The organism is Shewanella sp. 10N.286.54.B9 (assembly GCF_041468565.1).
GTDB lineage: Bacteria > Pseudomonadota > Gammaproteobacteria > Enterobacterales > Shewanellaceae > Shewanella.
This window is the reverse complement of record NZ_JBFRIY010000028.1, coordinates 1-115343: the sequence shown is the minus strand read 5'-3', so window position 1 is coordinate 115343 and position 115343 is coordinate 1. Positions and strand designations below refer to the sequence as shown.

Annotated in this window: 91 protein-coding genes, 5 tRNA genes and 1 pseudogene (1 of these 97 running past the window's edge); 61 read left to right on the top strand and 36 right to left on the bottom strand. The window is 41.4% G+C overall.

The window, feature by feature from the left end; translation table 11 throughout:
* From rfbB to AB4135_RS10430, 40 genes and pseudogenes are all read left to right on the top strand, one after another.
* Positions 1-52, top strand: partial view of a dTDP-glucose 4,6-dehydratase gene (gene rfbB / locus AB4135_RS10625; RefSeq protein WP_371992690.1) — the 3' end only. It extends 1064 nt beyond the left edge of the window; only the last 52 of its 1116 coding nucleotides appear in the window; its start codon lies beyond the left edge, outside the window; it ends in the stop codon at positions 50-52.
* Positions 53-940 carry a glucose-1-phosphate thymidylyltransferase RfbA gene (gene rfbA, locus AB4135_RS10620; RefSeq protein WP_371992688.1) on the top strand — a complete coding sequence of 296 codons (888 nt, stop codon included), beginning with the start codon at positions 53-55 and terminating at the stop codon, positions 938-940.
* Positions 940-1821 carry a dTDP-4-dehydrorhamnose reductase gene (gene rfbD / locus AB4135_RS10615; protein ID WP_371992686.1) on the top strand — a complete coding sequence of 294 codons (882 nt, stop codon included), beginning with the start codon at positions 940-942 and terminating at the stop codon, positions 1819-1821. Before rfbA ends, rfbD (AB4135_RS10615) begins: the two co-directional genes overlap by 1 nt.
* Positions 1822-1825: 4 nt before the next feature.
* Positions 1826-2380: a dTDP-4-dehydrorhamnose 3,5-epimerase gene (gene rfbC / locus AB4135_RS10610; protein WP_371992684.1), complete on the top strand. Its 555-nt coding sequence runs from the start codon at positions 1826-1828 to the stop codon at positions 2378-2380.
* On the top strand, positions 2370-2774 hold the full coding sequence (locus AB4135_RS10605) for an FdtA/QdtA family cupin domain-containing protein (protein WP_371992682.1): 405 nt from the start codon (positions 2370-2372) through the stop codon (positions 2772-2774). Before rfbC (AB4135_RS10610) ends, AB4135_RS10605 begins: the two co-directional genes overlap by 11 nt.
* The gene (locus tag AB4135_RS10600; protein ID WP_371992680.1) at positions 2764-3213 is read left to right on the top strand and encodes an acyltransferase; all 450 of its coding nucleotides are present in this window, start codon (positions 2764-2766) and stop codon (positions 3211-3213) included. The genes AB4135_RS10605 and AB4135_RS10600 overlap by 11 nt, the downstream gene beginning before the upstream one ends.
* A complete protein-coding gene (locus AB4135_RS10595) occupies positions 3210-4307 on the top strand; it encodes a DegT/DnrJ/EryC1/StrS family aminotransferase (protein WP_371992678.1) in 1098 nt (365 codons plus the stop codon). Before AB4135_RS10600 ends, AB4135_RS10595 begins: the two co-directional genes overlap by 4 nt.
* 148 nt (positions 4308-4455) lie before the next feature.
* A complete protein-coding gene (locus tag AB4135_RS10590) occupies positions 4456-5973 on the top strand; it encodes an asparagine synthetase B (RefSeq protein WP_371992677.1) in 1518 nt (505 codons plus the stop codon).
* The gene (locus tag AB4135_RS10585; RefSeq protein WP_371992675.1) at positions 5970-6398 is read left to right on the top strand and encodes an adenylyltransferase/cytidyltransferase family protein; all 429 of its coding nucleotides are present in this window, start codon (positions 5970-5972) and stop codon (positions 6396-6398) included. Before AB4135_RS10590 ends, AB4135_RS10585 begins: the two co-directional genes overlap by 4 nt.
* A complete protein-coding gene (locus tag AB4135_RS10580) occupies positions 6391-7731 on the top strand; it encodes a CDP-glycerol glycerophosphotransferase family protein (protein ID WP_371992673.1) in 1341 nt (446 codons plus the stop codon). The genes AB4135_RS10585 and AB4135_RS10580 overlap by 8 nt, the downstream gene beginning before the upstream one ends.
* On the top strand, positions 7724-9151 hold the full coding sequence (locus AB4135_RS10575) for a lipopolysaccharide biosynthesis protein (RefSeq protein WP_371992671.1): 1428 nt from the start codon (positions 7724-7726) through the stop codon (positions 9149-9151). Before AB4135_RS10580 ends, AB4135_RS10575 begins: the two co-directional genes overlap by 8 nt.
* A gap of 222 nt (positions 9152-9373) precedes the next feature.
* Positions 9374-10786 carry a hypothetical protein gene (locus tag AB4135_RS10570; RefSeq protein WP_371992670.1) on the top strand — a complete coding sequence of 471 codons (1413 nt, stop codon included), beginning with the start codon at positions 9374-9376 and terminating at the stop codon, positions 10784-10786.
* A 117-nt stretch (positions 10787-10903) separates the two neighbouring features.
* Complete coding sequence (locus AB4135_RS10565) at positions 10904-12046, top strand: hypothetical protein (RefSeq protein WP_371992669.1); 1143 nt, start codon at positions 10904-10906, stop codon at positions 12044-12046.
* Between the two features lie 43 nt (positions 12047-12089).
* Positions 12090-12917 carry a glycosyltransferase gene (locus AB4135_RS10560; RefSeq protein ID WP_371992667.1) on the top strand — a complete coding sequence of 276 codons (828 nt, stop codon included), beginning with the start codon at positions 12090-12092 and terminating at the stop codon, positions 12915-12917.
* A gap of 2 nt (positions 12918-12919) precedes the next feature.
* On the top strand, positions 12920-14020 hold the full coding sequence (locus AB4135_RS10555) for a glycosyltransferase family 4 protein (RefSeq protein ID WP_371992665.1): 1101 nt from the start codon (positions 12920-12922) through the stop codon (positions 14018-14020).
* Positions 14021-14091: 71 nt separating this feature from the next.
* A complete protein-coding gene (locus AB4135_RS10550; protein ID WP_371992663.1) occupies positions 14092-15147 on the top strand; it encodes a DUF1972 domain-containing protein in 1056 nt (351 codons plus the stop codon).
* A gap of 102 nt (positions 15148-15249) precedes the next feature.
* Positions 15250-16417, top strand: a pseudogene (locus tag AB4135_RS10545) (nucleotide sugar dehydrogenase).
* 331 nt (positions 16418-16748) lie between these two features.
* On the top strand, positions 16749-17822 hold the full coding sequence (wecA, locus tag AB4135_RS10540) for a UDP-N-acetylglucosamine--undecaprenyl-phosphate N-acetylglucosaminephosphotransferase (protein WP_371992661.1): 1074 nt from the start codon (positions 16749-16751) through the stop codon (positions 17820-17822).
* Positions 17823-17974: 152 nt separating this feature from the next.
* Positions 17975-19018: a UDP-N-acetylglucosamine--undecaprenyl-phosphate N-acetylglucosaminephosphotransferase gene (wecA, locus tag AB4135_RS10535; protein WP_371992660.1), complete on the top strand. Its 1044-nt coding sequence runs from the start codon at positions 17975-17977 to the stop codon at positions 19016-19018.
* A 1321-nt stretch (positions 19019-20339) separates the two neighbouring features.
* Positions 20340-21443 carry a polysaccharide export protein gene (locus AB4135_RS10530; RefSeq protein WP_371992658.1) on the top strand — a complete coding sequence of 368 codons (1104 nt, stop codon included), beginning with the start codon at positions 20340-20342 and terminating at the stop codon, positions 21441-21443.
* 98 nt (positions 21444-21541) lie between these two features.
* A complete protein-coding gene (locus AB4135_RS10525) occupies positions 21542-21997 on the top strand; it encodes a low molecular weight protein-tyrosine-phosphatase (protein WP_371992656.1) in 456 nt (151 codons plus the stop codon).
* A 115-nt stretch (positions 21998-22112) separates the two neighbouring features.
* Positions 22113-24296, top strand: a complete 2184-nt coding sequence (locus tag AB4135_RS10520; protein WP_371992655.1) for a polysaccharide biosynthesis tyrosine autokinase — start codon at positions 22113-22115, stop codon at positions 24294-24296.
* A gap of 263 nt (positions 24297-24559) precedes the next feature.
* Positions 24560-25840 carry a Vi polysaccharide biosynthesis UDP-N-acetylglucosamine C-6 dehydrogenase TviB gene (tviB, locus tag AB4135_RS10515; RefSeq protein ID WP_371992653.1) on the top strand — a complete coding sequence of 427 codons (1281 nt, stop codon included), beginning with the start codon at positions 24560-24562 and terminating at the stop codon, positions 25838-25840.
* Positions 25841-25925: 85 nt separating this feature from the next.
* Complete coding sequence (locus AB4135_RS10510) at positions 25926-26945, top strand: NAD-dependent epimerase/dehydratase family protein (protein ID WP_371992651.1); 1020 nt, start codon at positions 25926-25928, stop codon at positions 26943-26945.
* A gap of 129 nt (positions 26946-27074) precedes the next feature.
* Positions 27075-28352, top strand: coding sequence for a flippase (locus AB4135_RS10505; protein WP_371992650.1), 1278 nt, complete (start codon positions 27075-27077; stop codon positions 28350-28352).
* Positions 28353-28416: 64 nt separating this feature from the next.
* The gene (locus AB4135_RS10500) at positions 28417-29109 is read left to right on the top strand and encodes a hypothetical protein (RefSeq protein WP_371992649.1); all 693 of its coding nucleotides are present in this window, start codon (positions 28417-28419) and stop codon (positions 29107-29109) included.
* Between the two features lie 3 nt (positions 29110-29112).
* The gene (locus AB4135_RS10495; protein ID WP_371992647.1) at positions 29113-29979 is read left to right on the top strand and encodes a glycosyltransferase family 2 protein; all 867 of its coding nucleotides are present in this window, start codon (positions 29113-29115) and stop codon (positions 29977-29979) included.
* 14 nt (positions 29980-29993) lie between these two features.
* A complete protein-coding gene (locus AB4135_RS10490) occupies positions 29994-30638 on the top strand; it encodes a sulfotransferase family 2 domain-containing protein (RefSeq protein WP_371992646.1) in 645 nt (214 codons plus the stop codon).
* A gap of 34 nt (positions 30639-30672) precedes the next feature.
* The gene (locus AB4135_RS10485) at positions 30673-31740 is read left to right on the top strand and encodes a glycosyltransferase family 4 protein (protein WP_371992645.1); all 1068 of its coding nucleotides are present in this window, start codon (positions 30673-30675) and stop codon (positions 31738-31740) included.
* Positions 31741-31772: 32 nt separating this feature from the next.
* Positions 31773-32924 carry a hypothetical protein gene (locus AB4135_RS10480; protein ID WP_371992644.1) on the top strand — a complete coding sequence of 384 codons (1152 nt, stop codon included), beginning with the start codon at positions 31773-31775 and terminating at the stop codon, positions 32922-32924.
* Positions 32917-34041: a glycosyltransferase family 4 protein gene (locus tag AB4135_RS10475; protein ID WP_371992642.1), complete on the top strand. Its 1125-nt coding sequence runs from the start codon at positions 32917-32919 to the stop codon at positions 34039-34041. The genes AB4135_RS10480 and AB4135_RS10475 overlap by 8 nt, the downstream gene beginning before the upstream one ends.
* Positions 34041-34634: a sugar transferase gene (locus AB4135_RS10470; RefSeq protein ID WP_371992640.1), complete on the top strand. Its 594-nt coding sequence runs from the start codon at positions 34041-34043 to the stop codon at positions 34632-34634. Before AB4135_RS10475 ends, AB4135_RS10470 begins: the two co-directional genes overlap by 1 nt.
* Before the next feature lie 2 nt (positions 34635-34636).
* The gene (locus AB4135_RS10465; protein WP_371992639.1) at positions 34637-35257 is read left to right on the top strand and encodes an acetyltransferase; all 621 of its coding nucleotides are present in this window, start codon (positions 34637-34639) and stop codon (positions 35255-35257) included.
* Between the two features lie 27 nt (positions 35258-35284).
* Positions 35285-36463, top strand: a complete 1179-nt coding sequence (locus tag AB4135_RS10460; RefSeq protein WP_371992637.1) for a DegT/DnrJ/EryC1/StrS family aminotransferase — start codon at positions 35285-35287, stop codon at positions 36461-36463.
* A 15-nt stretch (positions 36464-36478) separates the two neighbouring features.
* Positions 36479-37387: a sulfate adenylyltransferase subunit CysD gene (cysD, locus tag AB4135_RS10455; RefSeq protein WP_371992636.1), complete on the top strand. Its 909-nt coding sequence runs from the start codon at positions 36479-36481 to the stop codon at positions 37385-37387.
* 166 nt (positions 37388-37553) lie between these two features.
* Entirely contained in the window at positions 37554-38957 is a 1404-nt protein-coding gene (cysN, locus tag AB4135_RS10450; protein WP_371992634.1) for a sulfate adenylyltransferase subunit CysN, read from the top strand.
* A gap of 96 nt (positions 38958-39053) precedes the next feature.
* On the top strand, positions 39054-40781 hold the full coding sequence (locus AB4135_RS10445; RefSeq protein ID WP_371992632.1) for an SLC13 family permease: 1728 nt from the start codon (positions 39054-39056) through the stop codon (positions 40779-40781).
* Positions 40782-40798: 17 nt separating this feature from the next.
* Complete coding sequence (cysC, locus tag AB4135_RS10440; RefSeq protein WP_371992630.1) at positions 40799-41443, top strand: adenylyl-sulfate kinase; 645 nt, start codon at positions 40799-40801, stop codon at positions 41441-41443.
* A 10-nt stretch (positions 41444-41453) separates the two neighbouring features.
* Positions 41454-42413: a DHH family phosphoesterase gene (locus tag AB4135_RS10435; RefSeq protein WP_371992628.1), complete on the top strand. Its 960-nt coding sequence runs from the start codon at positions 41454-41456 to the stop codon at positions 42411-42413.
* A 274-nt stretch (positions 42414-42687) separates the two neighbouring features.
* Positions 42688-44622 carry a polysaccharide biosynthesis protein gene (locus AB4135_RS10430; protein WP_371992627.1) on the top strand — a complete coding sequence of 645 codons (1935 nt, stop codon included), beginning with the start codon at positions 42688-42690 and terminating at the stop codon, positions 44620-44622.
* A gap of 149 nt (positions 44623-44771) precedes the next feature.
* Here the strand turns inward: AB4135_RS10430 and AB4135_RS10425 are convergent, their stop codons facing one another.
* A complete protein-coding gene (locus tag AB4135_RS10425; protein ID WP_371992625.1) occupies positions 44772-45638 on the bottom strand; it encodes a glycosyltransferase family 2 protein in 867 nt (288 codons plus the stop codon).
* Between the two features lie 217 nt (positions 45639-45855).
* Positions 45856-47268: an MBL fold metallo-hydrolase RNA specificity domain-containing protein gene (locus tag AB4135_RS10420; protein WP_371992705.1), complete on the bottom strand. Its 1413-nt coding sequence runs from the start codon at positions 47266-47268 to the stop codon at positions 45856-45858.
* Positions 47269-47481: 213 nt separating this feature from the next.
* Between AB4135_RS10420 and rfbC (AB4135_RS10415) the strand changes: the two genes are divergently transcribed.
* A complete protein-coding gene (rfbC, locus tag AB4135_RS10415) occupies positions 47482-48030 on the top strand; it encodes a dTDP-4-dehydrorhamnose 3,5-epimerase (protein WP_371992623.1) in 549 nt (182 codons plus the stop codon).
* Between the two features lie 14 nt (positions 48031-48044).
* On the opposite strand, the gene AB4135_RS10410 is transcribed toward rfbC (AB4135_RS10415), so the two are convergent.
* The 12 genes from AB4135_RS10410 to AB4135_RS10355 all read right to left on the bottom strand — a co-directional run bounded on the left by AB4135_RS10410 (position 48045) and on the right by AB4135_RS10355 (position 63032).
* Complete coding sequence (locus tag AB4135_RS10410) at positions 48045-49298, bottom strand: CDP-glycerol glycerophosphotransferase family protein (RefSeq protein WP_371992621.1); 1254 nt, start codon at positions 49296-49298, stop codon at positions 48045-48047.
* A complete protein-coding gene (locus AB4135_RS10405) occupies positions 49298-49792 on the bottom strand; it encodes an adenylyltransferase/cytidyltransferase family protein (protein WP_371992620.1) in 495 nt (164 codons plus the stop codon). The genes AB4135_RS10410 and AB4135_RS10405 overlap by 1 nt, the downstream gene beginning before the upstream one ends.
* A gap of 95 nt (positions 49793-49887) precedes the next feature.
* On the bottom strand, positions 49888-51378 hold the full coding sequence (locus tag AB4135_RS10400; RefSeq protein ID WP_371992618.1) for a sugar phosphate nucleotidyltransferase: 1491 nt from the start codon (positions 51376-51378) through the stop codon (positions 49888-49890).
* A 9-nt stretch (positions 51379-51387) separates the two neighbouring features.
* The gene (locus tag AB4135_RS10395; RefSeq protein ID WP_371992616.1) at positions 51388-53418 is read right to left on the bottom strand and encodes a WecB/TagA/CpsF family glycosyltransferase; all 2031 of its coding nucleotides are present in this window, start codon (positions 53416-53418) and stop codon (positions 51388-51390) included.
* 306 nt (positions 53419-53724) lie between these two features.
* Positions 53725-54807, bottom strand: coding sequence for a glycosyltransferase family 2 protein (locus AB4135_RS10390; protein WP_371992614.1), 1083 nt, complete (start codon positions 54805-54807; stop codon positions 53725-53727).
* Positions 54804-56222 carry an oligosaccharide flippase family protein gene (locus AB4135_RS10385; protein ID WP_371992612.1) on the bottom strand — a complete coding sequence of 473 codons (1419 nt, stop codon included), beginning with the start codon at positions 56220-56222 and terminating at the stop codon, positions 54804-54806. Before AB4135_RS10385 ends, AB4135_RS10390 begins: the two co-directional genes overlap by 4 nt.
* 352 nt (positions 56223-56574) lie before the next feature.
* A complete protein-coding gene (locus AB4135_RS10380) occupies positions 56575-57840 on the bottom strand; it encodes an O-antigen ligase family protein (RefSeq protein ID WP_371992610.1) in 1266 nt (421 codons plus the stop codon).
* Positions 57795-59204 (bottom strand): GumC family protein, encoded by a 1410-nt coding sequence (locus tag AB4135_RS10375; RefSeq protein WP_371992608.1) that lies wholly within the window; start codon positions 59202-59204, stop codon positions 57795-57797. The genes AB4135_RS10380 and AB4135_RS10375 overlap by 46 nt, the downstream gene beginning before the upstream one ends.
* A gap of 25 nt (positions 59205-59229) precedes the next feature.
* The gene (locus AB4135_RS10370) at positions 59230-60561 is read right to left on the bottom strand and encodes a polysaccharide biosynthesis/export family protein (RefSeq protein ID WP_371992606.1); all 1332 of its coding nucleotides are present in this window, start codon (positions 60559-60561) and stop codon (positions 59230-59232) included.
* Positions 60562-60586: 25 nt separating this feature from the next.
* Positions 60587-60937 (bottom strand): STAS domain-containing protein, encoded by a 351-nt coding sequence (locus tag AB4135_RS10365; RefSeq protein ID WP_371992604.1) that lies wholly within the window; start codon positions 60935-60937, stop codon positions 60587-60589.
* 417 nt (positions 60938-61354) lie between these two features.
* Positions 61355-61747, bottom strand: coding sequence for an ATP-binding protein (locus tag AB4135_RS10360; protein WP_371992603.1), 393 nt, complete (start codon positions 61745-61747; stop codon positions 61355-61357).
* Positions 61748-61793: 46 nt separating this feature from the next.
* Complete coding sequence (locus tag AB4135_RS10355; RefSeq protein ID WP_371992601.1) at positions 61794-63032, bottom strand: SpoIIE family protein phosphatase; 1239 nt, start codon at positions 63030-63032, stop codon at positions 61794-61796.
* Positions 63033-63358: 326 nt separating this feature from the next.
* Between AB4135_RS10355 and AB4135_RS10350 the strand changes: the two genes are divergently transcribed.
* The 5 genes from AB4135_RS10350 (at position 63359) to rfbD (AB4135_RS10330) (ending at position 71500) form a co-directional block, all read left to right on the top strand.
* A complete protein-coding gene (locus AB4135_RS10350; RefSeq protein WP_371992599.1) occupies positions 63359-64288 on the top strand; it encodes a phosphate/phosphite/phosphonate ABC transporter substrate-binding protein in 930 nt (309 codons plus the stop codon).
* Positions 64288-67872, top strand: coding sequence for a PAS domain S-box protein (locus tag AB4135_RS10345; RefSeq protein WP_371992597.1), 3585 nt, complete (start codon positions 64288-64290; stop codon positions 67870-67872). The genes AB4135_RS10350 and AB4135_RS10345 overlap by 1 nt, the downstream gene beginning before the upstream one ends.
* Before the next feature lie 178 nt (positions 67873-68050).
* A complete protein-coding gene (locus AB4135_RS10340; protein WP_371992596.1) occupies positions 68051-69544 on the top strand; it encodes a sigma-54-dependent transcriptional regulator in 1494 nt (497 codons plus the stop codon).
* Positions 69545-69636: 92 nt separating this feature from the next.
* On the top strand, positions 69637-70380 hold the full coding sequence (locus AB4135_RS10335) for a phosphatase (protein ID WP_371992594.1): 744 nt from the start codon (positions 69637-69639) through the stop codon (positions 70378-70380).
* Positions 70381-70423: 43 nt separating this feature from the next.
* A complete protein-coding gene (gene rfbD / locus AB4135_RS10330) occupies positions 70424-71500 on the top strand; it encodes a dTDP-4-dehydrorhamnose reductase (protein ID WP_371992592.1) in 1077 nt (358 codons plus the stop codon).
* A gap of 278 nt (positions 71501-71778) precedes the next feature.
* Here the strand turns inward: rfbD (AB4135_RS10330) and AB4135_RS10325 are convergent, their stop codons facing one another.
* The 11 genes from AB4135_RS10325 to AB4135_RS10275 form a co-directional block, all read right to left on the bottom strand.
* Positions 71779-73245: a capsule assembly Wzi family protein gene (locus AB4135_RS10325; protein ID WP_371992590.1), complete on the bottom strand. Its 1467-nt coding sequence runs from the start codon at positions 73243-73245 to the stop codon at positions 71779-71781.
* Between the two features lie 236 nt (positions 73246-73481).
* Entirely contained in the window at positions 73482-76082 is a 2601-nt protein-coding gene (locus AB4135_RS10320; protein WP_371992589.1) for a glycoside hydrolase family 3 C-terminal domain-containing protein, read from the bottom strand.
* Positions 76083-76147: 65 nt separating this feature from the next.
* Positions 76148-76861, bottom strand: coding sequence for a DUF6445 family protein (locus AB4135_RS10315; RefSeq protein ID WP_371992587.1), 714 nt, complete (start codon positions 76859-76861; stop codon positions 76148-76150).
* Positions 76862-76955: 94 nt separating this feature from the next.
* Positions 76956-78449, bottom strand: a complete 1494-nt coding sequence (locus AB4135_RS10310; protein ID WP_371992585.1) for a tryptophan halogenase family protein — start codon at positions 78447-78449, stop codon at positions 76956-76958.
* Between the two features lie 31 nt (positions 78450-78480).
* The gene (locus AB4135_RS10305) at positions 78481-79497 is read right to left on the bottom strand and encodes a cupin-like domain-containing protein (protein ID WP_371992583.1); all 1017 of its coding nucleotides are present in this window, start codon (positions 79495-79497) and stop codon (positions 78481-78483) included.
* A 44-nt stretch (positions 79498-79541) separates the two neighbouring features.
* Entirely contained in the window at positions 79542-80297 is a 756-nt protein-coding gene (locus AB4135_RS10300) for a SapC family protein (RefSeq protein WP_371992581.1), read from the bottom strand.
* Positions 80298-80335: 38 nt separating this feature from the next.
* Entirely contained in the window at positions 80336-81934 is a 1599-nt protein-coding gene (locus AB4135_RS10295) for a tryptophan halogenase family protein (protein ID WP_371992579.1), read from the bottom strand.
* Between the two features lie 280 nt (positions 81935-82214).
* A complete protein-coding gene (locus tag AB4135_RS10290; RefSeq protein WP_371992577.1) occupies positions 82215-85169 on the bottom strand; it encodes a TonB-dependent receptor in 2955 nt (984 codons plus the stop codon).
* A 1475-nt stretch (positions 85170-86644) separates the two neighbouring features.
* A complete protein-coding gene (locus AB4135_RS10285; RefSeq protein WP_371992575.1) occupies positions 86645-87643 on the bottom strand; it encodes a LacI family DNA-binding transcriptional regulator in 999 nt (332 codons plus the stop codon).
* Between the two features lie 40 nt (positions 87644-87683).
* Positions 87684-89012: a glycoside-pentoside-hexuronide (GPH):cation symporter gene (locus AB4135_RS10280; RefSeq protein ID WP_371992573.1), complete on the bottom strand. Its 1329-nt coding sequence runs from the start codon at positions 89010-89012 to the stop codon at positions 87684-87686.
* 119 nt (positions 89013-89131) lie between these two features.
* Positions 89132-90463: a GH1 family beta-glucosidase gene (locus AB4135_RS10275; protein ID WP_371992571.1), complete on the bottom strand. Its 1332-nt coding sequence runs from the start codon at positions 90461-90463 to the stop codon at positions 89132-89134.
* Positions 90464-90900: 437 nt separating this feature from the next.
* On the opposite strand from AB4135_RS10275, the gene AB4135_RS10270 reads away from it, so the two are divergent.
* The 7 genes from AB4135_RS10270 to AB4135_RS10240 all read left to right on the top strand — a co-directional run bounded on the left by AB4135_RS10270 (position 90901) and on the right by AB4135_RS10240 (position 99698).
* Positions 90901-92202, top strand: a complete 1302-nt coding sequence (locus tag AB4135_RS10270) for a sugar MFS transporter (protein WP_371992569.1) — start codon at positions 90901-90903, stop codon at positions 92200-92202.
* Positions 92203-92263: 61 nt separating this feature from the next.
* Complete coding sequence (locus tag AB4135_RS10265; protein ID WP_371992567.1) at positions 92264-94834, top strand: exo 1,3/1,4-beta-D-glucan glucohydrolase; 2571 nt, start codon at positions 92264-92266, stop codon at positions 94832-94834.
* A 75-nt stretch (positions 94835-94909) separates the two neighbouring features.
* A complete protein-coding gene (locus tag AB4135_RS10260; RefSeq protein WP_371992565.1) occupies positions 94910-95980 on the top strand; it encodes a family 16 glycosylhydrolase in 1071 nt (356 codons plus the stop codon).
* Positions 95981-96187: 207 nt separating this feature from the next.
* Positions 96188-97009, top strand: a complete 822-nt coding sequence (gene cysQ / locus AB4135_RS10255) for a 3'(2'),5'-bisphosphate nucleotidase CysQ (protein WP_371992703.1) — start codon at positions 96188-96190, stop codon at positions 97007-97009.
* 86 nt (positions 97010-97095) lie between these two features.
* Positions 97096-98001, top strand: a complete 906-nt coding sequence (gene mak / locus AB4135_RS10250; RefSeq protein WP_371992564.1) for a fructokinase — start codon at positions 97096-97098, stop codon at positions 97999-98001.
* A 165-nt stretch (positions 98002-98166) separates the two neighbouring features.
* A complete protein-coding gene (locus AB4135_RS10245) occupies positions 98167-98904 on the top strand; it encodes a YdcF family protein (RefSeq protein ID WP_371992702.1) in 738 nt (245 codons plus the stop codon).
* A gap of 104 nt (positions 98905-99008) precedes the next feature.
* Entirely contained in the window at positions 99009-99698 is a 690-nt protein-coding gene (locus tag AB4135_RS10240) for a DUF2982 domain-containing protein (protein WP_371992562.1), read from the top strand.
* A gap of 69 nt (positions 99699-99767) precedes the next feature.
* Here AB4135_RS10240 and AB4135_RS10235 read toward each other — a convergent pair whose 3' ends face one another.
* From AB4135_RS10235 to galU, 4 genes are all read right to left on the bottom strand, one after another.
* A complete protein-coding gene (locus AB4135_RS10235) occupies positions 99768-100190 on the bottom strand; it encodes a polymer-forming cytoskeletal protein (RefSeq protein WP_371992560.1) in 423 nt (140 codons plus the stop codon).
* Between the two features lie 186 nt (positions 100191-100376).
* Complete coding sequence (gene napF, locus AB4135_RS10230) at positions 100377-100853, bottom strand: ferredoxin-type protein NapF (RefSeq protein WP_371992559.1); 477 nt, start codon at positions 100851-100853, stop codon at positions 100377-100379.
* A 58-nt stretch (positions 100854-100911) separates the two neighbouring features.
* On the bottom strand, positions 100912-101925 hold the full coding sequence (gene galE, locus AB4135_RS10225) for a UDP-glucose 4-epimerase GalE (RefSeq protein ID WP_371992557.1): 1014 nt from the start codon (positions 101923-101925) through the stop codon (positions 100912-100914).
* Positions 101926-102016: 91 nt separating this feature from the next.
* Complete coding sequence (gene galU, locus AB4135_RS10220; RefSeq protein WP_371992555.1) at positions 102017-102922, bottom strand: UTP--glucose-1-phosphate uridylyltransferase GalU; 906 nt, start codon at positions 102920-102922, stop codon at positions 102017-102019.
* Between the two features lie 456 nt (positions 102923-103378).
* On the opposite strand from galU, the gene phhA reads away from it, so the two are divergent.
* The 5 genes from phhA (at position 103379) to maiA (ending at position 108502) form a co-directional block, all read left to right on the top strand.
* Positions 103379-104167 (top strand): phenylalanine 4-monooxygenase, encoded by a 789-nt coding sequence (gene phhA / locus AB4135_RS10215; protein WP_371992553.1) that lies wholly within the window; start codon positions 103379-103381, stop codon positions 104165-104167.
* Between the two features lie 97 nt (positions 104168-104264).
* Positions 104265-104603, top strand: coding sequence for a 4a-hydroxytetrahydrobiopterin dehydratase (locus tag AB4135_RS10210; RefSeq protein WP_371992551.1), 339 nt, complete (start codon positions 104265-104267; stop codon positions 104601-104603).
* A 366-nt stretch (positions 104604-104969) separates the two neighbouring features.
* A complete protein-coding gene (gene tyrR / locus AB4135_RS10205) occupies positions 104970-106514 on the top strand; it encodes a transcriptional regulator TyrR (RefSeq protein ID WP_371992550.1) in 1545 nt (514 codons plus the stop codon).
* A gap of 254 nt (positions 106515-106768) precedes the next feature.
* Entirely contained in the window at positions 106769-107755 is a 987-nt protein-coding gene (locus tag AB4135_RS10200; protein WP_020911807.1) for a fumarylacetoacetate hydrolase family protein, read from the top strand.
* Positions 107756-107848: 93 nt separating this feature from the next.
* Entirely contained in the window at positions 107849-108502 is a 654-nt protein-coding gene (gene maiA / locus AB4135_RS10195) for a maleylacetoacetate isomerase (protein ID WP_371992548.1), read from the top strand.
* A 37-nt stretch (positions 108503-108539) separates the two neighbouring features.
* Here maiA and AB4135_RS10190 read toward each other — a convergent pair whose 3' ends face one another.
* Entirely contained in the window at positions 108540-109421 is an 882-nt protein-coding gene (locus AB4135_RS10190; protein WP_371992546.1) for a LysR family transcriptional regulator, read from the bottom strand.
* A 182-nt stretch (positions 109422-109603) separates the two neighbouring features.
* Here AB4135_RS10190 and AB4135_RS10185 point away from each other — a divergent pair, with 182 nt between their 5' ends.
* Positions 109604-110830, top strand: coding sequence for an MFS transporter (locus AB4135_RS10185; RefSeq protein WP_371992544.1), 1227 nt, complete (start codon positions 109604-109606; stop codon positions 110828-110830).
* A 2-nt stretch (positions 110831-110832) separates the two neighbouring features.
* On the opposite strand, the gene AB4135_RS10180 is transcribed toward AB4135_RS10185, so the two are convergent.
* From AB4135_RS10180 to AB4135_RS10155, 6 genes are all read right to left on the bottom strand, one after another.
* Positions 110833-112068 carry an MFS transporter gene (locus AB4135_RS10180; RefSeq protein WP_371992542.1) on the bottom strand — a complete coding sequence of 412 codons (1236 nt, stop codon included), beginning with the start codon at positions 112066-112068 and terminating at the stop codon, positions 110833-110835.
* A gap of 110 nt (positions 112069-112178) precedes the next feature.
* Positions 112179-112406 carry a hypothetical protein gene (locus AB4135_RS10175; RefSeq protein WP_371992540.1) on the bottom strand — a complete coding sequence of 76 codons (228 nt, stop codon included), beginning with the start codon at positions 112404-112406 and terminating at the stop codon, positions 112179-112181.
* Positions 112407-112516: 110 nt separating this feature from the next.
* Positions 112517-112592 (bottom strand) — tRNA-Val (locus tag AB4135_RS10170).
* Between the two features lie 37 nt (positions 112593-112629).
* A tRNA-Val gene (locus AB4135_RS10165) sits at positions 112630-112705 on the bottom strand.
* A 37-nt stretch (positions 112706-112742) separates the two neighbouring features.
* Positions 112743-112818: transfer RNA gene (locus tag AB4135_RS10160), tRNA-Val, on the bottom strand.
* A gap of 38 nt (positions 112819-112856) precedes the next feature.
* Positions 112857-112932: transfer RNA gene (locus AB4135_RS10155), tRNA-Val, on the bottom strand.
* 698 nt (positions 112933-113630) lie between these two features.
* Here AB4135_RS10155 and gltX point away from each other — a divergent pair.
* Both gltX and AB4135_RS10145 read left to right on the top strand, forming a co-directional pair.
* On the top strand, positions 113631-115040 hold the full coding sequence (gltX, locus tag AB4135_RS10150) for a glutamate--tRNA ligase (RefSeq protein WP_371992538.1): 1410 nt from the start codon (positions 113631-113633) through the stop codon (positions 115038-115040).
* A gap of 103 nt (positions 115041-115143) precedes the next feature.
* A tRNA-Ala gene (locus tag AB4135_RS10145) sits at positions 115144-115219 on the top strand.
* Positions 115220-115343: the final 124 nt, after the last annotated feature.

The window sequence follows — 115343 nt, the reverse complement described above, 5'->3', positions numbered from 1 at the left end:
TCAGCGAGAGCGTCTAGGTGTAGAGTCACTGGTTACGAAGGGAGAAGCGTAAATGAAAGGTATTGTATTGGCCGGTGGCAGTGGAACTCGTTTATACCCATTGACTAGAGGTGTGTCAAAGCAACTTCTCCCTATTTATGATAAGCCAATGGTTTTTTATCCCATCTCCACTTTAATGCTGGCTGGTATCAAAGATATATTAATCATAACAACCCCTGAAGATAATGCGGGCTTTCAACGTTTATTGGGGGACGGATCTGATTTTGGTATAAACCTTGAGTACGCTATTCAACCAAGTCCAGATGGTTTAGCACAAGCGTTTATCATTGGTGAAGAGTTTATTAGTGATGATAGCGTTTGTTTGGTGCTTGGGGATAATATTTTCTATGGTCAATCTTTTTCAAACACATTAAAAAATGCTGCTTCACGTAAATACGGAGCAACTGTTTTTGGCTACCAAGTGAAAGACCCTGAGCGTTTCGGTGTGGTTGAGTTCGATGAAGACATGAAAGCTTTATCGATTGAAGAGAAACCTGACTTTCCAAAATCTAACTATGCAGTTACAGGTCTTTATTTCTACGATAATCGAGTTGTTGAAATGGCTAAGCGAGTTCAACCTTCGGATCGTGGTGAACTTGAAATTACCACTTTGAATGAAATGTATCTTAATGATGGCTCATTAAACGTCGAGTTATTAGGTCGTGGCTTCGCTTGGTTAGATACAGGAACTCATGAAAGCCTTCATGAAGCCTCTTCTTTTGTTCAAACCATTGAGAATGTTCAAGGCCTGAAGGTTGCCTGTCTTGAAGAAATTGCATGGCGTAATGGTTGGTTGAGTGAAGAGCAGGTGCTAACACTTGCTAAGCCAATGATGAAGAATGAATACGGTCAGTATTTGGATCGTTTAGTAAATGAAAATCAGAGAAAGGCTGTAAGTTAATGCGAGTATTAGTTACAGGGTGTAATGGACAAGTTGGCTGTAGCCTTAAAGAGCAATTAGCTAAGAACCCTAATACTGAAGTATTAGCGCTTGATAGAGATAACCTTGATATTACTAGTCAAGAAGCCGTTAATGCTGCTGTTACCGAGTTTCAGCCTACGATCATTATTAATGCTGCAGCGTATACCGCAGTTGATAAAGCAGAAGAGGAAATAGGGCTTTCTTATGCCATTAACCGCGATGGACCGAAATATTTAGCACAAGCAGCGCAAAACGTGAAGGCTGCAATACTCCATATATCAACAGACTATGTGTTTGAAGGTAATAAAGTTGGTGAGTATGCAGAAACTGATAGGACAAATCCGCAAGGAGTTTATGGCGCAAGTAAGTTGGCGGGTGAAATTGCTGTAGCAGAAGCGTGTGATAAACATATCATTCTTCGAACAGCTTGGGTCTTTGGTGAAAATGGCAGTAACTTTGTAAAAACTATGCTGCGCATCGGTGCGGCTCGTGATGCATTGAATATTGTTGGAGATCAGTTTGGTGGACCAACTTATGCCGGTGATATTGCTAATGTGTTAATCAAAATTGCTAATCGAATTGAAGAAGGCTGTATTTTTGAATATGGATTATATCATTTCTCGGGTTTACCTCATGTAAGCTGGTATGAGTTTGCAGAGACTATTTTTGAAGAGGCACTCGAGAAAGATATAATTAACAAAAAACCAACCCTTACTAGCATTACTACTGGACAGTACCCAACACCAGCAAAGCGCCCTTGTAACTCTCGTTTAAGGACTGAAAAAATTACCAATGTATTTTCAATTGAAGCAAGTGATTGGAAGACGGCACTAAATAATATTCAAGCATATACAGGATAAGAACATGAAAGTTATTACTACTCGTATTCCTGGCGTAAAAGTTATAGAACCAAGTGTGTTTGGAGACGAACGAGGTTTCTTTATGGAGACTTGGAATCAAAAGCAATTTGAGGAACTCGTTACGGGCAAGCCGACGCAATTTGTACAAGATAACCATTCAAGGTCTAAAAAAGGGATTTTGCGCGGCTTACATTACCAAACAGAAAATACTCAAGGAAAGTTAGTTCGCGTAGTTTCTGGAGAGGTATTTGATGTCGCTGTTGATATTCGTAAAAACTCACCTACTTTCGGTCAATGGGTAGGGGAATATCTTTCGGCAGAGAACAAACGTCAACTTTGGGTGCCAGAAGGGTTTATTCATGGCTTTCTTGTCATAAGTGATGAAGCTGAATTTGTATATAAATGTACCAATTACTATGATCCTAACTCAGAAGTTTCAGTTAAATGGAACGATGAAGATATAGGTATTGAATGGCCACTTGAAGAGTCACCGATATTGTCTCAAAAAGATATGGATGCAATATCATTTAAAGAGTTAAAGGATTGTAATGAATATTAAATTTATACAATTTCAAAGTCACGGAGACGATAGAGGCTCACTGGTTAGTCTAGAGCAGAATAAAAACATTCCGTTTGATATAAAACGCGTTTATTATTTATTTTCCACAAAGGAAGACGTAAGACGTGGGTTCCACGCTCATAAACAATTAAAACAATTAGCTATCGTGCTAAAAGGATCTTGCCGTTTCTTGCTGGATGATGGTACAGAGAAAATAGAGTTGCTATTAGATAACCCTGCTCAGGGCCTCTATATCGAATCATTTGTTTGGCGCGAAATGTTTGATTTTAGTAAAGACTGTGTGTTGATGGTGTTAGCTGATTCGGTGTATGACGAAAACGATTATATTCGTAACTATGACGAGTTTATGGGCATGGTAGAGAATGATTCATAAATTAACAGATGTTCAATCAATTAATATTGGTGTAAATACTAATGTTTGGCAATTTTGCGTCATTTTACCTTCGGCGGTAATAGGTTCAAATTGCAATATTTGCTCGCACTGTCTAATTGAGAACGAAGTAGTGATTGGCGATGATGTAACCATCAAAAGTGGCGTACAGGTTTGGGATGGAATAACAATAGAAGATAAAGTATTTATTGGACCCAATGTTACTTTTACAAATGATGAAAAACCGCGCTCAAAAGAATATCCAGATCTCTTCCTAAAGACCTACATTAAAAAGGGCGCATCTATAGGTGCAAATGCCACAATTCTACCAGGTATTACTATTGGTGAAGGTTCAATGGTTGGAGCTGGATCAGTGGTGACGAAAGATGTCAAGTCATTTAGCACTGTAGTAGGCAATCCAGCAAAAGAGATAAATAAATGATCCAATTTCTCGATTTAAAAAGCGTTAATAATCAATATTCAGACGAGCTAAAAGAAGCTTGTTCAAGAGTTATCGACTCCGGTTGGTACATTATGGGAAGTGAACTACAGGCGTTTGAATTAGAGTTTGCTCGTTTTTGTGGGACTAAAAGTAGTATTGGTGTTGCGAATGGTTTAGATGCACTTACTCTAACTTTGCGTGCTTGGTTAGAATTAGGAAAACTAAAAGAGGGTGATGAGGTCATTGTGCAAGCAAATACCTATATTGCTTCTATATTAGCGATTACAGAAAATAAATTGAAACCAGTATTAGTTGAGCCAGACATAGATACTTTTAATCTAACACCGGAGGGCATCAAAGCTGCATTAACATCTAAAACCAAGGTTATTTTACCAGTGCACCTTTACGGTCAAGTCTCACCAATGGTTGAGATTATGCAAATAGCAAAGGAAAACAACTTACTTGTATTAGAGGATTGTGCTCAATCGCATGGTGCAATGATAAATGGTAGAAAGTGCGGTTCATGGGGCGACGCAGGTGCATTTAGTTTTTATCCAGGAAAAAACCTCGGTGCATTAGGTGATGCAGGAGCTGTAACTACTAATGATGATGAGCTTAAAGAAGTGTTAACTGCACTGCGTAACTACGGTTCACATGAGAAATACAAAAATAAGTACAAAGGTACTAATAGCCGTTTAGATGAGATGCAAGCAGCTATGTTGCGCGTGAAGTTACGATATTTGGATATTGAAACAAAAGCTCGACAAAAAATCGCAAAAGCTTACTTAGGTGGCATAACTAACCCTCTAATTGATTTGCCTCTTGCTGGGGATGTGCATTCACATGTATGGCATCTTTTTGTCATTAAAACGGCTCAGCGAGAGAAGTTGGTTCAGTATTTAACTGAAAATGGAGTGCCTATAATGGTCCATTACCCCATTCCACCTCATAAGCAGGATGCCTATAAAGAGTGGAAGGACATGTCATTTCCAATAACTGAAAAGGTTCATAGTCAAGTATTAAGTATTCCAATTAACCCAATAGTAAATATAGAAGATATAAATTTTATAATTAAAACTTTAAATGACTATTAATGCATTATTTAGTAATGCGTTGCTTTAATAAAGCGGTTGTAGGCACCCATAATAAATGTGTAGGATATTGTGCTAGCCGTTTTATAGTTACCCGTTTTCCCTATGGTAAACCCTTCCTTTTCCTTTTGCTAACGTTAATGAGATAATTATGTGTGGTATTTTTATAAGTAATAACCCTTCAATAGATAAAGGTTCGTTAGCAATAATTGAAGATAGCCTAAGGTTTAGAGGTCCTGATTGTTCCTCTGGACTTGTGGTAAAGGATACTTGGAAAGCGTATCACTCACGACTTTCTATTATTGACATTAATTCTGGCGTTAATCAACCTGTTATTGATTGCGATGGAGGTATGCTTGTTTTTAATGGTGAGGTATTAAATTACAAAGAACTCGGTATTAAGTATTTCAATAAAGAATACTTTAGCGATACTCAATTACTTAGTGATTTAATCGTGAATAAGTTTTTTGTGCCGAGTGAGTTAGATGGTTTTTTTGCATTTGTTTATGTCGATTCTCATGGTGAATTGAAGCATGCTTGCAGGGACAGGTTTGGCGTAAAGCCACTTTTTTATTATCAGGATGGTGATACAATTAGCTTCTCTTCAGAGCCTAGTGTTTTTAAACGTTTGTTTAACCTATCGGTAAAAGATGAATCCATTGAAGAGTATTATGCTACGCGTGCCACAATTTTTTCAGGCTCTTTCTTTGAAGGTGTTAATAGCGTGGATCCAGGGTGCTGTTACGTTGATGGTACATATTTTAATTGTATAGAATTTCTACAAGGAAATTACACTTCTTATTCCAACAGTGAATTAGAAATACAATTAAAAAAAGGTATAGAAACCCGGATGGTGTCTGACGCGCCAGTTGGCTTATTGTTAAGTCGAGGCGTTGATAGCAATATAATTAAAGAACTTGGTACCTTTGAAAAGTATTATTCTATTGGTTTTGAAGGTGATGATGATATTGAGTATTTGAAAACTGAATCAATTAATAATTTAACTATAGTTGATTGTAAACCGCATGAATACTTGGAAAGTTTTCAATATTTACTCAATTTACGTGGCGAACCAATGTCTGTACCAAATGAGGTCTTATTGTATAGGATTTCAAAAGTAGCAGCTGATGATGGAATTAAAGTTTTACTATCCGGTGAAGGAGCCGATGAGTTTTTTGGTGGGTACGATAGAATATTTAAATGGGCTGCTATTACTAAAGAGTTTAATTTAGGTGAATTTCTACAACTGTATTGCTATAAGCCACCTAAAATAAATTCCATTCTATATAAACGCTTTGAATTACTTTTCGAAAACAACAGGCTAAAATCAACTTTCGAGATGGTAAGATGGTTTTTCATTCGTTACCATATGCCTATACTTTTTAGAAGATTAGATTTTGCGTTAATGGCTGCAGGCATTGAGGGAAGAGAGCCCATCGCCAATCACCATGTTTTTCAGGTGGCAATAAAGCAATGTGAAGATGATTTGATGGGAGACATTCTAGGAAAGTTAACCTTAAGAAATCTTATAGCAAAGTATAAAGGCCAACAATTCGCTTTTGAGAAAAAAGTTGGTTTTCCAGTTGACCTTACCAAAGTTTTCCCAAATCCAAATAATTTGTCTTCATATGACTTATGGTTTGAAAATAATTTAGAGGTATTAAAATGATTATAGGTTATACAAGTGGCGTTTATGATTTATTCCACGTAGGGCACGTTAATCTTTTAAGAAATGCAAAAGCAATGTGTGATAAGTTAGTTGTTGGTGTGACTATTGACGAATTAGTTTCGTACAAAGGTAAACAATCAGTAATTCCTTACCATGAGAGAATTGAAGTTGTTAGAGCTTGTAAGTATGTCGATGTAGCTATTCCTCAGAACAATATGGACAAAGCCGCTGCTGCACTTAAAAACCATGCAAGTTACCTATTTGTCGGTGACGATTGGTATGATACACCAAAATGGAAAGAGCATGAGAAGGAACTAAGTAACGTTGGTTGTAAAGTTGTATACTTTCCATATACGAAAGGGACTTCTAGTACATTAATCAATCAGACCCTTGTTGGGTTAAGAGAAGCTGAATCCGATGTTTAGATTAAAGCCGTCTTATAAATATTTAAAGGAAAAAATGCCTTTATTATACATGTTTTATAAATGGCTTTTTAGATTATGGAAAACAGTTAAATATTACTCGCTAATTAAGAAGTCAAAAAACCTTGATGAGCTTACGGTGGAAAGAATAAAAAATAATGAAAAACCCTTGAAAGTTTTGTTTTTCGTTATTCATGAATCAGTATGGAAGTTGGAAACAGTATATAAGAAAATGGAGTCTGATTCAGACTTTCATCCGATAATAGTTATTTGCCCTTATATCAATGCAGGTGAAGACACTATGAATCGTGACATGAATAAAGCTTTCACCTATTTTAATGACAATGGTTATAATGTAAAAAAAGCTATTGATGAAAATGGGGGGGTAATTAATCTTAAGCATGATTTGAAACCAGATATTATATTTTTTACAAATCCCCATGATTTAACATTCAAAGAGTTCCAGGCTGAAAATTATTTGGATGTATTGTCAATATATATACCTTATTCTCATCAAGTAAGTAAATATGATGATTATCAACCTCAATATAATCAGCTATTCCATAATTTGATGTGGAAAATATTTACAACTAATTCGCTAGACAAACAAATTTTTAAAAAATATTCAGAACGTAAAGGAGCTAATGTCATAGCTACAGGTTATCCTGGAATCGAGTACCTTTTAGAAAGTAATAGAGTGGTCAATGATGTATGGAAAAGACAAGGGAAAGTAAAGAAGAAAATTATATATGCTCCTCACCATACGATTGACGACAACTGCTCTTTGGGCTATTCAACGTTCCTAAAGTACTCTGCCGCCATGCTAGATTTTGTTGAGGAGTTCAGTGAAAGTGTGCAGTTTGCATTTAAACCGCATCCATTGCTTAGAGACAAATTAGCTAATGACAATGTTTGGGGAAAGGAAGCTACAGATAAGTATTTTGATTTTTGGCAGTCGCAAGAGAACACCCAACTAGAGGATGGTGAATATTTAGATCTATTTCTCCAGTCAGACGCCATTATCCATGATTCTGGATCATTTTTGGCTGAATACTTGTACGTAAATAAGCCCTGTTTATATTTACTCTCAAATGGGAAAGTGGCATTGCCGTATAATCCATTTGGGGTATTATGTTTGAAAGTTTATGATATATGTTATGAGAAATCCGAAATAGAATCATTTATTCTTACAGTTATAAATGGAAGTGACACTAGTGCATTAGCTCGTTCGAAGTTTATAAAGGAGCATTTGTTGACTTTTGAAGATGACTTAGTACCATCAGACTTAATATTAAAGCATCTTAGAAATGAATTGATAGCAAATAAAAATGTCTAATCTAAAAGTAGTAGCAATAAAAGGAGTTATATGGAGTTTATTCGATAAATTAATAAATCAAGTTGGTAACTTTGTATTACTAATTTATTTATCAAATATATTATCTCCTGCCGATTTTGGCATGATTGCAATGCTTGCTATTTTTCTTGCGATAGCGCAGTCTTTAATTGATAGTGGATTTTCACAGGCCTTAGTTCAAAAAAGTCATAAAGTAACAGAAATTGATTTATCTACAGTTTTCTATGTAAATCTTGGGGTATCAGTTCTGTTATATTGTCTTCTTTTTGTTCTGGCGCCAGCGATAGCCAATTTTTTTCATCAACCTGAACTAGTCGATTTATCTCGTGCTTTATTTATTGTAGTTATCATTAATGCTTTAGCACTGGTGCCTAGAGCAAAGCTAATGATAGCCGTTGACTTTAAAAGTCAAGGGCTAATTAATAGCGCTTCAATGATAATTAGTGCAGCAGTAACTATTTATATGATAAATGTTGGTTATGGTTATTGGTCTCTTGTCGCGATGAATTTAGTTAAATCATTGATAAGTGCTCTCCTATTAATGCTGTTTTCAAGGTGGAGGCCAAAATGGCTATTTTCAACTGAATCGTTTAGTAAGCTATTTTCTTTTGGTTCTAACTTACTGATTGCAGGTCTTTTAGCTACAACAGTGCAAAATCTTTACTCTATTCTAATTGGTCGTCATTTTAATGCTCTCCAATTAGGATATTTTCAACAAGGGTTCAATTACACCAATATATTATCGAGTACTTTGTCTTCAGTAGTGCAAGGTGTGACTTATCCGATAATGACGTCTATACAACAGGATGAAGAGCGTTTAGTTAAAGTTTATGTCAGGGTGATGAGCATTGTGACATTGGTTACGTTTCCTGTATTTGTCGGTTTTGCTGCTATATCTGAAGAGTTTGTAAAGATTTTTTTAGGTGATAAATGGATTCCAATTATTCCGATACTTTTCATATTGTCTTTTGCAAGATTAATTACACCTATCAGTTCGCTTAATTTAAATATATTAAATGCGAGAGGGCGATCAGACTTGTTTCTTAAGACTGATCTATGTAAATTACCAATGACTATTGTCGCTTTATTTATAGCAGCTCCTTATGGCATTGTTGCAGTTGCAGTATCACAGCTAATTATAGTTATTATATCGTTTTTTATTAATGCATATTACCCTGGGAAGTTATTTGGCTATGGAGCTATAGCACAATTACGTCAAATTTTGCCTATTGCACTGGCTACGCTAATTATGTATGCAGTAATCAATCAAATAAAATTGGATTCACTGTGGCTTCAACTGGTGCTAAAAATAGTACTGGGCATGTTTATTTATTGTGGTTCATGTTGGATTTTGAAAGTAAAAGCACTAGAAGATATTAAAGATATTATTCAGCGTAAATAAGTAAAAAGTGGTAGCAACTGGTTACTTGTATTTTGTGCTAGTAGAAATTTAATTTATTGTTAATTCTGGTTTTTAAACTTTGCCATGTCTGTATTGGCAACTTATAAAGCGAACTGCTAGCTTTTACGTTGATTCATACTTGTAATAATCGATTGCAATGTACTTGTTATAGTAAACGTATCATTGTTTATAACTCTTATTGTTATCTTTTTAGGTGTAATGATGAATTTAGCAAAAATATTGGACAGAGCTTTAGCTTCTGATAATTTATACGAAAAACTAAGGTTGAGTCGTTTGTACTGCCATTTAGTAACTGGTGGTAAGGAACTCATTTATGACGCTAATTTATTTGAGGCAAAAATTTCAACACACTTTTGTTCGCTGGTTAAAGATATTGCTATCGAAGAAAATGTAATATCAACAAACCATGTTTTGCATGTTATTAGTGAAGCATATTTGAGCGGTGGTCATACTAGGCTCTGCGAGAATATTGCGTCTATGGATGAAGTCACCCCTGATCTTTTAATTTCACGAGACGCAAGTGCATTGGTAATAAAGCGACTTCATAAGCACTTTGTAAATGTTTTCTTCTTAAACAATGATGATGAGTGTGAGAGGCTTGTAAATATATATTTAAAAGTTGTTAAGTATAAAAGTGTGGTTATACATATCCATCCAGATGATATTTTGACTACGATCGCATTGAATTTAGCAAAGATGATAGCACCAAATCTAAATGTGTATTTTATAAATCATGCTGACCATTTGTTTTCTTATGGGAAATCGGCCGCAGACTGTGTCTTTCAGATATCTTACAGAGGCTATGAAATTGACCGTTTGATTTCTGATAAAAATTATGAAAATAGTTTTTTGGGGATACCAGTTTCATTTAACAAAAATGATCTAATTTTGAAAGAAGGAAATAAGATACTTGTGGCGGGTGCGTCATATAAGATGAAGCCGTGGAAAAATATTAGTTTACCAAGAGAACTTATAGATTTTCTAAGGGTACATACATCTCATACTGTCAAGATTGTTGGTGTTGGCTATTTTGATTATTGGTGGTGGCACCTGAAACTGCTATTTCCTAAAAGAGTGAAAATATATAGCGAAATGAGTTATCCATTGTACATAAAAACTGTTAATGATAGTGATATTTGTATTGATACGGCTCCTATTACGGGGGGCACGGCTTTTGTGGAGATGTTTACCAAGTCTCTGTATCCAATAGCCTTAAAAAGTGGGATATATGGTTATACACCACTAGATCAAGTTAGAGTTAAAAATTTGACATCTAGTAAGGTTTATACAAAAGAAGATATAGCTAGAATTTATGGTGATGTTATATTAGTTCATTCGTTTGATAATGTAGCTAGACGCTATCAAGAAGGATTTAATCAAAACTATCAGGACATTCCTTCTGTCTTAACTCAATATGAAAACGATATGTCATTATTTATTAGATCTAACAAAGCAAAGCTGACTTCTTTAGTTTTTAAGGATATCTTGAAAATTAATAGCTACACTTTATCTGAAAAAATATCATTGTTGCTCTTTAAATTTGATTTGCTAGGTGCTTTTAGCAGAAAAATAGTACACTATATTAAGGCTAAGCTCATGTTGGTTAAAGGGTAGGTCGAAGTTATCTATATTGTTTTTTTGTCGTTACCCTCATCAACTATCTAGGCATAAAAATACGTCGGTAATAAGGTACGCCGAAATTGCTTAATATTTTTTATTACTGGTTTAAAAATGTTTATTATATCAAAAAATGAATTTTTCTCTAAATCTAACTCCATATTTTTAGCTCTATGTTTGTTGTTCATTATTATTGACACCGGTGGATGGTCAAACCTTAGGTTTGTAGGGCTTTCTGGAGTTTTAATGTTTTTTATATACTCATTAAAATCTCAAAACTTGAAGAACAAGAAAGCTCATTTCGTAATAGCTATGTTGTTGTTTGTTAGTGTCTTACCTGGTCTTATTTATCCTAGTTCTGAAAATCAAATATTTCAGTTAGGTGTGAGTCAAACATTACCCGTTTTTTTATATCCAGTTTTACTAATGCTTATTAATATCAATAGAGATACATATCAATATGTAGTTTCGACATTGACAAGAATATTTGCCTTGGTAATATTGTTGTTTTTCTTTAGTAGAGTTTTCGATATCGGACCTGCTAATAGTTTTGCGGCAGTTTTAGATGCTAAAAGAGAGGCCGGTTTTTTTGATTTTAAATCTAATTTGTTAGGGCAATATTTGCCAGTGGTTTACTTTAAGGCAACCTTGCTACTTGTTCCGCTCGGTCTCTACTGTTACATAACAAAATTTAAACTTTCTTTTTATCTTGCTTTGGCTGCACTATTTGTTGCTCCTTCAAGAACAGGCTTTTTAGTTTTATTGCTTTTTTATATTTTTATAAACTTCGTCGAGTTCAAAGTTTTTTTAAAGTTTATATTGATATCTATCTCTGTTTACTGCATATACTTAGTTAGCCAGTTTATAGCATTAGAAAGTTTTTTGATGGGCTTTCACGTTAGGTTAGAGCATCTACTTTCGTTATCAAATTTGTCTATCAATTACGAAAATTTACTACTAGGACAGGGTGCAGGAACTTTTTTCTACAGTACAGGGTTTAAGGAAATGACTGACGGAGTCGAGCTTTCTCAGTTGGAATATATTAGACGATATGGACTAATTAGTTTTCTTGTATTGTGCTTTGCGTGGGCTGCAGCCGGGTATACGAATAGAGAATGGAGGTTGCCCATCGTTGCTTTTTGGATTACAGCATTGTCTAACCCTGTTTTGGCTGTGTTTTTTTCTTTTACTTTATTAGCTATTATCAATTCGAAATCAAAATCACAGGTTGTAATAAATGGTTTGTCGAAACACTAAGGTTTGTGTTGGGGTTGTATGTTATGTTCCGGAATTTAACCTCTTGAATGAAATCGTTGGTTTTTTCAAGGGGCAAGATGTTGATGTGTTTTTATATTTTAATTCACAAGTGCCAGAACCGGAACTTATTTCAAATGCGGTGGACGCTGTTTTAGGTTCTGGTCAGAATGATGGTATTGCTAAAGCACATCAGGAACTTATTAGTTATGCAAATAACAATAACTATGAATATATCGTCATTAGTGATCAAGATACTAAATATCCGGATACTTACATATATGAAATGTTAAGCCTTTTTAACGAGTATGACGATATAGTGATTGGTTGTCCTGGCTGGCTTAACAATAATAAAAATGATGGGGAGCCAGAAAAGCAGTATTGTTTAAATGGCTCTAAAATGGTTCTTGAAACTCCTTATCACGGGCAGTTGTTATCACATGGAATTTCATCTGGAATGTTTGTATCTCTAAAAAAAATAGACGTTGCAAGTTTTATTGATGGAGAACTGTTTATAGATTGGGTTGATAATGATTTTTGCTGGAGTTTAATTAGTGAAGGCTATTCAATAAGATATAATAAAAACGTTATATTAAACCATTCTTTAGGTGATGCGGTAAAAAAATCAATCTTCTCTAATTTCACAACTAGATCTCCTTTTAGGGACTACTTTATCGTCAGAAATGCATTGTATATAATGCTTTATAAAAAATATAATTTAAAATGTAAACGTTACTTAATGATTAAGTTGGTAACTCACATAGTTTTTTCTCTAGTTTTTTCAAAGTCTTTTAAAACTTTCTTTAATCGTTTGTTTTTATTAAGCAAAGCACTTTATCACTCAGTTATTAGGAAAATGGGAAGGCTTAGTTAGTTATGTCTAAAAAAGTTTTGTTTATCTCAAACCATGCGGGTTTTTCAAAATTTAATGCGCCTTATATGGAAGCTTTGCATAAAGCTGGTTATATTGTTCATAATGCATCACCAGGAATAGAAACAGGTTATCACGATAAACAATATGATATGCCTATTTCACGTAGTCCAATTTCATTTGGAAATTTGGTTTCCTGGTTTAAATTAATTAAGGTAGCTCGAGAAGAGAAGTATGATCTTATTCACTGCCATACTCCGGTTGGAGGAGTCATCGGTCGGTTGTTAAAACCTTTTACAAGTAAGACTAAAGTTATTTACACTGCCCACGGCTTTCACTTTTTTCGCGGTTCTTCAATTTTTATGTGGGTAGCTTATTTTCCAATAGAGTATATTTTGTCTTACATCACAGATTGTTTAGTGACAATTAATGAAGAAGATTATCAGTTTGCTAACAAACAGCTTAAGTGTGATTCTGTTTTTAAAATAAATGGAGTTGGTGTAAATCTTGACCGCTTTCGTCCAGTTGAATCGGTTCGCAAAAATTACCGTAGTAAGCTGAATTTCAACAACGATGATTTTGTATTGGTATATGCAGCACAGTTTATTAGTAGGAAGAATCATCGATTTCTCCTAGATTGCGTCGCCAATTTTAAAGGAACGGATAAACTAAAGTTACTCCTTGTAGGGGATGGACCGCTACTTAACGATATAAGGTCCTTATGTACAGAGTTAAGGGTAAATGAAAGGGTTCATTTTGCGGGATATGTGACAAACATTGAAGATTATTATTCCTGTGCTGATGCTTTGGTCTCATGTAGTAACCAAGAAGGGTTCGGCTTAAACTTGGTTGAGGGGCTCGCTGCTGGGTTACCTTACTTAGCATCTGATGTTAGGGGACACCGTGATATACATAATCAAACGCCTAGTAACTTATTATTTAAATTAGGTGATGCTGATGACTTTGATTCTAAATTGGAACTACTGATTAATACATCGTCTTCTATCAATAAACCAGTTGAGTCTTGTATGTTGGATGCTCGAAAGTTTAAGGTTAGCTACTCAGTTGACATGATGATGTCAATTTATTCAAGGTTTCTGAGATGAGTTTAAAAGACTGGAGCAGTTTTGGTTTGTTAATTTTATTAAGTTTGTTAAATTTTTTAGGGTGAGATTTGGTGCATAAAATAGCTGTTGTAGGGACTGTCGGAATTCCAGCATGTTATGGCGGGTTTGAATCTTTAGTTGAAAATTTGACTAAGTATTCTACTAATGAAATAGAGTATGAGGTCTTTTGTTCCAGTAAATCCTATTCTCATAAATTGTCTGGATATAACGGTGCTAAATTAAGTTATTTACCATTAAGTGCGAATGGTATTCAAAGTGTACCGTACGATATTCTGGCTCTTGTACACTGTATATTTAAGAAGCCTGATGTTACGCTCATTCTTGGTGTATCGGGTTGTATGTTTCTTCCTTTTTATAGGTTAGTCTCTAGATCTAAAATAGTTACTAATATCGATGGTTTGGAATGGCGTCGGGACAAATGGGGGAAGTGGGCTAAAAGATTTTTGAAGTTTTCTGAGTCAATGGCTGTAAAGTACTCTGATATTATTATAACTGACAATAAGGCTATCGGAGATTATGTAGATGCTGAGTATTCAAAGCATAATGTCGTTATTGCCTATGGCGGTGATCATGCAATCATTGAAGGTGTAGAAGTAGAACCTGAACAGGATTACTTTCTTTCACTCTGTCGTATTGAGCCTGAAAATAATGTAGAGATGATTTTGACTGCATTTTCTAAAGGTGAACATAAACTAAAGTTTATCGGCAACTGGAACTCGAGTGAATTTGGTCGAGAATTGAAAGCGAAATTTGCTGATTTTACCAATATTAATATTATCGATCCCGTATATGATTTGGAACAGCTTTTTAAACTGCGAAGTGAGTGCAAAGGGTATGTACATGGTCACTCAGCTGGAGGGACTAACCCTTCTCTTGTAGAAGCAATGCACTTTGGAAAACCAATTTTTGCATTTGATTGTAATTTTAATCGCTATAGCACAGAAGAAAAGGCTGTTTATTTCGCCTCGTCAACTGAACTCCTTAGTGAACTCTCAGGTCGGAGTCGGGAGCAGTTATCAAATGTATCAAAAAGCATGAAAGAGATTGCTGTTAAACGATATACGTGGGAAGTAATAAGTAAAATGTATGAAATGAGCTATCGGTAAGTATTAATCATTAAATTCTTGTTTTTTGATTGCCGACTATATGTATTTTATAGTGGGTTAGGAAGCTTTAAATTTATATAATTGTGATGTTTAGGGTGGGAAATTAAAATAACTATTGCTGGTACAGGGTATGTAGGTCTTTCTAATGCAGTGCTTTTAGCACAAAAGCATGAAGTGATAACCGTTGATATAGTTCCAGAAAAAAATTGAGATGCTAAATCGTAAATGATCTCCAATTGTTAATGTTGAAATTGAGGATTACTTGGTTAATAAATCCTTAAATTTGACTACTACACTAGATAAAGATTTTTTCTATAGAAATGCAGAATTTGTCATAATTGCGACACCAACAGATTATGATCCAAATACTAATTATTTTAACACTTCTTCGGTTGAAGCGATCATTAAAGATGTTATAGCTATCAACCCTAACGCTGTTATGGTGATAAAGTCTACTGTGCCTGTAGGCTATACGGCAAGAATCAGGGAGGAATTTGATTGTGATAATTTACTATTCTCTCCAGAGTTTTTACGTGAAGGTAGAGCGTTCTATGATAATTTGCATCCGTCACGTATTATCGTCGGCGAGCGCAGTGAAAGGGCTCAAGTATTTGCTAATCTCCTAGTAGAAGGTGCTGTTAAAGATAATATTGAAATCTTGTTTACAGACCCAACTGAAGCAGAGGCTGTAAAGTTGTTTTCCAATACTTATCTTGCGCTGCGTGTTGCATATTTTAATGTGCTAGACACTTACACTGAAAGCCACGGTTTAGACGCACGGCAAATAATTGAAGGGGTTGGTTTAGACCCTCGTATCGGTTCTCATTATAATAATCCTTCATTTGGTTATGGTGGCTATTGTTTACCTAAAGATACCAAGCAGCTCCGTGCAAATTATGCAGATGTTCCCAACAGTATTATTGGTGCAATTGTAGATGCAAATATCACTCGAAAAGATTTTGTTGCCGATTATATTTTAAAGCGTAATCCCAAGTGTGTAGGTATTTATCGCTTGGTGATGAAGTCCGGTTCCAATAACTTTCGAGCTTCCAGTATTCAGGGGAACATGAAACGTATTAAAGCTAAAGGTATTGAGGTTGTCGTTTATGAGCCCGTGCTTGATGAATCAGAATTTTTCCATTCAGAGGTAATAAAAGACTTAGCAGTATTTAAATCCAGCTGCGATGTGATTGTCTCAAATCGTATGGTTGATGAGCTGATTGACGTTGCTGATAAGGTCTATACTCGCGACTTGTTTGGAAGCGACTAATAACCAAGTCTAATGAGGTTCGCTTTATTTTACCGAAAAGGCAGTTTTTAACATCAATGTTAAGGCTGCTTGATGTTTTTTAGTACAGCTTCATTTTTAATATACTGATATATCGATTCTATAAATGTTTATTAGGGTTGATTAAATAGTTGTCGCCTCCAACCTATCCGTAAATGGGTAGAGGAGAGCAACTGAGATGCGTTACAATAATTTAACTATAAATACTTTAAACCGATGGTTTAGTTTATCGGTTTTAAAATCATTTTCTATTAATATTACTTTCAATTTATCGATTCATAATCGAAAGTATCAGCTTTATTTTGAGTCATTTATGTCAACGAGCTTTTCTGTATTATTTGTATTTTGTTGTTCTTTAATCAGTTTGTTTGCATTTAGAAAGATAGCAAAAAGGGCCGGGTTAGTTGATAAACCGAATGAGCGTAAGTTACATATCGGTCAAGTACCGCTTATAGGCGGGGTGTCTGTATACTTTTCACTAATGGTCACTCTATTTTTCACCTTTCCGATAACTGATTCAATTTTGCTCTATATTGGCTGTTCATCCATTTTAATCGTGTTAGGTGCGCTTGATGATCGTTTCGACCTGAGCTTTAAATCACGTTTGATTGTACAAGCAGGAATTTCTTTAGCGATGATATTGGTCGGTTATAAAAGTCTACATTATCTAGGCACTATGTTTACTAGCGATGGATTTACTATCCCTACATATCTTAGCTATATAGTCACTATTCTGGCGGTGGTTGGCTCAATCAATGCTTTTAACATGGTTGATGGTATTGATGGTTTGTTGGGAGGCTTAGCATCCGTAACCTTTGGTGCTTTGGGCTACATGTTTTATTTTGTCGGCCACCTGGAGTTAGCTCACTTTTGTTTAATGTTTGTTATTGCAATAGTGCCTTATATATTACTCAACCTAGGGATCCCATTTGGACGTCGATTCAAGGTCTTTATGGGAGACGCTGGTAGCATGTTCATTGGTTTCACAGTGATATGGTTATTGATTGAAGCGAGCCAGAATCAGCAAGATGCAGTTATTCGCCCAGTAACAGCGTTGTGGTTTATAGCCTTGCCATTAATGGATATGGTGTGCATTATGTCGCGTAGGATTAAAAAGGGGCAATCGCCGTTCAAACCTGACAGAGAGCATTTACATCACATCTGCCAACGGGTGGGGATGTCACCGACTATATCTTTATTCTTTATATGTTCACTGGCTGCATTTATGGCCTTTATTGGTATATGGTCGGAGTTACATAGTGTTAGCGAAAACGTGATGTTTGTCCTGTTTTTGTTGGTATTTGCGATGTATTATTTTGCGGTTAGTCATGTATGGCGTATAACGACGTTTCTACATAAACATTTAAAAATAACTAAGTCTTTGTGATTCATCGTAGTTTTTTGTTTCTCTGAATATTTTTTATTTTTGCTTGCTATGGTCATGGCATAAAGTCGCTATACTATACAACAGGCTAAAGTTGACGGTTACAGGTAGATAGAGCTTTACCGTCAACCCTATCTACCTATGGAAGAGATTTTATGGAATATCTTGTATCGTTTATTACGGTGTTTTTTTTAACCTGCGTTGCGATAAAAGTGTTAAATCCTATAGCACAACGCGTTGGTTTAGTAGACTTACCTAATGATAGGAAAAAGCACGTTGGGGCTATTCCGCTAATTGGCGGTGTTTCGATATATTGCAGTGTATTGCTTGTATCAAGTATCGTGTTTGAACAAAGTCAATTGTTTAATCTCTATCTCATTTCAGCAGCGCTTATACTTTTTTTAGGTGTATTGGATGACAAGTACGACTTGTCAGTCAGAATCAGAATTGCTGCTCAAGTTATCACCGCTTCCATTCTTGTTTTTGGGGCAGGCCTGTATCTTACATCTCTAGGCCACATTACTTACTTCTTCGAACTAAAACTTGGATATGTTGGTATTCTCTTTACTGTGTTTGCTGTGATAGGTGCTATTAATGCGTTCAACATGGTTGATGGTATTGACGGTCTAGCTGGTATGTTGAGTTTAGTGACATTCTCAGCGTTGGCATTGCTGTTTTATTTAGTAGGTAATAGCTGGTTTATTCTACCGTTACTCTTCATTGGGGCAATACTGGGTTACTTGTTATTTAATTTGCGTTGGCCTTTTGAAAGTATAGAAAAGATTTTTATGGGCGATGCTGGCAGTATGTTAATTGGACTGACCGTAGTTTGGTTGTTAGTGATAGGGGTTGAGGCCGATGCTCAAGCTTTAGCGCCGGTCACTGCACTTTACCTTATTGGTATCCCATTAATGGATATGGCAGCTATTATGTATCGTCGCATTAAAAAGGGAATGTCTCCGTTTAAGCCTGATCGTGACCATTTGCACCACATATTTGAACGTGCTGGTTATAGCCGTAAGCAAACCCTGATTCGCATTACACTCATTTCAATCGCTTTAGCGGCAGTTGGTGTTTGCGGTGAATTGTTTCAAGTACCTGAGTCGATAATGTTTATCGGCTTCTTAGTTATCTTTGCAGCCTATAACTGGGCTCTGGCTCATGTTTGGCAAATTCTAACTTGGTTTCGGAAAGTATAATTTTCATGCTAAGATTAAAGTCCTCTTTTTAGGGGACTTTTTTGTGCCTGTTAGTTATCAATTGCTGTCAGCTTATGATTAGAAGTCGCATCACGATTCCCACTAACTATTTAGATGTTCTAGTTCCTACTTTATAATCCACTAAGCCATTTCTTGGCATATTTTAATTTCAAACTAAACAAGTTTCAGTAATTAGTGATATTGATTACCTCTGCCTACGTATAACTAAATATTATCTGGCTCATCCTTACTGCTTCACTTCTTGTGTGTGGCTCTTTTCTTCACGCGTTTTTCTTCAGCGAGTTCTTCCGAACTGACCAAAATTCGGACTGCAGGACAATCTCGCCTATAGAGATAACAACATCCCTCGGTTTCTCTTTAGAAAAATTTGGTTACTTCCTCTAACCAAACCTTACGCTAGCACATTGGCAAAACCTCGTCAGTCAAATGTGCTCGGTAACCAAGTCCGCGAAGATTCAGCTGCTTATCCAATGTTGCTTGCTTTTCTATAATTATATAGCCGAATCGGTCTTATAGCTATCCTATCAAAGCTGAACAACTGACCCTCTAAGAGCGGTTGAGCTCTTCTTTTTAATTGGCCTTTTTTGGTTTCAACTGTTGCTAAGTGAATATCTTTGAGAGAGTTAAATACTGACTCTTAACCATCTAGCCTCATCTTCAATCTCTACTTCATATTTGTCTTTAATTTTAGACTCACTGATATAATCCTATCTAAGCACACGACCACCCTCAAGTTTGAATTTTTTGTATTTAGGTGAACAATTGAGCGCTGTCATAAGTCCATCAGTGTTTTGGTTGCGGCTTATAATCGAACGGCCAAATTTTAGATTGAAAAATATACTATTGAACCTCGCTAGACGATTTCTGGCAAAAAGCCATAAAATTGACACAAAAAACATATTATTATGTGTATAATCATGCAAAATTAACAAGGTTGCAGCAAAATGGATGCTGTGCAGGGAAGATGATAGGGCAATTTGGAGGCCATAATTCAAGGGCGGAAGCGTGTCAAAATGCATCCCCAGCGCAGATAGCCTCTCCTAAATACAGTTCTTAAACGGCGATTTTAACTATGTAATTAGTTCTCTTGGTCGGTTTTGAATTGGAAATGTCATTGATATTGTGGCTTTTGTTTTTGCCTAAATGTCTGGCAGACACCGCTTCAAGTCGTGATAATTGCTGCTGTAGTATTATAGCTTAGTACTTACCTTCTAAAGCTACTGGTATGCTCATTGTTCTACTTTTAGAGCCGAAAAGCTGTCCGTAAATAATTAACATTGATGACCTAAAAAAAATGAATATGAAGATTACTGTTGCTGTTTTGTTTACTTTTATGCTTACTGGCTGTGTTTTACCAGGTCAACATCTCAATGTTGAGTCTGAGGTCATAAATCAAAGTGATCTAGAGGAATCAGCGCTAAATGTAAATGTTTACGCACTTACACCCTCTCTAGTAAGAGAGTTGGCGCCTTTAGATATCAAGGGGCAAGCAAACCTTATTTTAGACTCGGAATTAGCTAATTATGAATACCGAGTCGGCACAGCAGATATTTTAAACGTAACGGTTTGGGACCACCCTGAGTTAACGATTCCCGCGGGTTCTTACAGAAGTGCAAGTGAGTCTGGTAACTGGGTACATGCAGATGGGCGTATTTTCTATCCTTATATCGGCTTTGTAGATGTAGCAGGTAAAACTGTTGTTGAGATTAGAAAAGAGATGGCAGTGCTGCTATCAAAATATATTGAATCTCCTCAAGTGGATGTCAATGTCGCAAACTTCCGCTCACAAAAAGTCTATGTCACTGGCGAAGTTGACGCCGCTGGTGCACAAGCGATAACCAATGTGCCACTAACATTACTTGACGCAATCAACCAGGCTGGAGGGTTAGAGCCGCAAGCAGACTGGCGTAACGTTGTATTAACGCGTAATGGTAAAGAGGAACAAATTTCGCTTTATGCGTTAATGCAAAAAGGGGATCTAACCCAAAATAGATTATTGCAAGATGGTGATATTGTGCATGTACCGCGAAATGATGGACAAAAGGTCTTTGTAATGGGGGAGGTCAATAACCCGCAGATTGTCAAAATTGACCGAGCAGGTATGAGCTTAACCGAGGCATTGACTGGAGCTGGAGGGCTTGATGAACTGTCTGCTGATGCGACTGGGGTATTTGTTATCAGAGGCAATAAAGATCCTTCAATAGCAGCAAATGTATACCAGTTGAATGTTGAAAACCCAACCGCAATGATCATTGGTACAGAGTTCGATATTCAGCCTTACGACATTGTATATGTGACCGCTGCACCAATTACCCGTTGGAATCGAGTGGTAGAGCAAATTGTACCAACAATTGCCGGCTTTAATCAGCTTACTCAGGGGATCCAAAGGGTTAGAAATTGGTAGTAAGTTTTAACTGACCGAGTTTATTTTTAGACCCGAGCTAAATTGAGTACAGTAAGTGACCATTCGCTTATTTCAAAGTGTCCATAAAGGCTTAACTGATGTTTCAAAAAATATTGATAGTGTGTGTAGGCAATATTTGTCGTTCTCCTTTTGGCGAACATGCTTTGCAAAAATTAATTCCGCATAAAACCGTTAATTCAGCGGGAATAGCGGTAGCTAAAAGTGGCCTAGTGGGGAGATCTGCTGACCCTTCCATTGTTGAGTTAGCGGCTAAAGATGATTTCGATCTGTCTAACCACAAGTCAAAGCAATTAACTAAAGAGATGTGTCATGAATATGATCTCATCCTAGTTATGGAAAAAGGGCATATCGAGGCGGTGACGCAAATCTCGCCGGAGTCAAGAGGCAAAACAATGCTCTTGGGTCAATGGTTACCAGCGCAGTTCATTTCAAAAGAGATCCCAGACCCCTATAGGCAAAGCAAAGAAGCATTTGAACACTCATATCGACTAATCGACACCGCTGTCAGTGCTTGGGCTATTAAGCTGGGTTAGAAGTATGTCAACTTTCTTAAGTAGCCGCAGCACGTAAAAGTAATCGACACAGCTATACAAATAGAACAAAAATAAAGTGGTTCGCCACACTACATGAATTGGATTTTATTAACCTATGAGCAGTAATACAAATAATCAAGCCAAAGCAAACACAGCAAATAGCTTTGCAGAGGACATAGATTTTAGAAAGTTGCTAGGCACTTTAATCGATGCCAAGTGGTTGATCCTATCCATCACTTTGGTTTTTACGGCGTTGGGTATTATCAATGCACTTTCAGCAACACCTATCTATAAAGCTGACGCATTAATTCAAATTGAGATGAAAAGTAGTGGCATGTCATCGTTGGTCGGTAACATGGGGGATATGTTTTCCGAACAAACTTCGGCTAGTACTGAAATTGAAATTATTAAATCCCGCACCAATTTAGGTAAAACGGTTGACCAACTGAACCTAACCACTTATGCCGCTCCAAAATATATGCCTTATGTCGGTAAAAGGCTTGCTAGATTACTTAAAAGTACTAATCATATAGCTGTAAGCCGGTTTGAGACTCCAGCCCATGCTGGGTTTTCATATATATTAACCATTGACGATGTCAGCAGCGGTGCATTCACCTTGTTCGACAATAATGAGCGCAAGGTGCTGTCGGGTGTGGTTAACGAGTTGGCAAAATCTAACGGCTATAAAATATTTGTTGAATCGATAAATGGCGCAGCAGGAGATCAGTTTGTTGTCGGTAAAAGAGCAAAATCATCAGTAATACAGTCTCTTCAGGGGAAACTAGTCATACTAGAGCGTGGTAAGCGTACTGGCATACTGCAGCTTACGTTCAGTGGTGAAGATAAAGCACTTAATGAAAAAATCCTAAATAGCGTAACACAAAATTACTTTTTACAAAGTGTGGCGCATAACTCAGCAGAAGCTGAGAAAAGTTTAGATTTTTTAAAAAAGCATTTACCTAATATAAAAAGTGAACTGACTGCCAATGAAAATACCCTTAATAGCTTTCGACAACAGAACGACTCGATTGATTTAGGGTTAGAGGCCCAATCAACGTTAAAGGTAATGGTAGGGTTAGAAGCACAATTAAATGAGCTCACCTTTAAAGAGAGCGAAATTAGTCAACGCTTTACTAAAGGCCATCCTGCTTATAAATCATTACTCGATAAGCGCAGCGTACTATTGAGTGAAAAAGAACGTTTAAACAAACGCATACAAGGCCTGCCAGAAACTCAACGTGAAGTGCTACGTATGACAAGAGACGTTGAAGTTAACCAACAGATTTACATCCAATTGCTAAATAAGGTACAAGAGCTCAGTATTCTCAAGGCTGGCACGGTTGGTAATGTGCGCATTTTAGATGTTGCTCAATCTTATACTGGTGCCGTTAGCCCTAAAAAACTCATGATAGTAACCATTGCAATGCTATTGGGGGGCGTACTATCCATAGCGTTAGTATTGGTTCGTGCCGCTCTGCATAAAGGGGTTGAAAGTCCAGATGAAATTGAAGCGCTCGGCATACCTGTTTATGCCAGTATTCCTTTGTCAGATTGGCAAGCTAAGTTGGATGTAAAGCTTAAGCAAAATAAGCATAAAATAAAGCTCAAGTTGAGTGAATCATTATTAGCCGAATCTAACCCCGCTGATTTATCCATAGAAGCACTACGCGCGTTACGAACCAGCATGCATTTTGCGATGATGGAAGCTAAAAACAATGTGGTGATGATTTCTGGCCCGGCACCGAGTATTGGTAAATCATTTGTATCTGCAAATCTAGCAACAGTGATAGCCAAAGGCGAACAGCGAGTTTTGTTGGTTGACGGTGATATGCGTAAGGGTTACCTACAACGTCATTTTAACTTGCAATGGGATGATGGCTTGTCGGATCTGTTATCGGGTAGACTAAAGGTCCAATCTGTCATTAAAGCATCGGGTATTACAAATCTAGATATTATTTCTCGTGGCCAAGTTCCACCTAACCCTTCAGAACTGCTGCTACACCCACGTTTTACTGAGTTTGTAGAATGGGCATCAAGCGAGTATGACATTGTCATCATCGATACTCCACCAGTACTGGCAGTCACTGACCCCAGTATTGTCGGTGCCGTGGTTGGCACTACATTGATGGTGGGGCGCTTTGGTAAAAATACCGTTAAAGAGATAGACGTTGCTCGTCATCGTTTTGACATGGCGGGTATCGAGGTTAAAGGTTTTATCCTTAATGCGGTTGAAAAGAAAGCCAGTGCCTCTTACGGATATGGATATTACAATTATAGTTATGAAAGCGATAAGACATAAGTCATACCGATAAAAGTGAACCATTTATACTATGTCAATATTCGGTAGTACAGTGCATTACTGAAATACATCATCGTTATACTGATTAATACAACATCGTAGACATCAACAATAAATTAAGTCGTTGAGTCGTTCCTGCATTTTTAAATAATGTCGAAAGCTGTTGGTAGCCAACTGAGAGGTTGGCTGTCAATATTTATTCTATTTATTCTATTTATTCTATTTATTCTATTTATTCTATTTATTAAAGATAAGGCCGTGAGATGGATTTTTCACTAGAGAATGCAAGAGTTGGAGTTATTGGGTTAGGCTATGTAGGTTTACCGTTAGCGGTTGAATTTGGTAAACAGTTTAATGTGCTAGGCTTTGACATAAACCAGCCTCGTATCAATGAGCTAGCAGAGGGAATTGACTCTACATTAGAGTGTTCTAAAGATGAGCTTAACCAGGCGACTTATTTAAAATACAGTGCCGATGTTGCCGATCTTAAAAATTGTAATGTTTACATCGTCACTGTACCAACCCCGATTGATGAGCATAAACAGCCTGACTTAACACCGCTGATAAAAGCCAGTGAGATGCTAGGCACAGTGATTAGCAAAGGCGATATTATTGTATACGAATCCACTGTATACCCGGGTGCCACTGAAGAAGAGTGCATCCCGGTTGTTGAACAAGTCTCTGGTCTTAGCTTTAACTGCGACTTTTATGCTGGTTACTCCCCTGAGCGAATTAACCCAGGCGACAAAGAGCACCGGGTAACTAACATCTTAAAAGTGACCAGTGGGTCAACACCTGAAATTGCTGAGTATGTCGATCAACTTTATAAAAAGATTATTACCGCAGGCACCCATAAAGCATCATCCATCAAAGTCGCTGAAGCCGCAAAAGTTATTGAAAATACCCAACGTGACGTCAATATTGCGTTAATTAACGAGCTATCAATAATCTTTAATAAATTAGATATTGATACCTTGGAAGTACTAGAAGCTGCAGGTACAAAATGGAACTTTTTACCATTTAGACCAGGTTTGGTCGGCGGTCACTGTATTGGTGTTGATCCATATTACCTAACCCATAAAGCACAAACCGTGGGTTACCATCCAGAAATGATCCTAGCGGGTCGCCGCCTGAATGACGGAATGGGAGCGTATGTCGTTTCTCAGTTAGTTAAAACCATGCTTAAAAAGCGCATTCATGTTGATGGCGCGAATGTGCTGGTGATGGGGCTGACGTTTAAAGAAAATTGCCCTGACTTACGTAACACCAAAGTCGTCGATATTGTCAGTGAGCTCAAAGAGTACAACATTAATGTCGATATAACCGACCCATGGTGCAGCAATGCAGAAGCAAAACATGAATACGGGTTAACCACGGTAGAGCATCCAATGGAAAACCATTACGATGCCATTATCTTAGCGGTAGGGCATGACCAGTTTAAGCAACTAGGTGCCGAAAACATTCGTAAGCTAGGTAAAGTTGAGCATGTACTCTACGATTTAAAATATGTATTAGATAAGAATGTAGTTGATATGCGTTTGTAACCAATATCCTAACTTCAGTTATTACCTATTCTAGTGAGCTGATTTCTCAGCTCGCTTCATTATTTCTACACACTTTGGTTTAAATATGTCTCGTTACGATGAAATAAAAATACAATTGCTCAATGCCCCTAAAACCTGGTTAGTCACCGGTGTTGCCGGCTTTATCGGCTCTAACTTGTTAGAAAAACTGTTGAAGTTAAACCAAAAAGTAGTAGGCCTTGATAACTTTGCCACAGGTCATCAACATAATTTAGATGAAGTAAAAAGTTTAGTCACCGCCGAGCAGTGGAATGATTTTACCTTCATAGAAGGGGACATTCGCAATTATCAGGACTGTGAGCAAGCCGTCGCAAGCGTCGATTACGTGCTCCATCAAGCTGCCTTAGGCTCTGTACCACGCTCAATTGCCGATCCGCTAACAACCAACGCGGCTAATATCACTGGCTTTATCAACATGCTCCAAGCAGCGAAAGAAGCCCAAGTAAAAAGCTTTACTTACGCCGCAAGTAGCTCAACCTACGGTGATCATCCTGCGTTACCAAAAGTAGAAGACAACATTGGTAATCCGCTGTCACCTTACGCTGTGACTAAGTATGTCAATGAGCTATACGCTGGTGTATATACTCGCACCTACGGGTTTAAAACGATAGGATTACGCTATTTTAACGTGTTTGGCCAACGCCAAGACCCAAACGGTGCTTACGCTGCAGTTATTCCCCGATGGACTGCTGATTTGATTAATAACCAAGAGGTATTTATCAATGGTGATGGTGAAACCAGCCGTGATTTTTGCTTTATCGAAAACACAGTGCAAATGAACATATTGGCCGCAACAGCAAGTGATGATGCCAAAGATAATGTCTACAACGTGGCAGTAGGCGATAGAACAACACTGAATACTTTATATAACAGTATTCAAGACTCGTTAGCAAGAAATGAGATTATTAATAAAAATTTACCGACTTATCGTGACTTCAGAATCGGCGACGTTCGTCATTCTCAAGCTGATATTGCTAAAGCCAAAAGATTATTGGGCTATGATCCAGAGTTTACTATTCAGCAAGGTATAGATAAAGCAATGCCTTGGTATATAGGTTTTGTTTAGGAAATCTGTAAGATTATCGAAATGAAAGCTACAAATATTGTAGCTGTAGAATATTGTTAAGATAAACATTGTTAATTTGGGAATGAAATTTAACAATGCCAGTTTTAATATCCATAGAGCAGAAATGTAATGAGAGATTCAACACCTATATATAAGAGGTTTTTTGGCACTGCCGGACTAATGCTACTTAGTAAAGCAATGGTTATGGTGATTGGAGTGCTTTTTGCTAATCACCTGGGGCCAGAACAATTTGGTTTATATAGTTTAGCCTTGTCAATTGTCGCACTTTCAACATTACCTGTCGTAGCAGGTTTACCTAACTTGTTAGTAAGGGAAGTCGCTAACTTTCACTCTGTAAATAAGTGGGATCTTCTCGAAGGAGTGACTAGTTGGTCGAGACTATACGTTATCGGTATTTCTACCTTCGTAGTATTTACCTTGTACACTTTGTTATATTTTGATTTTTTTGAACCACAATTAACTTCATTGCTTTGGATTGCAGGTTTACTAATACCTCTTAGGGGGCTACTCACACAGCAATCAGCAATTCTAAATGGTCTAAATTTTCCTGTTCTTGCACAGTTACCTGTTCAGGTTTTGATACCTGCTATAACATTAGGTGTTTTTTGTTTTTATTTTCTCTTGCCGGGAGAACTAGAAAGCTTTGACTTACTATGTGTTTCAATTTTTGCCTGTTTATTTTCTTGCGTAATAAGTATGTGTCTTTTAAATAGGAAATTAAATTCAAATGTTGAAAAGGTGAAGCCGAAAAAGGATGTGAAAGTTTGGTTAACATCATTAATGCCGTTTGCAATTATGGCATTTATAACAACGCTAAATACAGAACTAGCGAGTGTATTGTTAGGGTTGTTAGTTGATAATGAATCCGTGGCATTTTTTAAAGTGGCAACACAAGCAGTAGCGCTAATAACACTAGGATTAACTGCAGTAAATGTTGTAATTATGCCTAATATTGCAAGGCTATATAAAAATAATGACTTAAAGGCTACGCAAGAATTGTTGACTAAAAGTGTTAGATTAAGTGTAGTTATTACGCTTCCTATTATAGTTGTTTTAGTGTTATTTGGTGAGTACTTTATTGACTTGCTATTTGGTAATGATTACGTAAAGTCCTATCCTATCCTCGTTATTCTATGTATTGGTCAGCTTGTCAATGTACTAATGGGCTCTGTAGGTTTATTATTGAATATGACTGGAAATGAAAACAGAACTTTAAGGACGCTTCTTATTACCTTTGTTGTCAATATTGTGCTGTTTTCGACGTTAATCCCTATTTTTGGCGGCATTGGTGCTGCGATATCTATTTCTTTAAGTCTTATTACTTGGAATGTTTTAATGACTGTGGACGCATGGCGGATTACAAAACTGAAACCTTGGATTCGTTAGTTTTTCCGTTATGTATACTCCTAATTCAGTGAGAATGTTTAATTAATCATGAGTGGTTCCTTTTATGCGTAGTTTTTTTTCCTATAAATGTAAGATAATTAATTCACTAATTTATTATTCGCCAACGTGGTTAATAACATTTAGACATGAGCTCAATCATAAAGAAAACCCTAGCGTTTGGGCTCATGATGAAAGTTTTTTTATACATATCCCTAAATCTGGTGGTACTAGCGTTAGTAACGCACTTTCTCGTAAAGAGTCAGGACATTTTAAGTTTTCCAAATTGAAAATAAAATTTCCTGAAGTGGATAATAAAGAGGTATATTATTTCATCGCAAGGAATCCCATAGAACGGATTGTATCAACCTACACATATATTAAAGATCTGCATAGGAAATTTGGGACTAGTAATATTCCATCAATTAATGTCAGTGAAAGTTTAAACGATTTTATTATAAATCATTTGAAATATATTAATGTAAATGAACATTATTTTTTAAGACCATTCTCTGAAGTTATTAAAGGTATACCGAAACATAAATTATATGCAGTTAACTTCGATGGTCTATCTGAAAATATGAGTCTATTCTATAGTGAAGTTCTAGATAGGGCTATAGATATGCCTCACTCTAACAAAAGCTCTTCGCGAACTGATTTGTATATTTCAAAGGAGTCTAAAGATATATTATTTGATCTCTACAGTGATGATTTTGAGATTTTTAATAAGGTAACAGAACATAAATATGTTAGGTTGTAGATAATGTTGAGTATTAGTGTAGTAATTACAACCTTTAATGACAGTGAATACCTAAATAAATCTATTAAATCGGTGCTAGAGCAAACGATATTGCCTACAGAGTTGATTGTGGTAGATGATGGTTCAGAAAATAATGATGCCAAGTGCATCGTTGCCAAATTTTCTAAACACTGTGATTTCCCTATTCGTTATTATTATAAGAATAATGGCGGGCCGTCGTCTGCAAGAAACTATGGAGTCAGTAACTCGACGGCCGAATATATTGCATTTTTAGATGCTGACGATATTTGGTTGCCGAATAACTTAGCCATTAAATTGTCTTTGATGGAAAAATGCAAGCATATTAACCAATTCTTTGGCGTTTATGGTTCGTTTGTTTTTTCAAATACAGATCTAGTACAGAAATTTATTACTTTAACTGATTCTATTCCCACAACTAATTTGGCAGATCTTGTCGGTAAGCGAAACGGCATACCCGGTGGGTTACCGTCCTACTTGATAAAGAAAAAATATTTTACCGAAGTTGGCGGCTTTGATGAGAAACTGACTATTAATGAGGATTTCGACCTTATCCTCAGACTTATACGTGCTGGGTATACTGCCTGTGGTGATAGTCAGCCCGGTTTTATTAGAACAATGAGAGAAGAGTCTTTAACGAGGAATAGTAATCATATGCTTACATTTGCTCGCGTGAATACGTTTTTGATAAAGGCAAAGGAAAATGACTATTTTTCTGATTCTGAACTTAGATTTAGGCGCAGCAGTGTTGCATTTTCTACAGCTAGAAAAATACTCAGTAATAACTTGTTCGACATTGATGGATATAAGTTGTTTGTATCTGCTCTACTAATCCGTTGTCATTTGATTTAAACCTAGAGATAACAATGCAAACTTTAAAGCTAATGGAACTTAAACATAAATTCAATTTGTATCGCAGGTATTTACATTGGTCTAAGAATAAGTGTATTTTCATTCATGTGCCTAAAGTGGCTGGTACAAGTATCAATCATGCCATCTACGGCAGAACCTTAGGCCATTATTCATCTTTAGAGATTAACAATACGTTTCCACAGCTTTTTCAAAAATCATTTGTTTTCTCGTTAGTTAGAAATCCGTGGGATAGAGTACTTTCGGCATACCGTTTTGCCAAGCAAGGCCGTACTGAAACTATGGGGGTTAATAACCCCGAGCAGTATCAAATTCCAGAGTTTGCGACTTTTGAGTCCTTCGTATTGGAATGGTTGGCAGATAAAAATGTCGATGAGTTAGATTTTGTATTTCAAACGCAAAGTCGCTTTTTAGTGGATGAAAAAGGCGAACTATTACCGGATTACGTTGGCAAGCTGGAAAGTCTTGAAGAATCTGTGCCTATCATTGACTCCAAACTAGGTAGAAAGCTCGCTATACCGCATGCGAACAAAGTAAACAAAAAAGGTAGCTATCACGATTATTACACCTCTCAGAAGATGATCGATGTTGTTAGTGAAAAATATGCCGAAGATATCAAACGTTTCGAATACATTTTTTAACTTTTTAGTTCACCTCATTAATTAAGCACTCAAAATGAAAATAACCCACGTTATCTCATCGCCGGCCTCCGGCGGAGCAGAAGTCTATGTCAAAGATCTATCAATCGCGATGCGCCAGCTTGGGCATGAGGTTCATATCCTCTTTCTTTCGAACGCCAAAGATATTGGTAGGGACACTTTGTTCGAGAAGAGGTTTTTAGCGGATCTAACCGAAGCGAATGTTGAATTTAGTTTTATAGGCAACAAGGCGCGGAAGAACCCGTTTTTTGGAATATCTAAGCTCAAGCAGCATATTAGTGATTTTAGTCCTGATATTTTGCATTGTCATTTGTATTTCGCTCTGGTTTTTTCGTTGTTTACTAAAAGTGTTAAGGTGATTTATACGCACCATAGTATCAAGCTCAAGGTCCCCTCATTCTTTTATCGAATTTTTGACTTTAGAGTATCTAGTTATATAGGGATATGTCACGCTTGTACAAAAATACTTTCTGCAATTTCAGTTAGAGATGTTGTTAATATAAATAATTCAGTTTCAAAATGGCGTATTAAACAGAAAGCTGAGTATTTATATAGAACTGTACCAGTTGTATTGATGGTCGGGCGTTTTTCCACCCCCAAGAATTACAGGTTTATTATAGAAGTTACCAGTTTACTTAGTGACACTGATTTTGTCGTAAAAATTGCTGGCGAAGGTGAAGGTTTTGAATCATTTAGACAAGAGGTAATCGAGAGAAAGCTTGATGGAAAGATTAATTTATTAGGAAATGTTTATAATGTCGAAGACTATATGCATGATGCAGATATTTTTGCTATGACATCTTCGTGGGAAGGGTTGCCTATATCGCTGATTGAGGCTAGTTTAACTGGATTACCAACAATCGTTACCAATGTTGGTGGTTGTGCTGAGGTTTCTCATACTTTATTAAACGGAATAGTCATAGATGAATTGGACCCGCATTTATATGCAAAACATCTTAAAAGGCTAATAAGTTCGTACGAGCTAAGGAAGTATTTGTCTAAAAATGGTTTAACTTATTCAGACAGTTACACATTATCTTACAGTGTAGACAACCATCTAGACTTGTATGCTAAGTATTGTTAGTTTAGAGCGATCTTTTTTTGTGCAGGGGCACTATGTCTGAAATATATTTATTCTCTGATTCTTGGCACGTCATCAGCACTTCTATAGTTTTTTTGTTTGGATTTTTTTTTACAATTAAAATTGCAAAATATTTTTCGTTAGGACAAAAGGGTGCAGCCTATATCTATTTTTATCACACTGTCTTTTGTATTTTTTATCTGCTATATATTTTAAAAAATGGCGGTGACGCAACAACTTACTTTCTGAAGGGGGCTGAACCGCTAGTTGATTTTAAGCCTGGAACAGTGGCGGTTATTTATCTAGTAAACTTGCTCCACCAACTAGAATTATCAATACTTGGAATGTTTTTAGTCTTTAATATATTTGGCGTTATCGGCTTATGTGCATTTTATGGTGCATTAAACAAAGTAACAAGTAATAGTAGCCTGTATTTGCGACGCGTTGTTTTACTTGCGGTTTTTTTACCTTCCGTTAGTTTTTGGTCTTCAGGTTTAGGTAAAGATGCTATTTCTTTTATGGCAATGGGATTAGCCCTTTATGCCGCTCTGAACTTTAGAAAGCAACTACCGCTGCTTTCTTTAGCTATTCTGTTCATGTTGTTAGTTCGCCCACATATTGCTGGAATGATGGTTATTGCATTATCAATTTCTGTGTTTTTGCAAAAGGATATACCACTAATACCTAAAATTATTATTGGGGGGCTCTCTTTGGCTGGCATGGTTGTAATGGTCCCTTTTGCTTTAAATTATGCAGGGCTTGAATCTGATGCTTCAGACTTAGAAAGCTACATTGATAAAAGACAAGGTTATAACCAAAAAGGTGGCGGGGGGGTTGATATATCTTCCATGTCTTTGCCGATGCAAATGACTACATACATAGTCAGGCCTTTACCTTTTGAGGCAAGAAGTATTAGCCAATTACTTGCATCGATAGATAATGTATTTCTACTCGCGCTGTTATTAATGGGGCTCAAAGCCAAGGTCAAATATAGAAAACTAAAGCTAGTAGGTAATCGAGCCTTCATGTGGAGTTATGTTGGGATCTGTTGGGTTTTGTTATCGATGACCACCGCAAACCTTGGTATCGCAATGCGGCAAAAGTGGATGTTTGTACCTATTTTACTCTTTTTATTGATATCAATTCTCGCAGCAGCAGAATCTAGAAAAGTAGAACACAATGACTAAATTTTTATTGGTAGCGAGTTACCCTGATTCGCTCATTACCTTCAGAGGTAAACTCATTGAAGCCATTATAGCAAAAGGCTTTGAAGTTCATTTAGCGGTACCTGATCTAGATGAAAACTCCGAAATATATAAACAGTTAAACAAGCTTGGTGTAAAAGTTCATTCTATTGGTTTACAAAGAACAGGCATGAACCCTGTTCGTGATATTAAAACGATTATTGAGTTATTCAGGTTGATGCGAAGGATTAAGGCTAAGTTTGTTTTAGGCTATACGATTAAACCTGTAATATACGGTTCATTGGCAGCCTGGTTTGCGAACATACCGCATCGTATCTCCCTTATTACCGGTCTAGGTTACGCCTTTACTGGTGAATCTAGCGGTAAAAGGGGGTTAATCCAAAAAGTCGTTAAAGCCTTATATCGCTTCGCTTTAAGTCGTAATGATAAAGTACTTTTTCAAAACCCTGACGATGAGCAGTTATTTCGTCATTTAGATATTTTGCCTGAATCAGTGCCTTCAGCAATTATGAATGGCTCAGGCGTTGACGTTGCTGAATATCAAGTCAGCGCTTTTCCTCAGCAAGTTACCTTCTTACTTATTGCTAGGTTATTGGGCGACAAAGGCGTTCGAGAGTACGCTCAAGCTGCCGCTTTGGTCAAAGCAAAGCACCCTCAAGCTAAGTTTGAATTGGTAGGCTGGATAGACGATAACCCCGATGCCATTTCTCAAACTGAGCTTGACGCTTGGATCAATTCTGGGACTCTGACGTTTTTAGGTAAATTATCTGATGTACGGCCTGCGATTGAAAGTGCGAGTGTGTATGTTTTACCTTCTTATCGGGAGGGAACACCCAGGACCGTACTTGAAGCTATGTCTATGGGCCGTGCCATTATTACCACTGATGCACCAGGTTGTAGAGAAACGGTTGTTGATGGCGCTAATGGGTATTTGATCCCGGTAAAATCGGTAGACGAACTCGCGACAGCCATGATTTCTTTTATCAACGAGCCAGCTAAAGTCATTGCTATGGGGGCTAAGTCTCGAGAGATTGCTGAAAATAAATATGATGTCCATAAGGTTAATCATGCAATGTTAAAAGAAATGGGAATGGACTAATGCTTAAACGTTTATTTGATTTTATTGTGGCTTTAAGCGTTCTAACTCTCTTATCGCCAGTGATAATCGTCGTTGCGTTACTCATTCGCATCCGGCTTGGTTCACCGATTTTATTTACCCAGAACAGACCGGGTAAAAATGGTGAAATATTTAAAATGTTCAAGTTTCGTTCTATGCTCGATAGCGCGGATGCCAGTGGCAACTTACTCTCAGATTGCGAGCGTTTAACCCCATTTGGTGAGAAACTACGCTCTACTAGTCTAGATGAATTACCAGGTCTGTGGAATGTGCTTAAAGGGGATATGAGCTTAGTTGGCCCGCGTCCACTTCTTGTCGAGTATTTACCTTTATATAGTAGCGAACAAGCTAAACGGCACAATGTTCGTCCTGGTATTACTGGCTGGGCTCAAGTTAATGGTAGAAATGCTATCAGTTGGGATAGTAAATTTGCGTTAGATGTTTGGTACGTAAACAACCAAAGCTTCTGGTTAGATATAAAGATATTGCTATTGACGGTTAAAAAAGTCTTTGTACGTGAAGGCATTAGTGCTGATGGCCATGTCACAATCGAAAAATTTACGGGGAGTCGCTAATTGTGGCCAGCATTGCAATATTAGGTGCTAGCGGCCATGGTAAAGTGCTTGCCGAGATTGCTGAGTTAAATGGCTATAGTGAAGTTGTTTTTTTTGACGATAATTGGCCGACAAAATCACAGTTAGCGCATTGGCCAATTGTTGGTAACAGCCAGCATTTAATTGAACGCTTAGCTGATTTTTCCGCCTGTATTGTTGCTATTGGTAATAATAAAATTCGAGTAACTAAACTCGAACTGTTATTAGCCGAGAGCGCCCCGTTAGTTAGTTTAATACACCCTAGCGCTATTATTAGCTCGTATTCCACTATAGGGCAGGGTACAGCAATAATGGCGAATGCCGTTGTCAATATCGCAAGTGAAATAGGTCAGGGATGCATTATTAATACAGCATCCTCGATAGATCATGATTGTGTTATAGCCGATGGCGTTCATGTTAGCCCAGGTGCTCACCTTGCCGGTAATATCGTTGTTGGCGAACAAAGTTGGATTGGTATTGGCAGTAGTATCAAGCAAGGAGTGGTTATTGGTTGCAATGTTATTGTTGGCGCTGGCGCTGCGGTTGTCAGTAATATAAGTAGCGATTCCACTGTTGTTGGTATTCCCGCTAAACCTCAGTTCTAAATAGTTATTCTCAAAAAGAGTTTTCAGATGTTAAATACCCCTTTTTCTCCTTGGCCTTCATTTACTGAAGTTGAAGCCAATAAAGTTTCACAGGTTTTATTATCCAATAAAGTTAATTATTGGACCGGTACCGAAGGGCGCGATTTTGAAAAAGAGTTTGCGTCTTTTACTGATTCAAATTATGCCGTCGCATTAGCAAATGGCACGTTGGCGTTAGATCTGGCATTAAAAGCGTTAGATGTAGGAGAAGGTGATGAGGTTATTACGACCTCTCGTACATTTTTAGCTTCAGCTTCCTCAATTGTGACGAGCGGTGCAGACCCTGTGTTTGCCGATGTGGACTTAAATAGCCAAAATATTACTGCAGAATCAATCGCTGCCGTTTTAACACCAAAAACTAAAGCGGTGATCGTGGTGCATCTTGCGGGTATGCCCGCGGAAATGGATGCAATTATGGCGTTAAGCAAAGAGCACGGTTTTTACGTTATTGAAGATTGTGCTCAGGCTCATGGTGCTAGATACAAAGGCCGCAGCGTGGGGAGTATTGGTCATATCGGTGCGTGGAGTTTTTGTCAGGATAAGATCATGACCACTGGCGGCGAAGGTGGCATGGTAACCACTAATGACAAGGCGCTCTGGTCAAAAATGTGGTCTTACAAAGATCACGGTAAGAGTTTTGAAGCTATTTATGAGCGCGAGCATCCCCCAGGATTCCGGTGGTTGCATGAATCATTTGGCACTAATTGGCGCATGACGGAAATGCAGGCGGCAATCGGCCGAATTCAGCTAACGCGGATGAATGATTGGACTGCACTACGACAAGCTAATGCAGCGGCAATTGATGAGGCCGTTACTGGTATTAACTTAGTTCGTACAGTTAATGTCCCCGATTACATTGAACATGCAGAATATAAGCATTACTTGTTTGTTCAAGCTGAACAATTAAAGGACGGTTGGAGCCGTGATCGAATCGTAGAAGAAATTGTTGCGCTGGGTGTACCTTGTTTTCAAGGAAGTTGCTCGGAGGTTTATTTAGAGAAAGCGTTTGACAATACACCATGGCGCCCTAAAAAACGTTTACGGAATGCGGTGGAATTGGGTGAGACGTCCTTAATGTTTTTAGTTCACCCAACGTTGACTCCTATTGAGATTAAAAAAACTTGTGATGCGATTAAAGTTGTTATCACTAAAGCTGCGAAAATTTAAAGGTAATTTATTCAAATGGAAAATAGTAGGTTCACTCATTTAAAAGCGCTCGAAGCAGAGTCTATTCATATTATGCGAGAGGTAGCTGCAGAATTTGACAATCCTGTGATGCTGTATTCTGTCGGTAAGGACTCTTCAGTATTACTGCACCTTGCGAGAAAAGCTTTTCACCCAGGAAAAATTCCATTTCCTTTAATGCATGTGGATACTAACTGGAAATTTAAAGAGATGATCCAGTTTCGTGACCAAATGGCGGAAAAGCATAACTTTGATTTAATTGTGCACAAAAACCCTCGTGGAATGGAAATGGGGTGTAGCCCATTTGTACACGGCAGTGCAAAGCACACCGATATCATGAAGACAGAGGGGTTGAAACAAGCGTTAGATATGCATGGTTTTGACGCGGCTTTTGGTGGTGCTCGTCGTGATGAAGAGAAATCTCGCGCTAAAGAGCGGGTTTATTCATTCCGTGATAGTAAACACAGATGGGACCCAAAGAACCAGCGCCCCGAACTGTGGAACATCTACAACAGCAAGGTGGATAAAGGCGAGAGTATCCGTGTATTCCCACTGTCTAATTGGACTGAACTTGATATTTGGCAGTATATCTATTCCGAAGGTATTGAGATCCCATCACTGTATACTGCTAAAGAGCGCCCAGTGGTTGAGCGCGATGGCACTTTAATCATGGTTGATGATGAACGTATGGAGCTTAATGAGGGCGAAGTTGTTCAACATAAAATGGTGCGCTTTAGAACCTTAGGTTGTTATCCATTAACCGGGGCTGTTGAGTCTGTAGCTGAAACATTGCCCGAAATAATCCAAGAGATGTTGCTTTGTACAACATCAGAGCGCCAAGGTCGTGTCATTGATAATGATTCTGCTGGTTCGATGGAAAAGAAAAAAATGGAAGGTTATTTTTAATTTTTAAAACCTCATTTTGGAGTGTTTATCTACGTTATAAACACGGCATTCAACCATATTGAACCATTACATTATTAACGTGTCGTTTTTTATTGACAAGCTTCAACGAACAATGTTGAAAGGCGAATGCTCAATGATGAAAATGGCACGATTGTTTAAGGAATAAATGATGTCTAACACATCTCTAATCGCTTCTGATATTGAAGCTTATTTAAAAGTCCATGAAAACAAAGATATGCTTCGAGTGCTTACTTGCGGCAGTGTCGATGACGGTAAATCTACTCTAATTGGTCGCTTGTTATTTGACAGCAAAATGATTTTTGAAGATCAAATGGCAGCGATTGAAAAGGATTCTAAGCGTTTTAATACCACTGACGAAGCCTTTGATCTTGCTTTGTTAGTTGATGGTTTGCAGTCAGAGCGTGAGCAAGGGATCACCATTGACGTGGCATACCGTTATTTTTCCACCGAGCAGCGCAAGTTTATTATCGCTGACACCCCAGGCCATGAGCAGTACACTCGCAACATGGCGACTGGTGCATCGACTTGTGATTTAGCAATTATTTTGATTGATGCTCGCCACGGTGTACAAGTTCAGACTCGACGTCACAGCTTTATCTGTTCCAAGCTTGGTATTAAGCACGTCGTTATCGCTATCAATAAGATGGACGCGGTTGATTACGACCAAAACGTGTATCAAAAAATTAAGCAAGAGTACCGTGAATTCGCCACTGACTTAGCTTTTGAAGACGTTCGCTTTGTGCCTATTTCAGCACTTAAAGGCGATAACGTGGTTAACGAAAGCGAAGCCATGAGCTGGTATCCAGGCTCAACGTTGCTTAAGCTACTTAATACCGTTTCAGTCGAAAAAGATCGCAACAGCGCATTTCGTTTTCAGGTGCAATATGTTAATCGTCCCAACCTAGATTTCCGCGGCTTTTGCGGCACCATTGCATCGGGTGATATCCGGGTTGGTGATACTGTTGTTACTTTACCGTCTGGTAAAGAGAGCAAGGTTAAATCGATTGTGACTTTTGACGGCGAATTGCAAAAAGCCAGTGCAGGTATGGCCATTACGTTTACCTTGGCGGATGAGGTTGATGTTAGCCGTGGTGACATGTTGGTGAGACCTCATGAGCAGCCAAACTCGTCGGCACATTTTTCTGCTGACGTGGTATGGATGACTGAGGAGTCACTTTGTTTAGACAGAGAGTATGTCATCAAAGTAGGCAGTAAGTCTGTTTACGGCTATGTTGACGCGATTAACTATAAAGTGGATGTGAATACCTTACAGCAGCAAGAAGCGTCGCAATTAGCGCTGAATGAGATTGGTAACTGCCACTTTGCCGTGACTGAGCCTGTGCAATTTGATGCGTACAATGACAACCGCAGTACTGGGGCATTTATTGTGATCGACCGCCTAACTAACGTAACTGTTGGTGCTGGCATGATTGGTAACGTTCTCGATGGAGAGAAGGTTAAAGCACATCAATACTCAGAGTTTGAAGTTGAGATGAATGCTTTGGTGCGCAAGCACTTCCCACATTGGGACGCGAAGAAAATCGTTTAGGTTGACGCAACAGCAACAGCAACCTCAACGTTGAGGTTGCTGTTTATCGCAAGCTTTGTTTCTTTTGATATTTTTTTCTTTCTATAGTGAATTGATATGTCGACCGATGCTTATCTAACTCTTGGTTTGTTTATAGCCACTATCGGTTGTTTGATCCGCTATCAAACACGAACAGTGCCAATTTTTGGTGCGGTACTTTTACTGCTGGTGGCATTCAACTTGGTGTCGCAACAGCAACTTTTATCGAGCATCGCTAACCCGGGGTTAGTTACCCTAATTCTATTGGTTTTTTGCTCGTTTGCACTTGAGAAAACACGCTTACTTAAAATTTTGGCGTCAAAAGTGATAGTGCAAAGTTATCACTCGACTTGGCTGAGGTTATTTGGTGTGACCGCTATCTGTTCAGCGTTATTGAACAATACTGCTGTGGTTGCCACATTGCTGTCTCCAGTACGAAATAACCCGCATCATTTTGCATCTAGACTGTTGCTGCCTTTATCTTATGCGGCAATTTTAGGTGGAACGTTAACGCTAATTGGTACCTCTACAAACCTGATTGTTAATAGTTTATATATTGACGCTGCAGGCGAGTCACTTGGCTTTTTTTCGTTCACTGCGATTGGGTTATTGTTGGTAGCTGGCTGTGGAGTTGTTCTATTCGTTTGTAGCAGATGGTTGCCAGATATAGACAATGAACAGCGTAACACTGCTGAGTATTTTATTGATGCAGAAATTATTGAAGGCTCGGAGTTAATAGGCCGCAGTGTGGAGCAAAACGGCTTACGCCATTTAGAGTCTTTGTTTCTTATTGAAGTGGTGAGAAATCGTAGTTTAATTAGCCCTGTATCACCTTCTGAAGTGTTGCAACTTGGTGACAGGCTAATTTTTAGTGGTGATATCACCAAAGTACTGCAGCTTAGTCAATTCTCAGGATTGGCTCTATTCTCGGAGCAAAATGGACTACTCAGTAGTAATTTGTCGGAGGTTGTTGTTAGGCCTGAAAGTGTTTTAGTTGGCAAAACATTAAAGAAAGTCGGCTTTAGAGCGTTATTTGACGCAGCAGTAGTTGCCATAAGGCGTGATGGTGCCAACTTGTCTGGCAAATTAGGTGAGGTAACTATTTGTGCTGGTGACTTCTTAGTGCTAGCAGTGGGTGATGACTTTAAAGATAGACGCAATATTGCCAAGAACTTTATTTTTATCAGTGGTGTTGAACCTGAGTCTCGCATTAGTGGGGCTAAGGCTTGGTTGTCAGTTGGCGGCTTTGTTGCCACGATTGCACTTGCTGCTGTTGGCGTGGTTGGTTTACTTGAGGGTATGCTGCTGTTTCTTGGCGTATTAGTTTTCAGCAAATGTGTCACGGTTAATGAACTGATGCGGCGCTTTCCGACCGGAATATGGTTAATTGTCTCTTCGGCTATTTTATTGTCACATGCTTTGGTCAATAGTGGTGTGGTTGAGCTCTTAAGCAGCTGGCTTAATGCAGGTGTTGATAAAGAGCACGTTTATTTGGCTTTAATCGTTATCTATATCGCCACATGGCTGATGACCGAATTGGTGACTAACAATGCCGCTGCGGCGTTAATGTTCCCTGTGGCCTACAGCGTCGCGATAGGGTTTGGCGTCGACATTTTGCCTTTTGTTATGACAGTTGCATTTGCTGCAAGTGGCAGTTTTATTAGCCCTTACGGTTATCAAACTAATCTAATGGTGTTTAGCGCTGGGCAATATAAATTAGCCCACTTTGTTCAAGTAGGCTTGCCGGTCAGTATCACTTACGCGTTGATAGTGATTGCGGCTGTACCTATTTTTTTCCCGTTTTAAATGAGTTTAGGATTGTTATGTCTACTTATATAGAGATGGATTCTCTAGATAAATCTACCGATGTTGTATGGCATCAAGCAAGCGTATTACGTAATGAGCGTGAATTGTCTAATGGCCACAATGGTGCGGTACTTTGGTTTACCGGGCTCAGTGGCTCAGGCAAATCGACTATTGCTAATGCGGTCGACAGAATGTTGCATGAGCTTGGTTGTACCACCTATGTGTTAGACGGTGACAACGTTCGACACGGTTTAAATGGTGATCTGAGTTTTTCTGATTCAGACCGTATTGAGAATATTCGCCGTATTGGCGAGGTTTCAAAACTGTTTTTGGATGCGGGTTTGATTGTCTCGACTGCGTTTATCTCTCCGTTTCAAGCCGATAGAGAGTTAGTCAGAACACTATTGCCTAAAGGGCAGTTTATTGAGGTGTTTATTGATACGCCACTTGAGGTTTGTGAACAAAGAGATCCTAAAGGGCTTTATAAAAAAGCTAGAGCGGGCGAGATAAAACATTTCACTGGTATTGATTCTGCTTATGAGGCCCCAGCTTCTGCAGAGGTGCATATCACTACTGAAGACCACACGATAGAAGAGTGTGCAAAGCAGGTGGTGAATTTTTTACACTCTAGTGGTTTTTTCGCCATTAAAAAGCCAGTTTAAAGGGGGGAGCATGAATTACGATGTATTTAATGGTGATGCCGACGGTATTATCGCACTATTGCAACTGCGGTTGGCGTCGCCTGCTGACAATGAGCTGGTCACTGGGGTTAAACGTGATATTGCTTTGTTGCAGCAGGTACCTAGCGACAAAGCACAGCAAGTTACCGTACTTGATATTTCTATGGAAAAGAACATTTCCGCTTTAGAGTCGTTACTTGCTAATAATGTGAATGTTTTTTACGCGGATCATCATCGCTCTGGCAATATCCCTGATAGTTCTGCATTAGAAGCGCATATTGACTTAAACCCTGACACTTGCACGGCTTTGATAGTCGATAAGCTTTTAGGTGGTAAATACCATCATTGGGCCATTGCAGCTGCTTATGGAGATAATCTTATCGCTAAAGCTGATGAGTTAAGCTCGTTAGTAGGTTTAACGAGTGAGCAATCTGCTCAGCTAAAGGAGCTCGGTACATTAATCAACTATAATGGCTATGGCACCACAATAAGTGATCTGCATTTTGACCCCGCTGAGCTGTTCTTAGCGCTCAAACCTTATCAGGATCCTTTTGAGGTCATAGCCGATAAATCATCGCCATTTTATCAGCTTAGAATCGCATATGAAGCTGATATGGATAACGCCAAAAGTATTTCTGCTGTTCATGAGAGCGAGCAGCTTGCCGTTTTTGAGCTTCCAAATCAACCTTGGGCAAAGCGGATCAGTGGTGTTTACGGCAATCTATTGGCGAATAAAAATAAAGCGTCAGCCCATGTGGTATTAACAGATAATCTCGATGACACCTACACTGTTTCGCTACGCGCACCACTATCAAATAAACAAGGTGCAGGTGATATCTGTAGTCAGTTTATCACCGGAGGAGGGCGCTCTGCCGCTGCTGGTGTTAATCAGTTACCCAAGGCTTCGTTAGGTCATTTCGTGCAAGCTGTTGAGGATTATTACAGGCTATAGGTGTTACCTTAAAAGAGATGTAATCTTTTGGCCAACTCAATAAGAGTTGGCTTTTTGTTTTTTACGGGTAACCGTTTTGTTACCCCGCCCCGTTTCTTGAGGAGCTTAGCTCGTCAGTTTAAATTCTGGTCATTTAGTTAAATTAACAGTTAGTCAATAATAATATAACTAGTCAAATTCTTGACGTGTGATACTATTTGCTTCTTATGTGGAATTGTTGTTATTCTTTCGTCTAATCAGACGGATCTGTAGTTAGTTTAAATGGATGTTCTTTATGTTCGCATTGCACATGTTGTTTGCGCTTAAAAGGCGTGATAAGCGTATTTTTAGTATTTGCACTGATATGGTTTCATTGGTTCTCGCGTTTTGGCTTGCGATGCTAGTGAGATTAGATTCATTTTCAGTTTTGGCTGTCGCTGAAAACTGGTTATTAATTTTGTCTTCTCTGCCTCTTAGTATATTTGCATTTGTCCGTTTAGGGTTATATCGGGCCGTGTTACGTTATATGGGATTGCAAGCGCTATCTGCCATTGTTATCGGCATCTTTATCTCCGCAATATCTCTCGTTATTTTGTCATACTATGCTAATTGGGTTATCCCTCGAACAGTGCCGATTATTTTTGCTTTTTTTGCTTTTGTAATGATTGGCGGTTCTCGGTTTTTTATTCGTTCAGTTATTGGAAGCGGTAGGCAGAAGCTCGGAGAGGCAGTTATCATTTATGGTGCCGGTGTGAGTGGTCGCCAACTACTCACTTCACTTAACCAAAGCCACGAATATCATGCATTTGCATTCGTTGACGATGACGAGTCGCTGCAAGGGACTATTATTCAAGGTGTTCATGTGCATTCGCCTTCTATTATTCGTAAATTGATTAGGCAAAAATCCGTAACAAAAGTCCTATTGGCGTTGCCTAGTGCTGGTCGCAGTCAGCGGCAAAGCATTCTTAAAAAGCTAGAGCCGTTAGCTGTGCAAATAATGACTATCCCTTCAATGAAAGACCTCGTCTGTGGCAAAAAACTGTACTCAGATATTAAAGAAGTTGAGATAGATGACTTGTTAGGTAGAGAAGCCGTTCCGCCTCGCCATGAGCTTATGTGTAGCAATATCACCGATAAAGTAGTTATGGTTACAGGCGCTGGTGGTTCGATTGGTTCTGAGATTTGTAGACAGGTATTACAATTAGCACCGAAGAAGTTGATATTGTTTGAGTTATCCGAATTTGGACTTTATGCCATTGATAGAGAGCTATCTGCTCTTGCATCATCATTGAATATTGAGATTGAGGTTTTACCTTTATTAGGCTCTGTGCAAAAACTCAATCGTGTGCAAGCCATTATGGAATCTTTTTCGGTGCAGACCGTTTATCATGCAGCTGCCTATAAACATGTGCCACTAGTTGAACACAATGTGGTTGAAGGAGTGCGTAATAACGTATTTGGTACGCTTTATACTGCCAAAGCCGCAATCGCGGCTAACGTCGAAACCTTTGTGCTTATATCTACTGACAAAGCGGTTAGACCTACGAATGTAATGGGCACCACTAAGCGTATGGCTGAATTGGCTTTGCAAGCCTTAGCAAAGGAAGCTCACAATACCCGTTTTTGTATGGTGCGTTTTGGTAATGTTTTAGGCTCTTCTGGATCGGTTGTTCCTTTGTTTAAATCACAAATAGCTAAAAATGGTCCTGTTACTGTGACTCATCCTGATATCACTCGTTTTTTCATGACAATACCAGAAGCCTCACAGCTAGTTATACAAGCTGGTGCAATGGGAACTGGTGGTGACGTGTTTGTACTTGATATGGGGCAACCGATTAAGATTGTCGACTTAGCGATAAAAATGATCCATTTAAGTGGTTTTACCGTGAAGGATGATATTAATCCTGATGGTGATATAACAGTTTCATTTTCAGGGCTTAGACCTGGTGAGAAGCTGTATGAAGAGCTGCTGATTGGCGACAATGTTGTAGGAACAAACCATGAACGGATAATGACCGCCTCTGAGGCCTTTTTGTCTTGGAGCGATTATTCTGTAATTTTGAAAAAATTGGATACTGCCTGCCATTGCTTTGATCATGAAGAAATCAGAAATATTCTATTGTCTGCTCCAACTGGTTTTACTCCTAAAGATGGGATATGCGACCTACTATTTGTGCAAGAGAAAAAGAACGCACTTTGCGAAGGCAATGTGGTCAATATTGCATCTTAATCAAGTTGAAAAATCGTTAGTGAAAAGCGGGACGTTCACGGGAGCTCTGATGGGAAGCAGTTTGAAAACGATAAAGGCTGGCTAAAGCTAGGAGAAGCTGACGATTGGCGTGCATGCATAGCCCTTGTTTTTATTACTGGGGCAAACTCTTAGTTGCTTAAACTTTTATCAATCATCGCAAGCGTACTATTGTATTTTATTATTACGCACTCGTCAGCGTTGCTAGATGAATTACGTGAAAGTAAGCGGTATTGCATACCTAATGGGAATATAATCTCATTAATAAGTAATTTTAAAGCATATTTGGCTATATGTTTAGATTTAAGCCGCTTACATATATCTTTGTTAGCAATCATAAAAATCTTTGATATAAAAGATGTGCGGTATTTAGATTTTGATAAGGTGTTGTCTGAACGGTAATAATAACCGACATCGGATATAAAGCCGACATTAAGATCTTGAGCTAAGTATGCCCTCAGCCATAATTCGGAGTCTTCTATCCGTTTCATTCTAGGATCATAAATATTTCGTTGATACCAACTTTTACGTACCAGCAAGGTAGGGTGGCATATACCATGCTTACCATTTAACATTTTGTCTAGCGTAAATTCAATGTCATTACTCGGGTTAAAAGTATCGTTCACTCCTTTATCATCAATATAACCCAATCCCATACTGACTAAGTCTAATGATGGATTTTCAGAAAGGAATTTAATTTGCCGTGTTATACGATCTGCAGGAATAATATCATCTGCATCCATTCTTGCAATTAGATCATAACGAGCCAATTTAGCTATTTGATTTAACCGTTCAGATAACCCCTTATTCACACCATCATCTATTATTCTAATTCTTGAGTCTGTAATAGAACGCGCAATAGCCATTGAGTTGTCTGTTGAACCATCATTAATTAAGATCAATTCGAAATTTTTATGCTCTTGATTTAACACTGACTGAATGGCATTAGCTACGTATTTTTCAGCATTGTAGATAGGGATTGCAATGGTAATAAACATAACTCTAATAATCCGCTGATTACGTTAAATGTAATAAAAATAACAATAATCAACATTTTATATACATTGGTGTTTCGTGGCAAGATAGCAAAACATTAATGGTGTGATTATAGTTAAATTCGGGGGCGTTTTAGTTGTGTGGTCACGCGTTAGTTTTAGCGGCAAACATTGCTCACTATGTACTTATCCCATCACTTTTAGCTTAAACGCCCGTCATTTATCCTTTTCCTATCTCTATTCTTGCTTCTGGCAGTAGCTTTCTATACTCAGTAGCCAATGCATTTTTTGCTTGGTTGTCCCCATGAACAATGCGAATAAGTGTTGGCTTTATGCGCATGCCTTTAACAAAGTTTATTAAGTTATGTTGGTCTGCGTGGGCCGAGTAACCACTCACTGTATGTATGCCCGCTTTTATGTCGACTCTTTTCCCGCCTATGATGCAGTAACCGCCTTTGGCTCCATAGGTTTGGATCTCTCGGCCTGTTGTTCCTTGAGCTTGGTAACCGACAAATATAATGTCGGTGGTTGGCTTACTCAATAGCTTGGCTAAGTAGTTTTGAATTCGGCCACCAGTGCACATACCACTGGCTGCTATTACGATTGCAGGTTTATTACGTTTACTCAGGTATTGGATGGTGGCTAAATGCTCTTGATGGCTGCTTACTGTGTACAGTTGCTCAAAGTCTAAAGGGTGTCGATGCTGGTTTAATCTCTGCTTGGCTTCTTTGTCCCACAAGGCTTTAAACTCTAAATAGCGCTCGGTAAATTTGGCTGCCATGGGGGAGTCGACTATGACTTCTATTTGTCGCCACATCTCATTGTTACTTCGGTATCGATGAATAATTTGCTCAAGCTCGTAAAGAAGTTCTTGGGTGCGGCCAATACTAAAGGCAGGAATTAATACCACGCCGTTATCTGCTACTGATTTTTCTATTACCTTCCTTAAACTCTCACTGCGCTGTTTTCGTCCTTGATGATTCTTATCGCCATAGGTTGACTCTATCACCAATGTGTCTGCTCTATAGGGGCTTTTAGGGCTGGCGAGAAGGGGAGTATGAGTTGCACCTAAATCACCTGAAAATACTACTCTATGGTTAGCTTTTTGGTCACAGTTTAGTTTACCTTGTTCCACTGAGTTATTAGACAGTTCTATCTCTACATAGGCAGAACCTAGAATATGCCCAGCGGCGCTGAATTTTGCTTTAGCTTGGTTATAGCTCATTGCCGCTGCGACATCAGTGGTGTCAGTTGATATGTCGTTAGTGATAGCTGATTTGAGATCCAAGCTAAACCATTGGTTATATTCAATCGGTATGATCAGTTGCTTTAGCTTTTTGAGGTAGAGTTGTATCATGCGCTGGTTTTGCGTTACGCCCACTTTAAGCGCATCTTCAATTACCATAGGCAGCAGTGCGGCGGTTGCGACAGTCGCATAGATTGGCTTATTAAAACCCGCGGCAAGCAGATAGGGTATTCTGCCGACATGGTCGATATGGCAGTGAGTGACGATAAGCGCCTGTATATGGCTGATATCAAACTCTATCGGCAGTTGTTCAATCGCGGTTTTGCCTGCCGTTTCCGCGCCTTGAAATAATCCACAATCAATGAGAATGCTTGAGTGAGCACTAATATCAAGCTGGTGGCAGGAACCTGTAACGCCATTGACGGCGCCGTGATGGATAATATTCAGCTGAGTGACTCCGCCTATGTAAAGTATGACCTCACTATAGCGTAAATAAAATTAGCTTGATGTCGGTGATTGGATGTATATTCTTGCCATTATCGATTCAATGCGTTGCCTCACGCATTACTCACTTATTGACTCATTATAGGACCTTGATTAATGAAGCTTATCTCCACTGCCATTGCCGATGTATTATTGATTGAACCAAAGGTATTTGGCGATGAGCGCGGCTTTTTTATGGAAACTTATCGGGAATCAGAGTTTAAGACAATGTTTGCTGCAGCAGGGCTCATTGCACCGCATTTTGTGCAGGAGAACATGAGCCGCTCTGCTAAACATGTGCTACGTGGATTGCATTTTCAGAAAACCAAACCTCAAGGCAAACTGGTACGGGTGGTTAGCGGTAAGATTTTTGATGTAGCGGTCGATCTTCGCCAAGGTTCGACTACCTTTGGCCAGTGGGTTGGGCAGATTTTATCAGCCGAGAATCATTTGCAAATATACATCCCTCCAGGATTTGCGCACGGCTTTTTAACCTTAAGTGACTATGCCGACATTATTTATAAATGTACCGATTACTATGCACCAGAAGATGAAGGGCATGTTGCTTGGAATGATGCAGATATAGCGATTGATTGGCCGCTAACAAAAGGAGTGACGCCAATCTTGTCAGATAAGGATGTTAACGCTGCTAAGTTGGCTCGCTAGCGTTGCTGCTTAAATTAATCACGAGTTTTTATCCAACTCTCTAGTGCTTTAAAAGAACTTGCTGGCGACTCCCCCCAATACATTTTTTTTACTGTTAAATAGCTTTGCTGATATTGGCTGGCTAGCGCATTAATTGACTCTGGCTGTAGCTGAATTAATAGCTCTTTAAACGTCAGGCTTTCAGGTCCTATTTCAGCCATTGAGCTTACGTAATCATACATGTTGCGGCAGTTCTGTTGATAATGCTTGTTATCGAAACGGTAAAAGCTAACCGGAATATTCAGTGGTAATACATCGATAAACAGCGATGAATAGTCAGTGATGAGTAAATCGACACTATCGAGTAACCCATAGACATCCTCCATCGCTGAAATATTGATGATGTTAGCAAAATCACTAAACTGCTGAGCTAATGCGGCTTCATTGGGGTGGAGTCGCAGTAGAAACAGTTGATTATGTTGTTGTAAGTGCTCAGATAATGCAGCCCAGTCAAATGCATTGCGGTAAGGGTTATCACCTTGGTAACTGTCTCTCCATGAGGGAGCGTACAAGATGACTTGTTGGTACTGTCTGTTTTGTATTTGTTGACGAAGCGCTGCTAACTCAGTTGAGTGAGCTTGTGTTTGCGGCGGTGACAGTTGTTGATTCGTTTCGGTGCGATAATAGTCAGTTCTCGGATTGCCGCAGCGAAGTAGCTGTGACGCTTGAAGCTTGAATGCACTGCTAAAGAGGCTATCAACTAAAGGACTTGGACTTAGCATTAAGTCGGGCTTTACGTGTTGCTGGTGAGCAAGCAGCGATTGTTTTAACCAGCCGATACGGCCTTGAGGGTTAAACACTTCAGACATGGGGCCATTGTCGATATCAAATTCAATTTTTTTCATTGGCGATCCGTGCCAAAGGTTTATTTTTGTGGCGCCGCCAGCGAGCCATTGATTAATGTCGCCGATATAACTGTTATAGAAGTAGTACTTGGCAGTAAGTGCATGATAAACCCCAAGTAGAGACCAGCGATAATACGTTTCTTGTTTATTTTGATTTAGCTGATTGATGACGTCTCGATTAGCAGAGATCCAGATACAACGGATAAATTGCTGCTGTTGCCAATGCTTATAAAGGTACTTACTGTTATCTGAAAATAACTCTTTGTAGCTACCAAACACCGCTTTATTTGGGTTACGCGGAAGCAGCCTCGACAGTTGATATACTAGCTTTCGAGTACAGGCTTTTAGCCAAAGCAGTGAGTTATCGCGTAAAGAGCGTGGCACTATTTAGTGGCCTTGTTGCCGATATTACTCAATCCATCGTTACCTTGATTACTGTTATTTAAGCTATTGTCATCGGGACCGTTACTTAGTTGGGTTTTAGGAGCGCCACGGTCTGCAAGGCTATTTTTTATCTCAGTCGATGAGATCTCGCCAGTCCTGTCTAAGTAAACAACATCGCACAGTATTGATAATTCATCAAATTCGCCCTTCCAGTCGTCTCCCATACCAAAAATACTGATATCGTATTTGCAGATATCTTTGGCTTTTTGCTGCCAATGGGTTTCCGGTACCACCATATCTACGTATTTGCATGCCTCTACAATTTCGGCGCGTTGCAGGTAGCTAGAAAAGGCGGCTTTGCCCTTGAGTGCATTAAACTCATCGGTTGATACCGCCACAATCAGTTTGTCGCCTAGGGCTTTAAGGCGCTTAAATAAGCGAACGTGGCCATAGTGAAATAGATCGAACGTACCGTAAGTAATGATTGTTTTCATAATGTTCTCTCTTATTTGCAACAGTTTAAATTGATAAAAGTGTTAATTTTCTAACAGTGTTATTTGGCGCTTAGTTGTTAACTTTATTGTTCAAGTTATTGGTTAATCGCACTTTTAGCTGCTTTTTCGTGAGTTGCACTATCCTTGTCTGTATCTGTTTGAATGGCTTTAACTCGTAAAGATTTTGCCGCCAATAACCAGTATTTATGGCGTTGGTTCATACACAGAAACTCAGCTTCGATGAGTTGTCGCTCCTCAGTTGGTGCTTGTACATCGATCACTAATTGCAGAGGACCATAGAGGCCGAGTAGTGAAGGTTTTTCTACATGTTGAAGTAGATTGGGACTTGTTATCTTTTGCTCGAAAGGACTGGCACCAAATAGGGCAAGTTTTCCGCTTATGACCCAGTAGAGCTGAGGCAGGCGGGCGATGAACAAAGCGCTTATATTCCAGCGGTGGCTGGTTTTCTTTGCGCCTTTAATGAAAATGGCCTCTTTAACTACCGGCTGTTTAGGGTTGGTGATAAAAGAGATGAGCAACAGCAGCGGTGCTAGCAGTAAACCAATACTAAACAAGGCTAAAGCTTGTAGTTTGTCGATTGCTGTCACGCGTTTTGCCTTTTGTTTAGCATTAACGACTTGGCGGTTTTCAGAGATAATACTGGCATCAACAAGGGCTAAATGGCCGCAGCTTTCAGGCTTTATCAGTAGATCTTTACTGATAATGGTATCGGCGACATTGAGGCCTTGACCGACATAGCTATTATCCAAGATCAGGCAGTTTTTTAGGCTACAGGATTTTTCAATCAAGCAATTTTTGCCGACAACAATGCTTTGTTGCATATCGACACTTTCGTCTATCCACGTGTTTTTACCGATCACGCCCCAGGCGTTATGCATAGTAAGCGAAGCTGATTTTGTTTTTGCGCCGATATAGAAACCTTGCTCTTTAGACGCACTACTGAAGTATCGCCCTTTGGGATTAACTCCAGAGAGGGTTGCAGATGCTAATGCTTGGTTAGCATCCATATAATTTTGTAAAGAGTCGAGCACATAGCAGTCACCGTGCAGTATCTGGGTAATGCTTTGTTGATCGTCGTTTGAGGCATTATTGCTGGTGATTGGCCAGTTTAACTCTTTGGTAAATAGCTTGGCGCCAGGTAGCATCATTAAGCCCGCGTTCTGATTGGCTAGTTTGGCAATGATATGGCTGTCACTCATCTGCTTGCTAAATTCAACAAATGACTTGATGCAGGGGCTTCTTAGTATGTCAGCACGGGCGAGCAGTATTGCCTCATCAGCATTCAATGAAAGGCGAGGTAAGATGCTCGATACATCCTCTTGCTCACGGCTTAAAAAGTATTCAACCTCTAAGCCCCATTTTTCACCATTGCCGACAAGCTTTTCTATTTGTGTTGATTGCGCAGAGATAACGATTCTAACCTTGTCGATTTGAGCATCGACAAGATCTTCAAGGGTAAACTCCATCACTGGTTTGTTACCCACAGGCAGCAGTGCAGGGCAGTAATGTGAATTTAGAGGCGCCAGTTCATTGCCGTTACGGTTGGCGAATATAATTGCTTGCATAGTCAGCTCCTAATATGCGCCGCGGGCGAACAGCACCGCAGGGATGGTTTTTATCAGTAGCCAAAGATCTGCAGTGACTGATTGTTGATAGATGTAATCGATATCAAGTTCGACTTGCTGCTCAAACGGAATATTTGAGCGACCTGTGACCTGCCAAATGCAAGTGATCCCCGGTTTGACCATGAGTCTGTTTCTGTCATGTTGGCTGTATTGCTTTACCTCACTGACTAACGCGGGACGAGGGCCAACAAGCGACATATCGCCTTTGAGTACATTCCAAAGTTGTGGCAGTTCATCGATTGAGGCTTTACGAATAAATTTACCTACAAGAGTGATCCTTGGGTCGCGTTTCATCTTAAATAGCACGCCGCCCGGCATCTCATTATTGGTTTGCATCGCTGCCAGTCTTTGCTCGGCGTCTTGGTACATTGAGCGAAACTTCCACATCGTAAAGGCTTGGTTATTACGCCCAGCACGAGTCTGACAGAACAGCACTGCACCTTTCGATTCAATGCGAATGAGTAGCGCAATGATGGTAAAAAATGGCAGTAAAACAGTCAGCAACATTGCAGATACCGTCACATCGATAAGGCGTTTACAAGCGCGGTTTAGCCGTCTACGCAGGTTGTGTATTGCACGGCGAGTATTGGCCTGCTTGGCATTAAAGTTAGGTGTATAGTCAATATTTGTTTTCGCTTTCGCCATTTGTGGCTGGGTCGTTTGCACCTTTTTAAGCTGACGATTTTCACGCCACACTCTGAAAATAAATACTGGATTACCAACAATGTAACGCTGCCACATTCGCTTGGGCTCTTGCAGGAGGCGATAGCTCCACTCCATACCTATTTGTCTCAACCACGATGGAGCACGTTTGATCCGATTGGAGTAAAAATCAAACAAGCCACCGACGCCAATACCCACACTGCAATTCAATTGCGGCTTGTTATCTTCAAGCCACCTCTCTTGCCGTGGTGCGCCCATCGCAACAAGCAGGATGTCTGCATTTGATTGATTAATCTGCGCTACTACCTGGTTGTTTTCTTCGCTATTACTGCTCATATCAAAGTAGCCATTGTGGACGCCGGCTATCTTTAGCTTTGAATAATGTTGCTGCATATTTTGCGCTGTAGCCGTAGCAACACCTTCTTCGCCCCCCAATAGGAATAGTGATAGTTGCTGCTCTGCCGCGAGTTCGCACAATCTAGGGAACATATCAGTGCCGTTTAAGTTGTCTCTAAGTGGATGGCCTTTTGAAAGGCAAGCAAGCCTGACACCAATCCCATCGGCAAAGATCCGATTGCTCTGTTTTAAGCTGCAACGGTAAGCTTCATTGTTACAACTGATATTCAGGCAGTCGGCATTAACAAAACTGTATTGCTGTAATTTGTCGTTATTATCAGATTGGCAGACTTGATTGATATCGTTTAATAGATCGCTCATGGTCCAGTTATCTAAGGTGATCCCAAATACCGATATTGGTGCATTGCTATGCTTAATTTTTGGCATGAAACTACGGGTAAGGATGGTGACGAATAGGCCTCTAACTAAGGCCGAAAGGTAGTTAAGCAGGCTGCTATGGGCCTTTAGCAGTGAGCGTTGTGATGCTTCAAAACTCAGCCCTGTGGCGCTGTTTATCTGCTCAATCGAGCTAAGACCTGGTTTAAGTGAGGCGATTGTTAAATCTTGACCAACTTGCTCTTTTTGGCTTTGGCTAAACTGCTGGCTGGTTGTATGTGTTGCCTCAAAGGCAAACTCCACCTTTTTGCCGAGCAGGCTAATATCACCATTGAGCAAGTTAATCAGTACAGGTAAGTGCTTAAACTTTCCTGAATAGGTAAACTGGTAGAGACCGACAGTCTTATTATTAGCGCCATAAATGAACACTAATTCAAAAGCGTTAATATTTGCGACTGCGCTTTTGAGTAAACCATAAGCTAGCAATGGGCTGCAGATGAATATCATTACGCTAGCAGCCAATAGATCAACAATACGAATTGCCAACGCCGCTGTGCTGGTGGGGCGCGTTTGTGGTTTTATCATAGTCGGCCTCATTAGGTATTGGGTGATGTAGTGACGTCGGTCTACTGTTTCTGGAGGTTAGCAACGGTTCCGCATGTGGATAGTGCTAACGTTAGTCATAACACTGCAGGTTATAGGCCAAAGGTGATATTTTGTATTAATACAGTTGGTTAAGTGTATTTTTTTGTGTTGAGTAAGTGCTGGATTTAGTGGGATTTGCATCTTGCATTGCGCGTTGCAAATAGCTTTTAAGAGGTTCATAAAGTGGACGTTAATTAAAAAGCGAGCTAGCCAAAGCAGCTGGTGCGATGGCTAATATGGATTTGTTTACAGGCTTTTCATCAACTCTGATGTCACACCATCTTTAGATATTTTGGCTCGCTGTATGCGACCGAGTGCAGATTGCGCCATTGATTCAATGCCTTTGTAAGCATTTTTAGGGAGTAGCTTTAATAAGTATGCGGCTGCAAGTGTGGCGATGGTGCGCCCTGTCTCTTGTCTCATTATTGATGGCGAGGTTTTCAGTGCTTGCTTTATCCGCTCAACCGCTTCTTTGCCATCGTTATTACGTATGGCTTGTCTTGAGAGGTATCTTAACTGGTAGGCTCTAGCGCGATTCTCGTATTTAGCCAACAATTTTGGAGCATAGCGGCTGGCCTTGTTGATCATGGTTTCCCATGAGGCATATTGCTTATTAAAGTCAGCGGATAGACCTTGGTTATTAAGGCGGTAATAGGTGAGCGGCGCAGGCAAACCTTCCATTTTCCAATGGGTAGTGGCGACAATTCTAAGCCAGCACTCGATATCTTCAGATTGACGGAAGTTCTCATCAAAGTAGCAGCTATGAGGATGACTTTTATTCAGCCCTTGATAGCGTATATCACACAGGGTTTCGCGGCGAAGCACAGGCGCTGAACCATTGCCAACAGGGTTGCGGCAGAGTAGGTCGCTAGCACTGATATCTGTTAACTGTGGCATTTGAAAAACGTTTATTGGATTACCTTGATAATCGATAAACAGTGAGCGAGAAAAGCTAATGCCCACCTCTGGCGCATTATCTAAATGCTCAACGTGTTGCGCGAGCTTTTCAGGGTGCCACATATCATCAGAATCGATAAAGGCAACATAGCGACCAATAGCGTGACGGATCCCAGTGTTACGCGCTGCAGAAAGTCCTTGGTTGACGTCATGACTGATGATGCGAATACGTGCGTCTTTAAATTGTTGGCAAAGTGCCAGGCTATTATCAGGCGAGCAATCATTCACTAGAATCAATTCAAAATTACTAAAGCTTTGAGCCAGAACGGATTTTATCGCATCCTCTACAAAGGCTTCTACATTGTAAATTGGCATAACAACAGATACTTTTGCCGCTGTCGCTGTTTTAATGTATTGGTCATTAACAGTCATAATGAGTCTCCCGTGAGCTTTTTGTTCATTGGCTGTATTGATTTGTCGCGGTAGTCTGCGTCATAGGTGTTAGACGGTAACTGAATGAGCTTTAAGTAAAGGGTAAAGCTCGGCATTGCGAATAGGTGTACCAACAAGATCCCTAATGCCACAGTGGTTAAGCCTGAGAAACTACATAGGGCAATGGTCACAGCCAACATTAAGCTAAATATACTATTGCAGATAAGGTTAAATTTACTTTGACCAGTACTGATTAAGTACTGGCTAGCGGCCTCGCCGAGTGGCCTCACTAAGCCGCTTAGACAAAGCAAAATAAAGACAGGTAGTGCGCCAGCATCAAGCCATTTTTGACCATAGATTAGTGGTAAGTAAAAAGGGGCTAAAGTTGCTTGCAGGGTAATAATCGGTACGGTAAGTAGCATGATAAATTTAAGCGAATGCCAGTACTTATGTTGTTGATTTTCCGTGGTAGCACTGCTTGTGGGCTCTTTTTGGCATAAGTGAGAATAAAGCGCGGTACCATAGCTTTGAATTAAGCCGAGGCTAATACCTAGACTGGCATTAAAGGCGAAAAAGTAGATCCCTAATGCTTCAACTCCTAGGAAGTAACCCACCAGTATATAATCAATGTTTTGACGCATGGCGATAGCTAAGTCGCTTAAGCCTACCAGCATACCAAACTTCAACATTGCAATCGTTTGAGGCGCAAGGCCAATTCGAGGTGGCTTAATTAGGCTATTAGGGTTCTTAGTATTTACAAACTGATTAAGCTCTGCAGAGCTTGAACAGGTCTCGGGCAAGGGATTGTGATAGCGATGAACCCCAATCCAAACAAATATCACAATAATCTTAGGCAAAATAATTGCCCAGATCCCCAGTCCGAGTAAAGCGAGTGTTGCGGTTAACAGTCCGTCAAACACGGTTTGCCATAGTACGGAGCGACCAACCACCCGCATGCGGTTAAGTCGAAGGTTTTGCGCAGCGTAAAGCATACCTAGGGGGAGTAACAAATAGCTTGTTGCCATGAGTATCATAGGGAGTACGAGCTGCATGTCATCATAGTAGATGGCAAGCGGCCAGCTGAGTAAGCTCATGGCAACGAAGGCGGTGATTGCTGCTAGCCAGTTCACTTGATTGGCACTGGCTAGTGCGTGTCTAAATTTATCATCATCCATTTGAATCAATGCCGCAGATGAAATTCTTCGAGTGGGTGTGCAGATGACTTCAAAACTGGTGAGGATGATTGCCACCAGACCAAACACTTCAGGTGTTAGCAAGCGTGCGATAATGATACTAGAACCCAAACGTACTATTCGCCCTAGCACTTGTGCCGAGCCAAGCCAGAACAGACTTTTGCCTAGCGCGCTGCTAAACAAAGTGGTTACGGTGCTTTTTAGTTGCGAAATCGTTTGCATGAAGCCACCTGAACTTGGATTTGATAATGGCAGCCAATATTCTGCTATCAGCGCTTATTATCTACTCGATTAAATTAAGTCAGCACGTTTGCCATAGTTTCTTCATTAGGCTTAACATCGACGGTTATAACTTGGAGTTACAGGTATCGTGCCAACTTTGTAGACTCGTGAATGCTTAGCTTAAGTGTATGATAATTAGCTTTATTGTTGGCTAGGATAATTGCTGGGAGAGAGATTGAAATTTCTGACTCTAACTGAGGTTTAGTCTCTGTCGCATAATGCAAATCAAATTGAGCGCAGTCATTGTGGGCTTAAATGGCTTCAAGCTAGGCTATTGGGGCTGCTTTGGCTTCTATTTGGTTTCGGTGCTAGATGCTGACTTATTGTGCTTAAGCGCAATACCAACGATCACGAGGCCAGGCCAGAATAGGTAGGCTAAAATCTCTAAATTCTCTCCAAAGGTGTACAAAAATATCTGTAATAAAATGGCAACCGCAGCTGCAGAGGTGGCGTTGCGAAAAACATAGCGCAATAGACTAATTAAGGTTATTAGCATTGCAGAGGCTAAGGCAAGAGCACCGACTAAGCCTTTAACAAATAGCAAACCATACCAAGTGTGGTGTGAACCAATTGGCATATACTCTACCAAGTGCGGGCCTTTTTCTACAATACCGTGCCCCCAAACAACGGCTTCGTTTGCCCAGCGTTCTAGCGCAATGTTAGCCAGTTCTTGTCTGACTCGAGTTGAACCCGCGCGGGCATTTTTAAAGGCATCGATACTTTGTTCTACTTTTTCAAGCACACTATAGCCAGTTAAACCAAGTAGCAGTAGAGCTGGACTTGCAGCAAAATATAACCAGGGAGAACGGTGCCAGCGAATGAACATAAAAAAGCCAATCAGCAGCAGGTAACACACTAACGCCAGTCTAGATTGTGACAGTAAAATCATGCATAAACTGCCACTAAAACCATAGAATTTAAATCGTTTAGATTGCTCTTGAGTGGCAAAGATAAAAAATAGATTGCCCATCATCCCAAGTGCTGGTGCCCAGGGAGTAAACAAACGCCATCTTGGAGCGCCGTTGCTGGGATCTAACTCATACAGGCTGACACTAAAAAACTCAGGCCCCGGTCCACCGATAATACTTAATGGCGAGGTATACAGGGTGCTAGGGAGTTTTAATATCCAGGCCAGCACAAAAATGGGCAGTAAAATAAGCGTGTGTTTACATACGATGCAAGCTGCACGATAGATAATTTGAGGGCGTATATTGAGTGAGCCAATTAATGGAAATATGGCCAGCAGTGCCCAGCCTTTGGCCCAGCCAATGCTTGATTTTATTAGCTTGGCTAGGCCAAGGCCTTCTGTTAAATGGGCAACGACTAACGCGAGTAACATCAACATCATTGCCGCTATCCAAAATAGCTGAGTGTTGCTAATGACATATGTTTGTTGCTTAAGTAATAAGCGCTTAATCAGTCTTAGTAGTAGGACCCAAGCAATCACCGGCGCAACCACATACATGGCACCGAGTAACCAAAATAGGTAAGTGCCAGTGATGGCATACCAAATTAGGCGTTCGTCAGAATTTTCTGGAGCATAGGCTTGCGGATCCATAGCATTCCCATCCCTGCGATGATTGATATCGATGCGGCAAAGCCGCCCACGAGCGCCAGTAACATCGCCAGCTTATCCGTTGACTCGGCTAATGTTGGCGCAGACATTAACTGTACTAAAGGAAACGAAGAGTATATATCGGCTTTACCGACATCCATTTTGGCTAATGCTGAGGTAAATACCGCTGTTGCAACTTGATGCTCTCTTTGAAGATCTTCAAGCTTGGCGGCATCATCATTACTGTCATACAGTCGGTGATCCCAGTCATGGATCTGTTGTGACAGTGAACCTATCTGGCGTTTTAGCCCCTTTGCCTGTGTATCCAATGTTAGTAGCTGCTGCATCAATTGTGCACGACCATCTAAATCATCAGCCGATAGCATTAACATTAGGCGTTTATCTGTGTAGCCCAGTAAAACCATGCAACGTTTTGATATCGCGGCAAGGATCGATTTCTGTTCATCTCTATGGGTCACCACTTGTGGATGACGCTTGCCATAACGGCTTGAATACTCGGTCAGTTTTGCGGTTACGTTGGTATAACCGATAAGTAGCTGCTGAAACAACTGGTCATTTTTGAGTGTTAGTAGCCCAGCCGCTTGTTTAGGCGTAAGCGATAGATGTATTTCGAGCATTTTCTGGCTAGCAATCACGCCTTGGTATTCTGATTCTAAGTTGACTCGGTTGTGTCTTAAGCGCTCCATAGTGAGCGCTAGCTCTTTGAATTGATCTAAGGTCACTAAGCCATGCTCTGATTGAAACTCTAGTAACTTCTCTTGAGTCAGGCTGACCTTATTGGCAAAGCTTGCCATTCCGACACGAATTGCATCTTCGCGCTGCTGCACTTCGTCATTTCGCAGCTGTGAAAGCAGCGCTTGTAAGCTATGGTAGTGCGCCCAGCCTCGCTGTTGGGCATCTTCAGCGCTATTTGATTTAATACTAAATTGCATTAAACCTGTTTGATTAGGTAGCTTCAGCTTTGGCTTAGTGAATTCACTATTTTTAATGTTCATGGTTTTTGCGGCTGCATTCAAAAGTGTTCTGCTGGTGGCAATGGATTTGTAATTCACTCTTGGATCGATTGCTGAACTTAAATAAGGTGAACTCACCGAGCTATTTGCTTGGCCGACACTGTCTAAACTTACCACTGCACCAGCGCCCGCACCGGGTAAAATCAATGTCCATGTGCTGACATAGCGACTTGGGCTTAGTAAAACAAACAGGATAACCAGCAACCAAACAGAAGTAAGCAGAGTAAAGCTCATTTTTAGATATGCATTTCTTCGCTCTTTAGCTGACATTTGGCTACCATCTACGAATAGACGTTTAAGCCAAAGTAGAGGTCTTAGTTGTTGATTTTTCATAGTCGCCTCCTTTCTTTGTGCGCGGTTAAAGCAATTCAAGTAACGTTGCAGGCACTAATATTTCAGTAACCGTTCTGGCTATTTCACGCATATTGGTAACACGAGAGTCATAACAAGCAATACCGTCACCAGGCATAAGAATCGGATTCATGCCTGTTTCCCAAGAGTTACGGATAAGTGAATCCATCGAGCGTTCAATCACGTCCACCTCAGCTGTTAATGGGTTTTTGGTGATCAATAGCAGATGGCGACTGGCGTTGGTTGATTGCGCGCCGCCGACGCAGTTTGCGGCAATTGCGCCATTAAGTAGACGGGTGCCATAGGGAAAGCGTGTCGCGTCAGTATCTACCGCCGATTGCGAGTTACTGCTCGCCGGTTGAGTTAGGTTCGATAGAAATACCCGGATCCCTGGGGCGGTGATTTGAGACGGTCTTGCTAGCGCGTCATCAAAATAATCATGCTGCGGTACATGTATATGATCGCCAGACATAAGCGTCATGGTGGGTACCGGATAGCCGTGGATCACACCAGATAAGTCGAGCTTAAAGCTATGTTGCTCTCGAATCACCATGATTTCACTGATATTAGCATCAGGGCGCACACCGCCTGAGGCTCGGAGCGCTGCAGCGATACTTCTTTCTGATGCCTGATCACCACTGTGGTTACCATCGTCATCGATGATCTCTGTGTCTGTTTTCTTGTTGATCTGATGTTGCCCTGGTTCAAATACACCACCAGAAACGGTGACTTCAACCGGGGCCCATTTGAGTGGGGTAATGCTGAGGCGCACACTATTTTTTAGCATGAAATCTTCATCAACAAGGTGCTTGCTTATTGCGGCGGTTAGTTGCTGTACATCAAGCCCTTTAGCGTGAATAGGTTGCAGATATGGTAGGTAGATATAACCATCATTATTGATCTCTACATTGCCGCTAAACTCTTCACCATTGAGTACATTAACTTTCAATCTATCGCCTACCGATAAACGAATGTTTTGAGGCAAATGCAATGCTTGCTGCGCTTGAGCGGTATCCATTAACCAAGTGGTGCCCATAGGGTCATTGGCTTTCTGAGCTACACTTTTAGCTGCTCGTTCACTGGTTTTGCTGCGCATATAAGGCGTGTCGCTAGGGTAAAAATGGCACTGAGTCATGTCATCATCGACATTGTCACAGATATCTATCTCTTCTGGATGATGTGGCAGTACACAGCCAGATAATATTGTCGCTAGAGTGATGACTAGCAATGTCGACAACCCTTGGCACAGTGGTGCATCTGTTGCGGATTTTGTTGCATCCCATAGCTTTGTACTGCTATTGGCTGTGCCTGAAAAATTCATACTGTGATTGCGGGTCATAGCGTTATCCTTAATGCTTTACTTGTTAGCTCACAAGTTCATTGCATATGTAGTCAATTGCCGCGGCTTCATCTTCATAGATAGCAAACACTTGGTGCAGACGGGTAAGCTCAATAAGTGCCCGAACACCAGAAGTGGGTGAAAGCAATACTATTTCGCCATCGTGCTCTTCGACTTTTTTGAGCGCTGAAATCAATACTGACAGACCACTTGAATCAATGTAGTGAACCTGGTGTAGGTCGATAACCAACTGGGTCATTCCCATATCTATTTGCTGTAAAATGGCTGCGCGCAATGTTGGCGTTTGGGTCATTACCATTTCAACTGGCATGGTAATTTTGCATGCATTGTTCTGTGCGAGTTGGGAGAATTTCATGGTGAGCTCCTTTAAATGCTGTAAGACAGTTTGCTAATAAGTACTGAGTGTTTTTGATTTTGCACTCGGTTTTATTAACATTGCTTTAAACATTGCAACTCCAGTGCCAATTTTTAAGTTGTTGTATTTAAATGATTTAACTTGATTTGCAGCATAGGTGTATTTGATTGCTATTGCTGAGTTCTTAAAATGCAAAGCATAATGAGCAGATTGCAAATGTCGGAAAAGCTGGAGTTAGATAGGGCTAGCGGCGGATGTGTATTTTAGTGTGCTGTAATGAGCAGGTTAGTACGCTGTGCTTTAGCTTTGGTGTGTTAAATTATGAGTATAAACACAGCGTACTATTATCAAGTGATTGCTTTGTAAATGGTGAATTGACCATTAAAAATTCTTGAGTTGGTTTGAATATTGAATGCTTCATTGAGTTGATAAGCTCAATTGTAAATGAGTGCCTGCGACAGACTCCTGCACTCTGACATTGTCCATCCAGCTGTGCATTATCCATAAACCTCGGCCAGATTCTGTTGCGGTATTTGGGCATTGTTTTGGGGCTTGGTTATTTTGTAGTTCAGAATTATCGAGCAGATCAATCACAACCTTATCGTCGCCGCTGTGGAGAATCAAAATCATCTCCTTTGAGCGATTATTGCTATGGCTAATGACATTGGCTACAGCTTCTAAAACACAAGTGACAATTTTAAATCTTTGTGAGGTGCTGATTTGGTTTTGCAGCATAAACTGATCGACTTCTAAGCACAGTGAATGCTTAGCTAATAGTGCTTTGTTAAGGTTTATCTGTAAGCTGTTCATGGTGTATTCCTTATTGAAATCCTATTTGCGTTAGGTGAATAGTTAGTTAACAGTGAACGCCTGACGTTACTAATGACTGGCTTGAAATAAGCATCAATGAGATATCATCTTGCGCTTGTTGTTGCTGCCACAAATCACTGCTATGGCTTAAGTGATGTAGCAAGCTGTCGGGCGTAAGTTCTCTGGCATTGTTGATGATTTTTAACAGTCTCTCTTGGCCAAAGAAACCGTGCTTAGGGTGACGACATTCATAGATCCCATCGGAGTAAAGCAATAGATGTTCGTGTTGAGTTAACGTTAATTGGCTACTGCTGTACTGATAGTTATTGCGGATCCCTAATGGCAGTTGTGGCGCAATATTTAGCTTATTTTCATCGGCAAAGTAAGCGTGTTGTGGGCTAATCACAATTGGAGCTGGATGACCTGCATTGACCAGTTCGACATGCCCGGTCACTGTATTGGCAATGCCAATTACCATAGTGGCAAAGCGGCCACTGTTTTGTGGATCGTCAAACTCGCTGTTGAGAGTATTCGCTAGGCGACACACATCTAAGGCTTGCCATGCATCTTGGTTATTGGCTAAGTTTTGCGCTAGGGTGAAACTCTGCATCGAGGCTGCAGTGCCATGACCACTGACATCAAGCAGATAAAAACCGATATGCTGGTCGTCAATATTGAAACACTGGAAAATGTCGCCGGCGAGATCATGTGCAGGTTTAAATTCACACGTTACTTGCCATTGTTGATTGAGCTCATTGTTATTTGGTAAAAGCGCTTGTTGTAATTGTGCCGCTAGTGCCAAATCTTGTTTAACAACACTTAAGTATTGCTGTTCTTTGACGAGTAGCTTATTGAGTGTTTCATTTTTTTGTGCCAATTGTCGCTGCATCTCAATTATTCGCTGGCCTGCATGAACACGGGCTTTTAGCACGGCGCTATTAAAAGGCTTAGCCAGATAGTCATCTGCACCGGAATGAATTCCTTCTACTATGTGAGTATTTTCACTATTGCCTGTGAGTAGAATGATGTAAGGGCAATTGGGGAAGTGTTTAATGACTTTACAGAATTCTATGCCGCTCATACTTGGCATCATCCAATCGGTGATAACCAGATCAATCTGATGTGTTTTAAGGTATGCAACCGCCTCGACAGCATTAGAGAAGTCTACACATTTGTGACCCATCGCTTTCATCAAAGACGCTAATAAACAGCGTTCGCTGTCGCAATCTTCGACAAGCATGATGCTTAGTTGCTGCTCTGCTTGCCTGTCGCTAAATACCGTCATGAGTCAATTCGCATTTTGTTGGGTCATGTAGTTAGACAGCAAACGATATGCCAGAATAGTTTTCGCCTGGCTAAGCTATTGTATGAATTCAGACTTTTTATATTTATGTCATTTGGGATAGGTTTTTGGGGTTGTCATGTCCATGAGCTAATTGCATTTTGCAAAAAGGTTTAGCAAATTGACAAAATAGGACTGAATTTTATATCTAATTGTTTTGTATGGAGTATTTTTAAGGATTGATTTTAGTGGAGAAATGATAAAGCGCTTGGCGTATTTATTGCTTTGTTCAGTAACGTATAGATTGAAATCAAGTGTTAGGAAGCGACATGTATTTACTGATAGCCAAGGTCATTAATATCGTTAAGTGTAGACATCGCGCTGTAGCTGCTAGTCTGCTTTTGAGTACTAGCTTGGGATTGTCTCTGTTTGCCTGGAGCGTAAGCGCCGCAGAAGGGACATCTCCGACTCCCGCAGAGACGCTAGTGTTTGGCGTTGTTCCACAACAGGCTGCCAGTACATTGGCTAAGGCCTGGGGGCCTTTACTTAAACAGCTGTCGCAAAATGCAAAGATTGATTTGCGTTTTGCAACCGCGCCGGATATTCCTACTTTCGAAGCTCGATTAGCAAAAGGGGAATATGATGTTGCTTATATGAATCCACATCATTATACCCAGTTTCATCAGTCACAGGGCTACCAAGCTTTAGTGAAAGAGCAAGATAAAAAGCTTAAAGGGATTATCGTCGTTGCAAAAGATGCCAGCTTTAAGAGCTTAAATGACTTAGCTGGAGAGACCATTGCCTTTCCTGCACCAGGTGCTTTTGCCGCCAGTATGATCCCTCGGGCTAATTTAAAGCAGCGAAGTATTGATTTTAAGCCGCAATATGTTGGTTCGCATGACTCGGTTTACCTCGCCGTTTCGCAAGGGTTATTTAATGCAGGTGGCGGCGTAGGACGAACTTTTAATAACTTACCAATTGCGACTCAATCCAAATTAAGGATCCTTTGGACTACGCCTAAATATACTCCCCATGCAATAGCGGTACATCCTCGAATATCAGATCCCACCCGTAAAATACTGACTGCTGAATTGATGGCGCTTTCGCAATCAGTACTTGGACTTTCGCTATTGAATAATCTTGGTTTTAAGCGCTTAGAGCCTGCAGTTGACAGTGATTGGGATGATGTTAGAGCGTTAGAGTTGCAGCAATTGTCAGTTCCGGTCATTGATGAAACATCTTTGCAGGAGCAGCGCTAATGTCATTTCGACTAAAAACGATTCTAGGTATCGCCATTATTGAAGGCTTGCTGTTAATGCTGCTGGTGTACACCAGTATTAGCTATTTAAAATCTTCAAATGAGTCTGAAATTGAAAAGCGTGCCCAGTCAATAGCTGCACTTTTTGCCGCAGCGGCCAAAGATGCCGTCTTGAGCACTGACTTGTCTACGTTAAATAACCTTGCCAACGAACTCATTTCCACCAAACAAGTGTTATATGTCAATGTATTCAATCAGGACAACTTGCTGGTCACTGCTGGAGTGGATAGCGGCGCACATTTAGCAATGCGAGATATTAATGTCAGTAGCGTTGACGACGGAATATTAGATATCGAGGCGATGGTGGCAGAATCGGGCGTTGTCTATGGCCGAGTTGAGCTGGGCGTGGAGATCGCCAAGCTGGATGTTTTCATTGCCGACGCCACTAAACAGTTTTTATTGATTGCGGCATTGGAGATGCTGTTAGTAGCACTCTTCTCTTGGTTGCTCGGTCATTATTTGACCCGTAACCTACAGCAACTAAAGTCTGCCTCAACTCGTGTTTTTGCTGGTGAAAAACAAGTTAAAGTACCGGTAAGCTCTAAGGATGAGATTGGACAAGCGGCTCACGCTTTCAACCAGATGGTTGAGCAAATCGATATAAAAACTCACGCACTTGAAAATGCGAATACTCGCTTAAGCACCATCTTAGGCACGGCTTTAGATGGCTATATCATTATTAATACTCAGGGAGAAATAAGCGAAGTTAACCCCGCTGTTAGTCGTCTTTTTGGTTATAAGGACAGTGAGTTACTCGGGCAAAATGTGTCTTTGTTACTGCCGATGTCTGAAAGAGGCATGCATGACGTTTATATCCGCAACTACCTTGAAAGTGGTCAATCAAAAATTATTGGTAAAGGGCGAGAGTTATTAGCACAACATAAAGCGGGTGAGTTATTTCCCATTGAGTTATCTATTTCGAAAATGGTACTTGATGGTGAAATCCTCTTTTTAGGCTTAGTTAAAGATTTAACTGATGTTAAGCGGGCACAAGTCGCCGCGCAGCGCACTGAGTCAATCTTGCTCGCCACATTAGAGGGTAGCAAAGATGGGCTCATTACCATTGATATCACCGGAGAGATCCAAGAGGTCAATGATTCTGCCTGTTTGATGTTTCATGCCCACGCCAATGCGCTGGTGGGGCAAATAATGGAGTCTTGCCTATTTCAAGGAGGAGCGCGGATTACTTTTCGGGACATTTTGGAGGAGTATCGTCGCACTGGTGCAGGTAACGCCCTTAAAAATGCCACTGAAATTTATGCCACTCGTTTTGATGGCGAACAGTTGCCTGTTGAGCTCACTCTGATCCCAGTGCAGTTAGGCGATGAGATGTTGCTGACAGCATTTATCCGCGACATTTCAAGGCGGATGGAGTATGAAACCCAGCTTAAATTGGCTAAAGAGCAAGCTGAGCAGGGCAGTAAAGCGAAATCACGTTTTTTAGCCACTATGAGTCATGAAATTCGTTCGCCACTCAATGCGGTGTTAGGGAGTGTTGAGTTATTACTGGATTCTCGACTCAATAAAGAGCAAAGGATCTACGCCAATACCACTAAAGAAGCGGGAACCGCTTTGTTGAGCACGATTAATGATATTTTGGACTTTTCTAAGATTGAAGCGGGGCAAATGTTGCTAGAGAAAAATAGCTTCTCAGCAGCTAAACTGGTTAATCAGGTGCTACAGATATTATCGCCTAAGGCGCAGGATAAAGGCATCACTTTAGCCAGCTTTGTTAATTGCAATGTGCCAGAGAGCCTTATTGGTGATGGTCAGCGTTTACGTCAAGTACTGCAGAACCTGGTTGATAATGCGATTAAGTTTTCCGCTGGCGGCTGCATATCAATAGAGATGTGGTTGCTTGAAAATCAGCAAAATAAAGCTCAGTTATATTGCACTGTCACTGATCAAGGCATAGGAATTGCTGATGAGGCACAACTCACCTTATTCAAAGAGTTCAGTCAGGTGCATGATGACCACAACACTAACTACAGTGGCACCGGGCTTGGTTTAGCTATTTGTGCTGAACTGATCACTCGAATGGGTGGCAGTATTGCTGTAAGAAGTGAGCAAGGGCAGGGAAGTTGCTTTAGTTTTGATGTCAATTTGGAGTTTGATAAAACGGTGCAACCGGTCTCTAGTCAAGTGATTGAAGATGCGCGCGTATTATTAGTACACCCAAACCTGACCTATTGTGCACTGTTTGAAAGACAGTACCGCCAATATGGAGTCAAAGTAAGTTGTGTCCAACGCGTTGAAGATATTTTTAATCGATTGAAAGTGCAAGGGCGTTTTAACTTAGTGTTGATTGATGAGCGCAGCTTGGTTGAATTGACTGAACGGCAAGCAAAACAGATTGAAGACTCTTACCTTAATGAAGAGGGCCTGATGGCGGCATTAATGACCATTGTGGTGCCTGAAGCGTCAAAATTGCTAGCAAAGGTAGGCCTTGAACAAGTGGTCAATAAGCCGCTTAGCAGGGATATGATGTTGGCGATGTTGAGCGGTGAACATAACTTTAGTACTGATATTGCCACAATAGATGAGTGTTCGAACCTGCAGAGTCAACCAAACTTGCCATTATTGTTAGCTGAAGATAGTCCGGCAAACCAGATAGTGGCTAGTGCACTGTTAAATAAGGCTGGCTTTACTGTCGAGATTGCAAATAATGGTAAACAAGCGGTCACGATGGCGGCGGCTAAAAAGTATGGCTTGATCCTGATGGACATGCGAATGCCAGAGATGGACGGCGTAGAGGCCACTGAGCATATCTTGCTGCATGACCCACAACAGATCATTATTGCAATGACTGCCAATGTGCAGAAAGAGGACGTTGATTTATGTATGAATGCAGGGATGAAGGACTTTGTCCCTAAACCTGTTAATCGCGCTCAATTGGTAAAGTCGGTTAATCATTGGATGATAGCAGCAAAGAGGTTAGGCGCTGAGGCTTCTGCAACTCACAATGATGCCGTCACTTTAACTAACTGTCAGCAAATGACGGTTGCTGCCGTAGATAAGATTGCATTAAGCGCTGTTGTTGGGTCTACAATAACTGCAGAGCCAAAAACAAGAGAGAGTCTTGCTAATGGAGAGAATAATTTGACTGAAACTGATGCATCATTGCAACAACCTTTGAATGAGACGGCTGACATTCCAAGCGGCGAAATACTTGATCAAGCGACACTAACAGAACTTTCAAATATGTTAGGTGAAGAGGCGATGCTAAGAATGTTTACTGTGTTCCTCAATGAGGCTGAAGAGAGGCTAGCAGTATTAAAGTCATTATTGCATGCCTATGAATCGCTAGGAGATTGTGATTTAGATGAAGTCGACATACAGGCGCACACGCTTAAAAGTAGCGCTGGGAGCTTTGGTGCTAAAGCATTAAGTGTCGCGGCAAAATCATTAGAGCTTAGTGCTAAAGCGGGTAACCTTGATGACATATCCAAGCTACTTAGCAATGTGATTGAAGTTGGTGAGCAAACACTACAGGTATTTAAGGCTCACTTAGCCCCTAGTGCTTAGGTGATGAAGATTTGAAATGTTTCCACCGCTTAAGGTGAATACTTATGTGAGGTAGGAAAACGACAGGAAGATAAAACTGCTAGACTTGATTAACAAGCCTTGGTATCTGTCGTCTCAATGGTTATGATGGTTTATCTATTTTTGGCTTCTAATACTTATTGAATAGGTTGATTTTTATATGGATATATCTAGCTCGTTTAGTGCTTTATTGGTAGAAGACAGCATGTCGCTTGGAGCATTATACACTGAGTTTTTGCGTGCAGATGGAGCCAAAGTCACTCATGTTAACCACGGTGGTGATGCGCTTAACGAGTTAAAGCAATGGCAACCTGATCTGCTGGTGCTAGATATTAAATTACCCGATATGTCTGGGATGGATATTCTTGATATCGTCCAAAAACAGTACCCCGACATTACCGTTATTATGATCACCGCCCATGGCACTATCGATCTCGCCGTCGATGCAATGCGAGCCGGTGCTTTTGACTTTCTAGTCAAACCCTTCGATGCTAAACGCCTTTCTATTACGGTTCGAAATGCCCTTAAGCAGCGGCACTTGGTTAATTTGGTGGCTAAGTATGAGAGCAGCCTTCCGAAGCCTCACTACATGGGCTTTGTTGGTGAATCACTAGCGATGCAAACGGTTTATAAAACGATTGATTGTGTCGCTAATAGTAAAGCATCGGCATTTATAGTCGGCGAAAGTGGTACAGGTAAAGAGGTGTGCGCCAACGCTATTCATCATGCTGGTAGCCGCAGAGATGAAGCGTTTGTCGCCTTGAACTGTGCGTCAATTCCTAAAGATTTAATTGAGAGTGAAATCTTTGGCCATACCAAAGGTGCATTTACTGGTGCGGTCGCTAACCGCGATGGCGCTGCGACCAGAGCACATAATGGTACGCTGTTTCTTGATGAGATTTGCGAGATGGATCTGGAGCTGCAAAGTAAGTTGCTGCGCTTTATTCAAACTGGTGTATTTCAGCGAGTGGGTGGTACCAAAGAGGAGAAAGTCGACGTACGGTTTGTCAGTGCCACTAATAGAGCACCGTGGGATGAAGTTAAAGCCGGTCGTTTCAGAGAAGATCTTTTTTATCGTTTGCATGTCATCCCTATTGAACTTCCTCCGTTAAGAATGCGCGGCAAAGATATTCTCCTGTTGGCAACTAAGTTACTTAAAGAGTACAACAAAGAGGAAGGTAAGCAGTTCAAGCACTTTAGCGCAGAGACAAAGCAATGCCTCAAGAACTATCAATGGCCTGGCAATGTTAGACAGCTGCAAAATGTGATTAGGCAAGTTGTGGTGCTCAATGATGCTGAAACCGTCGAGCTTGATATGCTCCCGGTACAGGTAACAGCCAATATCAACCTTAAGCAGGCTGCCCCCCAAGCGCAAAGCGCTACGCCGCTGTTTGCAGAACCAGCAGCATCATTGGTACAGGGCGCGATTGAGGCTCAAGGCCGTTTAACTGAAGAGCAAGATACAGGTGCGGTTGCGCCTACTGATATCGTCCCATTATGGCTCACCGAGAAGCAAACTATTGAAGATGCGATTGCCTTTTGTGATGGTAATGTTCCAAAGGCTGCTGCCTTATTAGATATCAGCGCATCAACGATTTACCGCAAACGTCAAAGCTGGGAAGAGTTAGAAAGTAGCTTAAGCCACGAGGGCTAGCGCTCACTTTTATCTTGCTACGATATAGAGTTAAACACACGATAAGAGTAGACTTCAGGTCTACTCTTTTTTGTTTGAGCCCGAGGCCGCTGATGAAGTTTCTAGTCGATACCCACGCCCATACCATAGCTTCTACCCACGCTTACAGTACGCTACATGACTATTTAAAGGTTGCCAAAGAGAAAGGTATTAAACTGTTCGCCATTACCGATCATGGGCCAGATATGGCTGATGCACCGCATTTTTGGCATTTTGTTAATATGCGGGTGTTACCGCGGATTGTTGATGGTGTCGGCGTGCTTAGAGGGATCGAAGCGAACATCAAAAACCTGCAGGGTGACATTGATTTCTTCGGTGATTATTTGCAGCAGCTCGATATCGTATTAGCAGGTTTTCATGAACCTGTTTTTCCGCCATCAACAGCAGCAAACCATACTCAAGCTCTTATTAGCTGTATTGAAAGTGGCAAGGTCGATATTATTAGCCATCCAGGTAATCCAGCGTATCCGATTGATATTGATAAAGTGGCTCAAGCTGCAGCAAAGCATAATGTAGCGCTAGAGATCAATAACTCTTCATTTTTAACCTCACGTAAAGGCAGTGAAAAAAGCTGCACGGCAATTGCGCAAGCGGTGAAACAAGCTGGCGGATTGTTAGTGATGGGTTCAGACTCCCATGTTGCATTCAGTTTAGGTGATTTTGATAAAGCCATTGAGGTGATTGAAGCAGTACAATTTCCCATAGAGCGACTGCTTAATCGGAGCCCCGAAACTCTGTTATGTTTCCTATCGGCAAGAGGCCATGACTCACTTGATGAGTATGCCGAGCTTGTATGAACACTCTTGAAATATTTCTATAAAGGCTATTATCTAAAAGCTTATGCAGGCTCCTATAAAAATATTAGTTACTGGCGGCAATGGCCAACTCGCTCAGTCGTTAGCATTAATCGCTCACTTGAGTAACGCAAGCATATTAGGGGGTTGTCTAAGTTATATTACAGCGGAAACCAAGCATGCTTTAAAAAACATATTACCAGAAGCTGCAAACTGCTTGAGTGAACAAGATGAACTGCAACTATTTTCGCGCAAAGAGTTAGATATTTGCAACTCTGTTGCCATAGATGCCTCTTTTAAACAGCTAAAACCAGATGTGGTGATTAACTGCGCGGCATATAATGCCGTTGATAATGCTGAAACTGACCCTGAAAGCGCTGTTAAGGTTAACCTTGATGGCCCTAAATTACTGGCGGATCGCTGTAAACGAGACGGGGTAACCCTAGTTCATATCTCTTCTGACTTTGTATTTTCTGGTGAGAAGCATTCACCTTATAACGAACAAGATACTCCATCACCACTTTCTGTGTACGGTAATAGTAAGCTCGCAGGTGAATTGGCTGTACGACAGGTTTTAGGCGATCAGGCTTATATTATCCGAACCAGCTGGCTCTATAGCTGCCAAGGGGATAATTTTATCCATACGATGCAGAAGTTATTTGCCGCAAAGGAACAATTATCGGTTATTGATGATCAATTTGGCAGCCCAACTTGGAGTGAAGCGCTAGCAGTCATTATTTTTAAACTGATAAAGCAAAAAGAAGCGGTTAGTTTAGATGCTAGTTTAGCCAGCGATAGTGTTTGTTTAAACAACTTATATCACTATGCTGCAGCCAACCGTTGCTCATGGTTTGAGTTTGCGCGACAGATCCAGCGATTGATGCGAGTGGATGAAAAGCCTCATACAGCTCATTGCAGAATAACTCCGATCAGCACGTCATCTTGGCAAGCCAGTCATGAACAGGTATTGGCCAAAAGGCCGCAACAGAGTGCGCTTAATAATCAAAGTCTGTGCCAGTTGTTGGAGGTTCGAGAGGGAAGCTTGTTGAAGGCTAAATGGCAGCAGCAACTCAAAGGGATGCTCGACTTTCAAAAGATTATTAATAGTAATCGTAGTCAATAACGGCTCAGCTTAGCTAGTTAAAATATTCGATAACGTCGTTAGAGAATTTGATTAACGATAACTACTTATCGAAAATCTCGACCTTGTTTTCAAGCGTTTTCCCTGCGCTTTTTATGAACACTTCCTGATTGTAATTGGTTTAAGGCCAGTTGATATAAGTAAGAGGTCCACGCTTTTACTAGATAAAAATAAAAAAAGGCAAAAGTAGAGAACTACTTCTGCCTTTCTATCATGCTAGAACCGCTAATACTCAAGCCTAGCGCCACCAATACACACGCCTAGAAGCTTCTTTCCCAACCTGCGTATAAAGTCGCATCCCAGTCGTCGCCACCAGAGGTGACATACTCACTGTAGCTAATAGTGCCACCTACTTTCAGAGTACCTTGATAAAACGGTCTATGGTAGCTGGTATCATATTGGTATACCCGTTCATACTCGCCCGGTGATACAGGGTTGCCGCCATCAGGTCTGCTTGTATCATTACCGTCGGTATTAAGGCGCAACCAACGTAGTTTATTGGTGATGTTTTGACCGCCACCTAACTGTGTGATACCGCCGATAACTAGCGTTTCTGCGTCATTATCATAAGTACTACCTAAGCTGCGGCCATAATAACGGTAGCCGCTTTGATAAAAGCCGTGCTCATATAAGCAGTTGTATTTCTGTGGGTCGATACCACAAGAGACTTTAGTATCTGAGTATTCAACAAATACTCGGGTGTTGATATCGCTCAATACAAAGTCGATACCGCCCATGTTGGCCGCATTGATCAGCTTGTTTTTACCATTGTGGTAATCTTCATGGGTGCGTTCATAGTAAATTCCGTAAGGGATACCAAAAGCGGTATCTGACCAGCGGAAATCATAACCCGCCAGCATATTTTCTTGGCCGTTTTCAAGATCACTTTCTGTTTTCCCGCCATTAAACAAGCCATCCCACCAATCACTTAGGCTATTACCGTATCCTTCTCCGCCCCACTGCATCGTCCAAGAAAAACCAACTTCCAATTTTGAGATTGGTCTAATGGTACCGCGAGCGCCCCAATGTTGGGTATCTGGCACATGACGGTCACTTTCCATTTGGCTAAATGCGGTTGTGAAAGTCCAAGGACCAATCCAGTTAAGCCATGGTGTTTCAAAGGCTTGGCTGTTATTGCGACTTAAGGTCACGCCAGGCATTGGCCGAGCATTGGTCGTTTGAATTAAACCACTGTCCCAACCTGGTCCCCAGTATTTTTGTTGCGCGCCAGCGCTAACGATCCAGTTACCAAGCATCACTGCGGCAAAACTGTCATCTAAGCGGGTGCTGTTTCCGTCAATCGGATCGGCATGGTAACTTGCCGAAAGACGGCCACTGAACCAGTCTTTAGTGATTTCTGCGCTAACAGTGCCTTCACCTTTATCACGATAATCTTGGCCAAAACCAATAAATCGGGTGGTATCGGTGCTACCCGCTAGTTCGACCTTAGTGCTAAAGCCACGATGATCTTTATCATAAGCTTGATTGACGCGCTCAAAAGCGTCTCGCTGGATAGTGGAAAGTTTAGCGGGGTCAGCCTTATCTAAATCTTGTTTTAAGCCGTCCCACATTAATGGGTAAGTGGTGATCGGCTGCACAATAATGCCAGTATCGGAAAGTAGTTGGATATCGGCTCTCAGAGCCAGATCTGTAGGTTCTACCCACCATGCAGCTTGCACTGAGCTACAGCCAAAAATAAATAGTCCTGCTAATAATTTGAGTTTCATTGTGATCCCTTTTGTCAATGAAGCGCATTCTAAAGTATTTCATTAAAAGCCGACAGTGTAGAGTGATTTGTTATTTAATATAAGGGGAAATTACCATCAATAGGTTATTAAATTATTCAAAAATATTGATAGTAATTGTCGTCACTGTCACGTAGAGGTTACTTGAGAGTGAGCGTGCAGATATCGCTTTAATATAATCAGATAATATTAAAGCGATACTTTGTTGAGTTTGTGCACTATTTAAGGGTAAAGCTATCACGTTGGTGAATGAAATCTAAACTGGTACCTACTAGCACTTCAAACTCACCAGCTTCTGCTAACCAATCGTTTGACTTTTCATCCCAAAAAGACAGATCGCGTTGATTAAGCTGCATGGTGACTTGTTTGCTTTCACCCGGTTGCAGCATCACCTTGGCGAAGCCTTTAAGCTCTTTGCTTGGTCGTTCAACGCTGGCCTTTTTATCATGTAAATATAGCTGCACCACTTCTGCGCCAGCAACTTTACTAATGTTGGTGACCGTTACTGACACATCAAGGCTGTCGCCTAACTTAATGGCCTTTTTAGACAGCTTAATATCGCTGAGAGTAAAATTGCTGTACGACAGGCCGTGACCAAAGCTAAACAGCGGTTTGATGTTTTGCTGCTCGAACCAACGGTGACCTATAAAGACACCTTCTGAATAGAGAGATTCAACAGCATTGTAATCATTGAGTGCTATAGGCGCGGTATCCTCTAGTTTCTTAGGCAGCGTAAAGGGCATTTTACCGCTTGGGTTTACATCACCAAACAGCATATCAGCAACGGCGTGACCGCCTTCCATACCGCTATAGGAGTTCCAAACTATGGTAGATGCTTTGTCGACCCATGGCATTTCGACGGCACTACCTGCGGTGATGAACACCACGGTTCTAGGATTGGCGGCTATTAGCTTAGTTATCATCTCATCTTGTTGGTTAGGAAGGACGAGATCGGTTCTATCGATAGACTCTCTATCATCACTGTGACTTAGGCCGCCAAAGTAGATCACTGCATCGGCATTTTTTGCTGCAGTTAAGTACTCGTCTTCGGTATTAAATAGTTTATTGGGCGTATCCCAGCCTAGGGTATAACCATCACTGCCACTGTAGTCGATCTCGAACTGGTAATCTTTGTTCTGCAGCAACGAGATATTCTTGCTTAGCACTTCGTTTGAACTGCCATCAAACTGCATCACTGATTTGCCATCGATCTTAATATCCAATTTTCCTTTCGCTGCTACTTTTAAAGTATGGACACCGGATTTTAACGGCTTTATTGCCGCTTTCATGGTGATAAATTGTGGCGTACCTTTAGCGACTAATTTAGACGGTTTAAACTCAGAATCGGCTATCCAAGACTCTTCGATAAGCTGTTGACGGCTTTCATCGGTAAAGTAGCTAATATTCCATGATGGCGTGCCAGTCCAGTGCCGGGTGGCGAGATAATCGTTGCTGATCGGCGCAAGTTTGCTGCTTTGAGCGCGCATGACTGTAATGTTCGTTTTGCCAGCTAGTTTATCTTTAAGGCCTTGCAGTGGTGTTACCTCATAGAGTGATTTTACCTCTGATGACCCGCCGCCTAAGCCATGTTTCTTATCAAGGTTAGGGCCAAGGACGAGAATGTTTTTCACTTCATTTTGTGCAAACGGCAATACTTGGCGATCATTTTTAAGTAACACTATGCCTTCTTCGGCAATTCTTCTGGCTGCGGTGCGGTGGGCGATAATATTACGTTGCCCAGCGAGACGGTAGTTATCCATCATACCGATACTGAGTTGTACCCTGAGTATGCGCGTGACTTTATCATCGAGTGCTGCGACAGGCACTTTACCTGCATTAATCATCTTAGTCAGTGGATCGGCAAGAAAGTAGTCTTTGTAATGTGGAACATCAGTACCCATCTCTAAATCTAGGCCGTTCACTGCGGCATCAAAAGTATTGATATCAACATTCCAGTCGGTCACTAATAAACCTTTGTAGCCCCATTCTCCTTTTAGGATATCCATCACCAGGTGCTTGCTTTGGTTAGCGTTTGTGCCTCTAAATTCATTGTATGAACCCATCATCGCATAAACGTTAGCCTGTTTTACGGCAGCTTCAAAGGCGGGCAGATACACTTCACGTAGCGTACGTTCATCGGGTTTAGCATTAACCCCAGTGCGGTTTAGCTCTTGAGTATTGAGCGCGTAATGTTTGATGGTAGCGGCAACATCGTTTTTTTGGATGGCGTTAATTTGTGGCACTACCAGTTTTGATGCCAAATAGGGATCTTCACCTAAATATTCGAAGTTACGCCCATAGAGGGGTAATCTTGCCAGATTAACGCCTGGCCCGAGAATGAGATCTTTACCACGATGACGGGCTTCGCTGCCGAGCACTGCGCCATGCAAGGTTGCCATATCGGTATTCCAGCTAGCGGCTACCGCGGTTAATACCGGTAGATAGGTTGAGTAATCACTGGTCCAATTTGCCGAGTTCCAGCTATTACGCTCGATTTCATGGCGCACACCGTGTGGGCCGTCAGATAGCCACATTTCGTGGATCCCAAGGCGTTCAATCGCGGCGGTGGTGAACTTGCCATTGGCATGAACTAAAGAGACTTTTTCAGCCAGTGTCATTTGGGGTAATAGCGTTTGAATGGTTTGCTCGACTTGCTCTAAACGCTGTTGTAGCAGTGGCCGATTAGGTTCAGCTAAACCGACATCTTCATAAATGGTTTGCTTTACTTGAGTTTCGGCCTTGGCAATAGGGGTTGTAACCAGAAAGGTTGAGATAACCAAGCTGCTAAGGGCAAATTTATTAATAATAGGACGCTTCATGCTAAATTCCGTATTAGTTTATTGAAGTGGCGATAGGGTTAAAGCTGTTATTCTTGACTCCATGTTCATTGAAAATCGATAAATATGTTGGCGGTGAGCCTGCCAGTTTCTGGGTTACTATCGATATCCTTAGCTGTGTTTACAATGCTGGAGTGTAGTAAATTACCGGGATAGATCACTAGTCTATTTGGGCGGTATTCAATCTGTTCATATAGGTCAAAATGATGATTACTCTGGTTGCAGTAACCTTGCTTGGGTTCCCCATTTAACTCATTGTGTTTTTGCGCAGCATCAAAATAGGGCTGACAACGTTGCTCGCTGATCCGCTCCCATTGGGTGGGCTTATGCCGAAAGAAACCCGTAGGGCCATGCTCATTAGGGTTTAAGTAATGCATGATGGCAAAGTAATAGGGTTTTGGGGTATCAAAATGGGGCATTTTTTGTAAGGGAGTGAGCGCACTTTCTTCGCGGGTGATCAGCGATAAAAACAGGCTCTGGGGCTTGAGTCGTAGCTGCCGCGGAATGTTGTAGCACTGATAGATCCCTTGGAAAACAGCATCGATCACCGCTTTGACATATTCACGAGGGAGCTTCGCCCGGATCCCCGGGTAATAAGAGCTTAAATCGTCTTTAAAGTCAGCTTCACTCGTCGCATAAGTAATAATATTATCAGTACTTAAACTAAAGTTATCTATGACAACAACCGGCGTTTTCTCTTCACCTAGCAGGATAATTTTTGGCGTGGCTGCCGGGTTAACGGTCATTAGATTTTGCTGCATTTAAATTAAACCCGCTTAATGATTACTAGGTGCATGTTTATAAGGCTCGTGACTCCCCCAAAAGTGCTTGGGCAGCAATAAGCCATATGGATGACTACATCATGGCTGACTTGCAGTAATGCTGAATAAAATCGTAATGATGGGGAAGATTGTCATTCTTGCGCTTCACCACACTTTTAATGTTTTTCAAAAAAGCCTTAAGCTCTTCATCTTCCATCATGTCGACAATAGGGTGATACTGCTTAGGCTCAATCCCTTGGCCTAACATCACTTGGATCCAAGAACTCTCACCGAACAGCTCATTGGGATACTTGTATACTTTGGCCGCAGCGGCAAACATCTCTAACCGGTGGGCGAGAGAGTCTGGTATTGGCATACTTGAGCAGTAACGCCAGAACTTGCTGTCTCGTCTTTGGGTGACGTGATAATGCAAGATAATGAAGTCACGCACATTATCGGTTTCAAACTTGGTCTGCGCGTTAAATTCGTTAATATCAGATTGCACTAAACCTTGCGCAGGGAACATCTGCATTAAGCGTACGATACCGCGTTGGATTAGGTGAATGCTGGTGGACTCGAGCGGTTCAATAAAGCCACTTGAGAGTCCAATGGCGACACAGTTTTTGTTCCAGTGCTTACGTCTGGTGCCTGTTTTGTATTTGATGACGCGAGGCTCAGTTAACAGATCGCCCTCTATATTATCGAGTAACAATTGTTTTGCTTGCTCATCAGTCATGTATTTGCTGCAAAAGACCAGTCCATTACCGGTTCGGTTTTGCAACGGAATACGCCACTGCCAACCCGATTCACGCGCTATAGAGCGGGTATAGGGAACTGGCGTGTTGGTGGTGGTTGTTTGCACTGCAATGGCGCTGTCACAAGGCAGCCAATGGGACCAGTCTTCAAAACCTGTATGCAGCGCATCTTCAATTAACAAGCCTCTAAAACCGGTACAATCGATAAAAAGATCGCCCTCAACTAATTGACCAGAGGCTAACTGTAGGCTCTCGATTTGGCCATCTTGTTGATTGAGGTTTACCTCAGTGATCTTACCTTCAATACGGTTGATACCATGTTGCTCTGCAATTTTCCTGAGGAATTTTGCGTACAGTCCTGCATCAAGGTGATAGGCATGGTTTAAGTCTTGATTGGGCAATACTGCAAATTTGCCAGTGCGGGATCCAAGGTGCTCCGCGCAGTAGTCACCAATTTCACTGGCAAAGCCTTTTTGTCGGCCCTTTAGCCAAAAGTGTTGAAATCCAGCTGCCCAGCAATCTTTACCTAAGAAACCAAAGGAGTGCAGGTAGTCTTGATTCTCATCGCGCCAGTTTTCAAAAGATATCGCCAATTTAAAGGTGGCGTTGGTCGCCGCCATAAATTCTTGTTCATTAATACCCAATAAGCGATGAAATACATGCAAGGTTGGGATGGTGGCTTCACCGACACCGACGGTTGGAATATCGTCAGATTCAATTAAACTCACATTAAGGTTTTTACCAAGTAGCTTTGACAGCGCAGCAGCAGCCATCCAACCTGCAGTGCCGCCACCGGCGATGACGACATTTTTAATCGGCTTATTTGTATTCATCATATGTCCTTAATCAGCGCAAACTAATGGCTTAACGCTTTAATTTATTTTGTAAGTCAGCACGTAATTTTCGCGCAGATAACTCATCAATAGGCAGTGACAGCATTCCTTGAGCATGCTCTGCAATATGGTCAGTGTTGTGCAGCTCATGCTCAAAAACATAGTGGTTAAACATCGCTTGCCACGCTTTACGCTGAGCTATTGGTAAGCTGCGTAAGCTTAAAATAGCGTGTTGCAGGGCATTCGTTGGTCTGCCCATATAAGCTGGTGAGTCTCGCCACCAGTGAGTGACTAACACATTAATCGCATCAAGTGCTTCGACGTGGTGCCACCACATACTGGGAATAAAGAGTGCATCACCAGGCTCAAGTTCAGCAACTTGCGCCGCCTCAATTGCTTGTTGAAATCTAGGGTACTTGTCAAAATCGGGTGCGTGAAAGTCCACCATACTGATGTCCTGCCCACCGGGAGACAACTCCATAGGACCCACGTACAAGTTGTCTATCTGCTCAGGGGGAAACAAGGTAAAGCGGCGGCGACCGACAGCTGAACAAGCAAGGTTATTGGGAAAGTCAAAGTGCGCGGCAATGCGACTTTGATTACCAATCCAAACACTGGTTAATGGCTTAATATCGTCTACCGCGAGTGGATTGGCGGCTGTAAATCCTGGTAGCCAGCGGTTGACTTCGGTAGAGCCTACATACAGTGTTGGCGGCGTCTCGTCGTCTATATGCGAGACTAGCTTGTCAAATACCTGCCTTAGATCAACCTGACTTGCTCTAAAATTAAAACCTGTGAGTTGCTCGTTATAAAACACTCTGCCTTGGTTTTCACTTTCACCAAAACAGGCGGTTACCGGTACGCCACTATAAAACTGAAGCATATAATCAATCGCGGCTTGGTTAGATTGCTTACCTGCTTGCACGAGTGGCCACTCGGCAGCAAAGTCTTTTAAAATCAGCGGCTGCGTCGACGATAAGACAAACTCAGGAATATCGCCTGGTTTGCAATGACTTATCTGTTTGACGCTCTGTTCGACTGCTAACATAAATACACCTTGTTCTGTAACCGCTTACATCCATGGGCAAAAAACTACTGTTCTATCTGCTTGTTTTTCTTATCCAATAGTGTGCGAATATTGGCTTGTGAGGCAATCGTCATATAGATAGCTTGCAGATAACCTTTGTCATGCAGTTCAGCTAAATTATCACTTGAAAGTGTTTTCAGTTTGTCTTCGTTGACGGTATAGAAACCAATCATTTGATGCTTGCTGCCGTTATTAAGCTCAACATCTAAAGTGAAGGATTCTAGCAGTTCAAATTTGAGCAGTGCTTCGATGAAGCTGTCACTGTCTTCTACTCCGTTATGGATGACATCTAGCATGTCCACAGCGGTATCGAGGAAGGGCGTATTTCCACCAAACTCAAGGAACAGCGGTTCACCTTGCTCGGTGCTTACCCGTGGGTTATTGAGATCAATATGCAGTACTCGCTGCATTTTTTGAACACCATCTTCCATTATATTTTGACTACCAATCAAAAATGGCTGACGTCTTATGGCTAAAGGAACGTAAGATGCCTGCCATTGACCGTTTTCTAAAAATAGGTTCTCTTGATCTTTAAAGCCAAACAGCGCCACGGAGAAGAAACGACCGGTTTGCGGATCTTTTTGGAAGAAAATCGGGTAGTGGGCTTGTACGCTTCTGAACTCAACCGGGAAGGTCAATGAATACCAGACATTATCGCCATATTGCTCGGAGTATTCGGTGATAACCTTAAGATCTTTATGTTCAATGCTGTTGAGCATGACGTTGTTGTTCGACGTTTGGGTCGTGGCTTGTGCGGTCATTTTGACTCCTTTTTTATTATTTATAGGTGCTTAAGTCGTTATATTTTAGCAAAACCAAATTGATGAACTTTATCGAGTAGTGCTCTATTGCTTGGTAGTGCTGAGAGCAATTGCTGACTACGTTGATTATTTTGTTGGAACAATGCCATGGCTTTTTCTTGCTCAGCTTGTTTTATGTAGCGCGGCGGTTGGCTATTAAAGTCCATACCAAACAGCACATATTGAAAGCTCGCCGCTGGAAACAACGCTTCGGTTTCAGTGATGTCGTAAGAGTAGGGCTGCTGATACTGCCAAAGTGCTAATTGCTGCTGTAAAGACTGCGGTACTGAGGCGCTATCGCGGTTGTCACGCCAATAGTCGGAGTCATCACGTTGGCTGATAACATAATGCAGTTTGAGAAAATCGACCAGCTGACGCCAGCGCTGTAAAAACTTTTCATTGAAACGTTTAGCCACTATCTCCATCGCCTGACGGTTTTGCGGTAACTGCTCGCTGATCATCTTTGCTGATTGTTCAATAAGCGCGAGTGCTGAGGCTTCTAGCGGCTCTATAAAGCCTGCGGCAATGCCGACGGCGACACAGTTTTTATGCCAAAAATGGGCTCTGTGGCCAGGGTTAAATGTTATTTTTCTCAGCGATGCAGACTCAGCCTGTCCTTTACTCATACTCGATAACAGGTAACTCCGTAACTCGCTTTCAGCGCGGTCATCATCGGTGTGGCTGCTCGAGTATACGTAACCGACGCCACGGCGTGAGGGCAGGCCTATATCCCAAATCCACCCTGACGATTGCGCGGTTGAATGGGTACAGGAACTAATGGCGCTTTGTTGGTTTTCATAGGGCACTTGTACTGCTAAGGCTGAGTCATTAAACAGCACCGATTTTTTTTCTATGAAAGGCACTTGAAAATGCTCGCCAATAAGCAATGATTTGAAACCGCTGCAATCAACAAATAGATCGCCGCTTAGGCTGCCATTGGATTGAGTTTCTAGTGCGGCAATATCGCCGTTGTCTTGGCTGCTTACAGATTCAACATGATCGACAATATGCTGAACACCCAATTTCTCAGTGCAGTGACGCTGCAAAAACTGCGCAAACTTACCAGCATCTAAATGGTAACCATAGTTGGCATTACACTCATATTCAGGCGTTGAAATGAGCTTTGGTGCACAGCCTTGATCGCAAAGTCTACCTTGGTAGGTGACAGCATTGGTAAATGAGACTTGCTGTTTATGGGCTTGCCAATGTTTAGCGAGATTAATCTCATTGAAATGGCTGGGTAGAGAAAACGGGTGATAATAACTGTGATTATTACGCTGTGTTTGACTTGAGCTTGCTGTAGTGGGTGAGTGCAACCAATCAATAAATTTTGAACCTTGTTTAAAGCTAGCATCACACTCAATCATAAACTCGGTTTCAGAAATACCCATTTTCTTGAGCGTACCGCGCATTGAAGGCCATGTACCTTCGCCAACTCCTATAGTAGGCACTTGCGGTGATTCTATGAGAATAACTTCTAAAGAGCGTTGTGAAGGTGCTACTGCAAGGTTAATATGCTCGGCAGCAAGCACTCCTGCTGTTAGCCAGCCTGCTGCGCCTCCGCCTACAATGATCACTCTTTTTATGTCGTTATTCATACTGCTTGACCTATTTTTATTTTTATTAAGTCACTCTTTTACAGTGTTTATCTATATTGGGTTAACTGATTACTTGGTTTGTTACAACTAATTAACCTTTGCCAATATAACCTTGCTGTAGGAGTAGATCCAGTCACTTTATGTATCAAGATTTACTCTGAATATGTAAAGCTTGAGGCCAACGCATGTTGGATAAAAATGGCTTAATAAAAATAATGTTAATAGCTAAATAGAAAGAGAAGATGAAGCCACAGCATTGGCTTCATCTTCTCTATAGGTTCTAGAAGGTGTATCGCGCACCTAAGCTATAACGTGCACCCGTTTGTGTTAGGTTCAACACTTGCTGGCTTGCTCGGCCATGAGTACGTGTATATTCATTGGTGATGTTAAGACCTTCAAAGAATACTGTTAGCCCTTCAAGCGATTCAATATCGTAACTAATATTAAAATCAACTTGCGAGTACGCTTCTGTGTATTCAGGATTTTGACCCGTTCCTTGGCCACGAGAGCTTAAGAACTCATCACGCCAGTTGTAGGCTATACGTGCTTGGAATCCATAATTGTCATAGATAGCGATAAGGTTAGCGGTATCACTGATATTGGTTTCAACAGCTTGATCTTCTAGTAAATAGTTATTATAGCTATCACCAGCATCTAAGAAGGTGTAGTTACCAATCACACCGAAGCCAGACTCGCCAAAGAAATGCTGCACTGCAACTTCCCAACCATCAATAGTGGTTTTATCTTTACTGTTTGCAGGGGTATTAATGTTGAATGTTAGGTCATTATCTTCAGCCGGATTCCCTTCGATTATGCCCGCGTTTTTATCAACAAATGGGTCGTTGGGGTAGTTATTGAAAATCCAAGTACGAATATCCTCTGAATCGTTACCAACTGCAGCGACTGCAGCATCAAATTTAACACCATCGGCCGGGTTAGCAATATTGTAGATATTTGATTCAACTTTGATATTCGAGAGACCATTAATGACGTCTTTTCTAAAGTAACCGACAGACACGTAACTAGTTGGTGAGTAATACCACTCGGCAGATACATCGTAGTTTGTCGATTCTAATGGTAATAAACTAGGGTTCCCAGCGGTTCCGTTGCCACCAGAACGGTCAGCGAGTGGAGCAACAACAGTACCACCTTGAATAGAGGTGTAATCTGGGCGACCTATAGTCTCGCTGTAGGCGGCGCGTAACATCACATCTTCAACCACTTCAATGTTGAAATTTACATTTGGCAGGTAGTAATCGTAGTCACCAGTTTGAGTTTGAAATACCTGCCCGTTACCGCCACCTAGAGCAATTTCAGTGTTGGCAATCCATTTAGCCTCATCATAGCTGGCTACCGCAGAGGTTGAAGTAACCTCTGTTTTCTCGTAGCGCAGACCAACATGGATGTCGTATGGCATGTCGCCAAATTCTGACTCAAAGTTATACTGAATATAAGCTGATGTTGATTCTTCTTCGGTATAACGGTCTACGTCCATCGCATATTGAGTCGATGGGCAAAAATCTGTGCCACAATCGCCGGCGCCAACATAACCCGCAGCAGTATAGAGCTCTTCTGCTCGACCGCGTACAGCATCAAAGTCCCAGAAGAAGATAGTATCTAGTAGGTCAAAATCACCGTCAGCATCCGCAAAGTTACCTTTGCTTGCATCAAACTTGTCATGGATGGTATCTGCAGGGAACCATTCATCTTCAAAATCTCCCTCTTGACCTACACCGCCCCAATCGTTTCGTTGAACGTTAACAGATTGCGAGTGATTGTTGACATCTGTGAGCGCGATACCAAAATCAATGCTGCCAGAATGTTCAAACAGATATTCACCATCTAACTGATACTGATCAATTTCTGATTTATTGCGAGAGTTGCCAAATACACTGCCGGTTACACGCATATCTGATGGCTTGATGTTATTGCCATTGCCGACAGCGAGTGCTGGTAGGTCTTTTGAGAAGTCAGTAGCTGCGCTAGTTCGGATAAAACCGGCTGTACTCAGTGTGTTACTGCTACCATAGATATGGTTTGGTTTGTTTTCAGCATCAGACTTATGCATGTCTAATGTTAGATTTAAATTGTCGCTGACTTGCCAATCAAGATTAAGGCCTAAAGAGCCACTCTCATTGCGTACACCGTAATCACCGGCTGCCATAGAAACATCTTGCGGAGTGTCATAGCTTTCAGAATAAACCAGCGGCGATGAAACGGGGCCGTCAGTCCAAACGTTTTCCGATGGAGCAAAGGTAAACCAGGCAGATACATCGTTATATTGGGTGTCGATATCATTACGCATGTAAGTGTAATCAAGCGTGGCAACTAATGAGTCAACGGGGCTGTATTGCAGCACTAATTGACCGTTAGTACGGGTACGCTGCTGCTCTTCAAAACGATATACTGTAGTTTGTGGAACTGAATAGATATCATCATCACCAGGTCGATTGACTTGGTTGTCTTTTTGAACGCCGCCCCAATCAGTAGTATTGTCTGCGCTACCAGGAAAACTTCTCCAACCCGTACCGACTTGCGCTTGTTGGTTACCACTTTCACGCTCTTGGTAGCTGGCAGAGATTGAGATGCCAAACTTGTCATCTGCAAAAGTATTTGAATATAAACCCGAAAGCTCAGGGGTAATGCTACCTTTATCAGTTGATGTATCATCAACCGCTTTCGCGCCAAATGTTGCTTTTAGACCTGGAGTATTGAATGGGCGATGAGTTAATACATCAATCGTCGCACCGATACCGCCTGTAGGGCTTGAAGCTACACTGGTTTTTCTTATCTCTACACCGCTGATAGATTCTGAGGCGATGTTGGCAAAATCAAATGAACGAGAGCCTGTTGTCACTGGCATTTGACGGCCATTGAGTAAAACTAGGTTACGATCTGCACCGAAACCACGAACAGAGACGCGACTACCTTCACCATTTTGACGGTCAATAGAGACACCAGGAATTCGTTGCATCGATTCTGCTAAGTTTGAATCTGGCATTTTACCGATGTCTTCTGCTGAAATTGCATCGACAATGCCGTCAGATGATTTCTTGACGTCCATCGATTTAACTAAACTGCCACGAATACCCGTTACAGCGATGACTTCCATATTCTGATTAGCTGCGTTTTCTGTATCTTCTTCAGCTGCATAAACCGGTGCCATCGTTGATGCACTTAGCACCAACGACAAGCTGGTTGCTAGCCTCGTCTTTTTAAATAGTTGCTGTTTCATCTCTATCCCCCAGAGTCATTCAATCATAGTTTTAATTCTTTTCTAAATGTAAGCGCTTACAAAAAAGTTTAAAAAAAATAACTAGACCACTTTGTAAGCGCTTACACAAACCTAGGGTAATTTGTGATCAAGGTCAACATTAATTCACCGGTAGTTAACAAAAAAGTAACTTAAGCAGTGGGGAAGGTAGGGGCAAAAGCATGCTGAGCAAGGGATTGGGGTATTAGTCTATTTCTTGATTTAAATTTTTAGGGATTAGCTACATCGACTTTTTTAGCTAACAGAAGTTAATTAAGAAGTTGCAGTAAAATATATGTATTTATAGCGCCAAACAGACCAACAAAGGATACAGGGTCTGCCTTTTTGTTACCAAGTAGCACATATCGCTTTCTTTGCGGTAAATGGTAGATATAACGCTAGTCGCATAGGTTAGATTTTCTGCGTAATGAGAACAAATATTAAAAAAACAAATGTAAGCGCTTTCATCTGTTCGGTTTTGTGCTTACACTGTTGTTGTCAGAATGTTAATTAAGGTCGCATTTCGACAATTAGGAGCTGCTAAATCAATCTTCCCAAGATTTTGATGATTTTGCTCCAGCTGGGAACTTACTTAAGTCTGTTTGGCATGGAGGCTAGGCAGCATCTTTTCCTCTATCAAATCTCTGCGCAACAAGAAACCCACCGCTAGCCACTGCTTATTTAGATTTACACCAATTCCAATAAGGATATGCTCAGTTCAGAGCTTTCTCAGAGCTTTCAATTCAAGTCGCATTGGTAAAGAAATGGTTATTCCCTTTATGAGGCAATGCGGTACTATACCAATCAGTATAATAAGTTGATCTACTCAGAGCGTTTTTGGCACGCTAATTCAAGGCAGGCTAATTCAAAGTGAGTAATGACATAATGGTTGTTCCCTTATGAGTTTATTCAACACAGAAGTAGCAAGCCAAAAACACTCCTTCAGGCGAGTTTTAGCGGCTCTGATGCTGCGTTAATGAACTTGAACGTAGTTTCACTATGCTCTTCATTCATTGCGAACCACATGGCCTAGTATGTTCCTGACATGCTTAAGGCATTCCCTCCATCCCTGGAGGTCAGATGTGGTGAATGTCATTACTGCACGACTATATGGATATAGGAGGTAGAGTAACGCAGGAGCAGTTACCGAGGAGCGTTTAATGACCTTACCTCACAGCCGCTAAACTTTCGCTGAGCGATCAAATCTTTATACTAATTGGTATTACACGGTCCTATAAACAACCCTTCAACTATCTAAAAGCTAAATCAAACCTTAACCTAGAGTGTGTTAGCTTTCTTTAGTAGAACTGACTTCGTAAAGCGAGCCCTTAGCAGGGCTGGGGCAAATAGATTTGTTTGGGATGGCAATGCGAAAGATGGCTAGGAGCAATGAGATCTGTTATCGAATGTAGATCATAAGTATTTCAAAATGAACTTATGACCTACAGAGTTGTTATTTAGTGAGCGTGAATGGAATCTCTTGTTATAAGCTTAGGTTCAAACACATTTTTAACTTCAAGATCGGTTTGCTTAAAGGTATTTTTGAGGATCCATCTTGCAGCCATCTGTCCCATAAGCTTAATTGGATAATCAATTGTGGTCAGCTTAGGGTAGATATACTGCGCTAAAATGATGTTATCAAATCCAATTATTGATAGATCTTGCGGAATTGATATTTGATGTTCACGAGCATAAGTCATGGCGCCAGACGCCATCTCATCATTTGCACAGACGAGGGCTGTAAAAGGCTGTTTATCTTTAAGCAGTTGCCTCAAACCATCACTACCACCGACTTCTTGGTAATCACCCTCATAGGTTAGTTTAGGGTTATAACTGACATTAAACTCTTCCAAGGCTTTTTTATGACCTTTTAAGCGGTCACTGGCATCCATCTTCCAGTTAGGGCCTGAAATGTAAGCGACCTGTTTGTGTCCTTGAGCGAGTACTGCTTTTGCTGCAAGGTAGCCGCCGAGTTCATTATCGAGGCTTATACAGTTATCAGCTATTGCCGGAATAAACCTGTTGATCAGTACAATGGGGACTTCATTGTTAACCAAATCAACAAGGTATTCATCTGACACCGCTTCAACATGTAAGATTAGCGCGTCACATCGGCGGCTGATAAGAAACTCAATTCCCTCTTTTTCAGTCTCCTCTTCGCTATGTCCCGCGGCAATGATGGCATGCTTTTGTGAACCACGAAGCTCTGCTTCAATGCCGCTAAGCATGGAACCATAGAAAGGGCCGTGTAACTCGGAGACCAAAATGCCGACACTATTTGAGCGATTAGAGGCAAGAGATTGTGCAATCGCATTAGGTCTATAGCCTAATTGGTCCATCGCATCTTGTACTTTCTTTAGTGTCTTTTCACTGACTTTAGCGTTTTTATTCATCACTCTTGATACTGTTGCGAGTGATACGCCGGCTAGTACTGACACATCGTAAATCGTTGCCATATATTCCCTATTAAACGCCTATCGACATCATTTACTTACTTTACGTGTTTGCGGCATTAAGTTCACTTTGAATTTGCTCAACTTTCTTGTCATCCAAGATATACCACTTCATCACGACTGCAACAAGTAAACTGCCGATTGCCGGATAAAGGGTGAATGATAACAAGATCCCTGATTTTGTTGCTTCTGTCTGCTCTACATCTGCTTGGTAGCCATAATAAGCTAATGCCCAGCCAGCCAGTGCGCCGCCAAGTGCTACACCGAGCTTAATGAAAAATATGATGGTTGAATAAACCATGCCGGTAATCCGTACTCCTGTTTTCCACTGGCCATAGTCGATGGCATCAGCCATTTTTGCCCACAGTAAAGGGGTGGCCATATCAAGGAAGAACTTCCACAAGAAGAATGCGATAAAGGCCATTATTATCTGATCGGCGGCAATAAAATAGCTCAGAATACAGATAATCGCTGCAATAATTTGTAATCCGATATATGCCTTTATCTTACACATTCTTTTTGCCAGTACTTGTGCCAATGCACAACCTAGCATACTGCCGACCATCCCCGTGGTCATAAAGGCAGTGATGAGATCTTCTCTTAGCAGAAAGTATTTAACGTAATAAACCGCGAGGGTGAATTTAAGCACCTGACCGGTCAGCAGAAATATCCCAGTAATACATAAAATTCTAGCTTGGTCATTCTGCCAAAGATGTTTAATCTCCACCCAAAAGTTAGCTTTTTGCGTCTTAGGAGCACTAATTCGTTCTTTCGTCCCTAAAAAACACAGCAGAAATAGCACTACGCCAAAAAGGCTCATGGCGGTCATGGTTAACTGATAGCCTTTGGCGGAATCTCCGTTACCGAACCACTCGACTAATGGCAGAGTACAAGAGGCAACAATTACGCCACCGAGCATGGCAAATACAAATCGATAAGACTGCACCGATACTCGCTCAGAGGGTTTTGCAGTCAGCACTCCACCTAAGGCGCAGTAAGGAATATTGATGGCGGTATAAACCATCATCAGTAGCGTATAGGTTACAAAAGCATAAATGAGCTTATTGCTGTCACTGAGATCGGGAGTCGTAAATGCCAATACACTAATAAGCCCAAATGGAATGGCAAGCCAAAGTAGGTAGGGGCGAAACTGGCCCCAGCGAGTGCGGGTTCTATCGGCAAGAGAGCCCATAAGCGGATCGGTAATGGCATCAAAAACACGCACAACTAAAAATAGTGTACCCACTGCTGCGGGTGATAAACCAACGACATCGGTATAGAAAATGAGTAGAAACATCATCACGGTTTGAAAAATGATGTTACTTGCTGTATCGCCTAAACCATAGGCAATTTTCTCTTTTACTCTAAGCATTGTAGCCTCATTATTTTTATTCTTTTTGGGTGCTTGCTTAACTAACTTCCCTACCGGTTAATAAATTGCAGCGGAGAAGTTAGAGAATGTAAGCTTTTTGAGTCTAATTTTAAAGCTTGTTATGTTCGGAGACTGATAAATTCTCGATAAGCTTTAGCGCTGTTTTTCAGTGTGCGTTGTTGAGTTTGATAATCAACGTAAACGATACCAAAGCGTTTTAAGTAGCCTTCAGCCCACTCAAAGTTGTCCATTAAGCTCCAAGCAAAATAACCTCTGATATCAACGCCAGCTTCAATAGCATCGTTTACCGCATTTAAGTGTTGATGGTAATACTGAGTGCGATCTTCATCTGCAATGCTGCCATCTTGGAGTTTGTCATCCATAGCGGCACCATTTTCAGTGATGTAAAGCGGCGGCAAGGGGTACAGACTGTTTAATGATACGAGCAGCTCTGATAGGGCTTTAGGGTAGATCTCCCAGCCAATATCGGTGTGGGGCACATCGGGCACAGTGACTTGCTCAAACTGGTTTTCAGCACAAGCTTTATAAACTGCGCGGGTATAGAAGTTAACGCCCATAAAGTCTAATGGTTGGGCAATGATCTCCATGTCACCAGGCTCTATTTGCGGTAACTCTTCAGTAGGTAAAGTGTCAATAATGCTTGGGTAACAACTGTCAAAAAGTGGCTTTATATACCATTGATTAAAATGGGCATCGGCAATGTTGCTAGCATTAAGATCTTGCAGCGAGTTTGACTGTGGATAGCATGGCGTGAAGTTAAGCACTATACCATTAAGTGCATTTGGGCTGTTTTTTTGCAGCACTTGCATCGCTAAACCATGAGCAAGCAGTAAGTGGTGCGCCGCTTTTTTTCCGAATGCTCGACTCTTTAAACCTGGCGCATGAATACCGGCTTCATAGCCTAAATAAGCACTGCAAAAAGGTTCGTTAAGTGTGGCGTATGAATGAACTCGGTCGCCAAATGCTGTTGATATTAGGTCGGCGTAATCTCGAAATTTGTAGGCTGTATCTCGGTTCAGCCAACCACCATTATCTTCAAGGTGTTGCGGTAAATCCCAATGATATAGCGTCACAAAAGGTTTAATGCCTTTTTCGATTAGCCTATCTAACAACGCTATGTAGAAATCAACGCCCTGTTGATTCAGTGCACCTTCTGCAGTGATAACGCGTGGCCAAGAGATAGATAGACGGTAAGCGTCAACATTCAAAGACTCTATTAGATCAATATCTTGTTGCCACAAATTGTAATGGTCGCAGGCTGTTGCACCGTCGGAGTTATCTCGAATTTTATTAGGCGTATTGCAAAAGGTATCCCAAATACAGGGAAGACGTGAATCAATACCACCTTCAATTTGAAATGAGGCGGTGGCGACTCCGTACACAAAGTCACGCTTTTGCATTTTTGAATTGAAAGGCAGAGAAATCTTCATGGCGATATTAGTTATTTCCTAATAGTGACAAAAAATACAGCGCAATCATTAAGGTCATTAGCCTGATGCATTATGCAGTTAAATAACATGATTGAGCCTAATAAATCATTACTGGTATTCACTATTGGCCGATATAGCGCAAGATTTCAGGCGAAGAAAATTGCAATATCAACAAACACTGTAGCAATGAAAGCGCTTACATATAATGTTAACAGAACAGTTGATCTTCGTTGTGTTTGTGTTATAAATGAAAGCGCTTACATTGAGATTAGAGCGTAACAGAAAAAAGGTCAACACATTTATTTAACATGTTTACCGCGTTGTTACTGTTAGATAGTAGAGAGGCAGATTAGCTTGTGTAAACGGCGATCCTGCCTAAATTACCGATATTGTAGCGATACTGGCTACACGCATAATAAGACTAATAAGGGGAGTATATGGCTAGTTCGCCAATAATGTCAGATAACAGTAGCTTGAATGAATCGAGAGGGACTGAAAAGCACACATTCGCGCTGGTATCGCTCACATCGTTGTTTTTCATGTGGGGATTTATTACCTGTTTAAATGACATTCTAATTCCTCATTTAAAAGCGGTTTTTTCTCTGAGTTACACTGAAGCAATGTTGATTCAGTTTTGCTTTTTTGGGGCCTACTTCTTGGTCTCTATGCCTGCTGGCTACTTAGTGAAAAAAATAGGTTACCAGCGAGGTATTGTCACAGGGCTTGTGATTGCAAGTTTTGGTTGTGCATTGTTTTATCCTGCAGCGGATCAGGCGGTTTACGGATTGTTTCTAGGTGCACTATTTGTTTTAGCTTCAGGAATTACCATTTTACAAGTTGCGGCTAATCCTTACGTTAATGCGTTAGGTACTGCTGAAACCGCATCAAGTCGCCTTAACTTAACTCAAGCTTTTAACGCACTAGGCACTACAGTCGCACCTTATTTTGGCGCAGTGCTTATTCTATCTGTAGCGTCAGGCGCTGGCAGTGAACTGAGCCATGCTCAAGCTGAAGCGGAGCAGGTTAAGCTGCCATATCTTTTGTTATCGGGGATGCTAGCCACGCTTGCGGTGATTTTCTCTAAACTCAAATTACCGGTTATTGAAGGGCATGGTGAGGTGCGTTCAGATGGCGAGGCCGTTGAGTATTTAGGAAAAACCAATGCCATTGGCCATCGCCATCTTGCACTCGGTGCATTAGCTATCTTTGTTTATGTAGGCGCCGAGGTATCAATTGGTAGTTTCCTTGTTAGCTTTTTAGGTGAAGCAAATATTGCTGGTCTTGAGGAGGCTGAAGCGGCGAAATACATTACCTATTATTGGGGCGGCGCCATGATAGGACGCTTTGTTGGCTCTGCGGTTATGCAGAAAATCCCAGCAGGAAAAGTTCTGGGCTTTAACGCAACCATGGCGGCATTGTTAGTTTGCGTAGCTATTGTGAGCTCTGGTGCAACGGCTATGTACGCCATACTGGCCGTTGGTCTGTTTAACTCTATTATGTTCCCGACCATTTTTAGTTTAGCACTGCAAAATTTAGGACCGCACACTTCACAGGGGTCTGGTTGGTTGTGTTTGGCCATTGTTGGTGGCGCGATAATACCCTTGCTGCAAGGTGTATTGGCTGATGCGCTTGGGGTTCAGTTGGCTTTTTTCCTGCCAGTACTGTGCTACGGCTATATTTTGTTCTATGGTCTTAAAGGAAGCCTAGTCGAGCAGGCTTCAAGCAAGGAGCAGGTGTAATGGCAAGTTTATTCTTGAGCAAGTTAACTCTCCATGCATGCCACTTAAAGGGAATTAAATAATGACTAACAGTAAATGTAATCAGCATTTAGATGCAGCTAGGCTAACAAAATCGAAATTTAGTTTATTGGTATCGGCGTTGATTTTATCAAGCGTGACGGCTTGTTCGTTAAAAGAGACTGAGCCCGCTGAGAAACGTGATGCTTCTGTTGTATGGCCTAAATTACAATTAGAAGTACAGCCAAATGCGCAGATGGAGCAAAAAATAGCGACAATGGTCAGTGAGATGACCTTGAAGCAAAAAGTGGCGCAGATGATCCAGCCTGAGATCCGCGATATTACCATTGATGATATGCGTACTTATGGCTTTGGTTCCTACCTCAATGGCGGCGGTGCTTTTCCTAACGATGATAAGCATGCTACGCCAAGCGATTGGATAGCATTGGCTGAGGCTATGTACCAAGCTTCCACTGATGATTCCATTGATGGTTCGACGATTCCGACAATGTGGGGCACTGACGCCGTGCACGGCCATAACAATGTGATAGGGGCGACGCTATTCCCGCACAATATCGGTCTTGGAGCGGCTAACAACCCACAACTCATTGAACAGATTGCGGCAATCACTGCAAAAGAGGTGATGGTTACGGGGATCGATTGGGTCTTTGCACCAACGGTTGCAGTGGTTCGTGATGACCGGTGGGGGCGTACCTATGAAGGTTACTCCGAAGATCCTGAAATAGTTGGTGCTTACGCTGCCTCAATTGTTAGAGGGTTACAAGGCGCCGCAGATGCAGACTTTCTCGGTGATGAAAGAGTGATCTCAACGGTAAAGCATTTTGTGGGAGATGGCGGCACGGTTGATGGTATCGACCAAGGCGACAATATCGCTTCGGAGCAAGAGTTATTTGATCTTCATGCCCAAGGTTATGTCAGTGGACTCTCTGTGGGTGCACAAACTGTAATGGCCTCTTTTAATAGTTGGAACGGGGTTAAAAATCACGGCAACAAATATCTTCTAACCGATGTGCTTAAAGAGCAGATGGGTTTTGACGGCTTTGTGGTGGGTGATTGGAATGGTCATGGCCAAATCCCTGGTTGCAGTAATGATAATTGCCCACAAACGATTAATGCAGGTCTTGATGTTTATATGGTGCCAACGGCAGCATGGAAACCGCTTTTTGAAAATACCGTGGCCCAAGTAAAGAGTGGTGAGATCCCAATCGCTAGAATTGATGATGCAGTAACGCGCATACTTAGAGTCAAAATGCGTGCGGGTCTGTTTGATAAACCAAGCCCTGCAAAGCGAACTCTATCAGGTAAAACTGCACTTATTGGCGCTAAAGAGCATCGAGAAGTGGCGAGACAAGCCGTTCGAGAGTCTTTGGTTCTACTGAAAAATAACCACAACCTTTTACCATTATCACCCAAACAAACTGTACTTGTTGCTGGTGATGCTGCCGATAATATCGGCAAGCAATCTGGTGGTTGGTCAATTACTTGGCAGGGCACCAATAACACTAATGCTGATTTTCCTGGTGGTAGCTCAATCTATGATGGGATAAAAGCTCAAGTAGAAAATGCTGGCGGAAAAACCATTCTTAATGTTTCTGGAGATTATGCGGTTAAACCTGATGCGGCAATCGTTGTTTTTGGTGAAGAGCCCTATGCTGAAGGCAACGGTGATATTGATAACTTAGAGTATCAACGTGGTAATAAACGTGATTTAGCCTTATTGAAAAAGTTGAAAGCGCAAGGTGTTCCAGTTGTCGCGGTGTTTATCAGTGGCAGACCTATGTGGGTTAACGCTGAGTTAAATGCGTCAGATGCTTTTGTCGCCGCTTGGCTCCCAGGTAGTGAGGGAGAGGCTGTTGCTGATGTTATTTTTGCTGATGCTGATAATGAACTGCAATTTGATATGACCGGCAAGCTGTCTTTTTCATGGCCAAGTAGTCCAACACAAACGGTAGTCAATCGCTTTGATGATGATTACCAGCCGCTATTTCCTTATGGTTTTGGTTTAAGTTACGGCGATGAGACAGAGCTTGAAAACCTAAGTGAAGTTGCTGAAGTTAGCAGTGATGAGCCACAAGCCATCGCTATTTTTACTCGCTCAGTACAAGCACCTTGGGTGATGTCGATAGGCAGTGATAATGAACAGATATCAGTTGCCAGCAGCGTGTTACAAGGCGAAACGGTCTATTTGCGTACTGTCGATAAAGTGGTGCAAGAAGATGCAAGACGTATAGAGTTTAATGGCAAAGGTGCTGGTTTTGTTCGATTTACGAGTAACTTCCCAAGAGATCTAAGGGCCGCAATTGATTCAAACTCGGCGCTGTCTTTTGCGGTGAAACTTGATAGTGAGCTTAGTGATGAAGTTTATGTCTCTATGGGTTGTGATATTCAATGTGGTAAGCCGTTAAATGTCAGCTCTTTACTCGCCGAACTGCCAAAGAACAGTTGGCAAACCGTCAGTATTGATTTGAAGTGCTTTAGCGACACTGGAGTCGACTTTTCGAGGGTCAATTCACCATTCTCACTGTCAACACCGGGGAAATTAACGCTGAGTATTGCTGATGTCGCCTTGCTGCCGCGAGTTGATAATCAACAAGCAAGTATTGACTGTCAGTGATTTGAGAAAGATAAGCCATTTTCTTATGTAGAGGGTGGCTGCTGTCTACATTTTTAAATATTGAGATGATTAACTTTGCAATTATTGTCAACTAACAAAGGCTGTGGCCCGCTCAGCACTCTGCCAGCCAATTCGTGTGCCATGGCGGTTTTTTTACTGCTATTAGCAGGGTGTCACTCGCAGGCTAAATTAGATGAAAAAGGTTGGCAGCTTATATGGAATGACGAGTTTGAAGGGACTTCCATTGATTTAAGTAAATGGAGCCATGAAGTTAATTGCTATGGTGGTGGAAACTCTGAAGCACAGTGCTATACCGCGAATGTCAGTAATAGTTATGTGGCAGATGGTTCGTTGCACATTATTGCGATAAATGAGCCGTACAGTGGACCGGCTGATAAAGATGATCATCCAAATTATTATGCTGACGATAAATCCGTGACTAAAGACTACACCTCTGCCAGGTTACGTACGCTCGGTAAAGGAGATTGGCGCTATGGTCGCTTTGAAGTTAGAGCTAAGTTTCCAAAAGGACAGGGAACTTGGGGAGCTGCTTGGATGTTGCCAACCGACTGGGTTTATGGCGAATGGGCCAGCTCTGGTGAGATTGATATCATCGAAGCGGTAAATCTTGGTACTGTTTCTGATGAATATCCCGCTAGCCAAAAACAGGCCGAAGCAAAGCTGCTCGAAACCAGAATTTACGGCACGTTGCATTACGGTAAAGAATGGCCTGAGAATGTTTATTCTGGCCAGTCTTACCGTTTAGCTGCTAATGAAAATCCAGCCGACGGATTTCATGTTTATGCTATTGAATGGGAGCAAGGTGAGATCCGTTGGTACATGGATGGTAAGCACTACGCTACACAAACAGCCAAGGGCTGGTATAGCGAATCGGCAGTTGGAGTGCTGGCTGAAAGTGATGCACCGTTTAATCAGCGTTTTCACTTTATTGTCAATCTAGCCGTTGGTGGCGATTGGGCGGGTAAGGTTAATGAGAAGGGGATCGATGCGTCTGTTTTTCCACAAACTCTCGAAATTGACTATGTACGTGTCTATCGCTGTTCAAAAAACGTTGCAACCGGCCAAGGCTGCGCTAACGTTCAAGCAGATGCCGTGATGGTAAAGGGGAAGCTTGATGAGCGTTAATTTAGAACGAGTGTGAAGATACGCGATAAGCACAGTTTGGCTTGAATACGATTGCAACATAGCACTAACACTTTTTTTGTATCAGCGAGTGGCTTAGTATCTTCTAGACCTAAAGTGCGTAATTGGTTATTAATTTTTGCTTAAAGTCAGTGGCATAATAGTCGGCTAGGCATTTTGCATATATATAGAGAGAGTACTTTGAGGCAGATTGAGACAAAAACATCGGCATTTAACCAGAACAATATTGGCTTCGAGCCTGACTGGTTAGCTGCAATCGTTGATATTGCCGTTGCCGCAGGAGATGCGATTATGACGGTTTATGCCACTGATGATTTTGAGGTTGATGTTAAAACTGATGATAGTCCTGTTACCGCCGCAGATCTTGCTAGCCACAACGTGATAGTGGCAGCGCTTAGTGAATTAACACCCAATATTGCAGTGATGTCTGAAGAGTCAACGACATTAGCATGGGAAGAGAGAAAGCTTTGGCAATCTTACTGGTTAATCGATCCGCTTGATGGCACTAAAGAGTTTATCAAGCGCAATGGTGAGTTTACCGTCAATATCGCTTTCATTCACCATGGTCGAGCGGTTGCTGGTGTGGTTTACGCACCTGTTTTAGATAAATGCTATTTTGGCAGCCATACTGCTGGTGCTTGGTTGAAACATGCTGGCGTTGAGCAGTCTTTGGTTAAAAAACCTGTCGGAAATAAATCGGTACCTAGGGTTGTCGGTAGTCGCTCTCATATTAGCCCTGGTTTACAGAGCTATCTAGAGACACTTGGCGAACATGAAATGAAAAGTGTTGGTAGTTCACTTAAGTTCTGTTTGTTGGCCGAAGGTGAGGCAGATATATATCCAAGACTTGGACTCACCAGTGAATGGGATACAGCGGCAGCGCAGGCTGTGTTGGAAAGTGCAGGTGGAAAAGTGCTGCAATATGGCAGCGATAGGGCACTTGATTACAATCAAAAGTCAGATATTTTGAATCCATATTTTATTGCTTACGCACCTCATTGGCGTGAGTAAGAAGGTTTAATTGGTATCTTGTATAAGCTTGGTGCCCTAATAATATAACTAGAGAAATGATCAGTATGATTATGGGAGAGGCTTAAATGTTACGAATTGGCATCGATCTTGGTGGAACAAAAATAGAGTTAGTTGCATTAAGTAGCGAAGGTGAAGAGCTTTTTCGTAAACGTGTACCGACTCCTCGGGAATATGTGGCGACATTAGATGCAATAGAATCGTTAGTCAATGAAGCTGAGTCTTTGCTTGATGACAAAGGTACTGTTGGCGTTGGGATCCCCGGTGTTGTCTCTCCGTACTCTGGTCTAGTTAAGAATGCCAATTCAACTTGGATTAATGGTCATCCTCTGGATATTGATTTGGGTAAACGACTTAACCGAGAGGTAAGAGTCGCCAATGATGCTAACTGTTTTGCTGTATCTGAAGCGGTCGACGGCGCTGCTGCAGGCAAAGGGGTAGTGTTTGGGGTGATTATTGGCACTGGCTGCGGTGCCGGCCTTGCGATAAACGGCAAAGTGCATGGCGGCGGAAACGGTATTGGTGGAGAGTGGGGACATAACCCTCTGCCTTGGATGACGGCTGATGAGTTCAATTCAACTAAATGTTTTTGTGGTAATCAAGACTGTATTGAGACCTTTATCTCAGGTACAGGCTTTGTGCGCGATTACAAGCAAGCAGGTGGTGATGCGCCAAGTGGTATTGAGATTGCTCAGCGAATGGAGAAGGGTGAACAGCTCGCTACAGAGGCGTTTGAGCGATATATCGACAGACTCGCTCGTTCATTGGCTCATGTGATCAATATTCTTGATCCTGATGTCATTGTCTTGGGTGGTGGAGTGTCAAATATTGAAGCTATCTATCCGCTGCTTCCAAACATCTTGCCAAAGTATGTGCTTGGCGGAGAATGCCGCACACCTGTGGTGCAAAATATCTACGGCGGCTCATCGGGAGTGCGCGGGGCTGCTTGGTTGTGGAGTAAAAACGAAGCTTAATTACTGTATATAGGCATCAGTCGCTGAATAATCCTCGAGCCATATGATGACTCTCATTGTATGGCTTTTTGTTTATCTGTTTATCCAAGCGTACTTTCTGCGATATTACTATCTGAAATCCATGCTAAACTTGCATTTCTTGCATCCTTCTCTGAGTTTTATTACATGTTTTGGCTAAAGAAGATCGTTTCTCAACTATTTATGCCTGTTCCTCTGCTGATCATTCTTATCGCAGTGACCTATCTTGTGATTCGCAATCGAAAGCTGGCTAAAAGCTTTTTGTTGATTGCAGCAGGTATGATCCTTGTACTGAGTAGCAGTATGGGCAGCAATGCACTGTTAGCGCCATTAGAGAACCAGTACTCTGTTAACAATGAGCCGTTGGGAAGCGGCTGTTTAGTGATGGTATTAGGCAGTGGCCATGATGAAGTTGAAAACCAACCCGCAGTGCAACAGTTATCCAATACGGCATTAGCCAGATTGAGTGAAGGAATAAGACAGCTGTCATTAGGTCAAGACTGTCAGTTAGTCGTTAGTGGTTGGAGCGGTGGAATAAATACTCGCGCTCATGCTGACGTGATGTTTGATGCTGCAGTTGAACTCGGCGTTAGTCCAAGCGCTATTATTAAATTCCCACTGGCAAAAGATACCATTGAAGAAGCGCAATTTATGCAATGGGAAGTTGCAGATGCGCCCTTTAGGTTGGTGACATCAGCGAGCCATATGCCGCGTTCAATGGCAATTTTTGAAAATGCAGGGTTAAATGCCACTGCCGCGCCAACAGATTTTGCCCAAAGAAAAACCTATTGGTGGTATTTTGATGCGCGGAGTTTATTATCGTCACAACGTGCAATCCATGAATATTTGGGCTTACTCTGGTTCAAATTCAAGCATGAAAATTAACTCATTCTGACTGTCAAAGGAGCAAATTTTTTCCGTCATCAATACAGTTTATAAGTTAAATAGCTGATTAATCATTTTTGAATCAACCAATAGTAGAATGTATTTTGCAACTATCGAATTCACAAACATTGCTCATCAAATCCCCTAACAAACGTAATGGAATTACTCTAACTTTCATCGGTATCATTGGCGTTGTTATTGGGATTGGGCTTTTCCTCGCCGGCAGCCATCTATTTGCTCCTGGCATCGTATGTTTCGCGTTTGGTGCTATCGCTGCAGTGCTGGGCATTTCTAAGCTGGTAGAGCCAGAGGTTACATTGAGTATTGACCCTCTCGGAATACGCTATTTTCATCGACGCGGCGAGGTGCAAATAGGCTGGCAAAATATTCAGCGCCTTGATCAACCGCGAGTCACTCAAGGGCTTGAAACCATCACTTTGCCTTATATTGGTATTAAGTTAAAAGCAGTGGGACCAGTATTAGATTGCATTTCATTAAGATTAGCCTCCGGTTTGCTGACTGAGCAAAGGCCGCTGCTGATAACGGTATCGGCTCAAGATGAAGACCTATCGACGTTAGAAAATCAAATGAGTGCAGAGTTCACTCCATTTATTGAAGATAACAATCGATATAAAGGCGTGCTAGCGATGTTTGGCCATAGATGCCGAATATTGGGCAACCATTTAGGTTTTCACCTTTATATTGCCACTGATGCGTTAGATAGACCTGCTGAAGAGTTTATTAGACTACTTAGAAGTTATCAGCATCAAGCAATGTTGGAGAGTGATGAATAAGATTTGCAGAGCTAAGCTTATAAAATGATAAACTTTATAAGCTTAGCCATGATAATCAAGTATTAATTTTTACAAGGTACTAGCCGTTAGCTGTGCATCTTCAATTTGTTCTGTGTTAGCGGCTTCGAGTTTTTCCTTCGAAGATGCTGGTAGAAAGGCAATCTCGTCACGGACACGCATTCCAATAAATTGACCGCCTTCAAAAATTTCCATTGATTGACAGGTGACTTCGCCGTCAACAATACCGGTACTGGTTATATTGAGTTTATTGCAATGCAATTTTCCGCGGAAAGTGCCTGAAACTCTTAGTTCTTGGCAATTCAACACGCCGTCAATAAGACCATCCTGCTCAATAGTTATGTTGTTTGTTGATTGGATGTCGCCATAAAGCTCACCGGAGACTAAAGCCTCTGCTGTGAATTCGCTTTCACCTGTTAGCTTGGTTCCTTGGGCAATAAAAGTGAGCCCACCGCTTTTCTTTCTTTTAAACATAAATGCGTCGCTATTAGTCAAGGTAGCTTGATGTTACCTTGAAAAAAAGCAATTAAAAACCACTTATATTTGGCGCCTGATGTCATTATTTTGGCTATCAAGCGATTAAGCAAAGGCTGGCTTTAGGCTTAAATAAAGTAGCTTATTGATAGTAAAAAATTTTAACACGAAAAATACGATGATTAATCACTGCTTTATCAGTATTGCGTCGGACGGGCAGGGAGCAACGCAAGCGCCACAACCTGTGCACGCTTCGGTATCAATGACAGGCTGAGGCGCTTTGCCAACCGCCATGGTAAAGCTAATTGCCATTGCATCGCAGGCATCCTTGCAGCTTTGGCACCATATACCTTGATACGCCATGCAGGTATTTTGAATTGAGGCAGCAATAGCCCAAGGAGCTTCATCAGTTTGGGTAAATAAAGGTTCAGGACATGCTTCTACACACTTTTTACAAAAGGTGCATTCATCAATGTTAAAGTCGACCTCAGGAAAACCACCATCGCCTTTAATGATAATGTGAGTTTCACATGCCGAAATACACTTATCACAACGGGTGCATTCATCGGTAAACGCGATATCATTTTTTACCCAAGGCAGGTGAACAGCATCATTTTTCTTACGGCTAAATAAACGGCGTCGACTTTGATTGATGCTGCTCATGACTTTTACTCTTGGTTAAAACGGTAGTGGACTAACAATGATAAACAGGCTACGTCTTTTAGTTACTGTAGCCATTAGGGTTACTGGACTGCCAGTGCCAGCTACTTTGCGCCATATCATCGATAGTGTGAGTCGCTTGCCAATTAAGCTCTGTTTGCGCTTTATCTGGATTCGCATAACACGCTGCAATATCGCCAGCTCGTCTTGCAACAAGTTGATATTTTATTTCTGTACCGCTGGCTTTCTCAAACGCAGCAACCATTTCTAGCACGCTGTAACCTTGGCCGGTGCCTAGGTTATAAGTCACCAATCCTGGTTTTGTGCGCAATTTATCAAGTGCTCGAAGGTGCCCAACAGCTAGGTCAACGACGTGGATATAATCACGTACACCGGTTCCATCAACTGTATCGTAATCATTACCAAATACGCTTAACTGCTCACGTTTACCCACAGCGACTTGGGTAATGAAGGGCATTAAGTTATTAGGAATATCGTTAGGATCTTCACCAATCAAACCGCTGTGGTGCGCGCCTACCGGGTTGAAGTATCTTAGGCGGGCAATGTTCCAGCTCGGATCGGAATGGTGCAGATCTGCAAGTACATGCTCAACCATTAACTTTGACTGGCCATAGGGGTTGGTTGCACCGGTTGGAAAGTCTTCAGTAATAGGTAAAGAAGCTGGATCACCGTATACGGTTGCCGATGAACTGAAAACGATATTTTTTACGTTAAACTCGGCCATTACCTGACATAGCACAATGGTACCAGTGACATTATTTTCGTAATAACGCAGCGGTTGTTCAACCGATTCACCCACTGCTTTAAGGCCCGCAAAATGGATGACAGATTCAATATCATGATCTGTGAATAGCTTTTGCAAAAAAGGTTTATTGAGAATGTCACCTTGATAGAAAGTGACGGATTTGCCTGTGATCTGCTCAACGCGCTCAAGCGCTGTTACGCTAGAGTTACTGAGGTTATCGAGAATAACCACATCGCTGCCGCTATTAAGCAGTTCGACTACAGTATGAGTGCCGATATAACCTGCACCGCCAGTTACCAAAATTGTCATCTTTAAATCTTTCCTTGCAATCTAATATTCTTTATCTGTTTAAGTACTACCCGCTTAAGTACTACCTGTTTAAGTACTACCTGTTTAAGTACTAAAGGCTTTTAGCGATAGACTTAATGTATTCTGCAAACTCTGGGCCTATATCCTTGTGGCGCAAAGCGTGCTCTACATTGGCTTGCATATAGCCGAGTTTATTACCGCAATCATGACTCTTACCTTGCATGTAATAAGCGTTAACGGTCTGATTTTCCATCAGCATTGCAATAGCATCGGTTAACTGGATCTCATCGCCCGCGCCGGCTGGTGTTTTAGCAAGGTAAGACCAAATATCAGCTGGAAGCACGTATCGGCCTACAACACCTAGGTTTGATGGAGCTTCATCAACTGGTGGTTTTTCAACTAGTTGACTTAAAGGTAATGATTCTCCTGGCTGCAGCTCTTCACCATTGATGTCTGCAATACCGTACTGATCAACTTGATCGTGAGGCACACCCTCGACCATAATTTGACCCACTTCGGTTTCATCAAACAGCTTTACCATCTGTGCCAAGTTATCTTTGGCTAAGTTACTGCTAGCATCATCGACAATCACATCCGGTAGCAGCACTGCAAATGGCGCGTTACCTACAATAGTCCTAGCACACAAAATCGCATGACCTAGGCCTTTTGCTTGGGCTTGACGCACACTAATGATGGTGACGTCAGCAGGGCAAATACTTTGCACTTCTGCAAGAAGTTGACGTTTTACACGACGCTCTAGATGAGCTTCTAACTCAAAGCTGGTATCGAAGTGGTTTTCGACTGAGTTTTTACTGGCGTGAGTGACTAAAACAATCTCTTTAATACCCGCTGCAATTGCTTCTTTGACAACATATTGGATAAGGGGTTTATCCATCACTGGCAGCATCTCTTTAGGCATTGCTTTTGTCGCTGGTAGCATCCGTGTACCTAGACCTGCAACTGGGATTACTGCTTTTTTAATCTTATGTTGTTTCATCGTATTCCTACTGTTCCTATCAATGGATTAGCGCTCTAGCACTATTCTATACTGAATTTTTATCAGGTGTGCTTTGAATTTGGCAAAGCGGCTTGATTATTACTAATTTTGTTGCTTATCCGCTCGGTTTTTATTCGAAATTGTAGTAACCAACCCTGTCGATATGCTTCTATTTGGATGAAAGCGTCAGGTGTTGTTTAACTCAAAAGGTGAGCTTTTATAGCTTTTCTAGGCGAATGCGGGCTAAATTCTTCAGTATTATCACTTCCTGTAAATTATCGCTTACAACAAATTCACTGTTAATAAAAGCTTTTTTAGCGCTAAGCTATACGTATGTAAACATTAGATTACACAAGGCTGTGCTGAGGCATCAAAGTTTAAACTGTGATCTGGTTAACAAAATATCAACTTTGGTTAACTATGTAGTCAGGAATCGTTACCAGTGTTTTTACTAATATGAGCAAAGCGACTAACTATACGGCTCGTTTGCCTGATGCAAACGGCTTTATACAATACCCACAGAATGAACATGATATTTGGCAAGAGCTCTATTCGAGACAACTTGTCAATTTGCCTGGCCGGGCATGCCAAGCTTATATGGATGGACTAGACAGGCTTGCGCTGCCAAGCGACAGGATCCCGCAATTAAATGAGATTGATGCGGTGCTTCAACAGACTACGGGTTGGAAAACCGCAGCAGTGCCAGCGTTGATCTCATTTGGTAAGTTTTTTGAGTTGTTGGCAAACAAATCATTTCCGGTCGCGACATTTATCCGCAGCCGTGAAGAGCTTGATTACTTGCAAGAGCCAGATATATTCCACGAAGTTTTTGGTCACTGTCCACTACTGACCAATCCATCGTTTGCTCACTTTTCCCATTTGTATGGCAAATTGGGGCTTGCTGCCAGTAAACAGGACCGTGTGTTTTTAGCGCGACTATATTGGTTTACCGTCGAGTTTGGCGTGATTCGCGGTACTGATGATTTGAGTATCTATGGCGGTGGCATTTTAAGCTCGCCAGGGGAAACTGATTTCGTAATGGGCGATGAGCCTGAAATCAGACCTTTTGATCTGGTGGATGTGATGCGTACCCCTTATCGTATCGATATTATGCAGCCTATCTACTATGCCATTAATAATATCTGCGAACTCGATAAAATCGCAGATATGGATATTATGGGCGCGGTTAATAAAGCTAAACAACTTGGTTTATTCGAGGCAACTTACCCTGCTAAAGTGAGTTAATAACGATTAGAAAAGCGGTAGGGTGGAGCAGATACCAATTAAGATTAAAGCCTACTGCTAGCTTGATGATAAAAATAACAGAATGAAAGGAAACAAAATGACTGAATTAGCACAAATGAAATGTGAGGCCTGCCAAGCTGACGCACCTAAAGTAAGCGATGCAGAACTGGGCGAACTTGTACGTATGATCCCAGACTGGACGGTAGAAGTGCGTGACGGCATCATGCAGTTAGAGCGCGTGTATAAATTTAAGAACTTTAAATTGGCCATGGCATTTACGAATAAGCTTGCCGAATTAGCTGAAGCTGATTTTCATCACCCTGGCATTTTGACTGAATGGGGTAAAGTTACAGTGACTTGGTGGTCCCATTCTATAAAGGGCTTGCATAAGAATGATTTCATTATGGCCGCTAAAACAGATACCTTGCTAGATTAATTGACTCGCGTGCTGGGTTGCTGGCACGCGTTTATTTTCTTTATGTTACAAATCTGCTGTAAACAAGTCTTGCCACAACTGCGATAACCTTCTAACGTATAGGCGAATTATGCTTATCGACTTCTTGGTCTATTGGATAGATTTGATTTTTTGTTAAAAATTCAGACTCTAGCTTAGAGATCGATAGCCATTTGCTTAGTTTCAATTTTATTAACTATTTGATGACTAAAGGTCACTTTTCGACTGCGCAGTAGTTGATGATTGCCTGTTCTTCACGCTTCAGGTTTGAAAGCAAAAGTAATCGAATATTTAATGCAATTGGTTTTATCCCAATAACGAATATCTACAAAAGGGAACTGCAATAGTATGCGCTTGGAAGTCAGCTGTTTAGACCGAGTCGGTCTAGCTAAAGATATATTATTGATAATGGAAGATTATGGGATCAACTTGTTCGCCATCGATGCGAGTAACCAAGGTTTTCTGTATCTGCAATTCGCTGAAGTCAGCTTTGATACTCTCAGTGAATTACTTCCACTTATTCGCAAAGTTGAGGGGGTTCACGATGTACGCACAGTGTCATTTATGCCCTCTGAGCAGGAACATTACGCACTTAAAACCCTGCTAAAGACCCTGCCAGATTCGGTTTTTTCACTCGATATTAAAGGACGGATTCGTATCGTTAATGAATCTGCTATGCATATTATTGGCATGGCAGAACATGAGATTTTAGATGAGTCAATTGGTCACTGGGTACAAGGTTTCAACTTTAGCCGCTGGCTTGGTGAACCAACAGTGCTTGCGCAAGCAACACGAGTCAATATCGGCGAGAATGAGTATTTGGCTGAGATGCTACCGATTTATTTACCCGATGGTAGTCAGAATCAGATCCTCGCTGGTGCGGTGGTATCTCTGAAATCTCCAGCACGGTTAGGTAAACAATTTAATGCGCTGCAAAACCAAACGACAGGTTTTGAAAATGTTTTAGCCACCAGTGACAAGATGAAAGAGGTATTAGTGCAAGCGCGCAGAATGGCTCAGCTTGACGCACCGCTATTGATCACTGGGGAAACGGGTACCGGTAAAGAATTGATGTCTCGTGCTTGCCATGACGCCAGTATGCGCCGAGACCAACCGTTTATTGCCATCAACTGCGCGGCGATGCCTGATAGCGCGGCCGAAGAAGAGCTATTTGGTTTCGTCAGTAATGGTAGCGTGGTTAAGCGAGGCTTTTTTGAAGAGGCGAAAGGCGGCACCGTCTTTTTAGATGAAATCGCAGAGATGTCGAGATCTGCTCAAGTTAAACTATTACGCTTTTTGCAAGATGGCACATTCAGACGTGTTGGTGGCGATGAAGAGGTGCGTAGCGATGTACGTATTATCTGCTCAACACAGAAGAACCTTGCTGAACTATGCCAAAGCGGCGAGTTTAGAGAAGATCTTTACTATCGAATTCATGTATTGAGCTTCCATGTTCCTTCACTCCGTGAACGAAAAGTGGATGTGATCCCGCTAACAGAAATGTTCCTAGAACATTACAGTCAGCAATTATCGATTCCAATTCGCAGAATCTCAGGCGAGTGCCGTGAACATTTGCTCGGTTACGCATGGCCTGGAAATGTGCGTCAGCTAAAGAATGCCATATTTAGAGCGGTATCGATGTGGGACGGTAGTGCAGAGTTAACTGTAGAGCAGCTTAAGTTGCCATCTTACGCAGAAGGTTTTGGCTATTTTGATCATCAGTTCGAAGGTAGTCTTGAACAGGCAATGAAGCAATTTGAGGCCAGTTTATTGCGCCGCTTGTATCCGGCCTATCCGAGTACTCGACAGTTGGCCAAAAAGTTAGGCGTGTCTCATACCGCTATCGCTAACAAGTTACGCGAGTACAAAATTAGTAAGCACAAAGCCTTGTAACCACTGATTGCCAATGCTTGCCTATTTACCTAGCGATAAAAGCCAAATAAGTCCAATTACAGCCTATCCAAGATAGGCTGTAATTATATGTTTACAATATGAAGCGTACAACCATTAAATGTGATTTAACTCACGCTATTCCCCTGTTGCGCTAGTTAAGTCATTCTATGGGCAGATTAAGGCGAGAGTGCGACTAAACAGCTCAGAAATAGACGTTGAGTTAGTCAGCTAGCCACATTTTATTAGGAGTAAGTATGAAACTAGCGAGTTATGATAATGGACGCCGTGACGGCCAATTAATGTTAGTGAGCCGCGATCTAACTAAAGCGGTTGCGGTACCTGCTATTGCTCATACTATGCAGCAATTACTGGATGCATGGGATCTACTTAACCCGCAATTGGTTGAGCTATATGATGCATTAAACCAAGGTTTGATGGATAACGCCGTAGAGTTTGACGAGGCTAAATGCCTTTCACCACTGCCTCGTGCATATCAGTGGGCCGATGGTAGTGCCTATGTCAATCATGTTGAGTTAGTACGTAAAGCACGCGGTGCTGAGATGCCAGCAACTTTCTGGACCGACCCTTTAGTGTATCAAGGTGGTTCTGATTGTTTTATCGCGCCGAAAGCGGATATCCCTTTAGCAAGTGAAGAGTGGGGTATCGATTTCGAATCAGAAATCGCAGTTATCACTGATGATGTGCCAATGGGCGTGACCACTGAAAATGCCGATAAACACATCAAACTACTTATGCTGGTTAATGATGTGTCATTGAGAAACTTAATTCCTGGTGAGCTAGCTAAAGGTTTCGGGTTTTTCCAAGCTAAACCATCAAGTAGTTTTTCTCCTGTCGCTGTGACGCCAGATGAACTTAATGATAAGTGGCAAGATAGCAAAGTACATCTACCTCTAATCACTCACCTAAATAATGCACTTTTTGGCCAGCCAAATGCAGGTGTGGACATGACGTTTAACTTTAGCCAACTGGTTTCTCATGTTGCTAAAACTCGTCCATTAGGAGCTGGTGCGATTATTGGTTCGGGCACTATTTCAAACTATGACCGTAGTGCAGGCTCAAGCTGCTTAGCTGAAACTCGTATGCTTGAAACCATTGCTGATGGCAAGCCAACAACACCATTTATGGGTTTTGGTGACAGGGTTCGTATCGAGATGCTCGATGAGAATAACCAGTCAATATTTGGCACCATTGATCAGCAGGTTGTCGAATATAAAGCTTAAGTTGCAGTAGAGCTTTAAATTAAATAGACAAGAGAGTTAATTCGTTGTGGATTAACTCTTTTTTGTTTAAGCATTATGGAGAGAGCAAATAAGATGAAACTGTATGGATACTGGCGCTCAAGCGCAGCTTATCGTGTACGAATAGCGCTTAATCATAAAGGGTTAACCGCAGAGCAGATCTCGGTGCATTTAGTTAAAAATGGTGGAGAGCAGCATCAATCGTCGTACACAGCACTAAATGCACAGGAATTGGTACCGACCTTAGTGATTAGCAGTGATAATGGTCAAGAACGTGCACTAACCCAGTCTTTAGCCATTATTGAGTATCTTGATGAGGTTTATAAAGAGAATTCGTTACTGCCTGACAATGCATACGACAAAGCAATTGTAAGAGCAATGTCGCTAACTGTTGCATGCGAAGTACACCCATTAAATAACCTAAAAGTGTTGCAGTATTTGGCATCCGAACTAGACATAACTGATAGCGCTAAAACACAGTGGTATCACAACTGGGTGAATCAAGGTTTTACGGCATTAGAGCATCAATTAGCACAATACAGCGGTAATTTTTGTTTCGGTGATAGCATCACTTTGGCCGATCTATGCTTGGTGCCACAGGTATACAATGCTGAGCGGTTTAAAGTGGATATGACGCCATTTCCGAATATTGCTCGGGTTAATGCGCATTGTTTAACGCAGCAAGTGTTTATCGATGCTATTCCTGAGAATCAACACGACGCAAGCTAAATTTGCACTATTGTTGCCGTTAGGTGCTTGGCCCACCTTAGCGATTATCCATTAGGAAATCGACAAACGCTCGATCGGCTTTGCTGATAGGGCGTTGTTTTTTCCAAGCGATATGTAAGTCTAAATAGACGGGAGGGTTGAAAGGTTTTGCTAGGATATCGTCATCTTGCTCAATCACCATCTTTAACACACTGGTGATCCCATATTCTTGGGCTACAACCTGTTTGATAAGATTAATCAGATTGGTTTCAAATGCGATGCTGGCGTTAAGGCCCAATATCTTAGCTTGTTCAAGCATCCATTCTCGATGAAAGTAACCTTGCTTAAACAGCACGAGATCATGTTGGAAAAACTGTTCCAGTGGCACTGATGGTTGAGTCGCTAAAGGGTGATGTTTACCGACAGCAACCACCATCTGCTCTTGTAATAGCAGGTGGCTCTCAAAGTTATCATCTAAATCGTTCGCCGTGATAATGGCAATATCCACATCTTCACGACGTAACATTTTTAATGTATCGCGGGTGCCACCTTCAAACAGAGACAATTTAAGATCAGGGTGCTGATGCCTAAACGCCATTAAACGACTCGGTAAATAGAAAGAGCCGAGCATTCCTGGTACCGCCACTCTAACTTCCCCTTTAGTTAAGTTAGCCATCGATTTAATGTGGGCTTCGGCTTGTGCCATATTTTTGATGATGAGCTTTGCGTGTTGATGCAGCGCTCGACCCTCTGCAGTGAGTGAGAGCGCCTTACTGCGCTTATGCGCGCCTCTATCGACTAAGGTAACCCCAAGGGAGTCTTCTAGTCTTTTAATGCTCTGACTTAGTGCTGGTTGCGCTATATTCAATTGCTGCGCAGCTTTTGTAAAACCTCCAAAAGTGATTAGCGCATCTAGGTGTTTTAACTGTTTTATATCCATTGCGAATCCACTTTTAAATTTAAGGGCAATCACTGTCCCTTGCAGAGTTTCATATTAGCGGATCGGGCTTAGAAACTTCCATAACAAAAATCAATAAATGTGGTAGTTTTTAATTATTATCGTTATATATATCCAATTGCTATGCTATCAGCACTAAGACGATTTTATAACGAGTCACCATTATGAGCGGCACTGTAGAGCAGGTAAATAGCAGTCGAGAGTTGAAGCTGATTGGCGGGTTATCAATTGCTTCAATTGTTATTTTTATCAACCTATATCTAGTGCAGGGCATGTTGCCCTTGATTGCCGGCACATTCTCAGTCTCTAAATCCCACGCAACGTTACTACTATCGGTGACAAGTTTCACCATGGCGTTTTCGTTATTATTGTTTGCCGTAATGTCAGACAGAGTAGGCCGTAAACGACCTATTCTCATCAGTCTTTATCTTCTGGTGATAGTAGACCTCGTGGCTATCTTTATTGCTGACTTTAGCCAGTTAGTCGCTTTGAGGATGGTTCAGGGGGCACTGCTAGCTTCAGTCCCTGCTATGGCGATGGCTTATTTCAAAGACGAGTTAGGTGGACATGTACTGCTAAAGGCGGGGGCTATCTATATTGCGGCTAACAGTATTGGTGGTATTGCAGGTAGGTTACTCGGTGGGGTGATGTCAGAGTATTTGCAATGGCAGCAAGCGATGATGTTGTTAGCTTTCATATCATTAATGGGAACTTTGCTCGCGACTCGTTTATTGCCAGATAGTCAGTTTACCAAAACTAAGTTGATACTGAACAAAGAGGCAATACACTCAGATTTACAGGGGTTCTACAACCATTTAGCGAACCCTAAGTTGAGATTGATTTACTTGATTGGCGGTAGTGCATTTATGGTGATGGTCAATCAATTTAGCTATATTCAATTGCATTTAATGGATACACCGTTTATGCAGGGGCCTTTTGAGGTGACTTTAATTTTCCTCTGTTATTTAAGTGGCACTTATGCATCATATCGCAGTGCAAAATGGATAAAGAATAGTGGCGTTAAGCGGGTGTATACGTTGTCTGTATTCGCATTAATGTTAGGCACTTTGTTTACACTGTTTGATACTGTAGCCACCATCTATATTGGATTTTTAATCTCTTCGTTTGGCTTTTTTCTTATCCACAGTAGCTGTAATGCTTGGGTCGCCTTTATTGCTAAGCAACATCGTGCCAAAGCAACAGCCCTCTATTTGTGTAGTTATTACCTTGGTGCGGCTATTGGAGGGCCATATTTGCTACCGTTTTGGCAGCAATGGGGCTGGCAAGGCGTGGTGCTGGGATCGTTGTTATGTCTGTCAGTGCTGGCTGCGCTGGTTAATAAATTACTTTCGCCAACCGAGGCAAAAAGTCCCTTGTCATTCATCGTTTAATGCTAAGGTTTTATTGTTGCGCCGTCTGGTTGCGGCCATATCTGCGCTTTGTAATGGCCATGAAAAAACACTGCTGCGGCGAGGAATGTCACCAAAGCACCTCCGAGTAAACTCCACTTAACATCAATCATACTTAATACGCTGCCAAGGCCCGCTGCAAAGAGGTTGCCCAAACAGAAAACAGTGACCAGCATGCCCATTAGCTGACCTTGGGCATTGTTTTGGTATGAGTTGGACAAATAGACGGGTAAAAAACCATTGTAAATAGCGATACCTGCGCCCATTAGCGCAAATGAGATTAAGTAAAGTTGATTGTCAATAAAAGGCAGTGACACAAGGGCTGAACCAAATACAATCACGCCGACTAAACCTGCGTTTGCATGTGACATCGTTCGTTGGATTATTGGATTTACCCATATACTAGTAAAGATCATACAAGCGGTTAAAAATACCGTTGCCCAGCTGATATCAACCGGTGTGTAGTTAAATTGTCTCACTAAATGCAAAGGGTAATATTCGTAATAGAGATTCACCCCAGTGGTTAGCAGTAAGTACAACATAAAGAATCGTCGTAGATCCACTTGTCGCAATAGTACCATGCTAGATGAATGGCTGGCAGCCTTTATCGTTTTGTTTAAACTTGCAGGCATCATAAAGTGGCTGAGTCCGGCACATACAAAACAAGCCAAAGCAGCCACAATAAACACAGTTTCAATACCTGAGTATATTAAGTACCCGCCTAAAAGAGGACCGAGAAGATAACCACCATAGCCCATAGCACTGATAAGTGAAAAACTGCGCGCTTTGTCGATGACCGGGTGCAGATCTGCTGCGATTGCGCGGGCAATCGAAATGTTCCCTTCACACACTCCAGTGAGTAGTCTTGCGATACAGAACAGCGCAAAGTTACCAGATAGTGCAGCAAATGCTGTTGCGCTATAACCAAGCCCACTTCCTACTAAAGTAAGAGTTAAGAGCCTGCGTCTACCGTAACTGTCTGACAATGCGCCAATAAAAGAGCTGCCAATAATAATACCTAACGGGTAAACGCCCAAAACTATGCCTAGTAATAACTCTTTTGGCAGCCCCATGAACTGGCTCAATGCACTGTCACCTTGTTCAAATAGCGGCGCTAGAATCGGGTAGGGCAGAGCAATACCAGCAACACTGATTAGGGTCACAACCAAGGTGATCATCAGTATTCTTTTGGCTTCGGTTTGTGGCACGGCGATAGGCATCTAATTTATCTACAGTTGGTTAACATAGCAGTGAATATCGCATGTTCAACTAGTTAAGTAAACTGAAATGTTTACTTAATGATGTGGAGTGACTGCTCGCGGAACGTGGATTATTTATTAGGGTTTATTTGCTGCATCACCATATCGCTGGGAAGCAATTCTAAATGGCCATGCTCGTCGAAGTACCATCCGGTTATAAAGCCTTTTTGACGCATTTGAACAAGGTTTTGCATTACCTCTTTTGCTTCTACGAGTGCTGTTTGCTGATCGTATTGGTATGTAAGCTTTAAGTAGGCAGCGATACTCGTAAGAGAAGCCGATTGACTAACGTCAGCCATGGGATTCATCCAAAAATAGAAGATACTAAAGGATAGTTTAATTCGGTTAATACTGATGGATTAAAAAGAACTAAATTGGTGGGATTTTTTTACGAAGAGGAATAAAAGAATGGTGGTCGATACTGGGCTCGAACCAGTGACCCCCTCCTTGTAAGGGAGGTGCTCTCCCAGCTGAGCTAATCGACCTGGGGTTTCACAATGTTTTAATTCTTTGTAAAAAGAATGGTGGTCGATACTGGGCTCGAACCAGTGACCCCCTCCTTGTAAGGGAGGTGCTCTCCCAGCTGAGCTAATCGACCTGGGACTTCATAATGTTTTAATTCTTTATGAAAAGAATGGTGGTCGATACTGGGCTCGAACCAGTGACCCCCTCCTTGTAAGGGAGGTGCTCTCCCAGCTGAGCTAATCGACCTGGGATTTACACAATGATTTAATTCTTTATAAAAAGAATGGTGGTCGATACTGGGCTCGAACCAGTGACCCCCTCCTTGTAAGGGAGGTGCTCTCCCAGCTGAGCTAATCGACCTCGCTGTGTGGGGCCGTATTATAGGGGGCAACGATCTACTGTCAACGCTTTTTTAGATAAAAGATGGTGTGCGGTTCAATTTCGCACGTATTGGCGGATAGTTAATCACATCGAGCACTGAATTTTGTATTAAGTGGTTAAATTATTACCTCAAAGGACTAAAGCGGCAGTTTATTTAGCATGTAAATAGAGAGCAGAGTTTGTTTGGTGACAATTTTTTTACCGACTGATGCTACATAGATGCTCAGTTAAGTTTGTTTTCTATTCGAATTCAATGGATTTATTGCAAGTCTTAAAAATAGAAATTGGTCTGGGCTCTGAGAAGTTCGTTGCAGGCCAACGTACTCATTTGAGATCGACATATTCATCTCACGATTATTTCGGCCCGTATACAGTACTATGACTTCAGCGGAAAATTTTGATGGCAATAATCATGCTTCTAGCAAAGTCGCAAATCAAAGCGGCACAAAATAATCGTGAGTCAATCCATAGTCCTTTATTTAACCATGAGATTAGGCAAGGTTGTCACTCATGGCTGAGTACGGTAAAACAGCCATGATGCAAATATCATTTTGACCACAAAATTTGCCATATAGTAGCAGGGCTATTTTACCTGAGGGCTTTGGCTGTTAGAATGTGCGCCACATTCATTGGTACAGTCTATTATTTAGACTTTCTATATAGGTCAGTGTCCCATTATGACAATTAAGACGCGATTTGCACCAAGCCCTACTGGTTTTCTGCACGTTGGTGGTGCTCGAACAGCACTTTATTCATGGTTATACGCACGTGCAAACCAAGGCGAATTTGTACTACGAGTAGAAGATACAGATATTGAACGTTCTACACCTGAAGCATGCGCTGCAATTTTGGAAGGTATGGAATGGTTAGGCCTGACATGGGATGAAGGTCCTTACTACCAAACTAAGCGTTTCGAACGTTATAACGAAATCATTGCTCAAATGTTAGAGCAGGGCAGTGCTTACAAGTGTTACTGCAGTCGCGAACGTATTGAGCTGATGCGTGAAGAGCAAGCCGCTAAAGGTGAGCAGCAAAAGTATGATGGCTGCTGTCGTGATAAAGCGCCTCGCGATACAGATGAACCTTTTGTCATCCGCTTTAAAAACCCAACTGAAGGCAGTGTTGTATTTGATGATCATGTACGTGGTCGTATTGAAATATCAAATGACATGCTAGATGATTTGATTATTGCCCGTACCGAAGGTACGCCTACTTATAACTTCTGTGTTGTCGTTGATGACTGGGATATGGGTATTACTTGTGTTGTTCGTGGTGAAGACCATATCAATAACACTCCACGTCAGATTAATATCCTAAAAGCGCTTGGTGCTCCTATCCCTGAATATGCGCATGTTGCGATGATCTTGGGTGACGATGGCGCTAAATTGTCAAAGCGTCATGGTGCAGTAGGCGTAATGCAGTATCGCGATGATGGTTATTTACCAGAAGCCTTGCTTAACTACTTAGTTCGCTTAGGTTGGTCTCATGGTGATCAAGAAGTCTTCTCTATTGATGAAATGAAGCAATTATTTAAGCTTGATGATATCAACAAAGCAGCATCTGCTTTTAATACCGAAAAGCTAATTTGGTTGAACCAACATTATATTAAAGAGATGGATCCAGAATATGTAGCTTCTCATTTAGAGTGGCATATGAATGATCAGAACATCGATATGAGTAATGGCCCACAGTTGTCCGCAGTCGTTAGTGCACTTTCTGAGCGAGCAAAGACGTTGAAAGAGTTAGCCGCATCTAGCCGCTACTTCTATGAAGACTTTGCTGACTTCGACGAAACAGCTGCCAAGAAACACCTTAGAGGTGTGGCAATGGAGCCACTTAAACTGATTCAAGCAAAATTGTCTGAACTTGAAGAGTGGACTGTAGAGTCAATTCATCAAGCGATTGAAGACACTGCTAGTGAATTAGAAGTTGGTATGGGGAAAGTTGGCATGCCTCTTCGCGTTGCCGTTACTGGGGCTGGGATGTCACCTGCTGTTGATTTGACCTTATTCTTGGTTGGAAAGGCGCGTTGTGAGCAAAGAATCTCCAAAGCGATTGAATTTGTAGCAAATAGAATAAATTCCTAAAAAACGAGTTGACACTTTTGGGTGTGCTGCATAGAATGCGCCTCGCAGTTGAGACACTGATGGCAAATGCTTGAAGTGCGCTCGAAAGTGATTTAGTTAGTGCGGGGCCTTAGCTCAGCTGGGAGAGCGCAACACTGGCAGTGTTGAGGTCAGCGGTTCGATCCCGCTAGGCTCCACCATCTAACTAAGTGAAAGCGTTAAATCTTAGCCTACAGGATTTAATGAGTATTCACTCTTTGCAGAGTCTAATGCAGTCCGGGTCCCCATCGTATTAAAGATGAGAGCGCCTAGGACACCGCGCTA

Excerpts from the sequence above, each read along its gene's own strand:
- rfbA (WP_371992688.1), top strand. The coding sequence starts at position 53 with ATGAAAGGTATTGTATTGGCCGGTGGCAGTGGAACTCGTTTATACCCA.
- rfbD (WP_371992686.1), top strand. The coding sequence starts at position 940 with ATGCGAGTATTAGTTACAGGGTGTAATGGACAAGTTGGCTGTAGCCTT.
- rfbC (WP_371992684.1), top strand. The coding sequence starts at position 1,826 with ATGAAAGTTATTACTACTCGTATTCCTGGCGTAAAAGTTATAGAACCA.
- AB4135_RS10605 (WP_371992682.1), top strand. The coding sequence starts at position 2,370 with ATGAATATTAAATTTATACAATTTCAAAGTCACGGAGACGATAGAGGC.
- AB4135_RS10600 (WP_371992680.1), top strand. The coding sequence starts at position 2,764 with ATGATTCATAAATTAACAGATGTTCAATCAATTAATATTGGTGTAAAT.
- AB4135_RS10595 (WP_371992678.1), top strand. The coding sequence starts at position 3,210 with ATGATCCAATTTCTCGATTTAAAAAGCGTTAATAATCAATATTCAGAC.
- AB4135_RS10590 (WP_371992677.1), top strand. The coding sequence starts at position 4,456 with ATGTGTGGTATTTTTATAAGTAATAACCCTTCAATAGATAAAGGTTCG.
- AB4135_RS10585 (WP_371992675.1), top strand. The coding sequence starts at position 5,970 with ATGATTATAGGTTATACAAGTGGCGTTTATGATTTATTCCACGTAGGG.
- AB4135_RS10580 (WP_371992673.1), top strand. The coding sequence starts at position 6,391 with ATGTTTAGATTAAAGCCGTCTTATAAATATTTAAAGGAAAAAATGCCT.
- AB4135_RS10575 (WP_371992671.1), top strand. The coding sequence starts at position 7,724 with ATGTCTAATCTAAAAGTAGTAGCAATAAAAGGAGTTATATGGAGTTTA.
- AB4135_RS10570 (WP_371992670.1), top strand. The coding sequence starts at position 9,374 with ATGAATTTAGCAAAAATATTGGACAGAGCTTTAGCTTCTGATAATTTA.
- AB4135_RS10565 (WP_371992669.1), top strand. The coding sequence starts at position 10,904 with ATGTTTATTATATCAAAAAATGAATTTTTCTCTAAATCTAACTCCATA.
- AB4135_RS10555 (WP_371992665.1), top strand. The coding sequence starts at position 12,920 with ATGTCTAAAAAAGTTTTGTTTATCTCAAACCATGCGGGTTTTTCAAAA.
- wecA (WP_371992661.1), top strand. The coding sequence starts at position 16,749 with ATGTCAACGAGCTTTTCTGTATTATTTGTATTTTGTTGTTCTTTAATC.
- wecA (WP_371992660.1), top strand. The coding sequence starts at position 17,975 with ATGGAATATCTTGTATCGTTTATTACGGTGTTTTTTTTAACCTGCGTT.
- AB4135_RS10530 (WP_371992658.1), top strand. The coding sequence starts at position 20,340 with ATGAAGATTACTGTTGCTGTTTTGTTTACTTTTATGCTTACTGGCTGT.
- AB4135_RS10525 (WP_371992656.1), top strand. The coding sequence starts at position 21,542 with ATGTTTCAAAAAATATTGATAGTGTGTGTAGGCAATATTTGTCGTTCT.
- AB4135_RS10520 (WP_371992655.1), top strand. The coding sequence starts at position 22,113 with ATGAGCAGTAATACAAATAATCAAGCCAAAGCAAACACAGCAAATAGC.
- tviB (WP_371992653.1), top strand. The coding sequence starts at position 24,560 with ATGGATTTTTCACTAGAGAATGCAAGAGTTGGAGTTATTGGGTTAGGC.
- AB4135_RS10510 (WP_371992651.1), top strand. The coding sequence starts at position 25,926 with ATGTCTCGTTACGATGAAATAAAAATACAATTGCTCAATGCCCCTAAA.
- AB4135_RS10505 (WP_371992650.1), top strand. The coding sequence starts at position 27,075 with ATGAGAGATTCAACACCTATATATAAGAGGTTTTTTGGCACTGCCGGA.
- AB4135_RS10500 (WP_371992649.1), top strand. The coding sequence starts at position 28,417 with ATGCGTAGTTTTTTTTCCTATAAATGTAAGATAATTAATTCACTAATT.
- AB4135_RS10495 (WP_371992647.1), top strand. The coding sequence starts at position 29,113 with ATGTTGAGTATTAGTGTAGTAATTACAACCTTTAATGACAGTGAATAC.
- AB4135_RS10490 (WP_371992646.1), top strand. The coding sequence starts at position 29,994 with ATGCAAACTTTAAAGCTAATGGAACTTAAACATAAATTCAATTTGTAT.
- AB4135_RS10485 (WP_371992645.1), top strand. The coding sequence starts at position 30,673 with ATGAAAATAACCCACGTTATCTCATCGCCGGCCTCCGGCGGAGCAGAA.
- AB4135_RS10480 (WP_371992644.1), top strand. The coding sequence starts at position 31,773 with ATGTCTGAAATATATTTATTCTCTGATTCTTGGCACGTCATCAGCACT.
- AB4135_RS10475 (WP_371992642.1), top strand. The coding sequence starts at position 32,917 with ATGACTAAATTTTTATTGGTAGCGAGTTACCCTGATTCGCTCATTACC.
- AB4135_RS10470 (WP_371992640.1), top strand. The coding sequence starts at position 34,041 with ATGCTTAAACGTTTATTTGATTTTATTGTGGCTTTAAGCGTTCTAACT.
- AB4135_RS10460 (WP_371992637.1), top strand. The coding sequence starts at position 35,285 with ATGTTAAATACCCCTTTTTCTCCTTGGCCTTCATTTACTGAAGTTGAA.
- cysD (WP_371992636.1), top strand. The coding sequence starts at position 36,479 with ATGGAAAATAGTAGGTTCACTCATTTAAAAGCGCTCGAAGCAGAGTCT.
- cysN (WP_371992634.1), top strand. The coding sequence starts at position 37,554 with ATGATGTCTAACACATCTCTAATCGCTTCTGATATTGAAGCTTATTTA.
- AB4135_RS10445 (WP_371992632.1), top strand. The coding sequence starts at position 39,054 with ATGTCGACCGATGCTTATCTAACTCTTGGTTTGTTTATAGCCACTATC.
- cysC (WP_371992630.1), top strand. The coding sequence starts at position 40,799 with ATGTCTACTTATATAGAGATGGATTCTCTAGATAAATCTACCGATGTT.
- AB4135_RS10435 (WP_371992628.1), top strand. The coding sequence starts at position 41,454 with ATGAATTACGATGTATTTAATGGTGATGCCGACGGTATTATCGCACTA.
- AB4135_RS10430 (WP_371992627.1), top strand. The coding sequence starts at position 42,688 with ATGTTCGCATTGCACATGTTGTTTGCGCTTAAAAGGCGTGATAAGCGT.
- AB4135_RS10425 (WP_371992625.1), bottom strand. The coding sequence starts at position 45,638 with ATGTTTATTACCATTGCAATCCCTATCTACAATGCTGAAAAATACGTA.
- rfbC (WP_371992623.1), top strand. The coding sequence starts at position 47,482 with ATGAAGCTTATCTCCACTGCCATTGCCGATGTATTATTGATTGAACCA.
- AB4135_RS10405 (WP_371992620.1), bottom strand. The coding sequence starts at position 49,792 with ATGAAAACAATCATTACTTACGGTACGTTCGATCTATTTCACTATGGC.
- AB4135_RS10400 (WP_371992618.1), bottom strand. The coding sequence starts at position 51,378 with ATGCAAGCAATTATATTCGCCAACCGTAACGGCAATGAACTGGCGCCT.
- AB4135_RS10395 (WP_371992616.1), bottom strand. The coding sequence starts at position 53,418 with ATGATAAAACCACAAACGCGCCCCACCAGCACAGCGGCGTTGGCAATT.
- AB4135_RS10390 (WP_371992614.1), bottom strand. The coding sequence starts at position 54,807 with ATGACTGTTAATGACCAATACATTAAAACAGCGACAGCGGCAAAAGTA.
- AB4135_RS10385 (WP_371992612.1), bottom strand. The coding sequence starts at position 56,222 with ATGCAAACGATTTCGCAACTAAAAAGCACCGTAACCACTTTGTTTAGC.
- AB4135_RS10380 (WP_371992610.1), bottom strand. The coding sequence starts at position 57,840 with ATGGATCCGCAAGCCTATGCTCCAGAAAATTCTGACGAACGCCTAATT.
- AB4135_RS10375 (WP_371992608.1), bottom strand. The coding sequence starts at position 59,204 with ATGAAAAATCAACAACTAAGACCTCTACTTTGGCTTAAACGTCTATTC.
- AB4135_RS10370 (WP_371992606.1), bottom strand. The coding sequence starts at position 60,561 with ATGACCCGCAATCACAGTATGAATTTTTCAGGCACAGCCAATAGCAGT.
- AB4135_RS10365 (WP_371992604.1), bottom strand. The coding sequence starts at position 60,937 with ATGAAATTCTCCCAACTCGCACAGAACAATGCATGCAAAATTACCATG.
- AB4135_RS10360 (WP_371992603.1), bottom strand. The coding sequence starts at position 61,747 with ATGAACAGCTTACAGATAAACCTTAACAAAGCACTATTAGCTAAGCAT.
- AB4135_RS10355 (WP_371992601.1), bottom strand. The coding sequence starts at position 63,032 with ATGACGGTATTTAGCGACAGGCAAGCAGAGCAGCAACTAAGCATCATG.
- AB4135_RS10350 (WP_371992599.1), top strand. The coding sequence starts at position 63,359 with ATGTATTTACTGATAGCCAAGGTCATTAATATCGTTAAGTGTAGACAT.
- AB4135_RS10345 (WP_371992597.1), top strand. The coding sequence starts at position 64,288 with ATGTCATTTCGACTAAAAACGATTCTAGGTATCGCCATTATTGAAGGC.
- AB4135_RS10340 (WP_371992596.1), top strand. The coding sequence starts at position 68,051 with ATGGATATATCTAGCTCGTTTAGTGCTTTATTGGTAGAAGACAGCATG.
- AB4135_RS10335 (WP_371992594.1), top strand. The coding sequence starts at position 69,637 with ATGAAGTTTCTAGTCGATACCCACGCCCATACCATAGCTTCTACCCAC.
- rfbD (WP_371992592.1), top strand. The coding sequence starts at position 70,424 with ATGCAGGCTCCTATAAAAATATTAGTTACTGGCGGCAATGGCCAACTC.
- AB4135_RS10325 (WP_371992590.1), bottom strand. The coding sequence starts at position 73,245 with ATGAAACTCAAATTATTAGCAGGACTATTTATTTTTGGCTGTAGCTCA.
- AB4135_RS10320 (WP_371992589.1), bottom strand. The coding sequence starts at position 76,082 with ATGAAGCGTCCTATTATTAATAAATTTGCCCTTAGCAGCTTGGTTATC.
- AB4135_RS10315 (WP_371992587.1), bottom strand. The coding sequence starts at position 76,861 with ATGCAGCAAAATCTAATGACCGTTAACCCGGCAGCCACGCCAAAAATT.
- AB4135_RS10310 (WP_371992585.1), bottom strand. The coding sequence starts at position 78,449 with ATGAATACAAATAAGCCGATTAAAAATGTCGTCATCGCCGGTGGCGGC.
- AB4135_RS10305 (WP_371992583.1), bottom strand. The coding sequence starts at position 79,497 with ATGTTAGCAGTCGAACAGAGCGTCAAACAGATAAGTCATTGCAAACCA.
- AB4135_RS10300 (WP_371992581.1), bottom strand. The coding sequence starts at position 80,297 with ATGACCGCACAAGCCACGACCCAAACGTCGAACAACAACGTCATGCTC.
- AB4135_RS10295 (WP_371992579.1), bottom strand. The coding sequence starts at position 81,934 with ATGAATAACGACATAAAAAGAGTGATCATTGTAGGCGGAGGCGCAGCA.
- AB4135_RS10290 (WP_371992577.1), bottom strand. The coding sequence starts at position 85,169 with ATGAAACAGCAACTATTTAAAAAGACGAGGCTAGCAACCAGCTTGTCG.
- AB4135_RS10285 (WP_371992575.1), bottom strand. The coding sequence starts at position 87,643 with ATGGCAACGATTTACGATGTGTCAGTACTAGCCGGCGTATCACTCGCA.
- AB4135_RS10280 (WP_371992573.1), bottom strand. The coding sequence starts at position 89,012 with ATGCTTAGAGTAAAAGAGAAAATTGCCTATGGTTTAGGCGATACAGCA.
- AB4135_RS10275 (WP_371992571.1), bottom strand. The coding sequence starts at position 90,463 with ATGAAGATTTCTCTGCCTTTCAATTCAAAAATGCAAAAGCGTGACTTT.
- AB4135_RS10270 (WP_371992569.1), top strand. The coding sequence starts at position 90,901 with ATGGCTAGTTCGCCAATAATGTCAGATAACAGTAGCTTGAATGAATCG.
- AB4135_RS10265 (WP_371992567.1), top strand. The coding sequence starts at position 92,264 with ATGACTAACAGTAAATGTAATCAGCATTTAGATGCAGCTAGGCTAACA.
- mak (WP_371992564.1), top strand. The coding sequence starts at position 97,096 with ATGTTACGAATTGGCATCGATCTTGGTGGAACAAAAATAGAGTTAGTT.
- AB4135_RS10245 (WP_371992702.1), top strand. The coding sequence starts at position 98,167 with ATGTTTTGGCTAAAGAAGATCGTTTCTCAACTATTTATGCCTGTTCCT.
- AB4135_RS10235 (WP_371992560.1), bottom strand. The coding sequence starts at position 100,190 with ATGTTTAAAAGAAAGAAAAGCGGTGGGCTCACTTTTATTGCCCAAGGA.
- napF (WP_371992559.1), bottom strand. The coding sequence starts at position 100,853 with ATGAGCAGCATCAATCAAAGTCGACGCCGTTTATTTAGCCGTAAGAAA.
- galE (WP_371992557.1), bottom strand. The coding sequence starts at position 101,925 with ATGACAATTTTGGTAACTGGCGGTGCAGGTTATATCGGCACTCATACT.
- galU (WP_371992555.1), bottom strand. The coding sequence starts at position 102,922 with ATGAAACAACATAAGATTAAAAAAGCAGTAATCCCAGTTGCAGGTCTA.
- phhA (WP_371992553.1), top strand. The coding sequence starts at position 103,379 with ATGAGCAAAGCGACTAACTATACGGCTCGTTTGCCTGATGCAAACGGC.
- AB4135_RS10210 (WP_371992551.1), top strand. The coding sequence starts at position 104,265 with ATGACTGAATTAGCACAAATGAAATGTGAGGCCTGCCAAGCTGACGCA.
- tyrR (WP_371992550.1), top strand. The coding sequence starts at position 104,970 with ATGCGCTTGGAAGTCAGCTGTTTAGACCGAGTCGGTCTAGCTAAAGAT.
- AB4135_RS10200 (WP_020911807.1), top strand. The coding sequence starts at position 106,769 with ATGAAACTAGCGAGTTATGATAATGGACGCCGTGACGGCCAATTAATG.
- maiA (WP_371992548.1), top strand. The coding sequence starts at position 107,849 with ATGAAACTGTATGGATACTGGCGCTCAAGCGCAGCTTATCGTGTACGA.
- AB4135_RS10190 (WP_371992546.1), bottom strand. The coding sequence starts at position 109,421 with ATGGATATAAAACAGTTAAAACACCTAGATGCGCTAATCACTTTTGGA.
- AB4135_RS10185 (WP_371992544.1), top strand. The coding sequence starts at position 109,604 with ATGAGCGGCACTGTAGAGCAGGTAAATAGCAGTCGAGAGTTGAAGCTG.
- AB4135_RS10180 (WP_371992542.1), bottom strand. The coding sequence starts at position 112,068 with ATGCCTATCGCCGTGCCACAAACCGAAGCCAAAAGAATACTGATGATC.
- AB4135_RS10175 (WP_371992540.1), bottom strand. The coding sequence starts at position 112,406 with ATGGCTGACGTTAGTCAATCGGCTTCTCTTACGAGTATCGCTGCCTAC.
- gltX (WP_371992538.1), top strand. The coding sequence starts at position 113,631 with ATGACAATTAAGACGCGATTTGCACCAAGCCCTACTGGTTTTCTGCAC.